Source organism: Saccharopolyspora oryzae (assembly GCF_027853915.1).
In the GTDB taxonomy this organism is placed as follows: Bacteria; Actinomycetota; Actinomycetes; order Mycobacteriales; family Pseudonocardiaceae; genus Saccharopolyspora; species Saccharopolyspora oryzae.
Genome location: NZ_JAQGLA010000008.1, coordinates 1 through 111,343, shown reverse-complemented (window position 1 = coordinate 111,343; position 111,343 = coordinate 1). Strand labels below are relative to the sequence as shown.

Sequence of the window (111,343 nt, the reverse complement as noted above, 5' to 3'; positions counted from 1 at the left end):
CCAGAACCATCGACCGAACGGTCGAAGTCCGGGATGCGCCGTCGCAGGCGCCGCTGAGCGCTCGTCCCCGGAAATGGAGAATGCCGCCGCCCGCGGAGTGCGGGCAGCGGCATTCTTCGAGCAGAACCTCAGTCCAGGTAGTCGCGGAGCACCTGGGAGCGCGACGGGTGGCGCAGCTTCGACATCGTCTTCGACTCGATCTGCCGGATGCGCTCGCGGGTCACGCCGTAGACCTGGCCGATCTCGTCCAGCGTCCGCGGCTGGCCGTCGGTCAGGCCGAAGCGCAGGCGGACCACGCCGGCCTCGCGCTCGGACAGCGTCGCCAGCACCGACTGCAGCTGGTCCTGCAGCAGCGTGAACGACACGGCGTCGACCGCGACGACGGCCTCGGAGTCCTCGATGAAGTCGCCGAGCTGGCTGTCGCCCTCGTCGCCGATGGTCTGGTCCAGGGAAATCGGCTCCCGGGCGTACTGCTGGATCTCCAGCACCTTCTCCGGGGTGATGTCCATTTCCTTGGCGAGCTCTTCGGGCGTGGGCTCGCGGCCCAGGTCCTGCAGCAGCTCGCGCTGGATGCGACCGAGCTTGTTGATCACCTCGACCATGTGCACCGGGATGCGGATGGTGCGGGCCTGGTCGGCCATGGCGCGGGTGATCGCCTGGCGGATCCACCACGTCGCGTAGGTGGAGAACTTGTAGCCCTTGGTGTAGTCGAACTTCTCCACCGCGCGGATCAGACCGAGGTTGCCCTCCTGGATCAGGTCCAGGAACGCCATGCCGCGGCCGGTGTAGCGCTTGGCGAGGCTGACCACGAGTCGGAGGTTCGCCTCCAGCAGGTGGTTCTTGGCGCGCTCGCCGTCCCGCACGATCCAGCGCAGGTCGCGCCGCATCTGGGTGGTGAGCTGCTCGCCGGACTCCTCGATCTGCCGGATGCGCTCGGCGCCGTAGAGGCCGGCCTCGATGCGCTTGGCGAGCTCGACCTCTTCCTCGGCGTTGAGCAGAGCGACCTTGCCGATCTGCTTCAGGTACGCGCGCACCGAGTCGGCGGAAGCGGTCAGCTCGGCGTCCTTGCGCGCCTGGCGCAGCGCCTCGGACTCCTCCTCGTCCCAGACGAAGTCGCCGGACTCCTTGGAGTTCTCGTCCGGAACCGGCTCCTCCGGGATCTCCACCTCGACTTCGGCGAGGTCGGCGACGTCCGGGGAGGTCAGGTCGGTCTCGATCGGTTCGTCGATCTCCATGCCCTCGCCGCTGCCCTTGGCGGAAGCCGACTTGGTCGACTTCTTGGCCGGGGCCTTGGCGCCCTTCTTGGCCGCCGCCGTCTTCGGGGCGGCCTTGCGGGTCGTCGACTTCGCACCCGTCGAGCTCTTGGTGCTCTTCCGCGCGGCGGTGGACTTCGTCTGGTCGTCAGACGAAGCAGCCGCCTCCGAAGCTGGGGTGGCCTGGGACTGGCCCGACTCGGACTGGGCGCCGCCGGTTGCGGCGGAGCTGGAGCGTCGGGTTGCGGTTTCTGCGGCTGCCACGTACGCCCTTTCGCGACGGTCGATCAGGGCTGGCCGGAGGGCGCGAAACCTCGGCCGCCAAAGGTCGGGGAACAACCCACCGGACTCCAGTCCCCGCGCGGAAGGGGAGAACACCAGGTGAAACCGGTGCTTTCTCCTTGCGGAAGGGCCTCGAACCAAGTGGGCCGTGTTCCATTGTAACTGCGATCCGGGGGTGCGGTTCCGCTGCAAGGCGCAGTCCGCGCGTCCCGGCGTGTGCTAGATGGTCCCCGGGTCAGGCGTTGCTGCTGGTAGCAGCGGTGGCGGCGCCGACGATGCCCGCATCGTTGCGCAGCGACGCGGCCACGACCGGGGTGCGCGTCTCCAGCAGCGGAATCCACTTGTGACCCTTCCTGCTGACCCCGCCGCCGGCGATGATCAGGTCCGGCCACAGGAACTGCTCGAGGCCCTGGATGTAGCGGCTGACCCGCGGGGCCCACTCCGGGTAGCTCAGGTCCAGGTTGTCCTTGACCGAGGCGGCCGCTTCGGACTCCGCATCGTGGCCGTCGACCTCGATGTGCCCGAACTCGGTGTTGGGCACCAGCTTCCCGTCGATGAACATGGCGCTGCCGATGCCGGTCCCGAAGGTCAGCACCACGACCAGCCCGCGGTGCCCGGCGCCGGCGCCGGCCCGCATCTCGGCGATCCCGGCGGCGTCGGCGTCGTTGAGCACCAGGACGTCCTCGCGGGCGCGGCCGAGCCGCTCGGCGAACAGCGCCTGCGCGTCGGTGCCGATCCAGCCCTTGTCGACGTTCGCCGCGGTGAGCGCGGTGCCGTCCTTGATGACGCACGGGAGGGTGATGCCGACCGGGCCCGTCCAGGAGAACTTGTCGACGATCTCGGCGACGGCGTCGGCCACCGCGGACGGGGTCGAGGGCTGCGGGGTCGGGATCCGCATCCGCTCCTCGGCCAGCACGCCGCCTTCGATGTCGACCGGACATCCCTTGATGCCGGACCCGCCGATATCCACGCCGAAACCGCGGGCAGTCCCCATGGCTGATCCTTCCTATTCGATTCAGACCGAGGTGTGCAGACCTTAACCGGGTTGTGTTGCGATGTGGGCGTGGGATTGGCAACTGAGGTAGATGCAATGGCGTTGCGCGAGGTCGCGGTGCAGATCGCGATCGACGCGGCCAAATTGGCCCGTACTGTGCGTGATGAAGCAGTCACCGGTGGTGTTGACACGAAGAGTACCGAAACCGATGTCGTGACGGCCGGTGATCGCGCGGTGGAGCGGCTGGTCCGCGAGCGGCTGGCCGAGCTGCGCCCCGGCGAGTCGGTGCTCGGCGAAGAGGAGGGTGGGGAGGAAGCGCTCGAGGGACTGCGCTGGGTCGTCGACCCGATCGACGGCACGGTCAACTACCTGTACGGATTCCCCTGGTACTCGGTGTCGCTGGCCGCGCAGGTCGACGGGCGTTCGGTGGCCGGCGCAGTGGTCGAGCCGGTGTCCGGGCGGGTCTGGAGCGCCGCCCTCGGGCACGGCGCGTTCCTGGACGGCCAGCGCTTGCGTGTCTCGGCCGCCGACCGGCTAGACCTGTCGCTGATCGGCACCGGCTTCGCCTACGACGCCGAGCGCCGCAAGGCGCAGGCGGCGGTCGTGGGCGAGCTGATGGGCCAGGTGCGCGACATCCGCCGCGCCGGCGTGGCGTCGCTGGACCTGTGCGCGGTCGGCGCCGGCTGGCTGGACGGCATGTACGAGGTCGGCTTGAAGCGGTGGGACTGGGCGGCCGGTGCGCTGGTCGCCGAAGAGGCGGGTGCCCGGTTGCGGCTGCCCGAGCGCGGCACCACCGACGGCCTGGGTGACGAAATGCTCATCTGCGCCGCGCCCGGCATCGCCGAGGAGCTCACCGGAGCGCTCCGCGGGGTCGACGCGGGTCAGGTCTGAGCAGCAGTCCGAGTTCGTGAGCGCGCGGACCCCTCCGCGCGCTCACGGCGCTCAGCAGTGGACGTCGCGGGCCTTCTCCAGCAGGTCCTTGCTGATCTGCGGAGGTGAGACCTCCTGGTGCGCGCCGCCTTGCTGGTCGCGCTGCGGGACCCAGTTCTCCAACTCCTGGAGCACCTGCTTGGCCTCGGAGGTGGTCTTGATGTCCTTGAACTTCTTCCCGAGCGCGAAGTCGATGGTGGCGTCCGGCCGCTCGTCGCGGACCAGCTGAGCGCACGGCGCGATCAGGCTCAGCGTGCGAGCCGCGCTCACCCCGGCGCCGCCGAAGCGGATCTGGCCGTGGCACTTCAGGTCGTAGTTGACGTAGACCGGGTCGTTGTCCGCGCCGCCCTTGGCGAAGCCGAGGCTGGCCAGCTCGTCGCCGACCAGGGTGGCCTGCCGGCTCTCCCCGTTGCCGTTGAGCACCCGCACCTGCACGTCCTGCGGCGGGATCGGGTTGGTCGAGTTCAGCGCGTCGCGCTCGAGCATGGTGCCCAGCGGCACCTGCTCGGGCATCGGCTCACCGGCGGGCGCGGCGGTCGGCGGTGTCGGCGGGGCGCAGGTGGTGGCGGCTTCGATGCCCTGCACGGAGTCGAAAACTCGCGTCCACAGGAACCCGGCTGCCACCACGAGGCAGGCGAGCACCAGCAGAGCGGGCAGTGGTCGGCGGCGCCGGTACCCGGCTCGTCGTCCCCCTCTTGCACCAACGGCTGCCACGTCCCGCCCCTCCTTGGATGCTCCTACCAGTGCACTGGATCAAGCCTATGCGCAGAACTCCCGTCGTGCGGCGCCGGAGGCCGTTGCTGTGTCGCGGCGGGCCCGGAATCGCCGCTGAATCGATGTGGTCGAGCTGAATTGCCAGCGCACGGCATCGCAGAACGTCCTGGCGGGCAACCGAGGGCGACAGCCGGATGTCGTGCCGGATCGATCTCCGGGAGGCTGTGGATGCAGTGAACACCACACCTATGGGTGACCTGCTGCATGTGCGCATTCGCCATGAGCTACCCTCTCGGCGCCTCACGGAGTGCCGGATGAGGCAAGTCGCTCATAACGGGGGAACTGAACGCGTTGCAGGGCGAGACCACGATCACTGCGCCACCGGGCACAAATCCTGGTCCTGGAACGTTTACCAGCGGCACACCATTGCAGTCTCCACAAACGCAGGGGTGAATCACGATGGCGACCGACTACGACGCTCCGCGCCGCGAGTCCGAGGACATGGCCGAGGACTCGTTGGAGGAGCTGAAGGCGCGACGCAACGATGCGCAATCGGGCGTCGTCGACGAGGACGAAGGGGCGATCGCGGAGAACTTCGAACTCCCGGGTGCGGACCTGTCCGGCGAGGAGATGACCGTCAAGGTCCTCCCCAAGCAGGCGGACGAGTTCACGTGCGCGAGCTGCTTCCTCGTTCATCACCGCAGTCGACTGGCCGAGACCAAGAACGGCCAGTTCATCTGCCGCGACTGCGCTGCCTGAGCACGCAGACGTCGACGAAACCGGGAAGTGGCTGGGCACACGCAGGGCGTGTGCCCAGTTTTCTTTCCCCGGCCCGAACCGGGTCAGCGCTTGCCCAGCGCCTCGACGAGCTCTTCGGGGCGCCGCGTGCTGACCACCCAGTACGGGGTCGGGTCGTCCGCGTCGTCCAACCAGATCCGCACCGACGTGCGGATCGAGGAGCGGTGCACCATGAACGCGGCCGGATCCAGGTCCGGCCCCAGCGCCTTGCGCTGCTCCTGCGGCGCGATGACCTCGACCTCGTCGATGAAGCGCAGCGGCAGGTGCGCGTCACCCACCCACAGCTCGCCGCCGCGGACCTCCACCTTGGTGCGACCCAGCCACAGCGGGATGGCGATCGCCAGCGGCACCAGCACCACGTACGGCAGCCACGCCCGCACGCCCGGGTAGCCCATGTGCACCTGCGCGGCCATCAGCACGGCGCCGATCAGGGGCAGCGGCCAGGACCACCAGGCCGCGTACAGCCGCTCCCGGTACACCGGGGGCTCCGTCGATTTCGCCTGACCGGGCAAGTCCCCGCTCCTGCTGGCCGCTTCTACGCTTTCCGACACGACTTCAGGGTAGTCTCGCCGCCCGTGTCGAACGTGAAGGTCCTGCTGACCCGACTTGACCCCGACGTGCCGCTGCCGTCCTACGCCAAACCCGGCGACGCCGGCGCGGACCTGGTGACGACCAGCGACCTGGTGCTCGAACCCGGCGAACGCGCGGTGGTGGGCACCGGCATCGCGCTGGCGCTGCCCGAGGGCTACGCCGGTTTCGTGCACCCGCGCTCCGGACTGGCCGCCAAGGCGGGCTTGAGCGTGGTCAACGCGCCGGGCACGGTCGATTCCGGGTACCGCGGTGAGATCAAGGTCTGCCTGATCAATCATGATCGGGACAACTCGCTGTCGCTGCAGCGCGGCGACCGGATCGCCCAGCTCGTCGTGCAGAAGGTCGAGCACGCGGCGTTCCAGGAGGTCGACGAGCTGCCCGCGTCGCAGCGGGGCGCCGGGGGCTACGGGTCCACCGGCGGGCACCAGGTGCTGGCGGTCTCGGGAACCGAGGCCGGTCACGGGACGGAGGGCTGAGGGGATGTTCGGATTGGGCCGCGGTCGGGGCAAGCGCGCCGAGGACGTGGTTGAGGAGTCAGCGGTCGAAGCCGAGGACGTCGTCGAGCGCGGGCCGTTCGACGAGAGCGAGGCGCCCGAGGACGAGGTGGAGCGCCTCGACCTGGGCTCGGTGCGGTTGCCGGTGCCCGAGGGCGGCCAGCTCCAGGTCGAGGTCGACCCGTCGGGTCCGGTGCGCGCTGTGCACCTGGTCACCCCGGTCGGTCGGCTGACCGTGAGCGCGTTCGCCGCGCCGCGCAGCGGCGGCCTCTGGGACGAGGTCAGCGGCGAGCTCGCCGAGCAGCTGCGCAAGGACGGCGCCCGGGTGCACACCGAGGAGGGCGACTGGGGCCTCGAGCTGGTGGCCGATTCGCCGAAGGCCGCGCTGCGGTTCATCGGCGTGGACGGCCCGCGCTGGCTGCTGCGCGGCGTCGCGGCCGGACCGGCCGAGTCCGCGGAGGACTGCGCGAAGCTGCTGTACGCGGTGCTCGACGAGACGATCGTGGTGCGCGGCACCGACCCGATGCCGGTGCGCACCCCGCTGCCCATCGAGCTGCCGGAGGCGATCCAGCGCCACATCCAGCAGGCGCAGCAGGCCGAGGCCAACGGCCAGACCCCGCAGTGACCGGACTCGGACGCCGTCCCGGCGCCGGGGCGACGTCCGAGCCGCTACGTTGGTCGGGTGCCGAACGCTGCTGAATGGTGGGTCTACCTGGGTGCCGCGCTGCTGATCGCCTTCGCACCGGGGCCCGGAATCCTCTACGTCCTGGCCCGGAGCATCCGCGGTGGTTCCCGCGAAGGGGTTCGCTCGGCGCTGGGCAACGGCCTCGGGGCGTCGGTGCACGTGCTGGCGGCTGCCGTCGGTCTCTCGGCGTTGCTGATGGCTTCGGCGGTGGCGTTCACCGTGGTGAAGCTCATCGGTGCGGCGTATCTCGTCTACCTGGGCGCCCGCGCGCTCTGGGAGCTGCGCAAGGGTGCAGGGGAGCAGGCCCAGGACTCGCCGCGGCAGCGCGGCTCGGCGGTGGTGCAGGGCTTCTTCACCGAGCTGTTCAACCCGAAGACCGCCGTGTTCTTCCTCGCCTTCCTGCCGCAGTTCGTGCACCCGGAGCAGGGCTCGGCGACGGTGGCGTTCCTGGTGCTCGGACTGATCTTCGTGGTGTTCGCCATGTCGGCCGACCTGCTGGTGGCCGCGTTCGCGGGTCCGCTGGCGGCCAAGCTGGCGCGGAACCCGCGCTGGTGGCGGCGCCAGCAGGTGGTCAGCGGCAGCACCCTGATCGGCCTGGGCGGGGCGCTCGCGCTGTCCCAAAACTGAAAGTTGTCTTCACTCGTTTTGCGTGGCGGTGCGGGTAGCGGAACCTCAGACGCCGTCTGAGCTGCGGGATCCCCGACTCATGTATGACCAATACACAGCGCTGGGGCTGTCCTCGTCAGACGACGCCTGAGAACCCGCGGCGGTGCAAGCGTCGAGGGTGGGCTAAACGCCTGCGGCGTTTCAAAGAAGAGCAAGCGAGCCTCGATGTTGATCCGATCGAGCGATCAAGTTCGCAATCCCGCCGGGGGCGGGACCCGGCGTCCGATGGCCGCTACGCTGGGGGTGCACGGGCTGCGCGAGTCGAGCCCCGAGGGCGCACAGGAGCGCTAGATGAGCAAGAGCGAGGGCGGCTACTGGCGTCGCCTCGTACGGCGCTTGACCAGTGACGTCGCCGAGCTGGACGCCGACGACCTGTCGGAGCGGTCCCAGGCCGGCGGGGCGCAGCCGGCCAGCGACTGCAAGTGCGGCCAGGAGGCCGTCGTGCTCGGGAGGGTCCGCAGCGTCGGGCTGTGCCCGAAGGCGTCGGCACCGACGCTGGAGGCCGAGCTCTACGACGGCACCGAGGACGTCACCCTGGTGTGGCTGGGTCGCCGCCGGATCGCCGGCATCGAACCGGGTCGCATCATCAAGGCCAGTGGCCGGATCGCGGTCCGGGACGGCCGCAAGGTGCTTTACAACCCCTACTACGAGTTGCAGAACACCGCATGAGCGAACGCGATTCAGCGGCTGCCGGGCTCTCCGCCCAGGACGCGGCCGAGAAGCAGTCGGACACCGGCGAGCAGCAGGCCGCTGGAGCGGAGAACACCCTGCTGGAGCAGATGGGCGGGGTCAGCGGACTGGCCTACTCCGCGGTGCCCATCGTCGTCTTCGTGGTGGTCAGCTCCTTCACGAGCCTGATGCCGGCGATCTGGTCTGCGATCGGGGTGGCGGTGGCCATCGCGATCTTCCGGCTGGTGCGCAAGGAACCGCTGCAACCGGCCATCTCCGGCGTGATCGGGGTGGCGGTGTGCTCGTTCATCGCCTACCGCTCCGGTGACGCCAAGGGCTTCTTCCTGCTGGGCATCTGGACGAGCCTGATCTACGGCGGGCTGTTCCTGGTCTCGGTGCTGGCCCGCTGGCCGCTGGTGGGCGTCGCCTGGTCGGCGCTGAACGGTCTGGGCTTCGCCTGGCGCAAGCAGAAGCGCGCGCTGCGCGGCTACGACCTGGCCACGCTGGCGTGGGTCGCCGTGTTCGCCGCGAAGTACGTCGTGCAGCAGTGGCTCTACGACGCCGACCAGACCGGTTGGCTGGCCTTCGCCCGGATCGCGATGGGCTACCCGCTGACCGGCCTGGCGCTGATCGTCACGGTGTGGGCGATCCGCCGCGCGGCGAAGGTCGCGGAGCAGGAGAAGACCGACGCGGAGGAAACCCCCGCGATCCGCTCCAACCCGTCCCTCAGCTGAGATCTCGAACCAGAGCGGGGTCGTGAGCGCTGGAACCGGCTGCAACCGGCTTCCGCACTCACGACCCCGCTCTCTTGTCTGAGGACGAGTTCCGCAAATTCAATGGAAATCGGACGTCCGATTTCCATTGAACTTGCGGAAGATGTCACCCGATCGGGTGGTTTTCGGGTCAGTCCTGCTTGTCGTGGATGATCGCTCGGATCTGCTGCTCGACGTCGGCGGTGGCCACGAAGAGCAGTTCGTCGCCGATCTCCAGCGGATCGTCGGCCTGCGGCACGATGACCCGGCCGCCGCGCAGGATGCTGACCAGCGCCGCGTCCGCGGGCAGCTTCAGCTCGCGGACCCGCCGCCCGGCCAGCGGCGTGGTCTCCGGCAGCGTGACCTCGACCAGGTTCGCCTGGCCCTGGCGCAGGGTCATCAACCGGACCAGGTCGCCGACGTTGACCGCTTCCTCGACCATCGCGGCCAGCATCCGGGGCGTGGACACCGCGACGTCGACGCCCCAGGCCTCGGTGAACAGCCACTCGTTGAGCGGGTCGTTGACGCGGGCGACGACCCGGCGCACCGCGAACTCGGTCTTCGACAGCAGCGAGACCACCAGGTTCACCTTGTCGTCGCCGGTGGCGGCGATGACCACGTCGCAGGACTCCAGCCCCGCTTCTTCCAGCGAGGCCAGCTCGCAGGCGTCGGCCAGCATCCACTCCGCGTCCGGGATGTTCCTCGGGTGGTAGTTGGCCACGCTGCGCTCGATGAGCAGGACTTCGTGGTCGCCTTCGAGCAGCTCCCGCGCGATGGACTGGCCGACCGCGCCGGCGCCCGCGATCGCGATGCGCATTACTCGCTCTCCTCGGGTGTGCGGCGGGCAGCCGCCGTGACGTCGGTGACGGTGCCCGACAGCGCGGCCACGTAGACCACGTCGTCGGCCTGGATGACGGTCTTGGCCTCCGGGAGCACACCGTTGCCGAACCGCGTGATGAACGCGACCCGCGCGCCGATGGCGGATTCCACCTCGGACACCCGGTGCCCCACCCAGTCCTCGTGCAGCGGCAGCTGCAGGACCGCGACGGTGCCGGACGGCTCCCGCCACGCGGTGGCCACGCCCTCGGGCAGCAGCATCCGCAGGAACCGGTCGGTGGTCCACGGAACGGTGGCCACGGTGGGGATTCCGAGGCGCTGGTAGACCTCGGCGCGCTTGGGGTCGTAGATCCGGGCGACCACGTGCTCCACGCCGAAGGTCTCGCGGGCGACGCGGGCCGAAACGATGTTGGAGTTGTCCCCGTTGGACACGGCTGCGAAGGCCGCTGCCCGCTCGATGCCCGCTTCGACCAGGATGTCCCGGTCGAAGCCGTTGCCGGTGACCTGCTGGCCTCGGAAGTCCTTGCCCAGTCGGTGGAACGACTGGGGGTCCTTGTCGACCACAGCCACGGTGTGATCGAGCCGTTGCAGGGCGGCGGCCAGGGACGCCCCGACCCGGCCGCATCCCATGATCACCACGTGCACGAGCTTCGTCTCCTCGCTGCGGGGATGTGCTGGCGTTGCGACGATCTCGCGATCGTCTGCTGACGGTACCTGGCGCGCCGCGGATCCGGGCTGCGGGAACGGCGGCCGGTTCCGGGCTGGTGCACCGTACCGGGTGAGGTGCGGATGTGGGCAGGGGTGGCCCCGGGATGTGACCTGCTAGCAAAACGGACGGCAGAACCACCCAGTTGGCCGCTGTTTGCGCTTACGCTCTGTGCCGTGTCCAAGCTCGCAACCGCAGCGAAACGGTTGATCGTCGGTCAACCCTTCCGCAGCGACCGCCTCGCGCACACCTTGCTGCCCAAGCGCATCGCGCTGCCGGTGTTCTCCTCCGACGCCATGTCCAGCGTCGCCTACGCCCCCGAAGAGATCCTGCTGGTGCTCTCGGTGGCGGGTGTTTCGGCGTTCGCGATGAGCCCGTGGATCGGGCTGCTGGTGGCGATCGTGATGATCACGGTGGTCGCGTCGTACCGGCAGAACGTGCGCGTCTACACCTCGGGCGGCGGCGACTACGAGGTCGCCAGCGTCAACCACGGGCGCCGCTGGGGCTTGGTGGTGGCCAGCGCGCTGCTGGTCGACTACATCCTCACCGTCGCGGTCTCGATCTCCTCGGCGGCGGCCAACATCGGCTCGGTGATCCCGTTCGTGGCCGAGCACAAGGTGCTGTTCGCGGTCGGCGCGATCGTGCTGCTGACCGCGATGAACCTGCGCGGTGTCCGGGAGTCCGGTTCGCTTTTCGCGATCCCGACCTACGCGTTCATCATCGGGATCATCGGCATGATCCTCTGGGGCCTGTTCCAGACCTACGTGCTCGGCACCGAGCTGCGCGCCGAGAGCGCCGGTTTCGGGGTGATTCCGGACGAGAGCCAGATGGCCGGGGTGGCGTTCGCGTTCGTCGCGCTGCGGGCGTTCTCCTCCGGCAGCGCGGCGTTGACGGGTGTGGAGGCGATCAGCAACGGCGTGCCGGCGTTCCGCAAGCCGAAGTCGCGCAACGCGGCCACCACGCTGGCGCTGATGGGCAGCATCGCCGTGATCATGCTGCTCGGGTTGCTGTGGATGGCCCGGGTCACCGGTGTCGTGTTCGTCGAGGACCCGGCGACGCAGTTGACCGGCGCGCCCGAGGGCTACCAGCAGAAGACGCTGGTCGCGCAGCTGGCCGGGGCCGTCTTCCACGGCTTCCCGCCGGGCGTGTGGTACCTCGTGTTCTTCACCGGGCTCATCCTGGTGCTGGCCGCCAACACCGCGTTCAACGGTTTCCCGGTGCTCGGGTCGATCCTGGCGCAGGACCGGTTCCTGCCGCGGCAGCTGCACACCCGCGGGGACCGGCTGGCCTTCTCCAACGGCATCGTGTTCCTGGCCGTCGGCGCGATCATCCTGGTGTTCGCCTTCCAGGCCGAGGTCACCCGGCTGATCCAGCTCTACATCGTCGGCGTGTTCGTGTCGTTCGTGCTCAGCCAGAGCGGCATGATCCGGCACTGGAACCGGAAGCTGCGCACCGAGGAGGACCCGCAGACCCGGTCCCAGATGCGGCGCGCGCAGGCGATCAACACCTTCGGCCTGGCGATGACGGCCAGCGTGCTGGTGATCGTGCTGATCACCAAGTTCACCCACGGCGCCTGGATCGCGATCGCCGCGATGGCCGCCATCTACGTGCTGATGACCGCCATCCACCGGCACTACGACCGGGTGGCCGAGGAGCTCACGCGGCAGGAGACCGACGGGGTGCTGCCCTCGCGCAACCACGCGCTGGTCCTGGTCTCCAAGCTGCACCTGCCGACGATGCGGGCTATCGGCTACGCCCGCGCCACCCGGCCCGACGTGCTGGAGGGCGTGACGGTCAACGTCGACGACGAGGACACCCGGGCGCTGACCGCCCAGTGGCACGCGGAGAACCTGCCGGTGCCGCTGAAGGTGCTGGAATCGCCGTACCGGGAGATCACCCGGCCGGTGCTGGAGTACGTCAAGCGGATCCGCCGGGACAGCCCCCGCGACGTGGTGACGGTGTTCATCCCGGAGTATGTGGTGGGGCACTGGTGGGAGCAGCTGCTGCACAACCAGAGCGCGCTGCGGCTCAAGAGCCGGCTGCTGTTCCAGCCGGGTGTGATGGTCACCAGCGTGCCGTGGCAGCTGGAGTCCTCCGACCGCATCCGCCAGAAGAAGAAGCAGCAGCTGGCCTCGATGCCCGGCGCCACGCGGCGCGGGCTGGGGGCCAACGGGAAGGGAAGCGGTGACCGGAAAACCGGACTGGACCGGTAGGCGGCTCGAAGTCGAGGTCGGTGCCGTCGCGCACGGCGGCCACTGCGTGGCGCGGTACGAGGGCCGGGTGGTGTTCGTCCGGCACGCGCTGCCCGGCGAGGTCGTGGTCGTGGAGGTCACCGAGGACGCCGGCGGGGGCTTCTGCCGCGCTGACGCCGTCGAGGTGCTGACCCCCGCCGCGGGTCGGGTGAGCCCGCCGTGCGCGCTGGCCGACATGGCGCTCGGCCGCAACCGGTGCGGCGGCTGCGACTGGCAGCACGCTTCGGGCGAGACCCAGCGCGAGCTGAAGGCGGCGGTGGTCGCCGAGCAGCTGCAGCGGATCGCCGGGCTCGACTGGCCGGTTCAGGTGCGCGAGCTGCCCGGCGGGCTGCTGCGCTGGCGCACGCGCGCGCGGCTGGCCGTGGACCGCAGCGGCAACGCCGGCTTCCGGGCGCACCGCAGCCACCGGGTGGTGCCGGTGGAGGACTGCCCGATCACCGCGGAGGGCGCGATGGCGGAGGTCACCGACCGCCGCTGGCGGCCGGGTGCGGAGCTGACCGCTGTCGAGGACTCCCGCGGCGAGGTCCACGTGACCGCGGTGGACCACAAGCCGAAGCGGCGGCACGCGCGTCCGGTGGCGCGCAGCGTCCGGGGCGGCGAGGTGGCGCACGAGTCCGCTGCGGGCCGTTCGTTCGACGTGTCGGTGCAGGGCTTCTGGCAGGTCCACAAGGCCGCGCCGGACGTCTTCAGCGAGACCGTCGCGCAGCTGGCCGCAGTGCCGTCCGGCGGTGTGGCCTGGGACCTCTACGGCGGGGTCGGTCTGTTCGCGGCGGTGCTCGCCGAGCAGGCCGGTCCGACCGGTGAGGTGCTGCTGGTGGAGTCGTCCAAGCGCGCGGTGGAAGACGCGGTGGCGAACCTCCGGGACCTCCCGCAGGTGGCGTTCCGCGCGGGCACGGTGGAGCGCGTGCTGACCGACGAGGACCTGCCGACGCCCGACGTCGTGGTCCTGGACCCGCCCAGGAAGGGCGCCGGTCGTGCGGTCGTGGACGCAGTGGCCTCGCGAGAGCCGTCCAGGATCGTGCACATCGCGTGCGACCCGGCGGCATTGGCCCGCGACGTCTCGCTCTACGCCGAACACGGCTATCGCCTGAGCGATCTGCGGGCCTTCGACGCCTTCCCGATGACCCACCACATCGAGTGCATCGCCCTCCTCGAACCCGTCGACGGGTAACCGGCCCCGGAGTTCCGCGGTTTCCGTTGAAAGCGCAGTTTCAATTGAAACTGCGAACCTGGTGGCCGCCGGGCGGGTGGGTCGATCCGAGGATGGGAACGGCGAGATGACGAATCGCGAACACCTGGCGGAGGTGCTCCCCGCACCTCCCGAGTCGGGGACCGAGGTCTCTGCGGTGCCCGGAAAACCCAGTGCCGCACCGGAATTCGTGTCTGGACGCCGGGCCGCATCGCTGGTGCTCGGCGCCTTGAGCGTGGTGGTGCTGCCTGCGTCGGGGCTGCTGCTCGGTTCGGCGGCCGCGCCCGGGTTCTCGCTGGTCTGGGCAGCGGTGTGGATCGGGATCGCCGCGGTGGGGTGGGTGCTGGACCAGCGGACTCCGCGCCGTTGGGCGGGGTGGGCGTTGCTCGCCGCAGTGCCGCAAGCGGTGGTCGACCTGACCTTCGCAGCACCGCTCGGCCTGCTCGGGCTGGTCGTCCTGGTCGTTGCGCCGCTCGTGGCGCGCGTTGCGCAGCGGCGTTGCAGCGCGCTCGCCTCGGACCTGGCCGAACTCGACGTGGAGACCGTCCTGCCCGCCGGATCCGCACGGCTGCGGATCGGCCGGGACCGGGTGGTGCTGGTGCGCGACGTGCCCGGTGGATCCGGGAACCACGCGCTGCCGCTGGCCGAGCTCGCACTGGCCCAACCCGGCGAGATCGACGCCGACGAGGCCTGGTGGCCGCTGCCCGGTGGCGTCGGCGTTCGCCTGCGCCGCGGCCCGGCGGTGCGATTGGTCGCGGGCAAGCAGCAGTGGGTGCTGCCGGTCGAGGACCCGAGGCTGGTGGCGGCGATCGTGCGTCGCCGCGGCACGGCCGCCTGGTCGCTGCGAACCGGACCCCAGGACCTGCCCGCGTGGCAGGCGCTGCGCAAGTGGGTCTTCGCGCGCACCACGACCTACCGGGGCGGACCGAAGGCGCTGGCGAACCCGGCGTTCCGGGCGCCGGTGGGGTTCCTGGCCGCGATGCTCGGCTCGATGCTGCTGGCCACCGCCTTCGGTCGAGCGCTGACCGACCCGGGGCTGTGGATCGTCGGCATCGCCGCGCTGGCGATCGGCGCCTACTTCGTCGTCGCCTGGCTGCGGGTGCGCAGCCGCTTGGAGTTCGCCGAACTCCAGCAGCTCCCGCCGCACAGCCCGCCCTGGGGCGACCTGCGTCCCGGCATCGCCCCGATCCCCGCCTGGCGCCCCTGGAGCTGAGCGTTCCGACGCGGACGCAGGTGACGATTCGCACAGCGTTGACCTGCACCGTCGTCGGTCCGGCTGGGCGGTGCAGCGCTCCGGGCGCCGCGACGACGTGCGGACTGCCGCCGCAGGCCTTGGAATGGGTGGAGTCGCTGCTCGCGAGTTCGATCTCCAGACCGGCGTGGGGGCTCGGCCGATGGTTCGGACACCGGCAGCAGCGGCCGTTCGGCGGTACCGGTGCGGGGAGCCGCGATCAACCGCGGGCGGCCGGGCGGGGTGCACACCGCGCCGGGCCGTCGGTAGCCCGCTCCGTAGACTGGGCGCACCATGTATCGCGGCGGAGCCAGGCAGCCAGCCGGGCCCGGCATGCGAATGAACCCGACCAGCACTATGAGTGAGGTGGAGTGGTGACGCTGCTGGGGTCCGTGCGCAATCCGGCCGACGTCAGGCGCCTTAAGCACGCTGAGCTGGCGCAACTGGCCGAGGAGATCAGGCAGTTCCTGATCGCGAAGGTTTCGCGGACCGGTGGTCACCTGGGGCCGAACCTGGGGGCGGTCGAACTGACCCTGGCCGTGCACCGGGTGTTCGACTCGCCGCGCGACGCGGTCGTGTTCGACACCGGACATCAGGCCTACGTGCACAAGATCATCACCGGTCGGCAGGACGGCTTCGACCGGCTGCGCAAGCGGGACGGCCTGTCCGGCTACCCGTCGCGCGCCGAGAGCGAGCACGACCACGTGGAGAACAGCCACGCCTCGACCGCGCTGTCCTACGCCGACGGCATGGCGCGCGCCTTCCAGCAGAGCGGGGAACAGCGGCACGCCGTGGCCGTGGTCGGTGACGGCGCGCTGACCGGCGGGATGTGCTGGGAGGCGTTGAACAACATCGCCGCCGACCAGGAGCGCCCGGTGGTGATCGTGGTCAACGACAACGGTCGCTCCTACGCCCCGACCATCGGTGGCCTGGCCGAGCACCTCGCCGCGCTGCGGCTGAACCCGAGCTACGAGAAGGCGCTCGAGAGCGGTCGGCGCACGCTGCGCAACCTGCCCGTGGTGGGTCGTTCGCTCTACACCGGCCTGCACGCGGCCAAGAGCGGCATCAAGGACGCCATCGCCCCGCAGGTGATGTTCTCCGACCTGGGCATCAAGTACCTGGGCCCGGTGGACGGCCACGACATCCGCGCGATGGAGCACGCGCTGCAGATGGCCAAGTCCTTCGGCGGCCCGGTGATCGTGCACGCGGTGACCCGCAAGGGCAACGGCTTCGCCCCGGCCGAGAACGACCAGGCCGAGCAGATGCACCAGGTCAAGGTCATCGACCCGGAGACCGGGCTGCCGACCAAGCCGGCCCCGAAGAGCTGGACCGACGTCTACGCCGACGAGCTGGTGAAGATCGGCGCGGAGCGGCCCGACGTGGTGGCCATCACCGCGGCGATGCTCGGCCCGACCGGGCTGAAGAAGTTCGGCGAGGTCTACCCGGAGCGCTGCTTCGACGTCGGCATCGCCGAGCAGCACGGCATGACCTCGGCGGCCGGCATGGCGATGGGCGGGCTGCACCCGGTGTTCGCGGTGTACTCGACCTTCCTCAACCGCGCGTTCGACCAGCTGCTGATGGACGTCGCGCTGCACAAGCAGCCGGTGACGGTCACCCTCGACCGCTCCGGGGTCACCGGCGAGGACGGGGCCAGCCACAACGGCATGTGGGACCTGTCGATCCTGGGCCTGATCCCCGGCATCCAGGTCGCCGCGCCGCGCGATGCGGTCACGCTGCGCGAGGAGCTGCGCGAGGCGGTCGCCGTCGACGACGGACCGACCGTGGTGCGCTTCTCCAAGGGCGCGGTGATCGAAGAGGTCCCGGCGGTCGAGCGCATCGGCGGTGTCGACGTGCTGCGGCGCGGCAACGGCGACGTGCTGCTCGCGGCGGTCGGCGCGTTCGGCGAGCTCGCGGTGGCGGCGGCCGAGCGGCTGGCGGCGCAGGGCATCGACGTCACCGTGGTCGACCCGCGCTGGGTGGTGCCGGTCCCGGAGCAGGTGGTCGAGCTGGCCGCTCAGCACCGGCTGGTGGTCACCCTGGAGGACTGCGGTCGGCACGGCGGTTTCGGCTGGGCGCTGGCAGCTGCTCTGCGCGACGCCGAGCTGGACGTCCCGCTGCGCGACCTGGCGGTGCCGAACGAGTTCCTGGAGCACGCCTCGCGCGACGAGGTGCTGGCCGAGCTCGGCCTCACCGAGCAGGGCATCGCCGCACGCATCACCGAGTGGCTGGCCAAGTGCGGCGGCGCGCGCACTCCGCTGCGGGTCGCCACCGACGTCGAGCGCCCCGCCGCCAACGGCTGATCGACCGCAGCCGCAAATTCCATTGAAATCGGACCTTCGATTTCAATGGAATTTGCGGCCCGTCGGTGTGTCGGGGTCCGACACGCCGATGTGCGCGGAGGACCGCGGGGGCTGGGATTGATCGTGTTCGGCGTCGTTGTTCCTGGGCGTTGTGGCAGGGTGAGGTCGTGCGAATCCTGGTCGTCGAGGACGAGAAGCCGTTGGCCGACGCGGTCGCTCGCGGGCTGCGGCGGGACGGCATGGCCGTGGACGTCGCCTACGACGGCGAGAGCGGTCAGGAGAAGGCGTCGATCACCCGCTACGACGTGGTGGTGCTCGACCGCGACCTGCCCGGCATGTCCGGCGACGAGCTGTGCCGGGAGCTGATCAACTCCGGTGAGCTGACCCGGGTGCTGATGCTCACCGCGAGCGGCACGGTCGCCGACCGCGTCGCCGGGCTGTCCCTGGGCGCCGACGACTACCTGGCCAAGCCGTTCGCCTTCGCCGAGCTGGTCGCCCGCGTGCGGGCGCTGGGGCGGCGCGCGACACCCGCTCAGCCGCCGCTGCTCACCGCGCTGGAGCTGGAGCTGGATCCGGCGCGGCGCACGGTTCACCGGAGCGATGGCGAGATCGAGCTGACCCGCAAGGAGTTCGGCGTCCTGGAGGTCCTGCTGTCGGCCGGTGGTGCCGTGGTGAGCTCCGAGGAGCTGCTGGAGCGGGTCTGGGACGAGAACGCCGACCCGTTCACCACGACCGTGCGGGTCACCATGATGACCTTGCGCAAGAAGCTGGGGGAGCCGGGCGTCATCGAGACGGTGGTCGGCTCCGGCTACCGGGTGCCGTCGGCGGGACGCGCCGAGCACGCCCGGGACTGATCCGATGAGCGCGTCCGCCCGGTCGTTCTCCCGCCGCGGGCCCGGCCTCCGGCTCCGCCTGACGCTGCTCGCGACCGGACTGGTCGCGGTGGTCAGCGGTCTGCTGCTGTGGTTGGGCTGGGTGCTGGTGGGCAACGTGGTGGCCGCGGTGCCGCAGCTGCCGGACGGCACGCTCGTCCGGGTGCACGGCGTGGACGTGCCGGCGCCGTTGCTGGGGGAGGCGTTGCGCGACTCGGCGCGGCAGCAGGTCCTGCTCATCGGCGGGGGCGCTTTCGTCGCCGTCGTGCTGGCTGCCGCACTGCTGGCGTGGACGGTGTCCGGCCGGGTGCTGCGACCGCTGCAGGAAGTGACGGCCACCGCGCGGCGGCTTTCGGCCGAGTCGCTGGACGAGCGGATCGCGCTGAGCGGTCCGCGCGACGAAGTGGCACGCCTCGCCGACACCTTCGACGAGATGCTCGACCGGTTGCAGGCGGCTTTCGACTCGCAGCGCCGGTTCGTCGCCAACGCCAGCCACGAGCTGCGCACTCCGCTGTCGGTGATCCGCACGGAGCTGGAAGTCACGCTGTCCGATCCCGACGCCGACGAGGCGGAGCTGCGCCGGATGGCCGAGGTGCTCCGCGAAGCCACGGCCCGTGCGGAACGCCTGGTGGAGTCCCTGCTCCTGCTGGCGCGGACGGAAGGTGTCGAGCTGGCGGTGCGCGAACCGGTCGACCTCGCCGAGGTGGCGGGGCGGGCCCGGCGGGCGGTGGAACCGGAGGTCCGCCAGCGCGGGCTGCGGGTGGAGTGCAGCGGTGAACCCGCGTTCGCGGTGGGCGACCCGGCGCTGCTGGAGCGGGTCGCGGGCAACCTGCTGGAGAACGCGGTGCGGCACAACGTCGACGGCGGTTGGGTGCAGGTCGTCATCGGCAGCGATCCGCGGTGGACAACGCTGCGCGTCGCGTCCTCGGGGCCGAACATCCTGCCGGAGCAGGTGGAAGCCCTCTTCGAACCGTTCCGCCGAGCAGGGGTCGAACGAACCGCCCGCAGCGGAGCGGGTTTGGGCCTGTCGATCGTCCAAGCAGCGGCGAAGGCCCACCACGGCCGCGTCCAAGCCGAAGCCCTCCCCACCGGAGGCCTCGCGGTCACCGTCCAACTCCCCGCCGCACCCTGACGAAGGGTCCGCTCCGTGAGCACTTTGTGGGGCTACAGCACCAGAAAAGGCTCACGGCCACGCACAGGAAAGCGGGGCCGGGACGAGTCGTCCCGGCCCCGCATCAGCTCGCTTCGATCAGGCGGAGACCGATGCCACGCCCGGGTCGAGGAAGCGCTTGCCGTTGACCTTCTCCGAGATGCCCGCCCGGTCCAGGTACGGCGTGATGCCGCCCAGCCAGAACGGCCAGCCCGCGCCCAGGAGCATGCACAGGTCGATGTCCTGAGCCTCGGCGACCACGCCCTCGTCGAGCATGAGCTGGATCTCCTCGGCCAGTGCGTTCAGCGCCCGGTCGCGGACCTGCTCGGTCGTCGACGGCTCATCGCCCTGCTCCCACAGCGCCGCGACCTCGGGGTCGACGATCTGCTTGCCGGAGTCGTCGGTGGTCCACACCGCGGCCTTGCGGGCCTCGACGAAGCGCTGCATGTTGGCGCTGATGCCGAACCGGTCCGGGAAGGCCGCGTGCATCGTCTCGTTGACGTGCTGGGCGACCGCCGGGCCGACCAGCTGGAGCAGCACCATCGGGGTCATCGGCAGGCCCAGCGGCTCCAGGGCGTTGTCGGCGACCTCGAACGGCGTGCCCTCGTCGACGGTGGCGATGACCTCGCCCATGAACCGGGTCAGCAGCCGGTTGACCACGAACGCCGGGGCGTCCTTGACCAGCACGCAGGACTTCTTCAGCTGCTTGCCGACCTTGAACGCGGTGGCCAGCGAGGCGTCGTCGGTCTTCTCGCCGCGCACGACCTCCAGCAGCGGCAGGACCGCGACCGGGTTGAAGAAGTGGAAGCCGACGACCCGCTCCGGGTGCTGCAGCTGGGAGGCCATCTCGGTGATCGACAGCGACGAGGTGTTGGTCGCCAGGATCGCCTCGGCGGAGACGTGCTGCTCCAGCTCGGCGAACACCTTCTGCTTGACCGACATCTCCTCGAACACGGCCTCGATGACGAAGTCGGCGTCGGCGAACGCCGCCTTGTCCAGCGAGCCGGTGACCAGGGCCTTGAGCTTGTTCACCGCGTCCGGCGACAGGCGGCCCTTGGCGGCGAGCTTGTCGATCTCGCCGTGGATGTAGGCCACGCCGCGGTCGATGCGCTCCTGGTCGATGTCGGTGATGACGACCGGCACCTCCAGGCGGCGCACGAACAGCAGCGCCAGCTGCCCGGCCATCAGCCCGGCACCGACCACGCCGACCTTCTTGACGTCGCGGGCCAGCGACTTGTCCGGCGCACCGGCCGGGCGCTTGGCGCGCTTCTGGGTCAGGTCGAACGAGTACAGCCCGGAGCGCAGCTCGTCGGACATCAGCGCGTCGGCCAGCGCCTCGGTCTCGGCCGCGTAGCCGGCGTCGAGGTCGTTGCCGCGGGCCAGCTCGATCAGCTCGACGGCCTTGGTCACCGCCGGGGAGGCCCCGTGGGTGCGGGCCTCGACGATGCCCTTGGCGCGGGCGACGGCGTCGTCCCAGCCCTTGCCGCGGTCGATCTCCGGGCGCGACACGGTCTGCTCGCCGTTGACCACGCGGACCGCCCAGCGGATCGACTCCTCGAGGAAGTCGGGGCTGTCCAGCAGCTCGTCGAAGATGCCCAGGCCGTGGGCCTTCTTCGGGTTGAGCATCCGGTTCTGGCTCAGCGCGTTCTCGATGATCACGGTGACCGCGGCGTCCGGACCGATCAGGTTCGGCAGCAGCTGGGTGCCGCCCCAGCCCGGGAACAGGCCCAGGAAGCACTCCGGGAACGCGACCATGCCTGCGGACTTCGACACCGTCCGGTAGTGGCAGGACAGCGCCAGCTCGAGACCGCCGCCGAGGGTCGCGCCGTTGACGAACGCGAAGGTCGGGATCTTCGACTCGGTCAGGCGGCGGAACACGTCGTGACCGGTCTTGGCGATCATGTGCGCGTGCTCGCGCTCGGTGATCCGGCCGATGCCCGACAGGTCGGCGCCCACGGCGAAGATGAACGGCTTGCCGGTGACCGCGATGGCCGCGGGGTCGGCGGCGAAGGCCTCGTCGAGCGCGGCGTTGAGGCTCTCCAGCCCGCCCGGGCCGAAGGTGGACGGCCGGGTGTGGTCGTGGCCGTTGTCGATGGTGATCAGCGCGAGCTTGCCGGCCAGGCCGGGCGCGTCGACGAGGCGGGTGTGCGCCTTGGTGACGACCTCGTCGGGGAACAGCGCGGCGAATTCGGTCACTGCTCGCCTCCTGCGTTGTAGTTCGGGTTCTCCCAGATGACCGTTCCGCCCATGCCGAAGCCGATGCACATGGTGGTGATGCCGTAGCGCACCTCGGGGTGCTCGGCGAAGTGGCGGGACAGCTGCGTCATCAGCCGCACGCCGGAGGAGGCCAGCGGGTGGCCGCAGGCGATCGCGCCGCCCCACGGGTTGACCCGCGGGTCGTCGTCGGAGATGCCGAAGTGCTCCAGGAAGGCCAGCACCTGCACCGCGAAGGCCTCGTTGATCTCGAACAGGCCGATGTCGTCGATGCTCAGCCCGGCGCGCTCCAACGCCTTCTCGGTGGCCGGCACCGGACCGACGCCCATGACCTCGGGCTCGACACCGGCGAAGGCGTAGCCGACCAGCCGCATGCCGACCGGCAGGCCCAGCGACTCGGCGGTCTCGGCGTCGGCCAGCAGGCAGCCGGTGGCGCCGTCGTTGAGGCCCGCGGCGTTGCCCGGGGTGACCCGGCCGTGCGGGCGGAACGGCGTCTTCAGCCCGGCCAGCGCTTCCGCGGTGGTGCCCGGGCGCGGCGGCTCGTCGGCGGTGGCCAGGCCCCAGCCCTGCTCGGCGGAGCGGGTGGACACCGGCACCAGGTCCGGGCTGATCTTCCCGGCCTGCAGCGCATCGTCGTAGCGCTGCTGGCTCAGGGCGGCGTAGGCGTCCGTGCGCTCCTTGGTCAGCGTCGGGAACCGGTCGTGCAGGTTCTCCGCGGTCGAGCCCATGATCAGCGCGGACGGGTCGACGATCTTGTCCGACACGTAGCGCGGGTTGGGGTCGACGCCCTCGCCCATCGGGTGGTTGCCCATGTGCTCGACGCCGCCCGCGATCGCCACGTCGTAGGCGCCGAAGGCGATGCCGCTGGCGATCGTGGTCACCGCGGTCATGGCGCCCGCGCACATCCGGTCGATGGCGAAGCCCGGGACCGACTTGGGCAGCCCGGCCAGCAGCGCGGCGCTGCGGCCGATGGTCAGGCCCTGGTCGCCGATCTGGGTGGTGGCGGCGATGCCGACCTCGTCGATGCGCTCCGGCGGCAGCTCCGGGTGCCGCCGCAGCAGCTCACGGATGACCTTGACGACCATGTCGTCGGCGCGGGTCTCGGCGTAGATGCCCTTGGAACCGGCCTTGCCGAACGGCGTGCGTACGCCGTCGACGAAGACCACGTCCCGAACCGCGGGGCGGCTGCGGCTGTCGGCGGGTGCCGACGCAGGTGCGGCCACGGCGTGCTCCTCACTGGCTTGGTGGATGGTGACCGGCCGGGTCCGCGCGGAGACTTACCGGCCGGTAACCGCACTCTAGCGCTTATTACCCGCCGGTAACCACACGGCCACCCCTGTCGGGTGTCTCACATGTTGATCGCGGGACGGCCAGCGCTGATCATCCACTCCCCGGACGCCGACGGCACCACGGCCGGTGAGCCGCGGTGCCATCAGCGAGCAGAGGTCACTCCGAGGGCGCGGTGGCGTGCAGCGCTTCGCTGATCGCTTCAGCGGTCAGCTCGAGCTGCCACCCGCGGGCGCCCTTCTCGCGCAGCAGCGCCTTCACCGCGGGCAGGCTCCGGTCCTCCGGCGGCGTCCAGCAGGTGCGCCGCACGAGGTCCGGGAGCAGCAGGTTCTCCACCGGCAGCCGGTTCTCCTCGGCGATCTTCGCCAGCGCCGAACGGGCCGCGGTCAGCCGCGCGGCTGCGTCCGGATCGCGGTCGGCCCACCGGTTCGTCGGGGGCGGGCCGTCGTTGTGGGAGGCGGGGGCGGGCAGCTCGTCGTTCTCGAGCCGCCGGGCCGACCGGAGCGCCTGCAACCACATCGAGGCCCGGCGCCGCTGCTGCCGACCGCCGAACACCGGCAGCGCGACCAGATCGGCCTCGGACTTCGGATTGGCCTGCGCGGCCTGCACGATCGAGGAATCGGGCAGCACCCGGCCCGGAGCGAGATCGCGGTCGCGGGCGAACTTGTCGCGGGTCTGCCACAGCGCGCGAACGGCGGCCAGCTGCCGCGGGTTGCGCACCCGGTGGATGCCCGACGTGCGGCGCCACGGTTCGGCGCGCGGGGGAGCGGGCTCGGCGGTGCGAACGGCCTCGAACTCCTCGAACGCCCACTCGAGCTTGCCCTGGTCCACCAGCTCGTCGTGCATCGCATCGCGCAGGTCGACCAGCAGCTCGACGTCGAGCGCGGCGTAGACCAGCCAGTCCTGGGGGAGCGGGCGCCGCGACCAGTCGGCCGCGCTGTGCCCCTTCTCCAGCTGGTAGCCGAGCATGCGCTCCACGAGAGCGCCCAGCGAGACGCGCTCGAAGCCGGCCAGCCGCCCGGCCAGTTCGGTGTCGAACAGCTGCGCCGGGCGCAGGTCCAGCTCGGCCAAGCAGGGCAGGTCCTGCGAGGCGGCGTGCAGCACCCACTCGGTGTCGGCCAGCGCCGGCACCAGCGGATCGAGCTCGCCTCGCAGCGCGATCGGGTCCACCAGCACGGTCCCGGCACCTTGGCGGCGCAGTTGCACCAGGTAGGCGCGTTGCGAGTAGCGGTATCCCGAAGCGCGCTCGGTGTCCACGGCCACCGGTCCGGTGCCCGCGGCGAGCGCTGTCGCGGCGGCGCGCAACGCCGCCTGCGTGTCCACCACCGGCGGTACGCCGTCGGCGGGTTCGGTCAACAACACCGGTTCCGGGCGGTCGGACCCGACGGTCTCGGGGCTTGCAGCTTCCACGGCTACCAGACCTTACGTGCTTTGGTCCGGTCCGTGTGGCCACTCCGACCGAGCTCGTCGGGCCGACCGCTCCGGTGCAGGTGCGTCGGCGTCCGGATCAGCGGATCACGCCGGCCCGCATGGCCAGCGCGACCATCTGCGCCCGGTCGCCGGTGCCCAGCTTGCGCCCTATCCGCGACAGGTGGCTCTTCACCGTGAGCGCGGAGAGGTTCAGGGCCTCACCGATCTCCTTGTTGGAACGACCGTCGGCCACCAACTGGAGAACTTCGACCTCCCGTCCGGACAGCTCGCGAGGGGTGTTGTCCGTCCCGGGTACGCGGGTACCGGCGGCGAGCACCGGCGCCACGCTCGGGTCGGCGTACACCCCGCCGTCGAGCACTCGGCGCACACCGTCGGTGACCACCATCGGCGAGGCCGACTTCAGCAGGTACGCCTGCGCACCTGCTTGGAAGGCGGCCCGCACCGCGTACGGGTCGTCGGACGATGCGAGCACCACGATCCGGGGCCATCCCTGGCTCCGGAGTTCGGTGACCAGCTCGATGCCGGTCCCGTCCGGGAGCCCGAGATCGAGGATTGCGAGGTCGCACGGACCGGTCGCCAGAGCGCGAGCCCTGGCCTCGGCCATCGATGCGGCCTCGTGCACCGTGCCGGCGCCCATCTGCAGCAGCCGGGCGGCGATGGCCTCCCGGAGCAGCGGATGGTCATCCACCACGAGCACCGTGAACAGCTCTTCCCGCGGGTGCGGGACCATGTTGGCCGGCAAAGTGCCGGCAGGCGTGGTTCGAGCGGCCTGACCTAAGCCGACGGCAGCCACGTCACTACCTCCCTGGAGTCGGTCGTGCCCCCCGACCGGCACCGGGACTCTCGACCAATCAGCCGCGCCACTGATCGACCGAAAGTGGTGTCGTCGGGTGGCAGCGTAACCGCCCAAGCGGGTCAGCGGGACGATCAATCGGGTATCTATCCCGATCGAGTTGTCACTTGAGCATGATCAAGTCACGCTTTTGGGTGACTATCTGCAATCGCCGTAACGTCGGAGCGTGGCTAACCGACATAACACGAATGCGTATCGTGAAAAATTTGCGTGATCAACCGTTTCGCGGCCGGTGAGGGAACTTCGCGAATGGAAACGGGCTTCGGCGTGTCGCGCGCTCGGCCTGTTCGCAGCACCTTACGCGCTGGAGTCGGCGGACACAGCCGGTGATCGGACGAAGGCGGATCAGTCGCGCGGCGCAACGCCGTTGGACGGACGGCCGAGCATCGAGACGCCTTCCGGCGGTAGCCCGGCTGCGCTCGCGATCAGTTCGTGGAACGCCGCCGCGTGCGGTCCCAGTTCGGCGTCGGTGGCCGTCCACGACCCGCGCAGCTCCAGATCGTGACTGCGGGACGGTCCGGCGATGTCGCCGAAGCGGGCCGAGGACGTCAGCGTGACCGTGCCGCCCAGGGCCGTCCACGACGCGCCGGAACCTTCGAGCGCATCGGTGAGCCACGACCAGCCGACGGCCGGCAGCAGCGGGTCGGTGGCCAGCTCCGGGTCGAGCTCGGCCCGCAGGAACACCACGAGCCGCAGCACACCGTCCCACGCCTCCTGGCCCTCCGGGTCGTGCAGCAGGACCAGTCGAGCGGTGGCCAGCTCGCCGGCCGGGCCGTTTGCCTCGGCGGCCAGCGCGTGCGCCCACGGCGCGAGCCGCTTGGGCGGACCGACTTCGGACAGCTCGATCTCCGCACGCGGGCGAGCCGACGTCAACGTGGCAACTGCCTGCCGAAAAACCTCGGGCGCCGCCGCCATCTCCGTCACGGCGCAGACTCTAAGCGGCCGGATCCGGGTGATCACGGAGGCGCGCCGATCAAGCCCGGCTGTGGCCATCAGCACCCCGCTCCTCGGAGCCGTCGATCCCGGAGTTCCAGCGGGCGTTGAGGTTCCGCTCCCGGCGCCGCTACGCGGGGCGAGTTCGCACGGGGCCTCGTGCGAAGATTGGCCTGCCAGCCCGGTCCGCCGCCGTGGCACGCCCGTGCGGTACTCCGGGGATCGATCGACGTACGGACGCTGACCCCCGATGACGAATCCCGCGCCGGTCTCGGCCCGCCGAGACCTCTCCGACGCCCCCTTCCTCGTCGCCGCCCGCGGTGGCACCCCCCGGCACACCCCGGTCTGGTTCATGCGCCAGGCGGGTCGTTCGCTTCCCGAGTACCGGCGGGTCCGGGAGGGCGTGCCTATGCTGCAGGCGTGCCTGACCCCGGAGCTGGTCAGCGAGATCACCCTGCAGCCGGTGCGGCGGCACGGGGTGGACGCCGCGATCCTGTTCAGCGACATCGTGCTGCCGCTGTACGCCGCGGGCATCGGGCTGGACATCGTCGCGGGCACCGGGCCGGTGGTGGCCGAGCCGATCCGCAGCGCCGACGACGTCGCCGCGCTGCCGCAGCTCGCGCCGGAGCAGGTCGCGCCGGTCGCCGAGGCGGTCCGCCTGCTGGTCGGCGAGCTGGGGCAGACGCCGCTGATCGGGTTCGCCGGGGCGCCGTTCACGCTGGCCTCCTACCTGGTCGAGGGCGGTCCGAGCCGCAACCACGAGCGCACCAAGGCGCTGATGCACTCCGATCCGCAGACCTGGCACGCGCTGATGGAGAAGCTGTCGGCGGCGACGCTGCAGTTCCTGGAGGTGCAGCTGGCGGCCGGGGTCGCCGCGATCCAGCTGTTCGACTCGTGGGCCGGGGCGCTCTCGCTGCGCGACTACCGCGAGTTCGTGCTGCCGCACAGCGAGCGGATCTTCGCCGGGGTCGCCGAGGTCGCCGACGTGCCGAAGATCCACTTCGGGGTGGGCACCGGTGAGCTGCTCGGCGCGATGCGCACCGCCGGACCCGACGTGGTCGGCGTGGACTGGCGGGTGCCGCTGGACGACGCCGCGGCGCGGCTGCGCGCGGCCGTGCCCGACGCGGACGCGCCGGTGGTGCAGGGCAACCTCGACCCGGCGGTGCTGTTCGCCGGCTGGGACGCGGTGGAGCGCGAGGTGCGCCGGATCCTCGCCGAGGGCGAAGCGGCCGGCGGGCACATCTTCAACCTCGGCCACGGGGTGCTGCCGGCCACCGATCCGGAGGTGCTGACACGGGTCGTCGAGCTCGTCCACACCGCGAGCAAGCAGCAGTGATGGCTCCTCGGGTCGCGGTCGTCGGCGGCGGAATCGCGGGATTGGCCGCCGCCCACCGGTTGCGCCGGGAACTCGGCCCGCAGGCCGAGATCGTCCTGGTGGAGCAGGCTTCCCGCGTCGGCGGCAAGCTGCGCACGGTCGAACTCGCCGGGCGGTCCTACGACGTCGGGGCGGAGGCGTTCCTGGCGCGGCGGCCCGAGGTCCTGCGCCTCGCGGACGAGCTGGGCGTGGCCGACGACGTCGTGCACCCGGGCGGGTTTTCGGCGTCCGTGCGCGCCGGCAGCCGGACGCGGCGCCTGCCGACCGGGACCGTGATGGGCGTTCCCGCCGCGCCCGAGTCGGTGCGGGACGTGCTGTCCGACGCCGGTTTGTCGTTGGTCCGCGCGGAGAAGGACCTGCCGCCGCTGCGGCTCGAAGGTGCGGATGCGTCGGTCGGCGAGCTGCTGCGCGGCCGGGTCGGCGACGAGGTCGTGGACCGGCTGGTGGAGCCGCTGCTCGGCGGTGTCTACGCGGGGGACGCGAACCGCCTCGGGCTGCGGGCCACGATCCCGGCCCTGGCGGCGGCGCTGGACGGGGGAGCGGAGTCGATCATCGCCGCGGCCTCGTCCGCGCTGCCGAAGCCGAAGCCCGACGCGCCGAAGCCGCCGGTGTTCGGCGCTTTCCAGAACGGCTACCGGCGGTTGATCGACCAGCTGCTGATCGCCGCCGATGCGCAGCTCCGGCTCGGGCTGCCGGTGCGCGGCCTGACCAGGACCGAATCCGGTTGGCGGCTGGAGATCGGCGCGGCGCCGAGCCCGGAGTTCCTGGACGTCGACGGCGTCGTGCTGGCGGTCCCCGCTCCTGCGGCGCGCCGTCTGCTCCAGGACGTCGTGCCCAGCGCGGCGGCCAAGCTCGGCGAGGTGGAGCTGGCCTCCATGATCGTCGTGGGTCTCGCATTGCCCGCGGACGTGGAACTGCCGGACGCCTCGGGCGTGCTGATCGCGCGCGGCGAGCGCCACGACGACGGAACCCCGTTCACCGCCAAGGCCTTCACCTTCTCCAGCAACAAGTGGCCGCACCTGCGCGGTGCGAACGGCGAACTGCTGGTGCGGGGTTCGGTCGGCCGGTTCGGCGAGACCGCGGACCTGCAGCTCGACGACGCCGAGGTGCTGCGCCGGGTGCGCACCGACTTCGCCGAGCTGACCGGGATCGCGGCGCAGCCGGTGGAGTCGACCGTGGTGCGCTGGGGCGGTGGAGTGCCGCAGTACGGCGTGGGCCACCTGGACCTGATCGCCGACGTGGAACGGGCGCTGTCCGACGTGCCGGGCCTGGCCCTGGCCGGGGCGGCGCTGCACGGCGTCGGGGTCCCGGCGTGCATCGCGACGGGGGAGTCCGCGGCGATGGACATCACGCGGGCCCTGCTGCCTGGGACCCTCCGAGAAGTGGGACGATGAGGACATGGCGCGGCTGAACTACAACGAGCTCAACGACACCATTCGCTACACCATGTGGTCGGTGTTCCGGATCGAGCAGGGCACCCTGCCCGAGGACCGGGCCAAGGCCGCTCAGATGACCCAGGAGTACCTGGACTCGCTGGCCGAGTCCGGCGTCGTGGTCCGCGGCGTCTACGACGTCTCCGGGCTGCGGGCCGACGCGGACTTCATGATCTGGTGGCACTCCGAGGAGATCGAGCAGGTCCAGGCCGCCTACACCGGGTTCCGCCGCGAGACCCCGCTCGGCCAGTCCTCCGAGCCGGTCTGGAGCAACGTCGCGCTGCACCGCCCGGCCGAGTTCAACAAGAGCCACATCCCGGCGTTCCTGGCCGGCGAGGAACCGCGCAAGTACATCTGCGTGTACCCCTTCGTGCGCTCCTACGAGTGGTACCTGCTGCCCGACGACGAGCGCCGCAAGATGCTGGCCGACCACGGCAAGGAAGCCCGCGACTACCCGGACGTCCGGGCGAACACGGTGGCCTCCTTCGCACTCGGCGACTACGAGTGGATCCTCGCCTTCGAAGCCGACGAGCTGCACCGCATCGTGGACCTGATGCGCCACCTGCGCGGCACGGAGGCCCGCCTCCACGTCCGCGAGGAGATCCCGTTCTACACGGGCCACCGAGTCGACGTCACCGACCTGGTGACCCGCCTCCCCTGAAGTTCTTCCGGCTGAAGCGCCTGGCGGCGCGTCAAAGACGGTTCTGAGTCGGCGTGAGCCGAGTTCCGATGTCCCGCGCGGGGTCGGGGTCGCCTGGAGCACCTGGCGGCACCGACCCCGCGCGGTCGTTCCGCTGGGCGATCTGCTGGGTCGGCGCGCTCGGTACCGGCGGGTTCGCCTGGGTCGGTGCGCCCGGCTTGGGCAGGTTCGCCTGGGTCGGCGTGTCCCCGCCGGGCAGGTTCGCCTGCGCGGTGTCCGGCTTGGACAGGTTCGCGCTGATGGTGCGCTGCAGGTGCCGGTGCACGCTGTTGAACTCCTGGCGCAGCCCCAGGACCTGCCTGCTGAGCGCGTCGCCCTGCGACAGGGTGTCGGTCTCGACGGCTCGGAGCAGCACGCCGAGGTGGCCGTGCAGGCGCTGGTGCACGTCGACGAACCGGACGATCTGCTGCTGCGTCTCCAGCGGCGGCGACGTGCGCGCGACCGCCTTGACCATGGTCTCCTGCCAGCGCTGAGCGGTCTGGCGGTAGTGCCGGTCGGCGGCCACCCGGTAGTGCGGCGCGACCTGGCCGTCCATCGCGGTGCGGATCAGCTCCTGGCTGCTGTCCACGAGCTCGCGGGCGCTGGTGGTGATCGCGTACGCCCACTCCCACTGCTCGGTCTGCGTGCTGGTCCTGCGCTCCTCCCGAGCTTCCTCCAGCTGGCTCTGCGCCAGCTTGACCTGCTCCCAGGCCCGCTCCGACTGCGCGCGAGCGTTCTGGGCCGCCTTCGTGGCCTTCTCCGCTTGGCCCTCGGCGGCGGTCACCAGGCGGCGCATCGCTTCCGCCTGCTTCCCGGCCTCGCGGGCCTCGCGGCGGGCCAGCACCAGCTGCCACCCGGCGACCCCGACGGCCACGATCGCCAGCCCGGCAGCGACCCAGGTGACCACGTGCTCCCAACTCATGCGCCAAACGCTGACACAGCGGACTGATCCGCTGACCCGGCTGAGGACAATCTCACGTTGCGATTCGGCATCTGCTCGTGCATTCGATCATCGCCGCGGCGGATCGGGGCCGGGTAGGCCGATCCGGGCGCGCGGTCGTCGGAGTCCGCTTTCCGCTCACGCCTCCGCTTCTGGCACCAGGCGGACGGCGATGGAGTTGATGCAGTAGCGCTGGTCGGTGGGGGTGGCGTAGCCCTCGCCCTCGAACACGTGGCCCAGGTGGCCGTGGCAGGAGGCGCACAGCACCTCGACGCGGACCATGCCGAGGGAGCGGTCCTCGCGCAGGATCACCGCGTCGCTGTCGGCCGGGTCGTAGAACGACGGCCAGCCGCAGTGCGACTCGAACTTGGTCTGGCTGCGGAACAGCTCCGCTCCGCAGCCGCGGCACTCGTAGATGCCGGTGGTCTTGGTGTCGACGTACTCGCCCTGCCAGGCCGGTTCGGTGGCGGCCTGGCGCAGCACGGCGTACTCGTTCGGGCTGAGCTGCTCCCGCCACTCGGCGTCGGTCTTGGTCACCTTCGGCGTCCCTGCATCCATGCGTCCACGCTAATCCGACTCAAGATCAACTGCACAGCCGCGGGATCAGATCGAGTCGAACACCACCGCCGGCGGTTCAGCCGGTGAAGGTGCCGATGACGAAGGCCAGGGCGTTCCAGACCGCGTAGAGGACGCCGAGGAGGATCAGCGCGACCACGGCGACGGCCACGAGGCGGCGGTGGCCGCCGGTGCGGTTGACGCTCTGGGCGAAGTCGTCCACGCCGCGCAGCATGCCCTCGACGGTGGCGTCGGCGTTCGGCCGGCGCATCCGGTCGCGGTGCGCTGCGAAGGCCTGGACCTCGGGATCCTCCGGGTCGAGCCCGTCGAGGTCGTCGCTGAGATGAGCGGTCTGGTCGTCCGGTTCGCCGCGCTCCACGGCGCCACCGTATCGCCTCGCCGCCGCGCTGCGGACGATCTGCCGATTACCGCGTTGGTGGGTAACCTCCAGCCCGATCCACTTAGGACAGGAGGCGACGATGACCGCGCAGCCACCGGACCTGTTCCGCCCGGAGCTGGACGTCACGCCGCCCGAGCGGCAGCGGCGCTGGACCGTCCTGCTGCGAATCCTGCTACTGATCCCGCACTTCATCGTGCTGTGGTTCGTCTCGATCGCGGCCGGGGTGGTGGCGATCATCGGCTGGTTCGCCGCGCTGTTCCTGGGGCGCCTGCCGGACTGGATCTCCGGGTTCCTGACCCTCTTCGTCGGCTACCAAGCGCGCGTGGCGGCGTCCCAGCTGCTGCTCGTCGACCGGTACCCGCCGTTCCTGGTGGAGCAGGCGGACTACCCGGTCCGGATCGAGGTCCGGCCGGGGGAGCTGAACCGGCTGGCGGTGTTCTTCCGGCTCGTCCTGGTGATCCCGGCGGCGGTGGTCAGCGCCGTCGTCGGCCACGGCTGGGCCGTGCTGGCGTTCTTCATCTGGCTGATCGTGCTGGTCATGGGCCGCACCCCGCGCCCGGTGTTCGACGCCACCGCGGCGGTGCTGCGCTGGGCATTCCGCACGAACGCCTACTTCTACCTGCTCACCGGCGCCTACCCGCGCAAGCTCTTCGGCGAGGCGAAGGCCGAGGAGAACCCGCCGCGCCAGTCGCCCGGCACGCGCCCGCTGGTGATGTCCAAGGGCGGCAGGGTGCTGCTGATCGCCTTCATCGTCCTGGGTGTGCTCGGCCTGCTCGCCGACGGTGCCGCGCAGTCGACCTACCAGCAGCAGTACATGTACGAGCAGGAGTACCAGTGGGCGTTCTAGCGCCTCAGACGACGGCTTCCGTCCAGCGCTCCAGGATCTCCTCGACGGTCTGCTCCGGTGTCTGGTCGGAGGTGTCCAGCCACAGGCCGAGTCGTGGTGTGCGCTCGTGCAGCACCTCGTTGAGCTCGGCGATCTGGAAGGTGCCGTAGGCGGCCTTGCCGCGACCCGCTTCGCGCTCGGCGATCGCCTCGACGTCCGGGGCGAGCACGACCACCAGCAGCGGACGGCTGCGGACCTGTTCGACCAGCTCGGTCAGGTGCTCGCCGAGCACGACGTCCTGCGCGACGACGGTGAAACCCGCGGTGAAGTAGGCGTCCGCGGTCTGCGCGGTCAGCCGGTGCCGCAGCCGCAGCTGGCGCAGCGCCTCGTCGGACGGCGTCGCCGCCATCTCCTCGCGGCCGCCGACCACCATGCGGCGGAACGCGTCGCCGCGCAGGTGCACCGAGCGGGGCAGGCGTTCGGCGATGCCTTGCGCGATCGTCGACTTCCCGGCGGCCTGGATGCCGGTGATCAGCAGGATGGCGCGGTCGAGCATGGGGCTCCTCCGGTCGAAGGAGCTGATCATTTCACCCGCATGCCGGATTCGCCGGGAGCGTTCTCGACACCGGCTACTGATTGCAATGGATTGATGGGTCCCGGGCAGCTCGATGGAGCAAGCCGGTTCGCTCGGGCAGCGGTGTCGGGGTTGCTCCGTTGGCGTGCACCATCGCACGTGCTGTGTTCCCCACGAAGCGGGAGGCCAACATGGTCCGCACCGAAGTCGAGCGCGCTCCGCAAGCCAAGGGCGGCTGCAGCTGCTGCGGCAGCTGCAGCGGTCCGTCCTGTGGCTGCTGCTCCAGCTGCGGCTGAGCGGCGCAGGTCTGCCCGGGGTGTTTGCGGGATCACTCCGGGCAGGCCATGCCGTCCGTCGGGACGGCGCCCTGCAGCAGGAACTTGCTGACGGCGTCGGTGGCGCACTGGGAACGGCCGATCGCACCGTGCCCGGCGCCCTGCCAGCGCACCAGCACACCGGTCGGCAGCTGCTCGGCCAGGTGCTCGCTGCCGGACTCCAGCACCACCGGGTCGTTCGCCGTGCTGATCACCGGGATCGGCGGCAGGTCGGGGCGGCGCGGAGCGGGCAGCGGTTGCTGCGGGACCGGCCACGACCCGCACCACACCAGCCGCTGAGCCGCGGCACCGCCGAACAGCGGGAACCTGCTCACCAAGTCCGTCGCGAGCTCGCCGGCGCGCTGCGGTGGCACCCGCAGCGTCGTGTCGTTGCAGCTGGTGATCAGCTCGCCGTCCAGCCACGGCGGGTTGGCGCCCTGCGCGGTGACCAGCGGCGCGCTGATCTTCGCCAGCCCAGCGCCATCACCGCGGTTCGCCGCGGCCAACGCGTCGGCCAGCTCGGGCCAGCCCTTGCGGTCCGCCAGACCCAGCAGGATCGCTTGCACCACGCGGCCGCTGCCGACGGAGGCCCCCGGAGCCGCCAGCGGGTCCTTGCGGGTGCGCTCGACGAGATCGCTGACGGCCTTGCGCGGCTCTGGGCCCAGCGGGCAGCCACGGCTGGCGCAGTCCGCCGCGAACACGTCGAAGACCTTCTCCGCGCTCTGCGCCTGCAGCTCGGCCTGCCCGATGGCGTCGCGGGTCGGGTCCGGTGCACCGTCCAGCACCAGCCGGCCCACCGAGGTCGGGAACCGCTCGGCGTAGGTGGTCAGCAGCCGGGACGCTTCGCCGCGGCCGATCGCGTGCAGCTTCGGCACGCCCAGGTCCAGGCGGAGCTCTTCGAGGTCGGAGGCGGCCCGCCAGGTGTCGTAGGCCTGCAGCCGCTCGTCCAGGTCGAGCAGGCACTCCTGGCTGGCGCGCAGCACCGAGTCCAGCAGCCGGTCCAGGTCGGTGCGGTCGGTGGCGCGCGCGTCGAACCCGACGATGTCCTCGCGCTGCGGCTGCGGCACGCAGTCGGCCGGATCGGACTCGCCGGTGCCGCGCCGGTCCATGCCGATGATGTCGAAGGTGTTCAGCAGCTGCGGCAGCTGCGCGGCCATCCGCGCGGCGAAGGTGGTGCCGGGCTCGCCACCGATGTCACCGACCACCACCAGCGGCACCCGCTCACCGGAACCGATGCGGATCAGCGCGTTGCGCGCGGTGCCGCGCTCCGGGGCCTCCGGCGAGTCGAGCGTGCTCAGCAGTTGCGAGCACTCGGCCGTCAGGCCGGGAGGCAGCGCGCCGCCCAGCTCATCGCGGGTCTGGGCGGTGCAGTCCGACCAGTTCAGCATGTCGTCGGCGGGGCCGCCGAGCCCCGGGACGGGCGCCGGTTTCGGCGGCTGCGGAGCGGGCGCCACCTGCTGGTCGCCGTCCTGGAAGGCGACCGCCGGGCGGTCCGACGGGCCGGCGGAGCACGCCGCGAGGACCACCAGCAGCAACGGCAGCAGCACGGCCCCGGCACGATGAGTGGTGCGCGGCACGGGTACTCCTCGTCGGCGAAGCGCGGTGGCTGAACCCGGTCAGCATCGCATGATCGAGGTGAGGCGCCGGTGAGGGCCCTGACATTTCGGTGGGCTGCCCGACGGCGCCGGGTTAACGTGCGGCGGTAGGCGAACTCGGACTTGCGAAGGGGCATCGTGCACGTCGCGCAGACCATCTCGGGCGCATCGTCGAGCCGGCGACCGTCGTTCAGCTTGGGACATGCCTCGGCACGAGCGCTCGGCGCGATCCCGCCGCCGATGCTGGTGCTGGTGGGCGTGGTCAGCCTCCAGGTCGGCGCGGCCTTCGCCAAGCAGCTGTTCGGCATGGCGGGCGCGTCCGGTGTGGTGGCGCTGCGGCTGTCGTTCGCCGCGCTGATCCTGCTGGCGGTCTGGCGCCCGTCGCTGCGCATGGACCGCAATACGCTGCTGGTGGTGGCCGGTTACGGCTCCGTGCTGGCGGGCATGAACGTCTGCATCTACCAGGCGTTCGAACGGATCCCGCTGGGTGCGGCGGTGACCATCGAGTTCCTCGGTCCGCTCGCCGTGGCGGTGATCGGCTCGCGCCGCAAGCTGGACGTCGTGTGGGCGGTCCTGGCCGGGCTGGGCGTGTTCCTGCTGTCCCGGGTCGAGGGCGGGCTGGACCCGGTCGGCGTGGCCTTCGCGCTCATGGCGGGTGCCCTGTGGGCCGGCTACATCCTGGTCGGCGCCAAGCTCGGCAGCCGGACCACCGGCGGCTCCGGCCTCGCCCTGGGCATGGCGTTCGGCGCGCTGGTGGCGGCCCCGTTCGGCATCGCCGAGGCGGGAACGTCGCTGCTGCACCCGGCCGTGCTGGTCGCGGGTCTGATGGTCGCCCTGATGTCCTCGGTGATCCCGTACTCGCTCGAACTCGAGGCGCTCCGCCGGATGCCCCCGCGCGTCTTCGGCGTCCTGATGAGCCTCGAACCCGCGGTAGCGGCCCTGGCGGGTCTCCTGGTCCTGGGAGAACTCCTCGGCGCCTGGCAGTGGGTGGCGATCGCCTGCGTCGTCGCAGCCTCGGTCGGCTCGGTCAGCACGACCAAGAACGAACCCAAGGACACCGGCGCCAACTGACCCGCCAACCTCCCGCGTCCCACCACGTGGACCACAGTTTCAATGGAAACTGTGATCCGCCGTGCCTGGGTTCCGCAGTTTCAATTGAAACTGTGGTTCCCCGGCGTGTCGGGACCCGACATGCCGACGGGTGTGGACAGGTCGTCCTGGTTGTGGAGAACTTCCGCAAGTTCAATGGAAATCGGAGGTCTGATTTCCATTGAATTTTGATTCCCCGGTCAGACGGCGGGGAGCTTGGTGGGGTGGAGGGCCCGCATCAGGGTCAGGAGGGTCTTGTTGAGGGGGACCGGGATGTCGTGGGTGGTCGCCGCTCGGACCAGGACGCCGGTGATGTGCTCGTGCTCCGTCGGCAGGCCTGCGAGCCGGTCGTAGAGCATCGAGGTCCCGTTCGTCGGGGGGAACTTCTCGATGTAGTCGGCCAGGACCTTCTCCGCGTCGGCGTGGGTGAGGTCGGCGCCTTCGGCTCGGGCCACGTCGACCGCCTCGGCGAGGACTCCGGCGCACAGCTCCCGGACGTCGGGTTCGGCGAGGACGTCCAGGCGGCGGAGGGTGAGGGCGGTGATGGGGTTCGGTGCCAGGTTGGTGAGCATCTTGCGCCAGGCCGCCGTGCGGAAGTCGTCGGTCGGGCGGATCGTCAGGGCGTCGCCGGCGAGCAGGGCGGCGAAGCGCTCGCCGACCTCACCCGCTTCGACCTGCATCGTCATGGGGGAGCGGCGTACCACGTGGCCGGGGCTCACCCGCTCGGCCGCGACGTAGATCAGCGCGGGCAGGACCGGGCCCCGCAGGCCCATCGCGGCGACCGACGAGCGGTGCTCGACCCCGTTCTGCACCACCACGATCGGCGCGCGGCCGTCGTCCAGGCGCTGCAGCCAGCCGGACGTGCTCGGCACGTCCTGGACCTTGGTGGTCAGCAGGATCCAGTCGACCTCGCCGAGCTCACCCGGATCGGTCACCACCGGTGCCGGGACTTCCCGGGTGCCTTCCGGGGTTTCCACCGTCAACTGGTCGAACGGGGTCCGCACGCACAGCGACACCTCGTGCCCTGCGGCGTGCGCTGCCGCTGCGAGAACTCCACCGATACCGCCAGAACCGATCACCGCGATGTGCACGGCGACGGACATTACCCGTTCGAACGGGTTTCGCGATCCACGTCGCCTACGAGCACCGCGTCGAGGTCGTAGCGCGCCGGCTCGTCCAGCTGATCGTAGCGGCAGGACTCCGGGTCGCGGTCCGGGCGCCACCGGACGAACTGCGTGGTGTGGCGGAACCGCGCCGGATGCCCGCCTTCGGTGTGGTCGTAGGAGACCTCGACGACCCGCTCCGGCCGCAGCGGCACCCACGGCTGCTCGCTGCTGTTCCAGCGGTTCACCGACCCCGGCAGCCGCCGGCCGGTCGCGTTCTCGCCCACCCACGGGTGCTCGCCGTCGGTGATGAGCTCGGCGAGCTCGGTGGCCAGCTCGCGCCGCCGGGCCGCGGAGAACGCGCCCACGACGCCGACGTGGTGCAGCACCCCGTGCTCGTCGTGCAGGCCCAGCTGCAGCGATCCCACCGCGGTGCCGGGCTCGGTCTTGGCGTGCCAGCGCAATCCGGCGACCACGCAGTCGGCGGTGCGCGAGTGCTTGATCTTGAGCATGGTCCGCTTGCCGGGCAGGTAGGCGCCGCCGGTGGGTTTGGCGATGATGCCGTCCAGACCGGCGCCCTCGAACACCCGGAACCACTCCGCGGCGGTGTCCGGGTCGTCGGTGACCGGCGTGGTGCGCAGACCGCTGCTGTTGAGGCCGAGCCCGGCGAGCAGCTCGCGGCGCTCGGTCTGCGGGGCTTCGGTGAGGTCGCGCTCGTCCAGGGCGAGCAGGTCGAAGGCGATGAAGGTGGCCGGGGTCTGCTCGGCGAGCATCCGGACCCGGCTGGCGGCCGGGTGGATGCGCTCGCTCAGCACGTCCCAGTCCAGCCGGTCGCCCACCTCGTCGCGCCGGATCACCACCAGCTCGCCGTCCAGCACCGCCGGACGGCGGACGTGCTCGGCGACGGTGGCCAGCACCTCCGGGAAGTAGCGGTTGAGCGACCGGCCGGTCCGGGACTGCAGCTGCACCGGGGTACCGGCCTGCGGATCGACGAACACCAGGCAGCGGAAGCCGTCCCACTTCGGCTCGAACAGCAGGCCGCCGCGCCGCGGGATGCCGTCGGTCGGACTGGCCAGCATCGGTTTCACCGGCGGCTGCAGGGGGAGCACAGCGGACCTCCTCGGTCAGTGGACGCGTTGGCGGGGAGCCCGGTCCAGTTGCAGGCGGATCGCCGTGGGCAAGGTATCCGTGCCCAGCGCTTCGCGGGCGCGGGAGAGGACTTTCGCGTCGAGCTCCCCCCACACCTGCTTGACGTCGGTGCCCTCCTGCAGCGACAGCGTCAGCCGCAGCGACGGGCGCTGCTCGGTACCGGCCATCCGGACCCGCGCCCGGTTGACGCCGGTGACCTGTTCGGCGTCGGCGCGCACCGCCTCGGTCAGCGCTGCGGCGGTCACCGTCAGCTCGCCGTTGCCGCGTTCCAGCCGCATGTCAGGGCGGGATTCCGGGCGCAGTGCACGGGCCACCCACCACAGGCCCAGGACGAACAGCACGACGCCGAGCGCGATCCCGATGCCGAGGGCGAGCTGCGAGTTCTCGCTCAGCCACTGCACCAGGATCGGGTCCGCCAGCGGGCGCTGCGCCCGGAACAGGCCGAGCCAGCCGGTCCCGACCAGCAGCACCGCGGCACCGAGCAGCACGGCGAGCACCGCGATCAGCACGACCACGCCGCGTTCGAAGCCCATGCCGCGGCCGGTGGGGGTGGTGCTCGGCTTGATCTCGGTCATCGGCGCTCCTTGGGCGCGCTCACCGACACCAGCACCTTCGGCGTGCTGCGCAGCGGCAGGTCCTGCACGGCGGTCTCGGCGGTCTCGGTCACCCGCTCCTGCAGGTCCCCGAACTCCTTGAACTGCGAACTGGCCTTGACCTGCACGCGCTTGGCGCTGGCGGTGACCGCGGCGGTGGCGACGCCGTCCTGGTCGCGCACCTGGTGCCCGACCAGCCGGGCCAGCGAACGCGGATCGGTGGTCACCGTGACCTCCGGGGCCGGGTCGTGCAGCCGGATCTCCCGCCGCCGCGAACCCGTCACGACCAGCAGCAGGACCAGCCCGGCCACGAGCACCAGCGCGGCGGTCACCCGGACCGGCGCGTCGTCCCACGACGTCACGCTGAGCGCGGCGTGGATGCGCTGCCAGGGCACGATCACACCGCCGCGGCCCGGCTGCACCAGCGCTGCCACCGCCTCGATCGCCAGCACCGCGCCAGCAGCCGCGACGGCGGCGCCGAGCAGCGTCGTGATCAGGCGAACCAGAAAGCGCATGTCCTCACTCCACCCGCGGTGGCGCGTCCGCGGCGATCAGCCCGGACACGGTCACGTCGACGGTGCGCACCTGGCAGTCGGCCAGGCGCGTCAGCTCTTCGCCGATCCGGGTGCGCAGCTCCGCGACGGCCTCGCGGACCGGCGCCGGGTAGCGCAGCGCGACGTCCAGCCGGATCCGCAGCGCGTCGTCCGGGCCGGACACCTGGGCGCTCGCCCCGTGCTCGCCGAGCCCGACCCCGGCGATCCGGCGGCGGGTGCGCGCGCAACCCGGGTCCTGGTCGGCGGTGTGCTCGGCGATCTTGCGCAGGACCGAGCGGCTGATGTGCAACCGGCCCCGGTCGGCCGGGTCGGCGCGCTCGGCGGCCTCGGTGCTCATCGGTCGCGTCCGCGGCCGAGGATGTCGCCGATCTCCAGCTCGCCGTCCAGCAACCGGCCGACCACCAGCCCGAGCGCGCCGACCAGCAGCGCGATCAGGAAACCGGTGAACCCGCCGATCGCGGCGGCCAGGCCGAGGATCAGCCCGGCGAGCAGACCGGTCTGTGTCCAATTCATCTGGCAAACCCTCCAAAGGACTGGCTCGGTGCCCGATCCCGACGAAGATCGACACCGGTGCGGGGAAAGGCTCTCATCGGACCCGGGGCGGCTGCTTGCGGCGGGCTCGCCGGTCGCGGATCCGGCGCAGCAGCCCGCGGATCCCGCGCGGCCGGTGCACCACCTCGATCGGCGCGTCGTAGCGATCGCGGCCCGCGCGCAGTTCGGCGAGCCCGGCGGCGAAGGCCTCCGGGTCGCCCCCGACGTCCGGGTGGTTCTCCCGGACGAACGCGCGGATCGCGCGGCGGGTGTCCGGATCCTGCTGCACAGCGACCATCATGCGCCCTCCGGCGGATCGCCGGGGCCGAGCACGTCGGCCACCGTGATGTCCACCGGAACCCCGCCGGCGGCCGCGGTCAGCTCGCCGCGCAGCTCCGCGACCACCTCCGGCAGCGGCCGGTCCAACCGCAGCACCACCGCGATCTCGACCGCGTCGTCGCCCACCCGGACCCCGGCGATCCGCTGCCCGGGCTGGTAGGTGGCGATCTCGCCGTACCGGCCGCCGTGCAGCCGCACCACCGAGGGGTGGGCCAGCACCCGGTCGGCCAGCTCGCTGGCGGAAACCTGCTCCGGCATTCGGTGGACGTCCTCCTGGGGATCGGGTGGTCGGCTACTCGATCATTCGACGCGGGAAGTGGTGGGCTGGGCGGGTTCTTCGCCGTCCTCGCTGGGCAGGTGGATGTCGTTGACCGCGATGTTGACCTCGATGACCTCCAGCCCGGTCATCCGCTCGACCGCGGTGATCACGTTGCGCCGCACCGCGCGCGCGAGGTCCACGATGGACGCCCCGTACTCGACCACGATGTCCAGGTCGACCGCGGCCTGCTTCTCGCCGACCTCGACCTGCACGCCGGAGGTGGAGGAAGTGCCGCTGCCGCCGGGGATCCGCTCCCGGATGGCGCCGAAGGCGCGGGAGACCCCGCCGCCCATCGCGTACACCCCGGAGATCTCGCGGGCCGCTATCCCGGCGATCTTCTGCACCACCGAGGCCGCGATGGTGGTCTTGCCCTGGGAGGTCTCGTCGGCCGGCCGGGCCGGTGCCGCACTGGTGCGGGTCTCTGGGATCCGCCGGCTCTCGTTGCTGCGCTCGTCCGAAGAGGACTGCGCCTTCTGGGTGCCTCCGCTGTCCTGTGCCATGGAAATACCGCTCCTTCCCGGTTGCGCCGAAGCCGCGGCCCGGCGTGATCTGCTCTGAATCGGATGCGCGCACCCGATCTGATCTTGCTCGGCCGGGCGCCGCATCGCCAATCTCATGTCGTCCTCGGCGGTTCGACGTCGGCGATGCGCACCCACACCGCCGGTGCTCCCGCGCCCAGGACGCGCCGCAGCGCGGAGCTCAGCTCCTGCTGGATCTGCTCGGTCAGCGTCGCGGGCAGCAGGTAGCGCACCGCCAAGTCCACCTGGACCTCGTCGGCGTCGCCGACGCACCCGCGCAGGTGCATGCCCGGGTGCCGGGCGAGGATCTCCGCGCACAGCTGCCGGGTCAGCAGCACCACCGCCCGCGGGTGGATCTGCAGCACGCCGCCTTCCTGGGTGAGCTCGACCGGCGCCGCGCCGAGTCCGCCGCGAACTCCGCGGACCGTCACGAGGGCGCGTTCCACCAGACCGTGCGGCGGGTCGACCGGGATCCGCGCGGTGCGCTGCACGGGTGCCCAGACGGACTCCAGCTCGGCCAGTTCGGCCTGGCAGTGCGGGCAGGTCCGGGCGTGCGCGGCGAGCTCGGGCGGGGCGCTGCCGGTCAGCACGTCGAGCAGCTCGGCATCGGTGCGGCCGCAGGGCAGCGGCGCGGAGTGATCAGCCATCGCGCATCTCCCGCAACCTGGCCAGCAGCGTCGTGCGCGCCCGGTGCAGCCGGGAACGCAACGCTGGTACCGGCACTTCGAGCACCTCTGCGATCTCCTCGTAGCTCAAGCCCTCCAGCTCCCGCAACACGAGGGGAACACGTTGCGACGGTTCGAGCGCGTTGATGGCCCGGTGCACGAGCGCAGCCTCCTCGCTGCGGACCGCGTGACCCTCCGGATCGACCGCGTCCCGGCCGGAGAGCACCTCCGCCGTCGGCTCCAGCGGCACCGTGGGCTTGCGGCGGCGGACCTGGGCCAAGGCCGAGTTGGTGACCACCCGGTACAGCCAGGTGGTCGGGGCCGAATCGCCGCGGAACCGGGCCAGACCCCGCCAAGCCGACACCCACGCCTCCTGCACCGCGTCCTCGGCCTCCGCGGAATCGCTGAGGATCCGGTGGGCGATCCGGTACATGGTGGCGGTGTGCCTGCGGACCAGCTCGTCGAAGGCGGTCGCGTCGCCGCGTTGCGCGGCGGCCACGAGCGCCTGGTCGGTGCTGGCCCCAACAGTCACTCGCGCATTCTCGCGTAACGGGTGAACAGCAGCGATTCCGCGTGCAGAACGGACTCCAGCCGCATCCGGTGGGCCGATCCGAGGCCGGTGCCCGCGGCGATCCGGCCGGCGTCGCCGCTGGTCAGCATCGGTGACAGGGTCAGGCACAGCTCGTCGACGAGGTCCTGGTCGATCAGCGAGCCGAACAGCGTCGGTCCGCCTTCGCAGCCGATGCGGCGCAGCCCGCGCTCGTCCAGCGCGGCCAGCGCCGCCCGCAGATCCACGTCCTCGTCCCCGGTGACGACCACGTCGGCTCCCGCGTCGGCGAGCTCGGCCCGGCGCTGGGCGGGGGCGGCCTCGGTGGTGAGCACGATGGGCGGCACCAGGGTGTCGGTCAGCAGCGGCGACTCCGGGGGCAGCGATGCGTGCTTGGTGACCAGTGCGATCGGCGGGATCTCCGACAGGCCGAGCTGCGCGCGCCGCTCGGTGCTGACCTCGGTGCGCTTGATGCCGCGGTAGCGCTCGGTCATCGCGGTGCCGACGCCGACCAGCACCACGTCGGAGAGCTCCCGGATCAGGCGCAGCACCCGCTGGTCCACCGGCGAGGACAAGCCGCGCGAACGGCCCTGCACGGTGGCCGCGCCGTCGAGGCTGGAGACGAAGTTGACCCGCACCCAGGGCCGTTCCAGCTGCTCGGGATAGGCGTAGAACCGTTCCAGATCGTCGTCCACCTGCTGCGCGCCGTCCAACGGCCAGAGTTCGTCCACCACGTGCCAATCCCACCACGATCGCCGGGGTCGTGGGTGAGCAGGAGCACGTGCCCGCACGGCCGGGCGGGCCGATGTCCGGTTATAGAGTCGGCGTATGAGTTTCCCGCGTCTGGTGGACCGCCGTCCTGACCTCACCCCGGACGAGCTGGTCCAGGCGATGACCCCGCCACCCATGTTCGACGCGGTGCGCTTCGACACCTACCTGCCCAACCCCGACGAGCCCAGCCAGTCCGAAGCCGTCCGGGAGTGCGCGGCCTTCGCCGAGCGGATCAACTCCGACGGCGGCGGGTCGTGGCTGCGCGGGGTGTTCGGCCGCAAGAAGCCCGACAGCGGCAAGCGCGGCCTCTACCTCGACGGCGGGTTCGGCGTCGGCAAGACCCACCTGCTGGCCTCGCTGTGGCACGCCACCGAGGGGCGCAAGTCCTTCGGCACGTTCGTCGAGGTGACCAGCCTGGTCGGCGCGCTCGGCTTCGCCGAGACCGTCCGGCGGCTCTCCGAGCACAAGCTGCTGGCCATCGACGAGTTCGAGCTGGACGACCCCGGCGACACGATGCTCGTCACCCAGCTGATCGCGAAGCTCACCGACGCCGGTGTGCACGTCGCGGCCACCTCCAACACGCTGCCGGACAAGCTCGGCGAGGGCCGGTTCGCGGCGGCGGACTTCCTCCGCGAGATCCACGCGATGTCGGCCCGCTTCGGCGTCGTGCGGGTGGACGGCCCGGACTACCGGCACCGCGGGCTGCCGGACGCGCCGCCGCCGATGAGCGACGACGAGCTGCACCGGCTCGCGGAGGCGACCGACGGCTCGACGCTGGACGACTTCGACGAGCTGTGCGACTTCCTCGCCGGCGTGCACGCCTCGAAGTACGGCCGGCTGGTCGACGACGTGACCGCGGTCCACCTCAGCGGGGTGCACGCGGCCCCCGACCAGGACGTGGCCCTGCGCCTGGTCGCCCTCGCCGACCGCCTCTACGACCGTTCGATCCCGGTGCGGGTCTCGGGTGAATCGCTCTCGACGCTGTTCACCGAGGAGATGCTGCACGGCGGTTACCGCAAGAAGTACCTCCGCGCGATCAGCCGCCTGACGGCCCTCTCCCGGGACCTCGCCACGTCCTGACGCCCCGTGAGCACTTTCCGGTGCTATAGCCCCGCAAAGTGCTCACGGGGCGGGCTCAGCGGGCCAGGACTTCGGTGATCGCGTCGAGGCCGGTGTCGAGGTCTTCGCGGCTGATCACCAGGGGCGGGGCGAGGCGGAGGGTGGTGTCCTGGGTTTCCTTGCAGAGGACACCGCGTTCGAGGAGGGCTTCGCTGGCCTGGCGGCCGGTGGGGCCACCAGGGGCGATCTCGACGCCGGCCCAGAGACCGCGGCCCCGGACCTCCAGGGCGCCGCGGCCGACGAGTTCGCCGAGGCGGGCGTGCATGTGGGCGCCGAGTTCGCGGGAGCGCTCCTGGAACTCGCCGGTGCTCAGCAGGCGGATCACCGCGCGGCCGACCGCGCAGGCCAGCGGGTTGCCGCCGAAGGTCGAGCCGTGCTGGCCGGGCTGCAGGACGCCGATGACGTCGTCGCGGCCGACCACCGCGGACACCGGCAGGATGCCGCCGCCCAGCGCCTTGCCCAGCGTGTAGAGGTCGGCGCGGATGCCGTCGTGCGCGCTGGCCAGCAGCTCGCCGGTGCGGGCCAGGCCGGACTGGATCTCGTCGGCGATCAGCAGCGCCCCGTGCTCGTCGCAGAGCCGCCGCAGGCGCGGCAGGTAGTCGGCGGGCGGCACGACCACGCCGGCCTCGCCCTGGATCGGCTCGACCAGGACCGCCGCGGTGCGCTCGTTGATCGCGGCCTCGACCGCGGCGGCGTCGCCGTACTCGGTGATGCGGAAGCCCGGGGTGAACGGGCCGAACTCGTTGCGCGCGTCCGGGTCGGTGGAGAACGACACGATCGTGGTGGTGCGGCCGTGGAAGTTGGAGCCGGCGACGATGATCTCCGCCTGGTTCTCCGGCACGCCCTTGACCTGGTAGGCCCACTTCCGGGCGATCTTGATGGCCGACTCGACGGCCTCCGCGCCGGAGTTCATCGGCAGCACCCGGTCGGTGCCGGTGAGCTCGGCGAGCTCCTGGCAGAACGGGCCGAGCTGGTCGTGGTGGAACGCGCGGCTGGTCAGCGTGACGCGGCCGAGCTGCTCGGTGGCCGCGGCGACCAGCGCGGGGTGGCCGTGGCCGAAGTTCAGGGCCGAGTACCCGGCCAGGAAGTCCAGGTGGCGCCGTCCGTCCACATCGGTCATCCAGGCGCCGGACGCCTCGGCGATCACGACCGGCAGCGGGTGGTAGTTGTGCGCGCTGTACTGGTCGTCGAGGGCGCGGAACGCGGCGGCCTTCGACGAGGAATCGAGGTGCGACGGAACGGCAGTCATGGACACAAGGTTATGTCGCGGGCTGTGGAGATTTCAGCCGCGAGGTGTTGCTTGCGGCGACGCTTCGTTGCGTGGTTCGAGCCGGTGTCGTCCGTTCGTTGTCCCATCGGGGGAACTCCGCGACCGCGCGCCATCATGTGGGGAGCGGGTCGTTCGCAGCTGCGGAAGGTGGAGCGCCGATGCCGGAGATGGGTGAGTACCGCGTGTACCTGGGCGCCTACACGGGCGCGGAGTCGTCGGCCGACGGCATCCGGCTGGCCGTCGCCGACGGGAGCGGCTCGCTGCGGTGCGCGGAGGTCGTCGCCGAGGTCCACGATCCGTCGTTCCTGGCGCTGTCTCCGGACGGGTCCACGTTGTTCGCGGTCAGCGAGCAGCGCGACGGCCGTGTCCTGTCGTTCGAGGTCCGCGAGGACGGCGCGCTCCAGGAGCTCAACTCGCAGCCGACGCTCGGCGCCGACCCGTGCCACCTGAGCGTGCACCCGTCCGGCAAGTACCTGCTGACCGCGAACTACCAGTCCGGGAACCTGGTGGTGCACCCGATCGACACCGGGGGAGTGCTGCGCGAACCGTGCCACGTCGTCCAGCACAGCGGCAGCGGCCCGAACCCGAAGCGCCAGGAAGGGCCGCACGCGCACCAGGTGCTGTCCGATCCGGCCGGTGGGTACGTGCTCGCGGTGGACCTGGGTACCGATTCGGTCTACGTCTACGGGTTCGACGTGGACAGCGGGCACCTGGGGCTCGAGCACGAGGTGTCGCTGCGCGCCGGGGCCGGGCCGCGGCACCTGGCGTTCCACCCGGACGGGGAGCGCGCGTACCTGGTCAACGAGCTGGCCTCGTCGGTCACCGAGTTCGGCTACGACCCGTCGAGCGGTGCGCTGGAACCGGGGCGGACGCTCAGCGCGCTGCCGCCGGACTACGGCAAGCCGAGCCTGGCCGCCGAGGTGGTGGTGACCCCGGACGGCCGGTTCGTGCTCGCCTCCAACCGCGGGCACGACAGCATCGCGGTGTTCCAGGCCGACGCCAGCGACGGCCAGTTCCGGCTGCTCGACATCCGCCCGGCGGGGGTGGCCGGGCCCCGCCACATCGCGCTGTCCCCGGACGGCCGGGTCCTGTTCGCCGCGGGCCAGCACAGCAACGACGTCCAGGCGTTCGCGATCTCGCTGGACGGCGAGCTGTCCCCGGTCGGTGACCCCGTCGCCACTCCGGTGCCAGTTTGCGTCCTTCCGGTGCCAATCGTGGCACAACGTGCTTGACGTCTAATTTCCTCAGGTAAACGACGCTGTTGACGCGACGCTGAAGTCTGCTTGTGTCTAGGCGGGGCACATTTCTTCTTGCGATGGCACCACGATGGTGCCATGATGATGCCATGGATCTCACGACGTACGTCGACAACCTGCGCCACCAGCTCGCGGTCGCCGCCGAAGCGAGCGGGGAGGACGCCCGCGCGCTCGCCGAGCGCCTCACCGCGCCGATGGACTCGGCCGTCCGGCTCACCCTGCTGGACGCGTTGTCGGCGGCCGCCGACGAGATCACCCGGGACCTCGCCCCGGGCTCGGTCGACCTGCGGCTCCGCGGCGGAAGTCCCGATTTCGTGGTGACCCTGCCGCCGTCCGACGAGGACGCCCACGTCGAGGCGAGTTCGGAACCCGCGCCGCCGCAAGCTCCGCAGGACGGCGACGAGGGGGCGATGACGCGGATCAACCTCCGCCTGCCCGAGCACCTCAAGGTCCAGATCGAGGCGGCCGCCAACCGCGACGGCCTGTCGGCCAACGCCTGGCTCGTCCGGGCCGCGACCGCCGCGCTGGAACCGAGCAGCCGTCCCACCCGCCGCGCCCCGCGCGGTGCGCAGCGCTACACCGGCTGGGTCCGCTAACCGCCCACCGCCGGAGCTTCACCTCACCGCACATCCCCGACCAGCGGGGATGCCCATCGAACACATCAGGAGGGCACCGCCATGCCTGAATTCGACACGCCCGAACCGATCTCGGCCGCCATCGAGCTCGCGCTCGGCGACGTCCGGATCATCGCGAGCGACCGGGCCACCACGGTCGTCGAAGTGCGCCCCACCGACAGCTCCGCCAGCTTGGACGTCACCACCGCGGAGCAGGTCCGGGTCACCTGCTCGCGCGGGAACCTGCGGATCAAGGGGCCGAAGGGGTGGGCGCCGTTCAACAAGGTCGGCTCCGTGGACGTGGTCGTCGAGCTGCCCGCCGGTTCGCAGGTCCGCGCCGAATCGGCGGCCGTGGGCTTCCGCAGCGAAGGGGACCTCGGGGAGTGCCGGTTCAAGACCGCCACCGGTGACCTGCAGCTCGACCGGACCGATGCGCTGAGCCTGAGCACCGCGGCGGGCGACGTCGTCGTCGAGCACGTCGCCGGTCGCGCCGAGATCAACACCCACAGCGGCAGCGTGCGGCTCACCGAGGTCGGCGGCTCGGCTTCGATCAAGAACTCCAACGGCGCCACCTGGGTCGGGCGGATCGCCGGGGATCTCCGGGTGGTGGCGGCGAACGGGCACGTCTCCGTCGACGCCGCGGAGGCGTCCCTGGAGGTCAAGAACGCCAACGGGAACATCCGCGTCGGCGAGGTCGTCCGCGGTACCGCGTCGCTGGTGACGGCGATGGGCGACGTGGAGGTCGGCGTCCGCGAGGGCACTTCGGCCTGGCTCGACGCGCGGTCCTCCTTCGGGCGGCTGGACAACTCGCTGACCGCCGCGGACGGTCCCGCCGCACCCGACGAGAAGGTGGAGCTGCGCGTCCGCACCTCGTTCGGCGACATCGCCGTCCGCAGGTCGGGCGCGGCCTGAGTGCTCAGAGCATCCGGGTGTCGTAGCGTCCCGGCGCGTACTGCTGGAGGGCGGTGCGAAGCCGGCGGATCTCCTGGCGGCGGGTCATCCAGCCGCCAGTGGTGCCGACGGGGAAGATGCGGGCTCCGCCGTGGTGCGGGCGCATGCGGTGCCAGAGCGAGGAGCGCTGGGCCGCGCCGTCGGTGAACCACACCGCGACGGAGGCCCGCTTGCCGCTGCCCACCACGCCGACCCGCTGGACCTGGCTCCACGGGATTTCCCGATGCATGCCCAGCCGGGAGATCAGCAGTCCATCGCTGTTGACCTTCAGGCGCAGGCTGGGCAGCAGCGCCCTGGCCACCGACCAGGCGGCGCTGAGGCCCAGCAGCAGCATGCCGAGCTGGAAGATCATGAGCTTGTTGCTCGAACCGAGGCCGTGCCCCGCCAGCCGGTCCGCGGCGATCATGATCAGCACGACGACCAGCGCCGACAGCAGCGCGCGGAAGCGTCCGGCGGTGGTGAACGTCGGGCCGGGGTTGTCCCGGCGCACCTGCGGTTGGTGGGAGGTCGCCCGCGGCTGCGCCGGAACGATCTTGCCCCGCTGCGGCTCGGCCGCGTTCCGCGCCGGAGCGACCGGCGCAGGCGGTGCGGCCGGAACCGGTGCGACCGGGGCTTGCGGCGCAGGCGCGGGACCGGCCTGGGTGTAGGTGCGGGTCGCGGACTTGGGCTGCGCGGTGGGCTGCGGCGGGGGAGTGTCCGGGTGCTGCGCGCTGGCCGTCTGCAGCTGCGTGGCGTGCTGGGCGATCACGTCGGTGATCACCGGCGGGAGCCACTGGTCCCCGTGCGGGCTGGACTCGCCGATCTCGTCCAGCATCTGGCTCGGGGTCGGCCGGGCCGCCGGGTCCTTGGCCAGGCACGCGGCCAGCAGCGGTCGCAGGCCGTCCGGCACGTCGGACAGGTCCGGGTCGGTGTGCGCGACCCGGTACAGCAGGGTCGCGGTGCTCTCCTCGCCGAACGGGCCGCGACCGGTCGCGGCGAACACCAGCACCGCGCCCAGCGAGAAGACGTCGCTGGGCGGGCCGACCTCGTCGCCCAGGGTCTGCTCGGGGGAGAAGAAGCCGGGCGTGCCGAGGAACATCCCGGTCGCCGTCAGCGCGTTGCCGGTCATCGCCCGCGAGATGCCGAAGTCGATGACGCGCGGACCGTCCGGGCCGAGCAGCACGTTGGCCGGCTTCAGGTCGCGGTGCACCAGGTCGGCGCGGTGGATCGCGATCAGCGCCTCGGCCAGCCCGGCGGCCAGGCTGCGCACCGTGGCCTCCGGCAGCGGCCCGTGGTCGGACACCGCCTGGTGCAGGTTCGGGCCGGGCACGTACTCGGTGGCCAACCAGGGCTGCTCGGCGTCCGGGTCGGAGTGCACCACCGCGGCGGTCCAGAACCCGCCGACCGAGCTCGCGGCCACCGCTTCCCGGCGGAACCGCTCCCGGAACTCCGGGTCCTCGGCGAGATCGGGCCGGATGACCTTGACCGCCACGACCCGGCCGCCGCGCGAGCGGCCGAGGTAGACCCCGCCCATCGCCCCACGGCCCAACCGGGCGAGCAGCCGGTAATCGCCGACCCGGTTCGGGTCGCTGGCCAGCAACGGCTGCACGGGCTATCGGCCTCCAGTCCACGTGATCGCGCATTCGTCCCTTTCGAGCTTACGGATCCCGGCCGTCCCGGGGTTCACGAATACCCGAACTGCTGGTTCCGGCGGCTTGCCGAGCGGTGTTCGAACTGCTGTCGTGAGGTGGCTGGTAATCGAATACTTGGCTTCGTTCCAACCCTTTCTCGGGGTCGGTGTTGTGGGTATGATCCGGCGCACTGCGAGCCCGAGGAACGATCAACGCGGATCTGAGGAGGCACGCGTGACGTCCACCGACCAGCTCCGCCCCGCTGTGGCGCTGCACGGCGTGGGCAAGTCGTTCCCGGGAGTGGTGGCGGTATCGGACGTCACGCTGAGCGTTCCGCCAGGTGAGGTGCACGTTTTCGCCGGCGAGAACGGCGCGGGCAAGTCGACTTTGATGAAGCTGATCGCGCAGGTCGAACCGCCGAGCCGCGGGTACGTCGAACTGGACGGTGCGCGCGTGGAGCACCACGGTCCCGGTGCGGCGCGTCGGCTCGGCGTGTCGATGGTGCACCAGGAGTTCGCGCTGGCCCCGGACCTGTCGGTGGCGGAGAACCTGTTCATCGGCCACGAACCCGGCCGCGGCGGGTGGATCTCCCGGTCCGCCGAACGCCGCGCCGCCCGCGAACTGCTCGCCGAGGTCGGGCTCGACATCGACCCGGCACGTCGCGTCGCGCAGCTGTCCACAGCGGAGCAGCAGCGCGTCGAACTGGCGAAAGCCCTTGCGGTGCAGGCGAAAGTGCTCATCCTGGACGAGCCGACCGCGAGCCTGACCGAGGGCGAGGCCGAAGAGCTGTTCGGCATCGTCCGGGAGCTGACCGCCAAGGGCATCGCGGTCCTCTACATCTCGCACCGGCTGGACGAGATCTTCGAGATCGGCGACCGGGTCACCGTGATGCGCGACGGCGCGGTGGTGGCCACCCGACCGGTGGCGGAACTGGACGAAGCGCAGCTGGTGCAGCTCATGGTCGGCCGCGACGTGTCCAACCTCTACCCGCGCACCTACAACGAGCCCGGCGAGGTGCGGCTGCGGGTTTCCGGGCTCACCCGCGACGACGCGGTGCGCGACGTGTCCTTCGAGGTCCGCGCCGGCGAGATCGTCGGCCTGGCCGGGCTGGTCGGCGCTGGGCGGACCGAGTTGGCGCGCGCGGTGTTCGGCGCGGAACTGCCCGATGCGGGCACCATCGAGCTGGACGGCGAGCCCCTGCGCATCCGCGGCCCGGCCGACGCGATCGCCGCCGGGATCGGCTACCTGACCGAGAGCCGCAAGGCCGACGGGCTGGCCCTGCAACTGGGCGTGGACAAGAACATCACGATGGCCAAGCTGCCGATGCGCGCTGGGCTGATCGACCTGGCCGCCGAACACCGCATCGCCGAACGGGAACGCGACAGCCTGCGCATCCGGGTGCCGTGGGTGGGACGACCGGTGCGCCAGCTCTCCGGCGGCAACCAGCAGAAGGTGGTCCTGGCGCGCTGGCTGGAGACCGGCGCCGAGGTGCTGTTCTTCGACGAACCCGGCCGCGGCATGGACGTCGGCGCCAAGTCGGAGATGTTCCAGCAGATCGATTCGCTCGCGTCGCGGGGCGCGGCGGTGGTGCTCATCTCCAGCTATCTCCCGGAGTTGCTGAACATGTGCGACCGGATCCTGGTCATGCGCGGCGGCCGGATCACCGGCGAGGTCGGCCGCGCGGAGTTCTCCGAGGAACGCGTGGTCGCGCTGGCGACCGGAGCCCGCAACGTCGAGAACGGGGGCAACGATGACTGATCGCACCACCGATCCGTCCACATCGGACCGCGGCCTGCTCGGTGCGCTGGGCGACCGCATGTCCGGCGCGGTCTCGCAGGTCGCCGCGGCGGGTGCGCTGATCGTCGTGTTCGTGGTGCTGTCGATCATCGCGCCGTCGTTCCTGACCGCCGACAACCTGTTCAACCTGGGCTCGCAGACCTCGGTGAACGCGGTGATGGCGGTCGGCGTGACGCTGGTGATCATCACCGGCGGCATCGACCTGTCGGTGGGCTCGGTGGCCGCCCTGTCCGGGGTGGTCGGCGTGCTGCTGATGGCCGAGTACGGGTTCAACCCGCTGATCGGCATCCTCGGCGGTCTCGCCGTCGGCGCGGTGGCGGGCCTGGTGAACGGGCTGCTGGTGTCGGTGGTCGGGCTGCCGCCGTTCATCGCCACGCTGGGCATGCTCAGCGTCGGCCGGGGACTGGTGCTGATCGCCACCGGCGCGGTCGCGGTGTTCGGCGCGCCGGAGTCCTTCCGGCTGCTCGGGCAGGGCGTCATCAACGCGATCCCGATCCCGGTGGTGCTCATCGCGGTGGTCGCGGTGCTCGGGCACCTGGTGCTGACCCGCACCAGGCTGGGCCGCTACGCCTACGTGATGGGCTCGAACATGGAGGCCGCGCGGCTGTCCGGCGTGCCGGTGAAGCGCTACACGACCCTGGTCTACGTGCTCTCCGGTGCGCTGGCCGGGCTGGGCGGCATGATCGCGGCGTCGCGGATCAACTCCGGCCAGCCGAACTTCGGCGAGGGCCTCGAACTGGACGTCATCGCCGCGGTCGTGATCGGCGGCGCGAGCCTGTTCGGCGGTCGCGGCACGGTGCTGGGTTCGCTGATCGGAGCCTTCCTGGTGGCGGTCATCCGCAACGGCGCGGTCCAGCTCAACATCGGCACCTTCTACCAGAACGTGCTGATCGGCGTGATCATCTGGCTGGCGGTCTGGTGGGACCGCTACCAGCGGCGCAAGCTCGGCGGCGACGCCGGATGAGCGAAGGTGCACGGGCCTGCGCGCCGGGTCCTCCGCGATTTCAATGGAATTTCGAGGTCGAAATTCCATTGAAATCGCGCGGAACCCGCAGGCGATCCTGGTGACGGAGCAAGGGAGCTCGGGGATGAAGAAGGTTCTGACCGCGGCGTGCGTGCTGGTCTCGGTGGCGGCGGCCGGCTGCAGCGTCGGAGTGCGCGAGCAGACCGGCGGCGGCAACCAGCAGGGCGGGCCGATCAAGCTCGCCGTGGTGCCGAAGGCCATCGGATTCGACTTCTGGGAGAAGGTCCGGGTCGGTGCGGAGTGCGCGGGCTCCAAGCAGCCGGACGTCACCGTGCACTGGGACGGCGTGCACGCCGAGAGCGACGTCAGCGGGCAGCAGAGCCTGCTGCAGGACCTGCTGTCGCAGGGCGACGTGAAGGGCCTGGTCTACGCCGCGACCGACGCCAAGGCGCTGGCCGACGTCACCAAGTCCGCGCAGGGCCAGGGCACCACGGTGGTCAACATGGACTCCGGGACCACCCCGCAGCCGCCGGACGTCCCGGTCTACGCCACCAACAACGTCGCCGCCGCCGAGCAGGCCACCGACGTGCTGGCGCAGGAGCTCGGCGGGCGCGGCAAGGTGGCGTTCATCGAGTTCCAGCCCGGCACCAGCACCAACGAGACCCGCGCGCAGGGCTTCAAGCAGGGCATGGCCAAGCACCCGGGGCTGCAGCTGGTCGCGCAGCAGTCCAGCGACAGCGACTTCAACCGGGCGCTGCAGGTCACCCAGGACATCCTGACCGCCAACCCGGACCTCAACGGCATCTACGCGGCCAACGAGCCCAGCGTGCTCGGCGCGGCCGAAGCGGTTAGGCAGGCGGGCAAGGTCGGCCAGGTGAAGATCATCGGCTGGGACACCTCGGAAGGCGAGATCCAGGCGCTGCGCGACGGCGTGATCACCGGCCTGATCGCCCAGAACCCGTTCAAGATGGGCTACGCGGCGGTGAACGCGGCGGTGACCAAGATCCGCGGCGAGCAGAACCCGTCGCCGGACACCGACACCGGCTCGACACTCATCACCAAGCAGAACGTGGACAGCCCCGACGTCCAGAAGCTGCTCAACCCGACGTGCGAGAACCCGCCGGCCTGAGCCGGTGACCGCGGGCGGTGGTGAGCCGCCCGCGGTCGGGTCAGGCCGGCACCGCTGGGACCGGGTAGTCCGGTAGTTCGATGCCGTTGAACACCCGGGACATCTTGCGCTCCACCAGCGACTTGCGGGGGAGGTGCGGCAGCAGCCGGATCAGCTGGTGCTGCGCCCAGATGCCGAAGCGGCTGTTCGCCGAGAAGTGCTTGGCGTTGTCCGCGCCCATCTTCTGGTTCGCGGCGACGTAGTCGCGCATCTTCTCCTCGTAGGCGGTGAAGGCGGTCGCGTGGTCGCCGTCCGCTGCGGCCAGTTCGCCGGCCAGCACGTAGGCACCGACGAGGGCCAGCGTGGTTCCCTGCCCGGACAGCGGCGACGAGCAGTACGCGGCGTCGCCGAGCAGCGCCACCCGACCGGCCGACCAGCACGGCATGTGCACCTGGCTGCACGAGTCGAGGTGGAAGTCCGGCGTGCTGTCCAGCTGATCCAGCAACCACGGCACTTCCCAGCGCATGTGCTGCATGTGCTTGCGCAGCAACGCCTTCTGGCCCGCCGGGTCGCGGTGGTCGAAATCGGTGCTGCTGCCCGGGATGCTCAGCAGCGCCATCGCCTCCCGGTTGTCCCGGATGCTGCGGATCATCGCATTGCGCCCGGGTTCGGCGTAGCCGTTCATCCAGCGGTCGAGTCCGAGGCGGTTCGGCACCGTGAAGAACGCGAGCAGGAAGCCGAGATCACGCAGGTACCGCGATTCCGGGCCGAACACCAGCGAGCGCACCCCGGAGTGCAGGCCGTCCGCGCCGATCACCACGTCGAACGGCTCCGGCGGGCCGCTGGTGAAGGACGCCACCACGCCGTCGCTGGTCTGCTCGATGCCGATGATCGTCTCGTCGAACCGGTACTCGACGTCGTGCCGGGTCGCTTCGCGGTGACCGCGGGCGGTGGTGAGCCGCCCGCGGTCGGGTCAGGCCTGAGAGCTTGCAGGCGGACCGGGGGCTGTGGGCGGCCTCGTTCGACCTGATGGCGCAGGTCGACCACGTGCCCGAGATCCGGGACCAGCTGCGCCGGGGGATCCAGGCGGCGCGCACCGGCAACGTCGCGATGTTCGAGGGAGTGGACGAGGACACCGTCGACGACGAGCAGGCCAGGACCATAGGCTCGCTCTACTATGCGCTGCAGGCCGGGCTGGCGATCCAGTGGCTGGTCGACCCGGACAGCGCGCCCAGCGCCGACGACATCGTCGCCGGGCTCCGCGCGATCGCGGCCAAGGCCTCCGAAGCGGGCTGACCGGCTGGTGGACCGGTGGGGTGGAGGGGTAGAACCGACCGGTGGTCACCGCGATCCTCAACCCGCTGGTGCAGGAAGTCCTGGACCTGATCGGGATCTTCGCGTTCGCGCTCTCCGGGGCGCTGCTCGCCGTGCGCAAGCGGTTCGACATCGTCGGCATCGTGGTGCTGGCGGAGGTGACCGCGCTCGGCGGCGGCGTGTTCCGGGACCTGGTGATCGGCGCGGTGCCGCCGGTGGCCTTCACCGACCTCTCGTACTTCGGCACGCCGCTGATCGCCGCGGTGGCGGTGTTCTTCTGGCATCCGCGGCTGGCCCGGATCCGCCGGTTCGTGCTGTTCTTCGACGCGATCGGCCTGGGCGTGTTCTGCGTGGCGGGCAGCGTCAAAGCGCTCAACTACGGCATGGAGCCGTGGGCGACGATCGCGCTGGGCGCGGCGACCGCCATCGGTGGCGGAGCCATCCGCGACGTGCTGGCGGGGGAGATCCCGGCGCTGCTGCACCCGGAGAGCGAGATCTACGCGGTGCCGGCACTGCTGGGCAGCGCGATCGTCGCGCTGCTGGCGATCACCGGCACGCTGACCCCGATCACCAGCGCGATCGCCGCGCTGCTGGCGGTCGTGGTGCGCCTGCTGGCCCTGCGCTACGGCTGGCGCGCACCGCTGGCCCGCGGGTCGCTATGAGCCTTTTTCATCCTGTTCGGCCTGCGACTGCGAATAGCACGATCGGCGCCGCGCGGTGAGGGTCGCATGCGCCGGAGGCGCATAGCCCACCCTCGCAGCTTGCGCCGCTGCGGGTTCTCAGCGTTCGCCTGGCGAGGACGGCTCGACTGCCGTGTATTGGCATACATAAAGTCGGGCACCCGGAGTCCAGGCGGGCGCTGAGGTTCCGCTACCCGCACCGCCACGCAGGACGAGGATGGAAAACCCTCTATGACTGCCGCTTGAGAACGGCCAGCGCCTCGTCGGCGTGCGCCGCCATGCGGAACTCGCTGCGGATCACCGCCCGCACCCGGCTCTGCTCGTCGATGACGAAGGTGTGCCGCTTGACCGGGATCGGCCCGAACCGCCGCTTGACGCCGAACTGCCGGGCGACCGCCCCGTCGACATCGGACAGCAGCGGGAACGAGAAGCCGTGCGCGTCGGCGAACTGCCGCTGCTTGCCGACCTGGTCGGCGCTGATCCCCACCGGCTGCGCCCCGACCTCGGCGAACTCGGCGGCCAGATCCCGGAAGTGGCAGGCCTCGGCGGTGCACCCGCTGGTCATCGCCGCCGGGTAGAAGAACAGCACGACCGGTCCACCGGCCAGCAGGTCGGACAGCTTGCGCTGGTTGCCGTCTTGGTCGGGCAGCACGAAGTCGGCCACCGCATCGCCTTCTCGCATCCTGGTTCCTCCACGTGTTCGAGTTCCGGCCGGACCAGGGTATTGGCGCGCGGAACCCGGGTGTTCCGGCCTTCGGGTGGGTAGCCGGGTGTCATGCCTGAGCTGCCGGACGTCGAGGGCTTCCGCCGGGTTGCGCAGCACGTCGAGAAGCGGCAGGTGCGCAGCGTGCAGGTGTGCGATGCGCAGGTCTTGCGCGGAGTGGGCAGCGAGGCGTTCCGGAACGCGTTGCAGCGCCGGTACTTCGCCGCGCCGCAGCGGCACGGCAAGTGGGTGCTGCTGCCGACCGCCGGGGCCGCGGACTCGCCGTGGGTGCTCGCGCACTTCGGCATGACCGGCAGCTTCGAGTGGTGCGGGCACGACGTCGAGCTGCACAAGCACGATCGGGTCGTGTTCGACTTCGCCACCGGGCAGCTGCGCTACCGCGACATGCGGAAGCTGACCGGGCTGCACCTGGCGCGCGGGCAGGACGAAGTGGACGAACTGCTGGCCGAGCTCGGCCCGGACGCGCAGCAGATCGGGGCCGAGGAGTTCGCCGAGCGGCTGACCCGCACCCGGCGCGGGGTCAAAGCGGCGCTGATGGACCAGGCCGTGCTGGCCGGGCTGGGCAACATCTGCGCCGACGAGTTGTTGTGGCGGGCCAGGATTCACCCGAACCGGGCCACCACCGAGTTGAGCGGCGACGACCTCGACGGGCTGCACCGGGAGATGCGCGCGATGCTGCGCGACGCCGTGCGCGCCGGTCGGGTGCCGGACGACGCGTCCTGGCTGACCGGGCACCGCGACGAGCCCGACCCGCGGTGTCCGCGCTGTTCGACGGCGCTGCGCAAGACGCGGGTCGGCGGGCGCGGCACGCTGTGGTGCCCGGCCTGTCAACATGCGTGATGTTCGGAGCGCATGCATTCATGCACGGACAGTGCGGTAACCTGAACTTGTTTCGGGGGTCAGGGTCGGATCGGGGGGTTCGACCGCGCGGAGCCGGGAGCCGTGGGGGCTTAGGGACCGGCTCCGCGTCGCCCTCCTCGTGCCTGTCTGACGTGCTCGTTCTGCATGGCGGTGCGGGTGGCGGAACCTCAGGCGCCGCCTGGCTGCGGGATCCCGATCTCATGTATGAACCAGGCTGCGCTAGCGACGTGGTCTAGCGCACTGTTTACCGGTCGGTAACCGCTGTTTTTGACATGATCGGGCGGACGAACGCCGTGCAGCGGCAGTGCAGCCGGAAGCGGGAAGGATCGTGTGGTGACGAAGATCGAACGCCTGGGAGTCGTCGGCGGCGGGCAGATGGGCGGTGGCATCGCGGAGGTGGGTGCCCGCGCCGGTCTCGACGTGATCGTCTGCGAGGTCAGCGACGAAGCCGCCCGCGCCGGCCGCACGAGGCTGTGGAAGTCGCTGAACCGCGCGGTGCAGAGCGGCAAGCTCACCGAGGCCGAGCGCGACGCCGCGCAGGAGCGCCTGCGCTTCACCACGTCCCTGGCCGACCTCGAGGACCGCAACATGGTCATCGAGGCGATCGCCGAGGACGAGGAGCTCAAGACCAAGCTGTTCGCCGACCTGGACAAGACCGTGTCCGACCCGGACGCGATCCTGGCGTCGAACACCTCGTCCATCCCGATCGCTAAGCTGGCCGGCGCCACCAACCGCCCGCAGCAGGTGCTCGGCGTGCACTTCTTCAACCCGGTCCCGGTGCTCAAGCTCGTCGAGCTGGTGCCGTCGCTGCTGACCTCGGAGGAGACGGTCGAGCGCGCCTCGGCGTTCGCCACCGAGCAGCTGGGCAAGGAGACCATCCGGGCCAAGGACCGCTCCGGGTTCATCGTCAACGCCCTGCTGGTGCCGTACCTGCTGTCGGCGATCCGGATGGTCGAGGGCGGCTACGCCAGCGCGGAGGACGTGGACAAGGGCATGCAGCTGGGCTGCGCCCACCCGATGGGCCCGCTGCGCCTGTCCGACCTGGTCGGCCTGGACACGCTCAAGGCGATCGCGGACTCGATGTTCGAGGAGTACGGCGACCCGAACTTCGCGGCCCCGCCGCTCCTGCGCCGCATGGTCGACGCGGGTCTGAAGGGCAAGAAGACCGGCAAGGGCTTCTACGACTACAGCTGACCCAACTCCTGGAGGGGGGCCGGGGTCGAAGGCCCCCTTCTCATCGGGTGGCCAGGAGGATTCGGAGTTCTTCCACGATCCGGGCCGGGTCATCCTCCATGGGGAAGTGGCCTGCGCCGGGGATGGTCGCCAGGGTCGCGTTCGGGATGTCCTCCGCCAGGCGGTGGGCGTAGGGGAGTGGTTGCCAGCGGTCCTGTTCGCCCCAGATGATCCTGGTCGGGGTGGGCAGGGTTCTGAGGCGGGGAGCCACTTCTAGGGTCGGTGTCGAGTCGTAGTGGCGGACCTGGTGCTCGAAGAAGGACGCCCGGCCGATCCTCGTCCTGTGTGGACTCAAGTAGGCCTCGAGGGTTTCACCGGTCATGCGGTCCGGGTCGGCCACCGTCATCGCCAGCTGGCGGGTCAGCAGCGCTTCGAAGTCCTGCTGCGGCATGGCCGCGTGGTCGTCCAGGTGGTCGTGGATGATCCGCTGCCAGGTCCGCGAGGGCCAGGAGTCGTAGCTGACCGAGTCGATCAGGGCCAGGCGCTCGACGCGGTCCGGGTGCGCGGTGGTGAAGAGCTGCGCGATCGCGCCGCCGATGTCGTGGGCGATCAGGGTGCAGCGATGGATCTCCAGCTGTGCCAGCAGCTTTCCGAGGAGGTCGGCCTGGGCCGCGACCGAGGTGTCGCGGTCGACCGGGCGTTCCGAGGCGCCGTAGCCCAGCAGGTCGTAGAGCAGGACTTCGTGGCCCGCCGCTTCGAACTCCGGGAACACGTTGCGCCAGATGTGGGAGTGCGACGGCGTTCCGTGCAGGAAGACCAGCGTCTCCCCGGTGCGTCCGCGGGTGTGGCGGAGCGCCAGCCGGACGCCGTCGACGACGGTGTTGTCGGTGAGGATCATGCCGCGTCCTCGACGGTGATGACGAGCTTGCCGAAGAAGTCCTTGGCGGTGAAGGCGCGTTGGGCTTCGCGGAGCTCGTGCAGCGGGTAGGTGCCGGCCAGCAGCGGGGTCAGCTCGCCGCGCTCGACGTGGCCGATGAGCTGGGCGAAGTCCTCGTGGGTGCCGAACGACGAGCCGATCAGCTGCAGCTGGCGCAGGTAGACGGTCCGCAGGTCGGTCTCCACCAGCGGCCCCGCGATGCCGCCGGCGACGACGTAGCGCCCGAGCGGCGCGAGCATGCGCAGCAGCTGCGGGAAGGCCGGGCCCGCCACCACGTCGGCGACGACGTCGACCGGCCCGACCTGCGCGTCCAGGTCTGGTGAGTTCCGGTCCACCGCCTCGTGCGCGCCGAGCTTCAACGCGCGCTCGCGCTTCGCGCCGCTGGTCACCGCGACGACCCGGGCTCCGCGCAGCACCGCGAGCTGGATCAGCGCCGAGCCGACGCCGCCGGACGCCCCGGTGACCACCACGGTCTCCCCGCTGCCGACGTTCGCGCGGTTGAGCATGCGCATGGCGGTCGCGTACGCGGTGGGGAAGGTCGCGAGTTCGGCATCGCTGAGCGGGCTTTCGACGGCGTGCGCGTTCTCCGCCGGGACCGCGGTGTGCTCGGCGAACCCGCCGTCGCGCTCGCTGCCCAGGTACTCGGTGTCGACGAGTTCGCGCTCGCCGCCGGTGTAGAGCATCGGGTCGACGACCACCCGCTCGCCGAGGCGCGATCGGGGCACGCCCGCGCCGACCTGGTCGATGCGGCCGACCACGTCGGCGCCCTGGATGCGGGGGAACGCCAGCGGCTCGCGCCGCCAGCCCGCTGTGCCCGACGGGTCGCCCGGTGTGCCATAGGCGCCTTCGCGGGTCCAGATGTCGGTGTTGTTGATGGCGGTCGCGGCGACCCGGATCCGGACCTCGCCGGGTCCGGCCTGCGGGGCGGGCACGTCTTCGCGGTACTCGAGCTGGTCCGGGCCGCCGAAGCCGGTGAGCAGCACTGCGCGCATCAGGAACACTCTCCCATCGAGGTATACCGACCGGTGTGGTTACTACGATAGGCGCCTCGGTGCGGATGCTGTCAACCCACCGGTCGGTATAGTCGGGGCATGGCTGAAGTCGCGGAGTTGCTGGAGAAGCTGACCCCGGCCGGGCGGCGGGTGCTCGACGTCGCCGCCGAGCTGTTCTACCGCCAGGGCATCCACGCGGTCGGCGTCGAAGCCATCGCGGCCGAAGCCGGGGTGACCAAGAAGACGCTCTACGCCTGCTTCGGCTCGAAGGACCAGCTCGTCACCGCGTACCTGGTCGAACGCGACCAGCGCTGGCGGGAATGGCTGCAGAACTGGGTCACCGAGCACGCGACCGGGCCGCGCGAGGAGCTGCTGGCGGTGTTCGACGCGCTCGACGCGTGGATGAGCGGGGGCAACTTCCGGGGCTGCGGCTTCGTCAACGCGCTCGCGGAGATCCCGGACCGCGACCACCCGGGGTGGTCGGTGATCATCGGGCAGAAGCGGTGGATGCGCGACTACTTCGAGGAGCTCGCGGTGGCGGCGGACGTCGCCGAGCCGGCGGAGTTCGCGGACAGCGCCCTGCTCCTCTACGAGGGAGCGACGGTCGTGGCGTCGGCGGACGTGCCCGGTGCGGTCCGGCAAGCGCGCCGCACCGCCGAGGTTCTGCTCGCGGCCTGACGATCAGTCCACTTCGGACGCGATAGTGCCGCGCAGGGCGTCGACCGCGTGGCGGCGGTGGTCGTCGAGGAGGCGGATCAGCTCCTCGGCGCGGCGGTCCTGCGCTGCGGCGACGATGGAATCGTGCTCGTGGCGGACGCGCGCGCGGTTGGCGTCGGAGTTGTAGTAGACCGCGCGGTAGGCGTCGGTGGCGTCCCACAACGTGCGCACGACGCGCAGCAGGCGCGGCATTCCCGACGGTTCCAGCAGCGCGAAGTGGAAGCGGCGGTTGGCCGCGATCATGGCCACCAGGTCGTCGCTGTCGGCCGCTTCCTCCACGTCCCGCTGGGCGTCGGTGATCCGCGCCAGATCGGTGTCGGTGAAGCGCTCGGTGGCCACCGCGGCCGCCTCCGCCTCCAGCAGCTCCCGCATCCGGTAGACCTCCAGCAGGTCGCGCAGCGACAGCTCGGCCACCGAATAGCCCCGGTGCGGCTGGTAGACGACCTGCCCCTCGGCTTCCAGCGTCTTCAGCGCCTCGCGCAGCGGCACCCGGCTCACGCCGAGGCCCTGGGCGATCGAGTCCTGCCGGATCGGCTGGCCAGGGGAAAGCTCCCCGGACACGATGGATCTGCGCAGCTCGCCGAGGACGAACTCCTGCGTGGTGGGTGGTCGCTGCATCCCGCTTCTCCCGGTTGTTCCGCGCCCTTGACCGGCCGTCGAACAACTGTATATTGGATCCAAAATAGCGGTGACGCAAGCCACTGGTTCGCGCATCGGGGAAGGGCGGGTGCATGGAGACGTTGCCGCTGGAAGGCGTGGTCGTCGCGGACTTCAGCCGGGTACTGGCCGGTCCGTACGCGACGATGCTGCTGGCCGACCTGGGTGCCACCGTGATCAAGGTGGAGCGCCCCGGCAGCGGTGACGACACCCGGTCGTGGGGTCCACCGTGGACCGAGCACAGCTCGTCCTACTTCGAATCGGTCAACCGCGGCAAGCGCAGCATCGCGCTGGACCTCGCCGACCCGCAGGACCGGGAGACCGCGCTGGACCTCGTCCGCCGCGCCGACGTGCTGGTGGAGAACTTCAAGACCGGCTCGCTGGCCCGCCACGGCCTGGACCAGGCCAGCGCGCGGGCGATCAACCCGCGGCTGATCTACACCTCGATCTCCGGCTTCGGTAGCGCCGGCGGCGCGGACCTGCCCGGCTACGACTTCGTGGTGCAGGCGCTCGGCGGGCTGATGAGCATCACCGGTGACCCCGACGGCCCGCCGACGAAGGTCGGCGTGGCGCTGGTGGACGTGCTCACCGGCAAGGACGCCGCGCTGGGCATCATGGCCGCGCTGCGCCACCGGGAGCTCACCGGCGAGGGCCAGCACGTCGAGGTGAACCTGCTGTCCAGCCTGCTGGCATCGCTGGTCAACCAGATGAGCGGCATGCTGACCACCGGTGTCGCGCCGCAGCGGATGGGCAACCAGCACCCGAGCATCGCCCCGTACGAGACGTTGCGCTGCGAGGACGCCTTCCTGGCCGTCGCGGTCGGCAACGACGGCCAGTTCCGCAAGCTGTGCGAGGCCCTCGGGCTGATCGCGCTGCCCGACGACCCGCGGTTCGCCACGAACGCCCAGCGCGTCGCGCACCGCGCGGAACTGGTCGGCCACCTGGAGAACGTGCTCGGCGCCCGCACCGCAGCGGACTGGCAGCGCCGCTTGCAGGCTCTGGGCATCGCGTGCGGGCAGGTCAACGACCTGCCACGGGCGGTGCACTACGCCGAATCCCTGGGCCTGCGCCCGATGGTCGACCCCGGCGGCGGGGCGGCGATGCAGGTCCGGATGCCCATCGACTTCTCCGCGCACGGCAGCGCCGAAGTGACGCCGCCGCCGCTGCTCGGCGAGCACGGCAAGGAGGTCCTCGCCTGGCTGGAGGACCCCGAACGACCACTTCCCCCCATCGTCCCTAGGAGGAATTCGCAATGAGTGCCGGTGGAAAGCGCCCCGCGTTCGACCCGCGCGACCCGCTCGGGATCGACGCCGAATTCACCGCGGAACAGCTGGCGATCCGCGACAGCGTCCGCGCGCTGTGCCGCGACCACGTGCAGCCGCACGTCGCGGAGTGGTACGAGCGGGGCGAGTTCCCGCAGGCCCGCGAACTGGCCCGGGAGCTGGGCAAGCTGGGCGTGCTGGGCATGCACCTGGAGGGCTACGGCTGCGCCGGGCTGTCCGCAGTGGACTACGGCATCGCCTGCGAGGAGCTGGAGGCCTGCGACTCCGGGCTGCGCTCGCTGGTGTCGGTGCAGGGTTCGCTGGCGATGTTCGCCATCTGGCGCTGGGGTTCGGAGGAGCACAAGCAGCACTGGCTGCCGCAGATGGCCGCCGGTGAGGCGATCGGCTGCTTCGGCCTGACCGAGCCCGACCACGGTTCCGACCCGTCGTCGATGCTCACCAACGCGCGCCGCGACGGTTCCGACTGGGTGCTCAACGGCCGGAAGATGTGGATCACCAACGGCAGCATCGCCTCGGTGGCCGTGGTGTGGGCCAAGACCGACGAGGGCGTGCGGGGCTTCGTGGTCCCGACCGACACGCCGGGCTTCTCCGCGCCGGAGATCAAGCACAAGCTGTCGCTGCGCGCCTCGGTGACCAGCGAGCTGGTGCTCGACGACGTGCGGCTGCCCGCGGATGCGGTGCTGCCCGAGGTCACCGGTCTGCGCGGTCCGCTGTCCTGCCTCAACGAGGCCCGCTACGGCATCGTGTGGGGTGCGGTCGGCGCCGGTCGCAGCTGCCTGGAGGCGGCGCTGGACTACGCGACCACCCGCGAGCAGTTCGGCCGGCCGATCGGCGGATTCCAGCTCACCCAGGGCAAGCTCGCCGACATGGCGGTGCGGGTGCAGAACGGACGCCTGCTCGCCCTGCACCTCGGCAAGCTCAAGGACGCCGGGAAGCTCATCCCGCAGCAGGTCAGCTTCGGCAAGCTGGACAACGTGCGCGGCGCGATGGAGGTCGCCCGGACCGCCCGCACCATCCTCGGCGCGAACGGGATCTCCCTGGAATACCCGGTGATCCGCCACATGACCAACCTCGAGTCGGTCCTGACCTACGAGGGCACCGGTGAGATGCACGCCCTGACCATCGGCCAGGCCCTGACCGGCCTCAACGCCTTCCGCGGCTGAGCACGGGGCGGGGCGTGAGCGCGCTGCACTGAACACCGCTGCGCACTCACGCCTTCACCGCACCTGGCGCAAATTCCATTGAAATCGGACTGGCATACATAAGGCTGGGCACCCGGAGTCCAGGCGGGCGCTGAGGTTCTGCCACCCGCACCGCCACGCAAAATGAGGATGGAAGAACCTCAATGGAATTTGCGTGCTCGGGTCACCAGACGGTGAAGCCGCCGTCCACGACCATGTTGCTGCCGGTGACGAAGCTGCTGGCCTCGGCGGCCAGGAACACCGCGAGCGGGCCGATCTCGCGGGGCTCGGCGACCCGGCCCATCGGGGTCTGCGCCAGCCACTGCGCGTACCACTCGGGTTGGGTGTCCTGGACGCCCTGGAGCAGTTCCGTACCGGTGTAGCCGGGGGAGATGGAGTTGACCCGCACCCCGCGGCCGCCCCACTCGCCGGCCAGCGATTTGGTCAGCATGATGACCGCGGCCTTCGAGGTGTTGTAGTGCGCCTGCGGCTGCGGGTGGTTGGAGATCAGGCCGGACATCGAGGCGATGTTGATGATCGACCCCGATCCTTGCGCCAGCATCGCCCGGCCGACCTCGCGGCAGCACCAGAACACCGCGTCCAGGTTGAGCCCCATGGTGCGCCGCCACGAATCGTCCGAAATGGACTCCGCGGGCTCGTTGCGCACCATGCCAGCGTTGTGCACCGACACGTCGATCCGGCCGTGCTCGGCCACGATCCGGTCGACGAGCGCGGCCACCGCGGTCGAATCGGTGACGTCGACCTGCTCGAAGCCGCCCCCGACCTCCTCGGCGGCCCGCCGGCCGGTGTCCGGGTTGATCTCGGCGATCACCACGTGGGCACCCGCGGTGCGCAGGGCCTTGGCGATCTCCAGCCCGATGCCCTGCCCACCACCGGTGACCAGAGCGACCTTGTCCTGCAACGAGAACACGTCGTTCCCCATCCGTACCGCCTTCCCGAGCGTTGTCGCCTTCGCCGCGATCCTCCCGCCGCGTCCAGCCGCAGTGAACCAGCGATCGCCCACCCGGACCACCCGCACCGCAGCGCAGAACGCGTTTCAGCGGAGGAGGGGTGGGAGCACGCGATGGGTCCAGTCGGTGGCTCGTTCGTAGGAGTGGGCGAGTTGGAGGAGCGGCCATTCCGCGTGGTTGCGGCCGATCAGCTGGACGCCCATCGGCAGGCCCTCCGCGTTGCAGCCGACCGGGAGGTTGGCCACCGGGTGCCCGGACAGCGTCCACGGCGCCACCACCTCCATCCAGCGGTGGTAGGTGTCCATCGACCGGTCGCCGATCTCCTGCGGCCAGCGCTGCTCGGCGTCGAACGGGAACACCTGCGCGCTGGGCGCGAGCAGGAAGTCGTACTCGTCGAACAGGTCCGACACCGCCGCGTACCACTGTTCGCGGCCGGTGAGCGCGCGGCTGATGTCGGAGGCCTGGAGCCGGTGGTAGTTCTCGACCTCGAAGATCAGCTCCGGTTTGAGCAGCGCGCGCTTGGCCGGGTCGTCGTAGAGCTCGGCGTGGTTGCGCCCGACCGTCCACGACCGCCACAGCAGGAACGTCTCCCACGCCTGCTCGACCGGCAGCCGCTTGACCACCGGCTCGACCGAGCAGCCGATTTCGCCGAAGGCGGCGAAGGATTCGGCGCACAGGTCCAGCACTCCGGGCTCGGTGGGCAGGTGCCCGTCGAAGTCGCCGACCCAGCCGATCCGCGCGCCGTCGAAGTCGCGGTCCAGCGGTCCGGCGAACAGCTCCGGATCCTGCTCGATGCTCAGCGGTGCGCGCTCGTCGGGACCGGCCATCGTGGACAGCAGCATCGCCACGTCCCGCACCGTGCGCCCCATCGGGCCGACGACGGAGGGCGAGCTGAGGAAGCCCTCGGTCGGGATGCGCCCGAAGCTCGGCCGCAGCGACACGATGTTGTTCCAGGCGGCGGGATTGCGCAGCGAGCCCATGAAGTCGCTGCCGTCGGCGACCGGCAGCATCCGCATGGCCAGCGCGGCGGCGGCGCCTCCGCTGCTGCCGCCCGCGCTGCGCGTGGTGTCGTAGGGGTTGAGCGTCGTGCCGAACACCGGGTTGAAGGTGTGCGAGCCGAGGCCGAACTCGGGCACGTTGGTCTTGCCGATCACGATCGCGCCGGCCTCGCGCATCCGCCGCACGTGCAGCTCGTCGTCGACCGCGATCGACTCGGCGAACACCGGCGAACCCTTGGTGGTGGCCAGCCCGGCGGCATCCGAGAGGTCCTTGATCGCGACCGGGAAGCCGTGCATCCAGCCGCGGTGCTCACCGCGGGCGAGCTCTTCGTCGCGCTGCCGGGCTTCGGCCAGCACGTCCGCCTCGTCGCGGCGGGAGACGATCGCGTTCACCGCCGGGTTGAACCGGTCGATGTGGGCGAGGTAGGTCTGCATCACCTCGACGCAGCTGACCTCGCGCCGGGAGATCAGCCAGGACAGCTCCACCGCGTCCAGCAGCACCAGGCCGGGGATCTTCGAAGCGGGCAGTCCGGAACCGGGCGCTACCGACACGCTGTTTCCTCCTGTGTCCGATCAACCCCACGACCTTCGCGTTCGTCGAGGCCGCACGTCAACCGCCTTCTCGACGGCAGGGGCAGAGGCGTGCATCACGTTAGCGTTGCTAAAAGCCATTCGGGTTTCCAGGCTGGAGTGATCGGGGACACCGCTCGACGTCGAGGAGGGCCGGGATGACCGCAGTGGCAGCGCAGCGGACGGTGGGGACCGTGCGAGTGCTGTCGTCGGTCGCCGCGGTGGTCACCGTCGGGGTGTTCCCGGTGTTCCTCGTCGGTGGGCTCGGCGTGCAGCTGCAGCGCGAGTTCGGCTTCGGCGCGGCGATGCTCGGAGTCGGCGCGGCGGGCTTCTTCGGCGTCGCGGCGATCTCGTCGCGGACGATGGGCTGGCTGGTCGAGCGGATCGGCGCCCGGCTGGGCATGCGGATCGGGGCCCTGGGCAGCTCGCTGTGCCTGTTCGGGATCGCCGCCGCGCCCAGCTCGTGGTGGCTGCTGGGGCTGCTGTGGGTGGGCGGCCTGCCGAACTCCCTGGCACAACCCGCCTCGAACCTGCTCATCGCGCAAGGAATTCCGGTCAACCGGCGCGGCATGGGCTTCGGCGTCAAGCAGTCCTCGATCCCGGCGGCCACGCTGCTGGCCGGGGTCGCGGTGCCCGCGGTGGCGCTGACCATCGGCTGGCGCTGGGTCTTCGTGATCGCCGGGGCGATCGGCCTCATCGCCGCGGTCGCGGTGCCCCGGCTGCCGGAGGCCGAGCGGTCGAGGTCCGGACGCGCCGGGCGGAGCGGCAAGGGCGCGAGCCGGAGTGCTCTCGTGCTGCTGGCGATCTCCGGCGGTCTCGGTTCGGCGGCGGCCAACGCGCTCGGCGCGTTCGTCACCACCACGGCGGTCGAGGTCGGTTTCAGCCCGTCGGCGGCCGGACTGGTGCTGTCGCTGGGATCGGCGACCGGGCTGGTGATCCGGCTGTGCGCGGGCGTGGTCGCCGACCGCTGGAACCCGAACCTGGTGCGGGTCATCTCCGGGATGCTGCTGATCGGTTCGATCGGGTTCGCGCTGATGGCGGTGGACTCGCCGGTCGTGTTCCTGCTCGGGGTGTCGATCGGGTTCGGCGCCGGCTGGGCCTGGCCGGGGCTGCTGAACTTCGCGGTCGCCAAGATCGCCCCGGATCGCGTGGCCAGCGCGACCTCGTTCACCCAGACCGGCGTCTACCTCGGTGGCAGCTCGGGACCGCTGCTGTTCGGCGTCTTCGCCGAGCACGCGGGACTGGCCGGGGCCTGGCTGGCGGCGGGCGGGGCGGCGATCATCGCAGGTGTCCTGCTGCTGTTCATCCGCCGTTGATGGACTGGACCGGGATGCCGGTGTCGCCGGACTTGCGGGCCACCCCGCCGTAGAGCAGGTGGTACCGGTTGGTCGCGGAAGTCGGCTGACCGGGGTCGGGGCGCCAGTCGGCCAGGTAGGTCGCGCCGGGCGGCAGGACCTCGAAGTCGCCGAACAGCTTGTCGATCCAGCTCGTCTCCCGCGGGTGCAGCGGATCGGAGGTCTCGGCGTAGAAGTCGGTCAGCGTGCGCGCCGCGTCCGGGGCGCGGGTGCCGGTCAGGTGCGAGACCACCAGGTAGCTGCCCGGTACGAGGGCGTCGCGGTAGGCCTCCACCAGGCCGAGCGGGTCGTCGGAGTCGGGGACGAAGTGCAGCACCGAGGTCATCAGCAGCCCGACCGGCTCGTTCAGGTCGAGCAGGTCCTGGGTCTCCGGGGCGAGCAGGACCGATGCGGGGTCGCGGCAGTCGGCCCGCAGGATGTCCGCGCGCGGCTCGCCGGCCAGCAGCGGTTTGCTGTGCGCGACGGTCAGCGGCTCGTTGTCCACGTACAGGACCCGGAAGTCGCGGGTGCGCCGGCACGCCACCTCGTGCAGGTGCCCGATGGTGGGAGTGCCGGAACCGAGGTCGAGGAACTGGCGCACCCCGCGGGCGAGGAGGAACTCCACGGTGCGGCGCAGGAACGCCCGGTTCTCCTGGTAGACGGCCCCGATGCCCGGCAGCTCCTGCTCGATGCGCTCGGCGAAACTGCGTTCGACGCCGAAGTTGTGGCCCCCGCCCAGGAAGGCGTCGTAGATCCGGGCAGCGGCGGGCCGGGTGATGTCCATCTGCCGCGCCGGCGGAGTGCGCGTGTCGACCATGGTTCCCCCTTCTCCGCTGGAATCGTACAGTAGTCATCGGGTAACACAGAGTGTTCGTGATCTGCTCGCGCGCCGCTCTTGCCGATGGTCGTGCGCGCATATCACGATGAGTGGCTCGCAATTGGTGCATTCCCATGGAGGTGCTCGTGACCGACGTCCGCGCGGTGGTGTCGACAGGCAAGGGCAGGCCTGTCGAGGTGGTGACCATCGACGTCCCGGATCCCGGACCCGGCGAAGCGGTGGTGAAGGTGCAGGCCTGCGGGGTGTGCCACACGGATCTGCACTACCGCGAAGGCGGTATCAGCGACGAGTTCCCGTTCCTGCTCGGCCACGAGGCGGCCGGGATCGTCGAGGCTGTCGGCGAGGGCGTCGAGGACGTGCAGCCCGGCGATTTCGTGGTCCTCAACTGGCGCGCGGTGTGCGGCGTGTGCCGGGCGTGCAAGCGCGGTCGGCCGCAGTACTGCTTCGACACCCACAACGCCAGCCGGCCGATGACGCTCGACGGCACCCCGCTCTCGCCCGCCCTGGGCATCGGCGCCTTCGCGGAGAAGACCCTGGTGCACGCCAAGCAGTGCACCAAAGTGGACCCGACGGCGCGGCCTGCGGTGGCGGGGCTGCTCGGTTGCGGCGTGATGGCCGGGATCGGCGCGGCGGTCAACACCGGTGGCGCCGGGCCGGGCGACTCGGTGGCCGTGATCGGTTGCGGTGGTGTCGGCGACGGTGCGATCGCGGGCGCGAACCTGGCCGGGGCGCGCCGGATCATCGCGGTGGACACCGACCCGAAGAAGCTGGAGTGGGCGCGGCAGTTCGGCGCCACGCACGTGGTCAACGCCGCCGAGACCGACTCCGTCGCGGCGATCCAGGAGCTCACCGGCGGGTTCGGCGCGGACCTGGTGATCGACGCGGTCGGCCGGCCGGAGACCTTCAAGCAGGCCTTCTACGCTCGGGACCTCGCGGGCACGGTGGTGCTGGTGGGCGTGCCGACCCCGGAGATGACGCTCGAACTGCCGCTGCTGGACGTCTTCGGCCGGGGCGGTGCGGTGAAGTCCAGCTGGTACGGCGACTGCCTGCCGGAGCGCGACTTCCCGACGCTGGTGGAGATGTACCAGCAGGGCCGGTTGCCGCTGGAGAAGTTCGTCAGCGAGGAGATCCCGCTGGACGGCGTGGAGGAGGCCTTCGCGAAGATGGCCCGCGGCGAGGTGCTGCGCTCGGTGGTGGTCTTCTGATGGCCGTGCGCATCGACCACGCCACCACCTCGGGCACGTTCTCGCTGGACGGTCAGACCTTCGACGTCGACAACAACGCCTGGGTGGTCGGCGACGACGCCGAGTGCGTGGTCATCGACGCCCCGCACGACGTCGAGGCCATCCGCGCGCTGGTCGGCGACCGCGAGGTGAAGGCCGTGCTGTGCACGCACGCCCACGACGACCACGTGCGCAAGGCGCCGGAGCTGGCCGCGGCGGTCGGCGCCCCGATCTGGCTGCACCCCGACGACATGGTGCTGTGGAACCTCACGCACCCCGACCGCGAACCGGACGGCGAGCTGGCCGACGGCCAGGTGGTCGAGGTCGGCGGGATCGGCCTGCGGGTGCTGCACACGCCCGGCCACGCGCCGGGCGCGGTGTGCCTTTACTCGCCGGAGCTGGGCGTGGTGTTCACCGGGGACACGCTGTTCGCCGGTGGCCCCGGCGCGACCGGCCGGTCCTATTCGGACTTCGGCACCATCACCGAGTCCATCCGGGACAGGTTGCTGCCGTTGCCCGAGGACACCGAAGTGCGTCCCGGGCACGGCGACAGCACGACGATCGGTGCGGTGCGGACGCAGTTCGACGAGTGGGTCAAGCGCGGCTACTGATCGTGCCCGCACGGTCAGCGGGTAGGTTCTCGGTACCACTTTCGGCGGATGAAGCTGCGCGGTGCAGTGCGGATGATCTTGCCGGTGAGCGGTGTCAGGACTGCTCACGGCTGGTATCGCGAGCCTATCCGCGCACCGTGTGAGGCAGGTCCGATGGTCGATCATGCGCTGGGCCGCACTGCTGCGGCGACTTCGCGAACGGGGTTGTGGGCCTGGCTCGTCGAGCACCGCGCGGTGCTCGGCGACATCGCGTTCGTGCTGGTGCTGGCGGTCGCGCACGGCTTCGACCTGTCCATCGGCGAGCACCCGCCGTGGATGGACTGGTGGTGGCCGATGGTGGTGAGCGTGCCGGCCACCGCGATGCTGGTGCTGCGGCGGCGGATGCCGTGGACGGTGCTGCTCGTGGTGCTGGCGGTGACCGTCGCGCTCACCCTGCTCAAGCTCTACATCGGTGGCCTGAACCTGGCGATCCTCGTCGCGATCTACTCGGTCTGCGTGCGCGGCTCGCTGGTGGTGGCGGTGGTGGTCGGGTTGATCGCGATGGTCTACCCGGTCACCGAGATGGTCGTCTACGAGATGACCCCGGTGGAGAGCTTCCTGCGGATCACCGGCGGGGTGGTCAACCTGGTGATGGTCATCGGCTGGGCGCTGGCGATGCAGGTCGGGCGGCGGCGCGCGGCGCAGCTGGAGCAGACCCTGGCGATGCTCGACGACGCGCGCGACCAGCTGGCCAGGGACGCGGCGGCGGTGGAACGGGCCCGCATCGCGCGGGAGTTCCACGACATCGTCTCGCACAACCTGTCGGTGGTGGCACTGCGCGCGGGCGTTGCGCGGGCGCTCATCGACCGCGACCGGGAACACGCGCGGCAGACGTTGCAGGAGCTGGAGCAGAGCTCGCGCGGTGCGCTGGGGGAGATGCGGCACCTGCTCAACGCCCTCCGGGACCGCAACTCCGCGGGGCAGGACCCGATGGACTGGCAGCCGATGCCGGGGCTCGACGGGGTGGACGCGCTGATCGACTCGGTGCGCGGCGGACAGGTCGAGTGGCGGTTCGACCGGCGCGGGCAGGTCCGCGAGCTCGGCTCCGGGGTCGAGGTGACCGCCTACCGGATCGTGCAGGAGGCCATGACCAACGTGCTCAAGCACGCCGGCTCCGGGCGGGCGCGGGTGGTGCTGGACTACGGCCCGAGCGCGTTGCGCATCGAGGTGACCAATCTGGTCGGCGCGGGGGAGGTACCACCGGTGTCCCATCTTTCGGGACATGGGCTGATCGGTCTGCGGGAACGCGTTGCGCTGCTGGGCGGAACCTTGACCGCGCATCCGATTTTGAACGGATTTCACCTTGAAGCCGTGCTACCGTGCGGCGAAAATTCGGACCTGGCCTGACTCGGAAGTCGGGCCGGCCCGGACCGAGGAGGCCCCGCGTGGAAACTGAGGACACGACTGTCCTGGTGGTCGACGACCAGGCGATGATCCGCGCGGGACTCGTGGCGCTGCTGTCCAACGAACCCGGCCTGAGGGTGCTGGCCGAAGCAGCGGACGGGGACGCGGCGTTGGCCGCGGTGCGGCGCCGCCGCCCCGACGTGGTGCTGCTGGACGTGCGGATGCCCGGCAAGGACGGCATCCGGGCCGCCGCCGACATCATCGCCGAGACCGGCGGGGAAACCGCCGTGATCATGCTGACCGTGCACGACCTCGACGAATACGTCTACGCGGCGCTGCGCGCCGGGGCCAGCGGATTCCTGCTCAAGGACGCCACCCCGGAAGACCTGGTCAGAGCGGTGCGCACGGTCGCGGCCGGAGAAGCGCTGCTGGCGCCACGGGTCACCAAGCGGCTGCTGCAGCGGTTCGCCGCGCTCGGCGTCCGCGACGCGCGCAGCGAGCTCAGCGCGCTGACCGAGCGGGAGCTGGACGTGCTGCTCGAGGTGGCCAGGGGCGGGTCCAACGCCGAGATCGCGCGCAACCTCGGACTCGCGGAGCTGACCGTCAAGTCGCACCTGTACCACGTGATGCAGAAGCTGCACCTCAGCTCGCGCACCCAGCTGGTGATCACGGCCTACGAAACCGGTTTGGTCTGCCCCGGCCAGGACAACAGGGACCTCCGCCAGGCCTCGGCCTGAGTACCTGTCTGAAGCTCTCGTTTTGGGTGGCGGTGCGGGTAGCGGAACCTCAGCGCCCGCCTGGTCTCCGGGTGCCCGACTTTATGTATGCCAATACACGGCAGTCGGGCCGTCCTCGCCAGGCGAACGCTGAGAACCCGCGGCGGTGCCAGCGCCGAGGGTGGGTTAAACGCCTCCGGCGTTTCAAGACAAAGATCAAGAACCAGGATCAAAACAGGATCTGACGCACCCGCGCCCCGGCGACGGCGGAGCGGTCTAATGGGGACATGAGTTCTGCGTTGCGAGTCGGTCTTGTCGGGTATGGCGTCGGGGGTGCGGTTTTCCACGCGCCGCTGATCGAGGCGCATCCGTCGTTGCGGTTGTCCGCCGTGGTCACGGCGAATCCCGAGCGGCAGCAGCAGGTGCGTGCCGAGCACCCGGATGCCGCTGTCGTCGACGACATGGACTCCTTGCTGGCCGGGGATCTGGACCTGGTCGTCGTGGCCAGTCCGAACCGGACTCACGTCGAGCTGGCCACCGCGGCGCTGGACGCCGGGCTGCCGGTGGTGGTCGACAAGCCGTTCACCCCGACCGCGGTGGAGGGGCGGAAGCTGATCGAGCACGCCCAGGCCAAGGGGCAGCTGCTGACGGTCTTCCAGAACCGCCGGTGGGACAACGACGTGCGCACCGTGGCCAAGCTGCTCGGCGACGGCGAGCTGGGCCGGGTGCACCGCTTCGAATCGCGGTTCGAGCGCTGGTCGCCGACCCCGAAGCCGACCTGGCGCGACTCCGGCGGCGCGGAGGACGTCGCGGGCCTCCTCTACGACCTGGGCAGCCACCTGATCGACCAGGCCCTGCAGCTGTTCGGGCCGGTCGCGGCGGTGTACGCCGAGCTCGACCGCCGCCGCGAAGGCGTGCAGGCCGACGACGACTCCTACGTGGCGCTGACCCACACCAACGGGGTCCGCTCCCACCTGTGGATGAGCAAGCTGGCGGCGCAGTCGGGCCCGCGCTTCCGAGTGCTCGGCGACCGCGCGGCGTTCACCAAGCACGGGCTCGACCCGCAGGAGGCGGAGCTGCGCGCGGGGCGCCTGCCGGTGGACGGCACCTGGGGCCGCGAGCCGGAGGAGAACTGGGGAGTGCTGGGCGTCGGCGACGACGTCCGCCGCGTCCCCAGCGAACCGGGCGACTACCTGGCGTTCTACGACGGGGTCGTCAGCGCGCTGCGCGACGGCACACCGCCGCCGGTCGACCCGGCCGACGCCGTGGCGGCCCTGGACATCATCTCCGCTGCTCGCCGCTCGGCCGCCGAGATCACCGTCGAGCGGTTGCTCTAGCGCCCGGCGGCACGAGTTGCGATCCGGCTCCGGCCCCCCACGCTGAATGGCGGGGCGCCGAAGGTGAGGAGCCGCGGATGAGCGAGACCAGCATCGAGGCCGGTACCGCCGCGTGGAGCACCACTCCGGCCGTGACCGAGCACCTCGAGCGGCCGGAGCTGGACAGCCTGCAGCTGTGGTGGCGGGCCGCCAACTACCTCTCCGCCGGGCAGATCTACCTGATGGACAACCCGCTGCTGCGGGAGCCGCTGCGGCCCGAGCACGTCAAACCCCGGCTGCTCGGGCACTGGGGCACCACGCCGGGGCTGAACTTCGTCTACGCGCACCTCAACCGGGCGATCCGGCAGCGCGACCTGGACATGATGTACGTGATCGGTCCGGGACACGGCGGGCCCGGGCTGGTCGCGGCGGCGTGGCTGGAAGGCACCTACAGCGCGGTCTACCCCGACGTCGCGCAGGACCACGACGGCCTGCGCCGGCTGGTCACCCAGTTCTCCTTCCCCGGCGGGATCCCCAGCCACGTCGCGCCGGAGACCCCGGGGTCGATCCACGAGGGCGGTGAGCTGGGCTACTCGCTGTCGCACGCCTTCGGCGCGGCCTTCGACAACCCTGATCTGATCGTGGCGTGCGTGGTCGGCGACGGCGAGGCCGAGACCGGTCCGCTGGCCACCAGCTGGCACGCCAACAAGTTCCTGGACCCGGCCACCGACGGCGCGGTGCTGCCGATCCTGCACCTCAACGGCTACAAGATCGCCAGTCCGGCAGTGCTGGCGCGCATTCCCGACGACGAGCTGCTGGGGCTGCTGCGCGGCTACGGCTACGAGCCCTACCTGGTGTCCGGATCGGTGCCGGAGCCGATGCACCACCTGTTCGCCGCGACGCTGGACCGGTGCCTGGACGAGATCCGCTCGATCCACCGCCGAGCCCGCCGCGACGGCTGGGTGCAGCGACCGCGGTGGCCGATGATCGTGCTGCGCACCCCGAAGGGCTGGACCGGACCCTCCACTGTGGATGGAATGCAGGTGGAGGGGACGTGGCGCTCGCACCAGGTCCCGATCCCCGATCCGCGCGGCAACCCGGAACACCTGCGCCAGCTCGAGAACTGGCTGCGCAGCTACGAACCGGCCGCGCTGTTCGACGCCGACGGCGCTCCGGTGCAGCGCGTCAAGGACCACAGCCCGACCGGTCACCGCCGGATGAGCGCCAACCCGCACGCCAACGGCGGACGCCTGCTGCGGGCACTGCGGCTGCCGGACTTCCGGGACTACGCGGTGACCGTCGAAGAACCCGGGGCGACCACCGGCGAGGCGACCAAGGTGCTCGGCCGGTTCCTGCGCGACGTGCTGCGCCGCAACGCCGAGGAGCGCAACTTCCGGGTGTTCGCGCCGGACGAGAACAACTCCAACCGGCTCAACGCGGTCCTCGAAGCCACCTCCCGCGCCTGGTGCGCTGAGACTGAACCGGACGACGAGGCGCTGGCCCCCGACGGCCGGCTGATGGAAGTCCTGTCCGAGCACACCTGCCAGGGCTGGCTGGAGGGCTACCTGCTCACCGGGCGGCACGGGTTCTTCTCCTGCTACGAGGCGTTCGCGCACATCGTGGACTCGATGGTCAACCAGCACGCCAAGTGGCTGAAGGTGAGCAACCGGCTCGCCTGGCGGTCGCCGATCGCCTCGCTGAACTACCTGCTCACCTCGCACGTGTGGCGGCAGGACCACAACGGCTTCTCCCACCAGGACCCCGGGTTCATCGACCACGTGGTGAACAAGAAGGCCGAGGTGGTGCGGGTCTACCTGCCGCCGGACGCCAACACCCTGCTGTCGGTGCTCGACCACTGCTTGCGCAGCCGCGACTACATCAACGTGGTGGTGGCCGGCAAGCAGCCCGCACCGCAGTACCTTGACGTCGAGGCGGCGGTGGTGCACTGCACCAAGGGCATCGGGATCTGGGACTGGGCCAGCAACGACCAGGACGGCGAACCGGACGTGGTGCTGGCCTGCGCCGGGGACGTGCCGACGATGGAGGTGCTGGCCGCCGTCGAACTGCTCCGCGGCCACTTCCCGGACCTGCGGGTGCGGGTGGTCAACGTGGTGGACCTGATGCGGCTGGAGCACGAGCGGGAGCACCCGCACGGCCTGTCCGACGCCAAGTTCGACAGCCTGTTCACCCGGGACCGGCCGGTGATCTTCAACTACCACGGCTACCCGTGGCTGATCCACCGGCTGACCTACCGGCGCCGCAACCACGACAACTTCCACGTGCGCGGCTACAAGGAGGAGGGCACCACGACCACGCCCTTCGACATGTGCGTGCTCAACCAGATCGACCGCTTCAACCTGGCCATCGACGTGATCGACCGGGTGCCGAGGCTGGGGCCGAGCGCGGCGTACGCGCGGGAGGCGTTGCAGGCCAAGCTGATCGAGCACCGGCACTACATCTCGGTGCACGGCGAGGACATGCCGGAGATCCGGGACTGGGAGTGGTCGGCGCGGTGAGGGTGCTGACCGTCAACGCCGGGTCCAGCAGTCTGAAGCTGGTGCTGCTGGACGGCGACGAGGTGGTGGCCCACGAGCACCTGGAGCGCTGGGAGGGCGAGGCGGAACCGATCCGCCGGTTCCTGGACGACCACGGGGCCGACGCCATCGGGCACCGCGTCGTGCACGGCGGTACCCGGATCGTCGAGGCGGCGGTGGTCGACGACGACGTGTTCGACTACCTCTCGTCGCTGACCGAACTCGCGCCGCTGCACCAGCCGCGAGCTCTGGGCGGGCTGCGCGCTGCTCGTGCGATCGCGCCGGACACGCCGTCGGTGGCGTGCGTGGACACCGCCTTCCACGCCGGGCTCCCCGCGGCGGCGGCGACCTACGCGCTGCCCCGCTCGTGGAACCGAATGTGGTCCTTGCGCCGCTACGGGTTCCACGGCCTTTCGCACTCCTACGCCGCGGTGCGCGGCGCTGAACTGGTCGGATTGCCCCCCGGACAGGGCAGAGTGCTGTGCTGCCACCTCGGTGCGGGTGCATCGATGGCTGCGGTGCGCGACGGGCGCTGCGCGGACACCACGATGGGTTTCACGCCGGAAGAAGGCCTGGTCATGAACACCCGAAGCGGCACCATCGATCCCGGGCTGATCGGCTACCTGATCAACACCAAGGGTTTCGTGCCGCAAGAGCTGTTCGACGTGCTGGCGAAGCACTCCGGGCTGGCAGGCCTGTCCGGGACCTCGGGCGATCTGCGCGAGGTGCTGGCGGCGCGCTCCGGCGGGGACGAAGACGCGTCGGTGGCCTTCGACGTCTACCGGCGCAGCTTGGTGCGGCACGCTGGAGCGATGGTCGCGGTGCTCGGCGGCCTGGACCTGCTGGTGTTCACCGGGGGGATCGGCGAGCACCAGCCGCCGGTGCGGGCCGCGGTGTGCGAAGCGCTGTCCTTCGCAGGCGTGGCGCTGGATCCGCAGCGCAACGAGGCCGCTTCGGCCGATGCGGACATCACCGGGATCGGAGCGCCCGTCCGCACCGCAGTCGTCCAGGCCCGCGAAGACCTCGAAATCGCCCGCCAAACACGAGCCGCGGTGGGGAGCTGATCAACCGCTGACGCGGGAGGCCGAGTTCCAGAGGACGCATTCGTCGCAGTAGCCGCCGCCTGCTCGCCACCACTGGCAGCAGGTCGTTCGGCGGGGCCACGGGTTGCGGGTGGGGGTGATGTCGAGCAGGTGTTCGCGACCGGTGGCGGCGAGCAGTTCGCGGGCTGTCGCGATGGCGTCGCCGGGCATTCCCGCGCGCTGCAACCGCCAGAGCACCGTGCCCACCGAACCAACCGGATTCCCCCAGTACTCGTGGCTTTCCGGGCACGGGCCGCCGAGCGCGTGCAGGGCCTCGGTCAACGGCTCGAAGGCCTCGGCGAGGTCCCGCCACCACTCCTGCGGCGTGCGCCCGGCCTCCGCACCCGACGGGCGCAGCGCGGAAAGGCGTCCTTCGGCGGTGACGGCGACGTGCAGGTCGCGCAGCGAGGGAACGGCCGCGCCGAGGTAGTGCTCCGGCACCGTCGCGCAGCAGGCGAGCCAGCCGAACCGGAACGCCACCAGCACGATTCCGGCCCGCTGATGCCGGAATCCGCCGCGTTCCTGCCATTCCGCTGCGCAACGCGACAACCACGGACCCGCGGGATCGCAGAACTCCGCCCAAGGCACCGTCGGCAGGCTCGACGACGGCACGGTCCGCGGCCTGGGCAGCAACCGATCGCACTCCCGCAACCGGCCGCTCAGCACAGCCGGGGAACACGCCGAAGCGCTCATGCCTGCGATGCCTTCCCGTCGATGTGCGGAGTGCAGCCTACCTCGATTTCGCGGTGGTCTTCCAGGACACTATGGACGGACGAGAATTCGCCGGATCGGACTAGTCGGAGAGCGGTGTCGGTGCTGGTCACCGCCCTGATCGTGACATGAACCCGGTGCGTTTGCGCTGGTAATTCGCCACCCCGCGAAATTTCGTACCGCCGTTCGGTTCAACTCGGCGGTTACCTGTTGTCAACAATGTTCGCGTTGACACCTGCGACTGGCGCGGCCTAGCGTCTCTGCGCAACGCATCCCCCGAATGGGCGATGCACGCGAGGGAGGCGTGAGCCGATGCGCAAGAACGAAATCTCCCGACGACAGATGCTCCGCACCGGTGGCGCGGCCGCGTTGGCCTTGCCGGTGGCCGGTTTCCTCGCCGGTTGCAGCTTCACCCAGCCAGGCACGGGACAGCCCGCCGGATCCACATTGGACCAGATCAAGAAGCAGGGCTTCGCCCAGATAGCCATCGCCAACGAACCGCCCTACACGAAGATCGAACCGGACGGCACGGTCACCGGTGCCGAGCCCGATGTGGTCGCCGCCGTGCTCAAGCGGATGGGCATCCCGGAGGTCCAGGGCGTGGTGACGCCGTACGAGTCGATGATCCCCGGGCTCAAGGCGAACCGGTGGGACATCATCGCCGCCGGGCTGTTCATGAAGCAGTCGCGCTGCAGCCAGCTCCGCTACTCCGAACCGCAGCTGGTCTCCACCGAGTCCTTCGCGGTGCCCGCGGGCAACCCGAAGAAGCTGACCAGCGTCGCGGCGGTGAAAGCCGATCCGGCGGTGAAGGTCGCGGTGCTGCCCGGCGGTTTCGAGGACGGCGCGCTCAAGACGCAGAACGTGCCCGCCGGGCAGATCGTCAACATCCCGGACGGCCGCAGCGGAATCGAGGCGGTGCAGGCCGGTCGGGCCGACGCGTTCTTCCTGCCGACCCTGTCGCTGGAGTCGCTGAAGACCGACGGCATCGAGATCACCCCCGCGATCGATGACGTGCAGCAGACGGGTTCGGGAGCCGGCTTCCGGATGGAGGACCAGGACCTGGTGAACGCCTACGACGAACAGCTGCGCGCGCTGAAGGCGAGCCCGGAGTTCGACCAGATCCTCTCGAAGTGGGGATTCTCCGCCGACGCGTCGAGAAAGGTCACTCGCGACCAGCTCTGCTCGGTGGCGGGCTGACGGAGTTCTGAGGCGATGTCGCAGATTCTGCCGTACTTGCCGCTGCTGCTCGAAGGCCTGCTGATCACGTTGGCGCTGACCGCGGCCGGGATGGTGTTCACCGTCCTGGTCGCGTTCGCCGCCGGGTTGTGCCGGATGTCGCGGCGGCGCTGGGTGCGCTTGCCCGCCGGGGTGTTCGTCGAGGTGTTCCGCGGGACGTCGATGCTGGTGCAGCTGTTCTGGCTGTTCTACGCGCTGCCGTTCTTCGGGGTGCAGCTCGTGCCGTTCGCCGCGGCCGTGCTGGCGCTCGGGCTCAACGAGGGTGCCTACGGGGCGGAGATCGTGCGCGGCGCGATCAACGCCCTGCCCCGCGGCCAGCGGGAAGGTGCGGTCGCGCTGAGCCTGACGCCCTACCAGCGGATGCGGTTCGTGATCCTGCCGCAGGCGATTCCGGCGATGATCCCGCCGTTCGGCAACGTCTTCGTCGACCTGCTGAAGAACACCTCGCTGGTGTCGCTGGTGACCGTGGCGGACCTGACCTTCCGGGCCCAGTGGGTGCGCTCGACCACCGGGGCCACGGCGGCGGTGTTCGGCACCATCCTGGTGCTCTACTTCCTGGTCGCGTACCTGCTCTCGCTGGGTTCGGACTGGCTGGAACGCCGGTTCGACGTAGCCCGACCTGAGGCGCGGGATTCCTTGCTGCGCCGGATGTTCCGATCTGGGGAGATGGTTCGCTCATGATCTGGGACTGGGATTTCGCGTTGCGGATCGTCCCGTCCCTTTTGGACGGTCTGCTGGTGACCGTGCAGATCACCTTGCTCGGCATGGCGATCGCGCTCGTGCTGGGCTTGGTCCTGGCCGTGGTGCGGTATTCGAAGGTGCCGGTGCTCGGGCGGATCTTCGGGTTCTTCGTGCTGTTCGTGCGGGGCACGCCGCTGCTGGTGCAGGCGTACTTCGCCTTCTACGTGCTGCCGACGGTGGGGGTGAAGTTCTCGCCGCTGATCACCGGGATCATCGTCATCGGCATCAACTACAGCGCCTACACCGCTGAGGTGTACCGCGCCGGGATCCAGTGCGTGCCGGCGGGGCAGTGGGAAGCGGGCACCGCGCTGAGCCTGTCCGGCTGGCAGCGGTGGCGGTTCGTGGTGCTGCCGCAGGCGATCCGCGACGTCGTTCCGGCGCTGGGCAACTACCTGGTGCAGATGTTCAAGGATTCGGCGATCCTGGCCGCCATCACGGTTTTCGAACTGCTCAACCACGCGACCGCGATCGGTTCCAGCAGCTACCGCTACCTGGAGCCGCTGACCATCGCGGGACTTCTCTTCCTGGCGGTCAGCCTCCCGGCCGCGAAGCTGATCAAACGATTGGAGCTGCGCCTTGCCCATCCGAGATGAGGACGTCCAGCCGATGATCTCGTTCTCCGGAGTGGGGAAGTCCTTCGGCGACAACCAGGTGCTGCGCGAGCTCGACCTCGGCGTCGCGGCGGGGGAGAAGGTCTCCATCATCGGGCCCAGCGGATCCGGGAAGACCACCATCCTGCGGCTGCTCATGACGTTGGAGGAACCGGACACCGGTCTGGTCGCGGTCGACGGCGAGCCGCTGTGGGACCGCCGCGGAGGTGCGGTGGTCGACGCCAAGCGGCAAGCGGCCGTCCGCCGCAAGATCGGGATGGTGTTCCAGCACTTCAACCTGTTCCCGCACATGACCGTGCTGAACAACGTGATGCTGTCGCCGGTCCGGGTGCTCGGCATGAGCCGGGATGAGGCCGAGCAGCGCGCGGTCGAGCTGCTGCAGCTGGTCGGCCTGGAAAAACACCTCGGGCACAAGCCGGGGCAGCTCTCCGGCGGTCAGCAGCAGCGCGTCGCGATCGCCCGCGCGCTGGCGATGCGGCCGAAGGTGATGCTCTTCGACGAGGTCACCTCCGCGCTGGACCCGGAGCTGATCGGCGAGGTTCTGAACGTGATCCGCGACCTCGCGCGCACCACGGCCATGACGATGCTGCTGGTGACCCACGAGATGCGCTTCGCCGAGGAGATCTCGGACCGGGTCCTGATGTTCGACGGCGGCCAGATCGTCGAATCCGGTCCGCCCTCGACGATCTTCCAGAACCCCCAGCACGACCGCACCCAGCGCTTCCTCAAGGCGGTCCTCGAACGCAAGTGACCTGCGTCTGCGGCGACGGATCTGGTGGGCCTGGTTGAACAGGTGGGCTGCGCCGAGCCGACCTAGGCTGGGGCGGTGCCTTCGGCTGTCAACCTGTTGAAGCGCTTGCTGCTCGGTCGGCCGTTGCGCAGCGACCGGGTAGCGGAGACGCTGCTGCCGAAGCGGCTGGCGCTGCCGATCTTCGCCAGCGATGCGCTGTCCTCGGTCACCTACGCCACGCAGGAGATCCTGCTGATCCTGTCCATCGGCGGGATCGCGCTGCTGCACCTGACGCCGTGGGTGGCGCTGGCCGTGGTGGTGCTGCTCGCGGTGGTCGTCGCTTCCTACCGGCAGGTGGTGCACGCCTACCCCAGCGGCGGCGGCTCCTACGAGGTCGTGGTGCGCAACCTCGGCCGCGACCCGAGCCTGGTGGTGGCCGCGGCGCTGATGGTCGACTACGTGATGACGGTGGCGGTGTCGGTCGCCGCCGGGGTCGACAACGTCGTGTCGGCGGTGCCGCAGCTCTACCCGCACCGGGTGTGGCTGGCGGTCGGCGTGCTGGTGCTGCTCATGGCGATGAACCTCCGCGGCGCGCGCGAATCGGGACGGGCCTTCGCGGTGCCCACCTACCTGTTCGTCGTCGCGCTCGGACTGACCATCGTGGTCGGGTTGGTCCAGCTCGCCGCGGGGAACCCGCCGGTCGCGGAGAGCGCGGGCTGGACGATCCGGCCGGAGGAGGTGGACATCACCGGCGTCGCCTTCGTGTTCCTGCTGCTGCGGGCGTTCGCCTCCGGCTGCACCGCGCTGACCGGCGTGGAAGCCATCTCCAACGGGGTGCCCGCGTTCCAGCGGCCGAAGGCGGCCAACGCGGGCCGGACCCTGGTGATCATGGGCATCCTGGCGATCTTCCTGTTCAGCGGGGTGACCGCGCTGTCGATGATCGCCCAGGTGCGGGTCGCCGAAGACCCGTGCGACCTGATCGGCTTCCCCACCGACTGCCACAGCACCGGCCAGCGCACCGTCATCGCGCAGGTGGCGGCAGCGGTGTTCGGCTCGGGCAGCGTGCTGTTCTACGTCGTGCAGGCCGGTGCCGCGCTGATCCTGCTGCTGGCCGCCAACACCGCGTTCAACGGCTTCCCCACGCTGGCGTCGCTGCTGGCCCAGCGCCGCTACCTGCCGCGCCAGCTGCACACCCGCGGTGACCGGCTGGCCCACTCCAACGGCATCGTCCTGCTCGGGCTGGTCGCGATCGCGCTCATCGCCGCGTTCGAAGGCTCGGTGACGGCGCTGATCCAGCTCTACATCATCGGGGTGTTCACCTCGTTCACGCTGAGCCAGATCGGCATGGTCAAGCACTGGAACACCGCGCTGGCCGACGCCGACCGGGCCGAGCGCCACCGCATCCACGGCAACCGGCTGATCAACGCCGTCGGCGCGGTGCTGACCGCTACGGTGCTGGTGGTGGTGCTGGCGACCAAGTTCACCCACGGCGCCTACCTCGTCGTGATCGCGATCCCGGTGCTGTTCGCACTGATGCGCGGCATCCACCGCTACTACGGCGACGTGCGCCGGGAACTAGAGCCGGAACCGGGCGACGTCGCCCTGCCCAGCCGGGTGCACTCGGTCGTGCTGGTGTCGACGCTGCACAAGCCGACGCTGCGCGCGCTGGCGTTCGCCCGCGCCAACCGGCCGGACACGCTGACCGCGCTCACCGTGAACGTCGACGAGGTGGACACCGAGGTGCTGCGCCGGGAATGGGACCGGCAGGGCATCGAGACCCCGCTGAAGGTCGTGGAGTCGCCGTACCGGGAGATCACCCGGCCGGTCATCGACTACATCAAGCGCATCCGCCGCGCCGGGCCCCGCGACCTGGTGTGCGTCTACATCCCGGAGTACGTGGCCGGGCGCTGGTGGGAGAACCTGCTGCACAACCAGAGCTCGCTGCGCCTGACCTGGCGGCTGCGGTTCGAGCCGGGCGTGCTGGTGGTCAGCGTGCCGTGGCAGCTGGACTCCAGCCACCGGCGGCAGGTCGACCGCGCCGATCGCGCGCCCGGTCACGCCCGCCGCGGCATCACCCCGCCGGACTGAGCTCGCTGAGCAGGCGGTAGGAGTCGAGCCGGTCGGCCGGATCGTGGGCGGTGGTGGTGACCAGGACTTCGTCCGCGCCGGTGCGCGCGACCAGTTCCGCCAACCCGGCGGCGACCTCGTCCGGGGTGCCGAACAGGTGACCCCGCAGGGCGCGCTCGAACTGGGCGCGCTGGCGGTCGGACATCTCCCGGGCCAGGACCTGCTCCGGGGACTCCAGCGGCGGGAACTCGCCGTGCGTGCGGGAGTAGGCCGTCGCCCACGCCTCGGGGACGAGCAGCCGCTCCGCCCGCTCGGTGCTGCCGGCGACGGCGATCGACCGGGCGAGGACCACGTACGGCTCGCTGGCCTGCGCCGATGGCCGGAAGTCCGCTCGGTACTGCTCGATCGTGCGGATCATCCGGTCGTCCCCGTGCGCGGCGGCGATCACCAGCGGCAACCCGAACTCCGCTGCGGTGCTCGCGCCGGAACCGGTGGCGAGCAGGAACACCGGCAGATCCAGGCCTTCGGCCGGGACCGCGTGCACGCCGGCGCTCTGCCGGCCGTCCAGGTAGGTCAGCAGTTCCGCGAGCTGCTCGCCGAACCGGTCCGCATCTTCCTTGCCCCGCCCCAGAGCGCGCCGGATGCCGTCGGTGAAGCCGACCGAACGGCCCAGACCGACGTCGATGCGGTCCGGGAACAGCGAGCCGAGCACGCCGAACTGCTCGGCCACCACGAGCGGCTGGTGGTTGGGCAGCATGACACCACCAGTTCCGGCCCGGATCCGGCTGGTCGCGGCGGCGACGGCTGCCGCCAGCACGGTGGGCGCGGCCCCGGCGACACCGGGCACGCTGTGGTGCTCGGCCACCCAGAACCGGTGGTAGCCGAGGTCCTCGACCTGCTGGGCGAAGCGGACGGTGTCCCGCAACGCCTGCTGCGGGCTCAGCCCCCGCCCGACGTGCGAGCGGTCCAGCACGGAAAGACGCAAGCTCACACCGTGGTCAACGCGCACCGGGCGCCGGGATTCCACCGGCGGGGATGACCCGGGCCACAGGGCGCGACTACGGGGCGCTGGGGATCAGGATCCAGAGGAACAGGTAGAACAGGACCTGCGGGCCAGGCAGGACGCAGGAGACCACGAAAGCCAGGCGGACCAGGCCGACGCTCCAACCGAACCGGTGGGCGATCCCGCGGCACACACCGGCGATCATGCGACCGTCGCGAGGACGTTCCAAGCTGCTCATGCCCACAGCCTGCGACCCGCCCGGACATCGCGCACGTCGGGCCGGCGTGGCACGTTGACCTGGTGGAGTTCGAGCAGGTCGCCCGTGAGCTGTGCACCGCCGACCCGGCCGGGTTCATCCCCGCGCGGGACCGGGAAGCCGCTGCGGCAAAGGAGCGCGGCGACGAAGAGCTCGCGGCTGCGCTCAAGAAGCTGCGCAAGCCCACTGCTGCCGCGTGGGCGGTGAACCTGCTGGCGGTCCGCGAGCCTGACGCGCTGTCGGTCCTGCTGGAGCTGGGGGAGCGGTTGCGGTCGGCTCAGCGCGAGCTGCGGGGCGACGACATCCGGGGCTTGGCCGGTGAGCGGGCCCGCGTTCTGCGGGAGCTGACCGACCTCGCGGCTGCCCTCGCGACGGAGGGCGGGCACCCGCTGACCGAACCGACCCGTCAGCAGGTGGAGCAGACTCTCACCGCTGCGCTCTCCGATCCGGTTGCCGGGCGCGAGGTTCAAGCCGGGACGCTGTCGAAACCCCTGGAGTACAGCGGGTTCGGGCTCGATGAGCTCGCTGTTGCTGCGATGCGGCGCAATGCGAAGGCGGAACCCGCGGAGAAAGCACGCAGTGGGAAGGCGCGGGTTGCCGAGCTCCGGGAGGAACTCCGGCGTAGCGAAGCGCAGCTCGGCGAAGCCGCTGACGCGTTGGAGACCGCTGAGCGCGCGGAGCGCGAAGCAGAGGAGCGGTGCGAGGAGCTCCGCGACGAGATCGAGGAGCTGCGGGAGCAGCTCGCGCAGCGCCGGGACGCGCTGGAGCGGGCGGAGGGCGAGCAGCGCGAGCTCCGACGCGGCGCGAAAGCTGCACGGCAGCGCCGGGAGCGCGCGCAGCGCGAGCGGGACGCGGTAGCGGAGCGGCTGCGGAGCGCGGAAGCGCCGTGAGGCGCGGTGCGTCATCCGCGGAGCGGATGGCGGGTATGCGAAAAGTGCGCTTCACCGGGGTGTGACGGCTGCTTATGGTCAAGCGCCGGAATCCGGCGGGCGATCTCCGCGGCTCGGTCGGGTCCGGGCACGTTGGCCCTACTAGGACACCGCCGTCCGGGGGAACCGAATGAAGCCACCGCAGAGCATCCGCCGGATGCGCGTCCTGCTGCTCGTGATGTTGCTGCTCATCGGCATCGTCAACTACATCGACCGGAGCACGCTGGCCATCGCCAACCACAGCGTCCAGGACGAGTTCGGCATCGGCCCCACCGAGATGGGGCTGCTGCTGTCGGTCTTCTCCTGGGCCTACGCCTTCGCCCAGCTGCCCGCGGGCGGGTTGCTCGACCGGTTCGGGCCGCGGAAGGTGCTCGGCGGCGGACTGCTGCTGTGGTCGATCGCGCAGGCCTTCTGCGGGCTCGCAGCGAACTTCAAGCAGATGCTGTTCGGACGCTTGTTCCTGGGGATCGGTGAAGCACCGGCGTTCCCCGGTGGCGCCAAGGTCGTCGCCGACTGGTTCCCGCGCGAATCGCGCGGACTGCCGATCGGGCTGTTCAACACCGCTTCGACGCTGGCCCCGGCCATCGCGCCGCCGCTGCTGACCTGGCTGATGCTCAGCTACGGGTGGCGCACGATGTTCGTGGTCGCGGGCGTCGCCGGGATCGTGCTGGCGCTGATCTGGTTCGTCGTCTACCGGGACCGCAAGCAGTTGCTGGACGACCCCGAACCCGCCCCGGAACCGGTGTCGCTGCGCGAATGGCTCGGCCTGCTGCGGCACCGCAGCACCTGGGGCATGATGATCGGCTTCTCCGGCGTCATCTACTCCATCTACCTCTACCTGACCTGGCTCCCGGCCTACCTGGAAGGCGAGCGCGGGCTGAGCGTGGCCGACACCGGCATGGCGCTCATCGTGCCCTACCTGGCCGGAACGCTGGGCATGCTCTCCGGTGGCGGCGTCGGCGATCTGCTGGTGCGGCGCGGGGTTTCGACCATGATCGCCCGCAAGGTGCCGATCTGCGCCGGATTGCTGCTCGGCGGGCTGTGCACCATCCCGGTGGCGCTCACCCCGAGCACCACGCTCGCGCTGGTGTGCATCTCCGCCTCGCAGTTCTTCATGAACAACGCCAGCGCCGGTGCCTGGTCGCTGGCCACCACCGTCGGCGCCGAGCGGATCACCGCGTCGCTGGGCAGCCTGCAGAACTTCGGCGGCTACTTCGGCGGTGCGTTCGCCCCGCTGATCACCGGGATCATCGTCGACGAGACCGGATCCTTCGTGCTCGCGCTGCTGGCGGCCAGCGGGATCGCCATCGTCGCAGCGCTCAGCTACGCGTTCCTGGTCGGCAAACCCGTCGGCATGCCCGAGGCCGAACCGGTCCGATGACCGGAACTGTCCACATCAGACACCCGTGGTGAGGGGACGCGCATGGTCGAAGCGAACCGGACCGATCCGGCGAAGGCCTTCCCGGACAAGCACATCCCGCGGCCGCAGGTTCGCGACCTGCCGGAACCGCCGGTCAAGCAGTGGCGGCTGATCGGCCCCGGCATCGTCGCCGCCGGCGTGGGGCTGGCCAGCGGTGAGTTCATCCTCTTCCCGTACATCACCTCGCAGGTCGGGCTGACCTTCGTGTGGGCTGCGCTGCTCGGCCTGCTCACCCAGTACTTCCTGAACATGGAGATCGAGCGCTACACCCTGGCCACCGGGGAAACCGCGGTCACCGGGTTCAGCCGGTTGTGGAAGCACTGGGGCCTGGTGTTCGCGGTGATGGCCTACTTCGCGAACCTGTGGCCGGCCTGGGCGACCAGCTCGGCGACCCTGTTCACCTACGCCTTCGGCGGCGACGTCGCAGTGGTGTCGGTGGTGATCCTCGTCGTCGTGGCGCTGATCCTCACCCTGGCCCCCGCCGTCTACACCGCGCTGGAACGGGCGCAGATGGTCAAGGTGGCCGCGATCTTGCTGCTCATCGTGATCGGCTCGGTGTCCGTCATCGGCGCCAGCGCTTGGAGCGCGGTGCCCTCGATCGTCACCGAACCGCGTTTCCCGGCCGAGGAACTGGGCTTCGCCGTGCTGATGGGCGCGCTGGCCTTCGCCGGTGCCGGTGGCGGCCAGAACCTGGTGCAGAGCAACTGGATCCGGGACAAGGGCTTCGGCATGGGCCGCTACGTGCCCAAGATCGTCTCGCCGCTGACCGGGGAGACCGAAGCGCGCGGCCAGGCCGGGTTCATCTTCCCGGCCACCGAGGAGAACCTGGGCCGCTGGCGGGCGTGGTGGCGCTTCGCCAACAAGGAGCAGGCGTGGACCTTCGTGGCCATCACGTTCCTGTCCATCATGTTCATGTCGCTGCTGGCGTACGCGACCGTCTTCGGCTCCGGCGAGGTGTCCAACGACGTGTCGTTCCTGCGCGTCGAGGGCGAGGCGATGATGGCCGCGGCCGGCGGCTGGTTCGGCTACTTCTTCTGGATCGTGGGCGCGTTCTCGCTGTTCGCCGCGGCGCTGGGCATCGTCGACTACACCAGCCGGCTGGCCGCCGACGTGCTGAAGACGACCTACTTCCCGAAGGTCTCGGAGAGCCTGCTCTACGCGGTGCTGGTGTGGGGTCTGGTGCTGATCGGCATCGTGGTGGTCCTCGCCGGGCTCGGCCAGCCGCTGCTGCTGGCGACGATCGCGGCCTGCACCGGCGGGACGATGATGTTCATCTACTCCGGTCTGCTGATCGCGATCAACCGCAAGATGCTGCCCGGCCCGATCCGCATCCGCGGCTACCGGATGGCGGCGCTGATCTGGTCGATCCTGCTGTTCGGCGTGCTCGCGGTGCTGACCGCGCACCAGCAGCTGGACAAGTTGTTCGGCTGACCGAGATCATCTGTCGGGTGCGGCGGACCGGACAGGTGGTGGCATGGACGACGCGGGGTGGTCGCGGTGAAGGCGGCGGAGGCGTACCGCTTCCGCCTGGACTGGTTCATCAGCTTCGTCTCCGTGGTGGAGCACGGCGGGTTCTCGGCCGCGGCGCACGCCCTGTACCGGTCGCAGTCGAGGATCAGCACCCACGTCGCCGAACTGGAACGAGCGCTGGGCGTGCGGTTGTTCGACCGCGCCTGCACCCCGGTCGAGCTCACCGCCGAAGGCCGCGAGCTGCTGCCGCACGCCCGCGGCATGCTGCAGCACCTCCAGGCGGCCAGCGACAACGCGTCGCGCGCCGCGCAGCGGGTGTGCGGGAAGGTGCGCCTGGGCGCGTACCCCAGCGCGGCGGCGCACCTGTTCCCGTTCCTGCTGGAGCAGAGCGCGCTGCGGTACCCCGGTGTCGAGCTGGTGCTGTGGGAGGGCACGACGCTGGAACTGGAGGCGGCACTGCTCTCCGGCGACGTCGATCTCGCCGTCCGCCCGGTGCTGCCCGCGCCGACCAGCGACGCGTTCACCTGCCGAACGCTCTGGCAGGAACCGCTGGTGGCGGTCGTGCCCGACGAGGAGGCCCCGGCAGGCCCGCTGCGGTTGGCGGAGCTGGCCTGCCGGCAACTGATCACGGTGGGGGACAACACCGGCCGCGGCAACGACAACGTCGAGACGGCGATGGCCTTCGAGCAGGCCGGTCTGGTGCCCGACGTCGTGTTCCGCACCAACCAACCGCAGACCCTGATCGCCCTGGCGCGCCGGGGAATCGCGGTCGGCGTGACCAACGCCCTGGCGATGCTGATGGCGAACACCGAAGGCGTCCACGTCGTCCCGATCGCCGACGCCGTTCGGGGACGTGAAGTCGCTTTGTGGTGGCGGACCGACAGAACCCCCACCCGGGCCAAGGAAGCGGTGCACGCGCTCCTCGCCGAGGCACCGCTCCCGGCGTTCGGATCCTGAGGGACTGACCCGCACCGACGTGGGAAGCCTCCGGCCGCGTGGGTCGGAGGCTCCGTGGGCCGGGGGTGCGAATGCTCCACGTGCCAGCGCGGAGCGCCCGGTCCGCAGCTTCAGCGTAACTCTCCCGCCGGCTTTCCCCAGCCTCCGCCACCTGGGGTTTCGATGCGGATCCGGTCTCCTCGGCGCAGCGGCCAGGTGCCCTTCGCCGGGAGTTCCTGCTCAGCGCCGTCGGCGCGGACGAGGACGTTGCGGCCCACCTCGCCAGGCAGGCCGCCCCGGGCGCCCGGAGGCGCGTGGCTGCGGCGCTCGGACTGGATCGTCAGGGTGCAGTCGGCCAGGGCCTCGATCTCGCGCACGAGGCCTTCGCCACCGGGGTGGTGCCCAGCGCCGCCCGAGGACGGGCGCAACTCGTAGCGCCAGACCCGCAGCGGGTAGCCGAGCTCCACCGCCTCGGCCGGGGTGTTCTGCGTGTTGGTCATGCCGGTGTGCACCCCGGACATGCCGGCCCGGTCGGGGGTTCCGCCCTCACCGCCGCCGAGCGTCTCGTAGTAGCTGAACGCCGGTTCGCTACCGCCGATGAGCAGGTTGTTCATCGTTCCCTGGCCCGCTGCCGGCACGCGGTCGGGGATCGCCTGGGCGAACGCGCCGAGCAGGACGTCCACGATGCGCTGGCTGGTCTCGACGTTGCCCGCCGCAGTCGGCGCCGGGAACACGGGGTTGACCACGGTGCCCTCGGGCGCGGTCACGCGCAACGCCCGGTAGCACCCGGCGTTGGGCGGTGCGTCGGGATCGGTGAGCATCCGCAGGACGAACATCGACGCCGACAGCGTCACCGCGAACACCGCGTTGCAGTTCACCGGGATCTGGTCGGCGGTGCCGTCGAAGTCGATCGCCACCTCGTCGCCGGTGACGGTCACCGCCGCCCGGATCGGCACGCCGTCGCCGATCTCCAGCACGTCCTCGTTGCGGTAGCAGCCGTCGGGGATCTCGCGGATCGCCGCCCGCACCCGGCGGTCGGAGTAGTCGCACACCGCCGACATAGCCGCGCGCAGCCGCTCCGAGCCCATCCGCTCGGCGAGTTCGCGCATCCGCACCGCGCCGACGTGGTTGGCGGCGAACTGGGCGCGCAGGTCACCGCGCCGTTCACCGGGAGTGCGGGAATTGGCCGCGATCAGCCGGACCACGTCCTCGCGCTCGCCGTCGGCGTCGGCGATGCGCACCGGTGGGATCCGCACGCCCTCCATCGCGATCTCGGTGGCCGACGCTGGCATCGAACCCGGCGCCGCCCCGCCGACGTCGGCGTGGTGCGCGCGGTTGGCCACGTAACCCAGCAACCGGTCGCCGTCACCGACCGCGGCGACGATCGTCAGGTCCGGCAGGTGGGTCCCGCCCAGGTACGGGTCGTTGACGCACACCTGCGCACCCGGCTCGAGCCGACCGCAGGTGTCCAGCACCGCGCGGACGCTGGCGGGCATCGCGCCCAGGTGCACCGGGATGTGCTCGGCCTGCGCCACCATCTCGCCGTCGGCGTCGAACACCGCGGCCGAGCAGTCCGCGCGCTCCTTGATGTTGGGGGAGTAGGCGGCGCGGCGCAGGGCCACGCCCATCTCGTCGGCGACCCCGGCCAGCGCGTGCCGGAACACCTCGAGTTCCACCGCGGACAGTTCGGTCATGTCAACCGCACCACCAGGTTCTCCGCGTCGTCCACGAACGCCACCTCGCCATCGTCGAGCAGCGTCGTGGTGTCGGGCTGTTCGACCAGCGCCGGGCCGGTGATCTCGTCGCCCGGGTGCAGGCCGGCGCGCGGGACGACGTGGGCGCGCACCGTCCGGTCGCCGATGCCGATCTCGCGGTCCGGCTTGGTCTCCGGGCTGCCCTGGTCCCAGTTCCCCGGTGGGGCGGCGAGCACCGGTTCGCCCCGGGCGACGACGCGCAGCGTCACCACCTCGACCGGCTCGTCCCGCATCTCGTAGCCGTAGGCCTCGCGGTGCGCGGTGTGCAGCAGCTCAGCGGTCCCGGTTTCGCCGGTCACGTCGACCCGCAGCTCGTGCGACTGGCCCGCGTAGCGCATGTCAGCCACTTTGGACAGTTCGATGTTCGTTGCCACCCCTTGCTTTTCGAGCTCGCGGCGCGCTTCGTCGGCCAGTTCGTCCCAGAGCTCCGACAGGTCGTCCCCGGCGCTGGACAACACGGTTCGAGAGGCCTCGAACCGGGGCGGGGCCAGCAGCAGGCCGAGCGCGCTGAGCACGCCTGGCGCCGGGGGCACCACGACCGCCGGGCAGCCGAGCTCGCGTGCGAGCGCGGTCGCGTGCAGCGGGCCTGCGCCGCCGTAAGCGACCAGGGCCAACCCGGACGGGTCGACGCCGCGTTCGGTGCTGACCCGGCGCAGCGCGCGCGCCATCGTCGCCCGGACCACGGCGAGCACGCCCCCAGCGGACTCCGGCAGCCCGGACAACGCGCGGTCCGCTGCGTCGGCGTCCAAGCGCAATCCACCGCCGAGCTCGCGGGCCGGGTCCAGGTGGCCCAGCGCGCAGTGCGCATCGGTCACGGTCGGTTCCTGCCCACCTGCTCCGTAGCAGGCGGGTCCGGGGTCCGCGCCCGCCGAACGCGGCCCGACCCGCAATGCGCCACCGGTGTCCACCCAGGCGATCGAGCCACCTCCGGCCCCCACCGTGTGGATCCCGACAGCGGGGGTGCGGAACGGCAGACCGGCGATCTCCGAAGAGGTCGAGACCTCGGGGTGCCCGTCGCGGATCAGGCAGACGTCGGTCGAGGTGCCGCCCATGTCGAAGGCGATCGCGTCGTCGAACCCGGCCGAACGCGCCACCGCCCCGGCCGCCACCACACCGGCCGCCGGTCCGGACAGCAGGGTGTGCACGGGAGCGGTGGCGGCGAAGGCCACGCCGGCGGTGCCGCCGCTGGAGGTCATCACGGTGATGGTCGGATCCGGCAAGCGGGTTTCCAGGTTGGACAAGTACCGGTGCATCACCGGCTCGATCGCCGCGTTGAGCACGCAGGTGGACGCCCGCTCGAACTCCCGGAATTCCGGCAGCAGCGCGCTGGAACGGGTGATCGGCACACCCAGCTCGCCCAGCGCGGTGCACAACCGCCGCTCGTGGTCGTCGCACGCGTAGGAGAACAGCAGGCTCACCGCGATCGCCTCGGGCTCCAGCCGACGCACTGCGTCCACCGCGCGCTCGATCTCGTCGTCGGTCAGGGCGATGATCGGCTCGCCGTCCGGCCCCATCCGCTCCTCGACCGTGACCACCAGCTCCCGCGGGATGAGCGGCTCGGGCTTGGTCACCGACAGGTCGTAGAGCGCGGGCCGGTTCTGCCGGGCGATCTGCAGCACGTCGGTGAAACCTGCGGTGGTGACGAACGCGGTGCGCGCGATCTTGCGCTCCAGCACGGCATTGGTCGCCGTGGTGCTGCCGTGCGGAAGCAGGCGGAGGGCGCCGTCCGGCAAGCTTTCCGCCACGCCTCGCTGGACCCCTTCGGCGGGATCGGACGGGGTGGTGGGCACCTTCACGGCCTTCGGCCGGTGGCCGGGGGCGTGCAGGACGACGTCGGTGAACGTGCCTCCGACGTCCACCCCGGCACACGCCTCGACCTCGTCCGGCATCGCGTCACCCGCCCGACAACCCCGGACCCCAGCCGTCTCCCGGTCCGGGCGCATACCTGAAGTCCACCGGTTCGCGGACGGCGGCGCAATTTCAGCGCCTGCTCCCGATCTGGTGCTGCGGCGCTGATCAGGGGGTGCGTGCCAGGGCATCCAGCAGCAGTCGCAGGGTGCGGCTGGGATTGTCCTTGCGGTACAGCAGCTTCACCTCGGTGTGGATCGGTGGTGCCAACCGCACGATGCGCGTGCCCCGGACCGGTGCGCTCTCGGCGTGCCACCGGTCGGTGAACGCGCACCCGAGCCCCGCGCCGACCATCTGCTCCCAGGCCAGGCGCTCGTCGGTCTCGCACACCACGCGCGGTCGGAGCCCGAGCGAGGTGAACCAGAGGTCGAGCTGGCTGCGCCGGTGGCCGTTCGCGGGCAGGATCAGCGACAGCTCGGCCAGACCCGCGTGGGGGAGTTCGGCGGGGACCGGCATTCCGCTCGGGCACAGCAGCACGATCTCGCGACTGCCCAGCGCTACGCTGCCCAACCCGTCGTCGACCGGGTCCGACGCGGACAGCTCGACGATCCCGGCCATGGCCTGCCCGTTCCGCACCACGGCGGCGACTTCGGCCGGTCCGTCGCGCCGCTCCAGCGACACCGTTGCGTTCGGGCACTGCTCGGTCAGCACGCGCAGCAGCCGTGGTGCCGTCCCGGCGCCGAGGGTCGGGGTGGCCGCCAGGACGAGCTCCCGCCGTTCGCCCAACGACAGGATGTCGGTGATGTGGCCGGAGATCGCCCGGGCGTGGGCGACGACCGCCAGTCCTTCCTGCGTCGGGTGCAACCGTCGCCCGTTGGAGGCCAGCAGCGGCGTGCCCACCTCCCGTTCCAGCGCGCGCACCGCACGCCCGAGCGCCGGTTGGGAGACGTGCAGCGCACGGGCGGCAGCCGTCATCGTGCCGTGGTCGACGACGGCGATGAGGTAGTGCAGCTGTTGGAGGTTCATGTCCGGAAGGCATGTAAGCAAGCCGAACCGGACTTGGACAAGTGCTTGGTTGTTTCGGTGCCATGGGAACTCCCGATTCCGGCGAGGAGGAGTGGATCGATGAGACGGAGTTCCCGATGGTGGGCGGCCTCGACGGCCGCGCTCGCGTGCGTGCTCGCGTTGCCCGGGGTGAGCCCGGCGCAGGAGCCGCTGGACATCCTGCTGACCAACGACGACGGCTACGACGCGCCCACGCTCTCGGCGTTGAAGCAGGCGCTGAGCGCGGCCGGGCACCGGGTGACCGTGGTGGCCCCGTGCGACGACCAGAGCGGCAGCGGCACCGAGCTCTCCTCGAAGTACGCGCGCGGGGAACCGACGCAGGAGAACACCATCACGGCGAAGCAGGTGGCCCCGGACACCTGGGCGGTGTGCGGCTCGCCCGGGGATTCGGTGTCGTTCGGGGTGCAGAACGTCTTCGCCGGCGACCCACCGGACGTCGTGGTGTCCGGCGTGAACCCGGGGCAGAACACCGGCGCGGTCGCCGCCCACTCCGGCACGGTCGGCGCCACCAACGTCAGCGGTGAGCTGTCCATCCCCGCCATCGCGATCAGCGTCGAGATCGACGTCAGCACCGATCCGCCGCAGCTCGGCCCGGTGCCCGCTGCCGCCGAGTACGCAACCCGCGTGCTCGACCAGCTGCGCAGCACCTCCAACGGCGGACCGCTGCTCCCGGAGCACACCACGCTCAACATCAACTACCCGGTGGCGCCCGAGGTCAAGGGCACGAAGGTGACCGCGACCGGCCGGTCGGCGTTCGTCCGGCCGCGCTACGAGCGCACCGATCTGTGCCCCGACTGCTACGTGATCCAGCCAGTGTTCGACACCTCGCCGGATCCGGTGCGCGACTCCGACAACAACGCGCTGGCAGCGGACTACGTCTCCGTCACCCCGCTCGACGGCGACTGGACCGCCTCCAGCGGTGTTCTGGCGTCGATGCGGCAGCGGCTCGGATCCCTGCGCTGAGAGAGCTCGTCGTGGGTGTGCGAGCGCGCTTGCACACCCACTGGCGGGGAACAAATGCTCTAGCTCCGCGATGACCCGCGAGCGAGCCTGGACTTGGACGGACACCTACAGATGTGAGTTCGAGGGGAAGCGACCAAATGGCGCACGCCTTGTTCGCCGCGCACCTGCCCGCCGGCAACAAGAACCGGGACAAGTCCCGGAGCCGGCACCGGTCACGCAGCCGGGGCAGCCGCATGACGGCCCGCACGCACCGCAGCCTGTGAAAGGGGGAAACGGTCATGGTCAAGGGATTGTTCGTCGCACACGTTCCCGCTGCCACCAACCACCGGCACCGCAGCCACAGCGGCCGGGACCACCACCGCGGTCGGCGGCGGACGTCGCTGAAGCACCACGGCAGGACGGACTTCTTCCCGATGGGTCGCTGATCCACTGACCGGCGGCGGTGCCCATCGGACACCGCCGCCCACCACGTCTCATGAGTCTCATCGTTTCGCTGCTGGCCCGGCTGCGGGCCTTGCTGACCGTTCCCGGAGCGGAGACCGAGGTCCTCGTCGAGCAGGCACCAGCTGTCGGCGTGCGGGAGATCTTCCGGAGGTTCTGGCCCTACGCCCGCCCCTACCGGCGCTGGTGGGCGTTCGTGGTGCTGCTCGTCCTGATCGGACCGCTGCTGGACACCGCGACGATCTGGATGTTCAAGATCCTCGTCGACGACGTCCTGGTGCCCCGCGACTTCGGGCTGTTCTTCGCCCTCGGCGCCGCCTACCTGGGGATCACGGTGCTGGCCGGCATCGTCGGCTTCACCGACGAGTACCTCTCCACCTGGGTCGCCGAGCGCTTCCTGCTCGACCTGCGCACCGACCTGTTCGGACACCTGCACGGGCTGTCCATCGGATTCCTGGACCGCCGCAAGGTCGGGGACACGCTGTCCCGGCTCACCGGCGACGTCAGCGCCATCGAGAACCTGGTGCTGTCCGGGACGGTCCAGGCGCTGTCCTACCTGTTCAAGATCGTGCTGTTCACCGGTGCGCTGTTCGTGCTGAGCTGGCGGCTCGCGGTGGTCTCGCTGATCGCGGTCCCGGCGTTCTGGCTGACCGCGCGGTACTTCTCCCGCCGGATCAAGGCCGCGTCGCGGGAGAAGCGGCGGCGCAGCGGGACGATCGGCGCAGTCGCCGAAGAAAGCCTGAGCAACGCGGCGCTGGTCAAGGCCTACGGCCGCGAGCGCGCCGAAACCGAGAGGTTCCACCGGGAGAACCTGGGCAGCTTCGCCGCCGAGATGGTCGCCACCCGGCTGCACGCGCTGTTCAGCCCGCTGGTGGACCTGCTCGAACTCGGCGGGGTGCTGCTGATCATCGGGCTCGGCACCTGGGAGCTGTCCCGGGGCACGATCACCCTGGGCGGCCTGCTCGTGTTCCTCGGGTACCTCAGCCAGCTCTACAGCCCGGTGCGCGGGTTCGGACGGCTGACCAACACCGTCTACGCGGCCTCCGCCGGTGCCGAGCGGATCATCGAACTGCTCGAGCAGGTCCCCGACGTCCGGGATCCGGTGCACCCGCGCCGTTTGGGCCGAGCGCGAGGCGAGGTGGCCTTCGACGCGGTCAGCTTCCGGTACCCGAACACCGAACGCGACGCCGTGCACCGCGTCGCCTTCTCCGTCCGGCCCGGTCAGTCCTTGGCCCTGGTGGGGGCCAGCGGATCCGGCAAGTCCACGGTCGGCAAGCTGCTGCTGCGCTTCTACGACCCGGATACCGGCGCCGTGACCCTCGACGGGCTGGACCTGCGGTCCGTCGAGCAGCAGGAGGTGCGGCACAACATCTCGGTCGTGCTCCAGGACGCCCTGGTGGTGGACGCCAGCGTTCGGGACAACATCGCTTGGGGGCGACCCGGAGCCACGGACCGCGAGGTGGTGCGCGCCGCCCGCGCGGCGGACGCGCACGAGTTCATCACCGCGCTGCCCGACGGCTACCGGACAACGGTCGGAGCGCGCGGCAGCCTGCTTTCGGGCGGGCAGCGGCAGCGAATCGCCATCGCCCGCGCGATGCTGCGCAACGCACCGGTCCTGCTGCTCGACGAACCCACCGTCGGCCTCGATGCGGCGTCCAGCGCGCGGGTGCTGGAACCGCTGCGGCGCCTGATGGCCGACCGCACGTCCATCGTCATCGCGCACAACCTGATGACGGTGCGCGACGCCGACCAGATCCTGCTGCTCGACGACGGCCGGATCGCCGAATCCGGCACGCACGCCCAGCTGATGCGCCGCAACGGCCGCTACGCGTCGCTGTACCGGATGCAGCAGGAAGAGCCCGTGGTGCGGGAGCTGGCATGACCGAAGCAGAGCCACTCCGCCGCGGGCAGGAGCTCGCGCCCGGTTACGCGGTGATCGAGCACATCCGGCGAGGCGAGTGGTACGACACCTACGACGCCTGGAGCGCCCAGCGCTACAGCCGGTGCTTCGTCAAGGCGGTGCGACCGGACCTCGTCGACGACCGCGAGATCAGTGAAAGTCTCGCGTTCGAGGGAAAATTGCTGTTGTCCTGCACCCACCCGTACATCGTTCGCGCCTACGAGATCGCGGAGGCGTCCGACGGAACTCCGGTGCTGATCATGGAGACGCTGGGCGGGGCGACCCTGGACAGCCTGCTCGACGACGGCAAGCGCAAGCTCACCGTCCAGGAACTCGGCCACCTGGGCCTGCAGCTGTGCTCGGCGATCCGCTACCTGCACGACCGCGGGTACCTGCACCTGGACCTCAAACCCGGCAACATCATCGCCGAGTTCGGCCGAGCGCGAGTGCTCGACCTGGGTCTGGCCCGCCCACCGGGGCAGCACCGCGGCGGAGCCGGAACACCGCGCTGCATGGCGCCGGAACAGGCCCGAGGCGGCCTGGTGGGGCCGCCGGCCGATGCCTGGGGCATCGGCCTCGTCCTGTACGAATCGGCCACCGGAATCCAGCCCTTCGACGTGCCGGGAACCGATGAGTTCTCCCAGCTGACGACGACGGCACCACCCGTGCGATCAGCGCGGCGCTTGCCCAAACCGCTGGCCGCCGGGATCGACGGCTGCCTCCGCCCGCGACCTGAGCAGCGCCCGACGCTGCAACGCCTCCACGAGCTCCTCGTCGAGGCGACCGGCGACGAGAACCCGTGAGCCGGCTCGCTGCCCCCTCGGGGCCCGCACCCGGATCCAGGAGGACCGGCTCGAGCACCGGGCGGAGCGTCCGGGGACCGGCCCACGGGGATCACTGCCGACGTGCTGCGACCAGCTGGCCGCGGCGTTCCAGCTTCTGCCAGGGCAGCCGGGCCCCGGCCAGGGCCGTGATCACCGACTGCACCACGATCAGGTACATCAGTTGGCGGTAGACGATCTGCTGCAGCGGAAGGGCGAGCAGCGGCCCCAACCGCTCCTTGTCCAGCCGGAACGCGATCACCCCGGGGACCAGCTGCAGCAGGAGGAAGGCGAACCACGTCAGGGCGATCCTGCCCGCGTCCTCGGTGAACAGGGCGAAGAACGTGGTCACGTCGATGACCGGGGCGATCACCTGCAGCAACACCTGGAAGATGACCAGGTATGGCAGACCCCGGCGGCCCAGCTGTCCCGCCGCGCCGCGTTCGATGACAGCTCGTCGGTGCTTCCAAACGGCCTGCAACGTCCCGTAGCACCACCGGTAGCGCTGCTTCCACAGCTGGCGGTAGGTGGCCGGTGCTTCGGTCCAGGAGATCGCCCGCTCCTCGTAGACCACGCGCCACCCGGCACGTTCCAGGGCCATCGTCAGGTCGGTGTCCTCAGCGAGGGTGTCGTCGCTGACACCGCCGGCTTCCTGGATCGCCGAGCGGCGGAACGCGCCGAGCGCGCCGGGCACCGTCGGCGTGCAGCGCAGCACGTCGTAGACGCGGCGATCGAGGTTGAACCCGGTCACGTACTCGATGTGCTGCCAGCGGCCGAGCAGCTTGCCGCGGTTGCCGACCTTGACGTTGCCGGACACCGCGCCGATGGCCGGATTGGTGAAGTGCCCGACGAGGTGGCCGACGGCGTCGGGCTCGAGCACGGTGTCGCCGTCCACCATGACCACCAGTTCGGAGTTCGCCGCCGCCAGCCCGGTGTTGACCGCGGCGGCCTTGCCCGCGTTCTCCTGCCGGATCAGCCGGATGCGCGGGAACCGCCGTTGCAACCGCTCGACCACTTCGGCGGTCCGGTCCGTCGAGCCGTCATCGACGACGATCACCTCCACCGGGTGCTCGGAGGCGAGGATCGAGCGCACGGTGCTGGAGATACCGGCTTCCTCGTTGTAGGCCGGCACGATGACGCCGACGCGTTGGCTGATCGGCCACGGTGGTTCCCAGCGGCGGGAACGGCGCAGGTGGATCGGCACGATGACCAGTACGAAGACCGCGCGCAGCGCGGCCAACGCGGTCGCCAGCCAGAGCAGCACGCGCAGCGTGTCGGCCAACCAGCTGGACAGCTTGATGATGGCGACCAACATCGTGCCCGCGATCCGTTCCACGATCTGGGCTTCGTTCATCGTGGTGGGCAGTTGGAAGGTCCCGCCGACGGAGTCGACTCGCCAACCGGTCCGCTGCAGCCCGTCCAGCAGGTGGTCCAAAGCCTGCACGGTGCCCGGACCTGCGGTGTCGCGCATCATCAGCACCGCACCGCGGTCGTCGCGAGGTGTCGAGTTCGCCAGCACCGCCGCCGGGTCCGGTTGCCTCCAGTCCTGCGAATCCAGGTCGGCGACCACGACCTGGCGTCCGTGGTTGCCGATCCGCAGGAACGACTTCCACGCTTCGTAGTCCAGCGACCCGGTCGTCGTGTACGGCGGTTGGACCAGGTTCGAGGTGATCCCGGCAGTGCCCGCCAGCACCAGGTCGGTGGCCTGCAGTTCGAGCTGGATTCGCAGGTCGCCGGCCTGCCGGAGGTCGGTGCGGGTGAGGGTTCGGTTGCCGATCTCATGCCCTTCGGCGAGGATCCGCTGGACCAGCGCGGAGTTCTCGGCGGCCTGCGCACCGGTGAGGAAGAACGTGGCGTGCACCCGGTGCTCGGCCAGCACGGCCAGCACCTCCGGTGTCCATTGTGGATCTGGTCCGTCCACGAAGGTCAGCGCCAAGTGCCGGGCGGGCGGGTGTTGCACGACCGGTTCGCGCGGGTCGATGACGGAGCCACCGGCGAACGCGGATTCGGGCACGAACTGCCTGGTCCCGCTCGGCGTGCTTGCCACCCCGGCTCTGTTGAGCAGGACGTCCAAGCCGAGCAGGCCGCATAGCACGAGCAGGACCAGGCCGAGCAGCAGCCAGTGCGCGCGAGGGGTTCGGGGAGTGGGGGAGCGACGCGGCAAAAGCGCTTCCTGTCTCAGGAGTTCGTCTGGGCGGTGGTCGGAAGTGGCGGCGCGGGGGTTCTGGAGTTGAGCATCGCCGAGGCGAGGAAGAGGCCGAGGCAGACCAGGACCAGGCTGGCTGCCAGGAAGAACCGCCGGAACACCCGGCGTCGGCGGCCGCTGCGGTCGACGAAGACGGGGTCCGCGACGTGGCGGATCCGGCGGACCTCGCGGTCCGGCGAGATGTCGAGCGTGGTCTGCCCGGGACGTCCGCTTCGCCGTGCTCGTCCGGTGTGGACGACGATCGAGTCCGGGGAGTTGCGGCGGTGCCTGGCGCGGACTTCGGTCGAGCCGCCGCGGGTTCGCGGGTGGCCTCGGTAGGACATCATTGCTCCGGTCGGTCGGATGTCTTGATCACCTGAATGGATAAGTCGGGACGCCGTACGATAACGTTACGGTTACTTCGAACCGAGGCGCGCGGTTGTCGGGGCGTGTGCGCGTCGCCCGAACGCATGGAGCGAACACACGCAGTGAGAACTTTCTTGCGACGCGCCACCCGACTCCTGTCGTTGCTGCTCGCCGTGGTGGTGCTGCTCATCGCCGCGGCGGTGGTGCAGCTGGAACTTTCCCTGCAGCGCGTGCCCGCGTTCACCGACTACATTGGACGCCCCGCCCCGTCCCGGGCGAACGGGACGAACTGGCTGCTGGTCGGTTCGGACAGCCGGTCCGGTCTTTCCGCCGAGCAGCAGCGCGAGTTGGTCACCGGAGGCGCTGAGGACGCTGCCGGATCTCGCACCGACACGGTGATGCTGCTGCACATCCCAGCCGGTTCGGGCGCGCCGACGCTGGTCAGCTTCCCGCGCGACTCGCTGGTGCCGATCAAGGGCCATGGTCCGGACAAGCTCAACGCGGCGTATTCCTACGGTGGCCCGACGTTGTTGTCCCGCACCGTGGAAGAGGTGACCGGGCTGCGCATCGACCACTACCTGGAGATCGGGCTGGGCGGTTTCGCCGGAGTGGTGGACGCGGTCGGCGGCGTGCGGATGTGCCTGCCGCAACCGATCAACGACCCGAAGATCGACCTGGAGCTGGCGAGCGGTTGCCAACAGCTGACCGGGGCGCAAGCGCTCGGTTTCGTGCGCACCCGGGCGTTCGCGCGCGGCGATCTGGAGCGCGCGGAGCACCAGCGGGCCTTCCTGTCGGCCTTGGTGAACAAGGCGACCAGCCGCGAGGTCCTGCTGAACCCGGTGAGTTCGGTGCCCATGATCTGGGGGCTGGCCTCCAGCGTCAGCGTCTCCGACTACGACCGGCTCGACGACCTCGCACGGCTCGGGCATCGGGTGAGCGGTGCGGGCGGAGAGCTGGTCACGGTGACGGTGCCGACCGGCGGCGGGATGGACATGCCGGGGCTCGGGGAGGTCCTCTTCTGGGACAAGGGGAGGTCGGAGGCGCTGTTCGCGGCGCTCAAGCAGGACCGGCCGATCCCACCGGAGGCGGTGACCGCCGTCCGGTGAGGGGGGCTGGATCGGGTCACGGGGTCTTGGTGAGGAGCTCCATGTTGTGCCCGTCGGGGTCGTCGAAGTAGACGCCCCGGCCGCCCCAGCGGTGGTTGATCTCGCCGGGCTTCTGGTGTGCCGGGTCGGCCCAGTAGGCGATCCCCGCGTCGCGGATCCGGCCGAACGCTTCGTCGAACTCGGCTTCGTCGACCAGGAACGCGTAGTGCTGCGGCTGCACGTCCGACTGGGTCATGTAGTCCAGCGTGATCGAGTTGTCGAGCTCGACCGGCACGAACGGCCCGAACTCGGCACCGACCTCGACGCCGAGGATGTCGGCCAGGAACCGTGCGGATTCGTGCTTGTCCCGAGCCCCGACGATGGTGTGGTTCAGTTCGATACCCATGATCACTCCCCGGCCGGTTGCGAGGTGTTCTGCGCGAAAGCCGGTGGCGCACCGATCGGGCTCAACTGGATGCCGGCCAGCAGCCACCGGTCGCCGCGGCGAACCGCGATGTGGGTGGAACGGAATTCGCCGTCGACCGTATTCCCGCGGTACGCCCCGCGTTGGGTGTGCACGCCGACGGAAATCGCGCAGTCACCGTGATCGCGCACCTCGGCGTCGTGCCAGTCGAGCGACTCGGTGACCAGGTCCCCGGTGCGGTAGCGCGCCAGCCACTGCTCGCGGTCCAGCACGAATCCCAGCGGCCCGACCAGAACGAAGTCTTCGGTGGTCAGCGCGGCGAGCGCCTCGACGTCACCGCGTGCCTCAGCCGAGGCCCACTGCTGTTCGAGCTGGCGGACGCCTTCCTCAGTGGACATCTTCTCGCTCCTGCCGGTCGTCGTTCTCCTGGTGGGCGAATGAGTCGATGTGCGTGCGAACCCAGTCGGCGAAGGTGGTCGGCTGCCGCCCGAGCAGACCGGGCATCGCAGGCAGCACCTGTGCGCCGTCGTCGCTTCCGACCGCGCGGTTGAGGACCGCGTCGACGACTTCCGGCGACATCCCGGAGCGGCGCAGGCCGGCCCGCGTTTCCCCGAGGGACGGTTCGGCCAGTTGGAGGTGCCGGCCGAGTTCCTCGCCGATGATGGAGAGTTCCTGGGCGGGCGTCAGCACTTGCGGCCCCGAGAGCTGGTGAACGGCGTTGCGGTGCTCGTCGGTGGTCAGCGCGGACACGGCGATGGTGGCGATGTCGGCGGGGGCGATCGCAGCCGTCGGCCGGTGCGCGAACGGGATGCGCACTTGGTCGCCGCGCCGGATCATCGGCGCCCAGTGCAAGGCGTTGGACATGAACCGGCCCGGCCGCAGGATCGTGTGGTCGATCCCGGTCGAGACCACGGCCGCCTCCGCCTCCGCGTGCCACCGGTCGATGACGTCGTCGCCCCGGCCCGCGCCGTAGACCGACAGCTTCACGAGGTGCGCGACCCCGGCGCGCTGCGCGGCTGCGGCGAGGCTGATGTCGTGCGTCGGGCGCGGTGCGGTGCCGACCTGCTGCGAGGTCATGAGGAACGCGCGGTCGACGCCGCGGAACGCTTCGTCGAGGCTGGCGGGATCCTCTGCGTCCCCGTAGACCACCTCGACACCGTCTGGTGTGCGGGCCTCGTGCGGCCGTCGCGTCATCGCGCGCACCGGGTGCCCGGCAGCTGCCAGCGCGCTGGCCACCTCCGAGCCGACGTTCCCGGTCGCGCCGGTCACCAAGATCATCGTTCTCCTCCTCGATGTGGTGCGCGGGCATTGATGAGCACAGCGCTGACCAGTGCGCCGACGACGAGGGTCGACGCAGCCCAGAACGCTGCTGGGGCGTAACCGCCGGAGGGCCCTGCTGCGGCGACGGCGACGGTGTTGAGCACTGCCACGCCGATCGATCCGCCGATCTGCTGCGCGGCGTTGACTACGGCTGCGGTGACCCCGGCCTCGCGGGGATCGACCCGGCTGGTGGCCGAGCTGATCGCAGTCGGGAAAACGCAGCCCATGCCGATGCCGAGCAGGATTTCCGCTGGCAGCACGTCGGTGGCGTAGGAGCCGCCCGGGGCCAACCCGGTCAGCAGGCCCAGCCCCGCAGCGGCGACCAGCAGACCTGAGGCGATCAACGCGCGGGGAGCTACGCGGGCTTGCAACCGCGCGGCGAGCAGTTGCGAGCTGGCGAACACCGCAGCCGACAGCGGTAGGAACGCGAGCCCAGCCTGCACCGGGGTGCAGCCGAGCACTTCCTGGAGGTAGTAGGTCAGGAACAGGAAGGTGGCCAGCATCCCGGCGACACCGCACGCGACTGCGAGGCACGCGCCGATCCTGTTGCGATCGCGGAGGATCCGGGGCGGGAGCAGCGGTTCAGGAGTCCGGGACTCCCGCACGGCGAATGCCGCGAGGAGCGCGATCCCGGTGCTGATGGGCACGATCCGCGATGAGTTCTGCGCTGCCCCGTAGACGATCGCGGACAAGCCGCCGGCCGACAGCAACGCGCCGATGAGGTCCAGTCGGGACCGCCGAACAGCGCCCGGCCGGCTGGCGGCGTACCGGGTCCCGAACGCTGCGAGCACGGCGACGGGGACGTTGACGTACAGGCATGCCCGCCAGGTGAGGGCTTCGGTCAGCACTCCACCGAGCACCAGGCCGAGCACTCCGCCGCTGCCCGCGATGGCTCCGAAGATCGCGAAAGCCCTGGCGCGTTCGCGTGGTTCCGAGAAGGTCGTGGCGAGCAGTGCCAGCGCGGTGGGTGCGAGCAGGGCGGCGAACGCACCTTGCAGGCCGCGCGCCGCCACCAGCGTGCCGAAGTTCGTCGCGGAACCGCCGAGCGCGGATGCCGCGGTGAACCCGACCAGCCCCGTGCGGAAGGCGCGAGCGCGACCGAGCTGGTCGGAGAGGCGGCCACCGAGCAGGAGTAAGCTGCCGAAGGCCAGCGTGTACGCGGTGACCACCCACTGCCGCTGCGCGTCGGAGAAGCCGAGGTCGGTCTGCGCGGACGGCAGCGCGATGTTCGTGACGGTGGCGTCGAGCGCGAGCATCAGCTGCGCGACCGAGATGAATGCCAGTGCGGTCCACCGGCGGCGATCCGACCCCGGCAGCTCTGCGGGGGTGCTTGGAGTTGCTCTTCCGTTGGTCATGGGAATCCCCAGTTCCTCAGCGGCGAGTGCAGCCAACGGTAGGTCTCGAATGATTAGATGTCAAACGATTAGTCTTCGATTGGTCTGTGCTAGCTTGGCGGCATGCCTGGACCCGCACATCAGCCGCTGGGGCTGAACCTCGCGCAGACCTCGAAGGCGGTCGGTCGAGCCTTCGACGACGCCCTCGCGGAAGCGGGCGGCTCGGTCCCGGTGTGGCTGGTTCTGCTGTCGCTCAAGACCCGAAAGGTGAGCAACCAGCGAGAACTGGCCGCTGCGGTGGGGATCCAGGGCGCGACCCTGACCCACCACCTCAACGCGATGGAGTCCGAGGGGCTGCTCACCAGGCAGCGAGACCCGGCGAACCGACGAGTTCACCAGGTCGAGCTGACCGAAGGGGGAGAAGCGGCGTTCCACCGCCTCCGGAAGGTGGCGATGTCCTTCGACGAACGACTCCGCGCCGGCATCCCCGAAGGGGATTTGGCTGCTTTCGAACGGACTCTCGCCCAGCTGCGCGCCAACGTCGCTGCGGAGGCTTGAGCCGCTATGCGAGCGGGCGTTCGGCGACCAGCTCCAGAAGGATCTCGGCTACTTGGGCGTCGGTGATCAGGGTGGTGACCACTCCGGAGCGCAGGACCGCGTCGATCGCTCGGGCTTTCGGTTCCGTGTAGCCCAGGGCGATGACTTCTGGGATCTGGGCGAGCTGTTCGTGCGGGATCGCGAGCACGTGGTGGGCCAGGCCCGTTGACATCGCGTTGCCGTCCGCGTCGAAGAGGCGGGCGGCGATCTCCGCCATCGCACCGCGCTCCTCGATCGCGTCCCGTTCCGGTTGGCTCAGGGCGTCGTAGACGGTGGATTCGTCGGGGCGCCACGCTCCGATGCTGACCACGGCCTTGGTCAGGTGGCGGAACTGGTCGAAGGTCTCGGCGATGCCCGGCTGGTTGCGGAGTATCTCCGTGGTGCGGCGGTCCGGGAGCACCAGCGGACCGTAGATCGGGTACGCGGACCCGCCGGAGATGTCGGCCAGCCTGCCGACCGTCTCCACCGACCGGTCCCGCATGTCCATGCCCGCCTGCACGCCGCACAACTGCACGATCGGGCACTTCGGCAGCGTGCGGACGGCATCCGCCATGGCGTTGACCGACCGGGCCCAGGACAGGCCGATCACGTCTTCGATGGTGGCGGTCTCGGCGAGCAGATCCGCTGCCAGCGCACCGATCCTCCGGCGCAGCTCGGGGCGTTCGGCCTTGGATTGCGCTCGATTGAGCACCAGGACGCGGCGCAGCCGGTAGCTGGTCCGCACCGCCTCCGACAGCTCGAGGTCGATCGGCACCGGCAGGTCGAACTCGACCCGGACCAGGCCGGTTTCCCGTGCTGCGGTGAGGATCCGGGCCACCTTGAACCGGCTGATCCCGAATTCCTGGGCGATCTCCAGCTTGGATCGGCCCTGGACGAAGAACCGGTGCGCGATGGACGCCGCCGTGACCGTGTCGGTCAGCCTCGCACGGATCTTGCTGATGCTCATATGAGCATTCTAAGGAGAAAATGTTGACGGGATGTGCGGAATCACCCTTCAATTCTCGGCGAGTTGCCGGAACGAACGGCCCGCAGTGCTCATATGAGCGGGTCAGCGGAAGGGGTGTCATGCGCGCCGCGATCATCGACCAGCCCGGTTCGATCAGGGTGGGTGAGGTGCCGGACCCGAAACCCGGCGACGGACAACTCGTGATCAAGGTCGGCGCGTGCGGCATCTGCGGCACCGACCTGCACATCGCCGACGGGCACTTCCCGCCCACGCCCTACCCGATCGTGCCCGGGCACGAGTTCGCCGGTGAAGTCGTCGAGCTCGGCGCGGACGTGCCGGGCGGGTGGAAGATCGGTGACCGGGTGGCCGTCGACCCATCGCTGTTCTGCGGCTACTGCACGCCGTGCCGCTCGGGCCACGGCAATCTCTGCGCGAACTGGAACGCCACCGGCGACACCGTCGACGGCGCCTTCGCCGAGTACGTGGCCATCCCCGCCAGCACTGCCTACCGGATGCCCGACTCCATGACCTGGCAGCAGGGCGCGCTGGTCGAGCCGGTGTCCTGCGCGGTGCACGGTGTGCGCCAGATCGGTGTTGAAGCGGGGGAGCGGTTCCTCGTGGTCGGTGCGGGCACGATGGGGCTGCTGATGCAGCAGCTGCTACAGCGCGGTGGTGCCCAGGTGTCGGTGGTCGATCGCAATGCGGCACGTCTGGAGCGCGCCACGAAGCTCGGCGCGGTCTCGGTGAGCACCGACGTCGCCGAACTCGACCAGCGCTTCGACGCCGCCGTGGACTGCACCGGCGCCGCGCCCGCGATCGAGGCCGCTTTCGACTCGTTGCGCCGCGGTGGCCGGCTGCTGGTGTTCGGCGTCGCCCCGGCCGAGGCGCGGATCTCCCTGTCGCCGTTCCGCATCTACAACGACGAGATCAAGATCGTCGGCTCGATGGCGGTGCTGCACAGCTACGGCGCCGCGCTGGACCTGGTCGCGTCCGGTGCCATCGACACCGACGAGCTGCTCACCGACACGTTGCCGCTGGAGGAGTTCCCCGCCGCGCTGGACCTGATGCGCAGCGGCGCCGGGCTGAAGGTGCAGGTCCTGCCGGGAGGCGTTGATGAGAAGTAGAGCCAAGCTGGCCGTGCTCGCGGTCGTCGCCCTGCTGCTCAGCGGATGCGCGGGAGCCGGGGCGCTCGGTGCGGGTGGGCGAACGCTGGTCGTGGCGATCGTGTCCAACCCGCAGATGGAGGACGCCATCGCGCTCTCCGACCAGTTCGAACGCGACAACCCGGGCATCAAGCTGAAGTTCGTGCAGCTGCCGGAGAACCAGGCGCGAGCGAAGATCACCGCCTCGACGGCCACCGAGGGCGGCGAGTTCGACGTGGTGATGATCAGCAACTACGAGACCCCGCAGTGGGCGGCGAACGGCTGGCTGGAGAACCTGCAGCCCTACATCGACGCCAGCCCGGGCTACGACGCGGACGACTTCATCCCCAGCATCCGCGATTCGCTCTCCCACGACGGATCGATGTACGCGGTGCCCTTCTACGGCGAGTCGTCGTTCCTGGCCTACCGCAAGGACCTGTTCGCCAAGGCCGGGCTGACCATGCCGGAACGGCCCACCTGGGAGCAGATCGCCGACTTCGCCGCTCGCCTGGACGACAAGCAAGCAGGCGTGGCCGGGATCTGCCTGCGCGGCAAGCCGGGCTGGGGCGAGAGCCTGGCCCCGTTCAGCACCGTGGCGAACACCTTCGGCGCCCGCTGGTTCGACGAGAACTGGAACGCGCAGCTGACCTCGCCAGAGTTCCGGGCCGCCGCCCAGTTCTACGTCGACCTGGTGCGCCAGCACGGCGAGGTCGGTGCGTCCAGCGCCGGGTTCACCGAGTGCGGCACTCGATACGGCCAGGGCGAAGCGGCGATGTGGTACGACGCGACGGTCATGGCCGGTACCAACGAGGATCCGGACAGCAGTGAGGTCGTCGGCAAGTCCGGTTACGTGCCCGCTCCGGTGTCGCGCACCGAGACCAGCGGCTGGCTCTACACCTGGTCGCTGGCCATGCCGAAGGTCGCCCAGGACAAGGACGCCGCTTGGCGGTTCATGCGCTGGATGACCGACAAGGACTTCGTGCGCACCGTGGGCACCGAGTTCGGTTGGAACCGGGTGCCACCGGGCTGCCGCCGGTCGACCTACGAGATCCCGGAGTACCAGGAGGCCGCGCACGCCTACGCCGCACCCACGCTGGCCGGGATCGACAGCGCGAACCAGCGGAACACCATGCTGAACCCGGTGCCCTACCCGGGCATCCAGTTCGTCGGGATCCCGGAGTTCCAGGACCTCGGGACCCGGGTCAGCCAGCAGCTCTCGGCGGCCATCGCCGGGCAGATCTCGGTGGACGAAGCACTGCAGCAGTCCCAGGAATACGCCGAATCCGTCGGTGCGGCATACCGGGAGACCAGATGACGCAGACGGCCACCACGACAACCGCAGTCGACCGTTCGACGACTCGCAGACGTCCCGGGAAGTGGTCGCGCGAGGCCTGGCTGCGCCGCGCGCCGCTGATGCCCGCGCTGCTGTTCACCGTCCTGGTCACCCAGATCCCGTTCCTGCTCACGGTGTTCTACTCGTTCCAGTCCTGGAACCTGGTGCGCCCGGGCTCTCGCCACTTCGTCGGTCTGCGCAACTACATCGACGTGTTCGCCGACAGCCAGTTCCGCGGAGCGATGTTCAACACCGTGCTGCTGACGGTGGTGTGCGTGCTGGTGGCGATGTTGCTGGGCCTCGGCTTGGCGCTGCTGCTGGACCGGCAGTTCCTGGGACGCAGCGTGGTGCGGACGCTGCTGATCACGCCGTTCCTCATCCTGCCCGCGGCCGGCGCTCTGCTGTGGAAGACGACGATGTTCGACCCCACCTACGGGTTGCTGAACTTCGTGTTCGGCACCGAGGTCGACTGGTTGTCGGAGTTCCCGCTGGCATCGGTGATGGCGCAGATCATCTGGCAGTGGACGCCGTTCATGATGCTGCTGATCCTGGCCGGCTTGCAGGGCCAGTCCAAGGAGGTGCTGGAGGCCGCGGCGGTCGACGGGGCGGGCCGGTGGCGGACCTTCGCCTCGATCACGCTGCCGCAGTTGGGCCGATACCTGCAGCTCGCCGCGCTTCTCGGGGCGATCTACATCGTGAACAGCTTCGACGCGATCTACCTGATGACGCAGGGCGGTCCCGGTACCGCGAGCACCAACCTGCCGTTCTACATCTACCAGCGGGCCTTCGAGGGTTTCGACATCGGCCAGTCCTCGGCGATGGGCGTGATCGTGGTCGTGCTGACCTTGATCGTGGCGACCTTCGCGCTGCGCCTGATGTTCCGGACCTTCGGCGTGAGCGAGGTGCGATGATGCGGACTGGCAACCCACTCGGCCGCTGGGCGTTGACCGCGCTGACCTGGCTGATCGCGATCCTGTTCGTGTTCCCCGTGCTGTGGATGGTGCTGACCTCGTTCAAGCAGGAGAACGACGCCTACACCAACCCGCCGAAGGTGGTGTTCACCCCGACGCTGGAGCAGTTCGCCGGTGTACTGGAGCGCGGATTCCTGCCGTACTTGGCGAACTCGGCGTTCGTGACGGTGGTGTCCACGCTGCTCGTGCTGCTGCTGGCGGTGCCGGCGGCGTACGTGCTGTCCATCTCCGCCGTGCCGGGGACCCGGGACGCGCTGGGGTTCTTCCTGTCCACGAAGATGCTGCCGATCGTCGCGGCGATCATCCCGTTGTACGTGATCTCCCAGAACCTCAAGATGCTGGACAACGTCTGGGCTCTGGTGGTCCTGTACACGGCGATGAACCTTCCGCTGGCGATCTGGATGATGCGCTCGTTCTTCCTGGAAGTGCCCAAGGAGATGGTGGAGGCGGGGCGGATCGACGGGGCCAAGCTGCCGACGCTGCTGTTCCGGGTGGTGCTTCCGGTGGTGGCGCCCGGCATCGCTGCTACCGCGCTGATCTGCGTGATCTTCTCCTGGACCGAGTTCTTCTACGCGGTCAACCTGACTGCTGCTCAGGCCGGGACCGTTCCGGTCTTCCTAGTCGGGTTCATCACCAGCGAGGGCCTCTACTGGGCGCAGCTCAGCGCTGCGGCCTTCTTGGCTTCTCTGCCTGTGATGATCATTGGTTGGGCCGCTCAGAACCACTTGGTTCGTGGTCTGTCCATGGGGGCGGTCAAGTAGCCCGTTTGGGGCTTTGCTCGTTGAGTGCCGTTGCAGTGCCCGCCCGGGGTTTGGTCCGGGCGGGCACTGCCTTTGTCGGCCGGGCTTCGGAGCTTGTCCTTGCGGATGTCGCTCCGTTTCCTTCGAGGCGGCTTTTCGTTTTCCACTCTTGAGTTTTCAAGGTGCTCGGGGCTTTGTGGAGGTTCCGTTGTTGGTGGGGTCATCCCCGTGATTTCGTGGATTGTGGGGGCTGGGGGGGGGG

General features: G+C 70.6%; 110 protein-coding genes and 1 pseudogene. 60 read left to right on the top strand and 51 right to left on the bottom strand.

Annotated elements, in window-relative coordinates:
• Positions 1-128: 128 nt before the first annotated feature.
• The gene (locus OU415_RS08135) at positions 129-1,517 is read right to left on the bottom strand and encodes an RNA polymerase sigma factor (protein ID WP_408641820.1); all 1,389 of its coding nucleotides are present in this window, start codon (positions 1,515-1,517) and stop codon (positions 129-131) included.
• 253 nt (positions 1,518-1,770) lie between these two features.
• Entirely contained in the window at positions 1,771-2,529 is a 759-nt protein-coding gene (ppgK, locus tag OU415_RS08130; protein WP_270947976.1) for a polyphosphate--glucose phosphotransferase, read from the bottom strand.
• A 96-nt stretch (positions 2,530-2,625) separates the two neighbouring features.
• Here ppgK and OU415_RS08125 point away from each other — a divergent pair, with 96 nt between their 5' ends.
• Complete coding sequence (locus tag OU415_RS08125) at positions 2,626-3,420, top strand: inositol monophosphatase family protein (RefSeq protein ID WP_270947975.1); 795 nt, start codon at positions 2,626-2,628, stop codon at positions 3,418-3,420.
• A 51-nt stretch (positions 3,421-3,471) separates the two neighbouring features.
• Here OU415_RS08125 and cei read toward each other — a convergent pair whose 3' ends face one another.
• Complete coding sequence (cei, locus tag OU415_RS08120; protein ID WP_270947974.1) at positions 3,472-4,173, bottom strand: envelope integrity protein Cei; 702 nt, start codon at positions 4,171-4,173, stop codon at positions 3,472-3,474.
• Between the two features lie 459 nt (positions 4,174-4,632).
• Between cei and OU415_RS08115 the strand changes: the two genes are divergently transcribed.
• Positions 4,633-4,932 carry a DUF4193 domain-containing protein gene (locus tag OU415_RS08115; protein WP_270947973.1) on the top strand — a complete coding sequence of 100 codons (300 nt, stop codon included), beginning with the start codon at positions 4,633-4,635 and terminating at the stop codon, positions 4,930-4,932.
• An 83-nt stretch (positions 4,933-5,015) separates the two neighbouring features.
• On the opposite strand, the gene OU415_RS08110 is transcribed toward OU415_RS08115, so the two are convergent.
• Positions 5,016-5,522 (bottom strand): DUF3093 domain-containing protein, encoded by a 507-nt coding sequence (locus tag OU415_RS08110; RefSeq protein WP_270947972.1) that lies wholly within the window; start codon positions 5,520-5,522, stop codon positions 5,016-5,018.
• A 24-nt stretch (positions 5,523-5,546) separates the two neighbouring features.
• Here OU415_RS08110 and dut point away from each other — a divergent pair, with 24 nt between their 5' ends.
• The 5 genes from dut (at position 5,547) to OU415_RS08085 (ending at position 8,810) form a co-directional block, all read left to right on the top strand.
• Positions 5,547-6,038, top strand: coding sequence for a dUTP diphosphatase (dut, locus tag OU415_RS08105; protein WP_270947971.1), 492 nt, complete (start codon positions 5,547-5,549; stop codon positions 6,036-6,038).
• A gap of 4 nt (positions 6,039-6,042) precedes the next feature.
• On the top strand, positions 6,043-6,681 hold the full coding sequence (locus OU415_RS08100; protein ID WP_270947970.1) for a DUF3710 domain-containing protein: 639 nt from the start codon (positions 6,043-6,045) through the stop codon (positions 6,679-6,681).
• Positions 6,682-6,738: 57 nt separating this feature from the next.
• Positions 6,739-7,368 (top strand): LysE family translocator, encoded by a 630-nt coding sequence (locus OU415_RS08095; protein WP_270947969.1) that lies wholly within the window; start codon positions 6,739-6,741, stop codon positions 7,366-7,368.
• Positions 7,369-7,698: 330 nt separating this feature from the next.
• Positions 7,699-8,076 (top strand): OB-fold nucleic acid binding domain-containing protein, encoded by a 378-nt coding sequence (locus OU415_RS08090; RefSeq protein WP_270947968.1) that lies wholly within the window; start codon positions 7,699-7,701, stop codon positions 8,074-8,076.
• Positions 8,073-8,810, top strand: coding sequence for a DUF3159 domain-containing protein (locus tag OU415_RS08085; protein ID WP_270947967.1), 738 nt, complete (start codon positions 8,073-8,075; stop codon positions 8,808-8,810). Before OU415_RS08090 ends, OU415_RS08085 begins: the two co-directional genes overlap by 4 nt.
• A gap of 169 nt (positions 8,811-8,979) precedes the next feature.
• On the opposite strand, the gene OU415_RS08080 is transcribed toward OU415_RS08085, so the two are convergent.
• A complete protein-coding gene (locus OU415_RS08080; protein ID WP_270947966.1) occupies positions 8,980-9,645 on the bottom strand; it encodes a potassium channel family protein in 666 nt (221 codons plus the stop codon).
• The gene (locus tag OU415_RS08075) at positions 9,645-10,310 is read right to left on the bottom strand and encodes a potassium channel family protein (RefSeq protein ID WP_270947965.1); all 666 of its coding nucleotides are present in this window, start codon (positions 10,308-10,310) and stop codon (positions 9,645-9,647) included. Before OU415_RS08075 ends, OU415_RS08080 begins: the two co-directional genes overlap by 1 nt.
• A 237-nt stretch (positions 10,311-10,547) precedes the next feature.
• Here OU415_RS08075 and OU415_RS08070 point away from each other — a divergent pair, with 237 nt between their 5' ends.
• The 6 genes from OU415_RS08070 (at position 10,548) to OU415_RS08045 (ending at position 19,347) form a co-directional block, all read left to right on the top strand.
• Complete coding sequence (locus OU415_RS08070) at positions 10,548-12,584, top strand: APC family permease (protein WP_270947964.1); 2,037 nt, start codon at positions 10,548-10,550, stop codon at positions 12,582-12,584.
• On the top strand, positions 12,556-13,794 hold the full coding sequence (locus OU415_RS08065; protein ID WP_270947963.1) for a class I SAM-dependent RNA methyltransferase: 1,239 nt from the start codon (positions 12,556-12,558) through the stop codon (positions 13,792-13,794). The genes OU415_RS08070 and OU415_RS08065 overlap by 29 nt, the downstream gene beginning before the upstream one ends.
• Positions 13,795-13,900: 106 nt before the next feature.
• Entirely contained in the window at positions 13,901-15,025 is a 1,125-nt protein-coding gene (locus tag OU415_RS08060; protein ID WP_270947962.1) for a hypothetical protein, read from the top strand.
• A gap of 392 nt (positions 15,026-15,417) precedes the next feature.
• A complete protein-coding gene (gene dxs, locus OU415_RS08055; RefSeq protein WP_270947961.1) occupies positions 15,418-17,343 on the top strand; it encodes a 1-deoxy-D-xylulose-5-phosphate synthase in 1,926 nt (641 codons plus the stop codon).
• A 167-nt stretch (positions 17,344-17,510) separates the two neighbouring features.
• Positions 17,511-18,197: a response regulator transcription factor gene (locus OU415_RS08050; protein WP_270947960.1), complete on the top strand. Its 687-nt coding sequence runs from the start codon at positions 17,511-17,513 to the stop codon at positions 18,195-18,197.
• 4 nt (positions 18,198-18,201) lie between these two features.
• Complete coding sequence (locus tag OU415_RS08045) at positions 18,202-19,347, top strand: sensor histidine kinase (RefSeq protein ID WP_270947959.1); 1,146 nt, start codon at positions 18,202-18,204, stop codon at positions 19,345-19,347.
• Between the two features lie 117 nt (positions 19,348-19,464).
• Here the strand turns inward: OU415_RS08045 and OU415_RS08040 are convergent, their stop codons facing one another.
• The 5 genes from OU415_RS08040 to OU415_RS08020 all read right to left on the bottom strand — a co-directional run bounded on the left by OU415_RS08040 (position 19,465) and on the right by OU415_RS08020 (position 26,074).
• Positions 19,465-21,561 carry a 3-hydroxyacyl-CoA dehydrogenase NAD-binding domain-containing protein gene (locus OU415_RS08040; RefSeq protein ID WP_270947958.1) on the bottom strand — a complete coding sequence of 699 codons (2,097 nt, stop codon included), beginning with the start codon at positions 21,559-21,561 and terminating at the stop codon, positions 19,465-19,467.
• Positions 21,558-22,802: a thiolase family protein gene (locus OU415_RS08035; protein ID WP_270947957.1), complete on the bottom strand. Its 1,245-nt coding sequence runs from the start codon at positions 22,800-22,802 to the stop codon at positions 21,558-21,560. Before OU415_RS08035 ends, OU415_RS08040 begins: the two co-directional genes overlap by 4 nt.
• A 223-nt stretch (positions 22,803-23,025) precedes the next feature.
• Positions 23,026-24,276: a ribonuclease D gene (locus tag OU415_RS08030; protein WP_270947956.1), complete on the bottom strand. Its 1,251-nt coding sequence runs from the start codon at positions 24,274-24,276 to the stop codon at positions 23,026-23,028.
• 97 nt (positions 24,277-24,373) lie between these two features.
• On the bottom strand, positions 24,374-25,027 hold the full coding sequence (locus OU415_RS08025) for a response regulator (protein WP_175548076.1): 654 nt from the start codon (positions 25,025-25,027) through the stop codon (positions 24,374-24,376).
• A 468-nt stretch (positions 25,028-25,495) separates the two neighbouring features.
• Complete coding sequence (locus OU415_RS08020) at positions 25,496-26,074, bottom strand: DUF3000 domain-containing protein (protein WP_408641819.1); 579 nt, start codon at positions 26,072-26,074, stop codon at positions 25,496-25,498.
• 259 nt (positions 26,075-26,333) lie between these two features.
• Between OU415_RS08020 and hemE the strand changes: the two genes are divergently transcribed.
• Genes hemE through hemQ form a run of 3 tightly spaced genes read left to right on the top strand, consistent with a single transcriptional unit; the run spans position 26,334 to position 29,552 of the window.
• A complete protein-coding gene (gene hemE / locus OU415_RS08015; RefSeq protein WP_270947955.1) occupies positions 26,334-27,419 on the top strand; it encodes a uroporphyrinogen decarboxylase in 1,086 nt (361 codons plus the stop codon).
• Positions 27,419-28,852, top strand: coding sequence for a protoporphyrinogen oxidase (hemG, locus tag OU415_RS08010; protein WP_270947954.1), 1,434 nt, complete (start codon positions 27,419-27,421; stop codon positions 28,850-28,852). Before hemE ends, hemG begins: the two co-directional genes overlap by 1 nt.
• A gap of 4 nt (positions 28,853-28,856) precedes the next feature.
• On the top strand, positions 28,857-29,552 hold the full coding sequence (gene hemQ, locus OU415_RS08005; protein WP_270947953.1) for a hydrogen peroxide-dependent heme synthase: 696 nt from the start codon (positions 28,857-28,859) through the stop codon (positions 29,550-29,552).
• A gap of 31 nt (positions 29,553-29,583) precedes the next feature.
• Here hemQ and OU415_RS08000 read toward each other — a convergent pair whose 3' ends face one another.
• The 3 genes from OU415_RS08000 to OU415_RS07990 form a co-directional block, all read right to left on the bottom strand.
• Entirely contained in the window at positions 29,584-30,492 is a 909-nt protein-coding gene (locus OU415_RS08000; RefSeq protein ID WP_270947952.1) for a hypothetical protein, read from the bottom strand.
• Between the two features lie 156 nt (positions 30,493-30,648).
• On the bottom strand, positions 30,649-31,068 hold the full coding sequence (msrB, locus tag OU415_RS07995; protein WP_270947951.1) for a peptide-methionine (R)-S-oxide reductase MsrB: 420 nt from the start codon (positions 31,066-31,068) through the stop codon (positions 30,649-30,651).
• Between the two features lie 76 nt (positions 31,069-31,144).
• Complete coding sequence (locus tag OU415_RS07990; protein ID WP_270947950.1) at positions 31,145-31,444, bottom strand: hypothetical protein; 300 nt, start codon at positions 31,442-31,444, stop codon at positions 31,145-31,147.
• Between the two features lie 100 nt (positions 31,445-31,544).
• Here OU415_RS07990 and OU415_RS07985 point away from each other — a divergent pair, with 100 nt between their 5' ends.
• Complete coding sequence (locus tag OU415_RS07985) at positions 31,545-32,312, top strand: DUF4389 domain-containing protein (protein WP_270947949.1); 768 nt, start codon at positions 31,545-31,547, stop codon at positions 32,310-32,312.
• Between the two features lie 4 nt (positions 32,313-32,316).
• Here OU415_RS07985 and OU415_RS07980 read toward each other — a convergent pair whose 3' ends face one another.
• Both OU415_RS07980 and OU415_RS07975 read right to left on the bottom strand, forming a co-directional pair.
• Positions 32,317-32,847 (bottom strand): AAA family ATPase, encoded by a 531-nt coding sequence (locus tag OU415_RS07980; RefSeq protein WP_270947948.1) that lies wholly within the window; start codon positions 32,845-32,847, stop codon positions 32,317-32,319.
• A gap of 346 nt (positions 32,848-33,193) precedes the next feature.
• A complete protein-coding gene (locus tag OU415_RS07975; protein WP_270947947.1) occupies positions 33,194-34,756 on the bottom strand; it encodes an alpha/beta hydrolase in 1,563 nt (520 codons plus the stop codon).
• Between the two features lie 156 nt (positions 34,757-34,912).
• Between OU415_RS07975 and OU415_RS07970 the strand changes: the two genes are divergently transcribed.
• Positions 34,913-35,845 (top strand): EamA family transporter, encoded by a 933-nt coding sequence (locus OU415_RS07970; RefSeq protein WP_408641818.1) that lies wholly within the window; start codon positions 34,913-34,915, stop codon positions 35,843-35,845.
• A 218-nt stretch (positions 35,846-36,063) separates the two neighbouring features.
• Here OU415_RS07970 and OU415_RS07965 read toward each other — a convergent pair whose 3' ends face one another.
• The 12 genes from OU415_RS07965 to OU415_RS07910 all read right to left on the bottom strand — a co-directional run bounded on the left by OU415_RS07965 (position 36,064) and on the right by OU415_RS07910 (position 42,915).
• Complete coding sequence (locus OU415_RS07965; RefSeq protein WP_270947946.1) at positions 36,064-36,966, bottom strand: 2-dehydropantoate 2-reductase; 903 nt, start codon at positions 36,964-36,966, stop codon at positions 36,064-36,066.
• On the bottom strand, positions 36,966-38,075 hold the full coding sequence (locus tag OU415_RS07960) for an ATP-dependent DNA ligase (RefSeq protein ID WP_270947945.1): 1,110 nt from the start codon (positions 38,073-38,075) through the stop codon (positions 36,966-36,968). Before OU415_RS07960 ends, OU415_RS07965 begins: the two co-directional genes overlap by 1 nt.
• Positions 38,076-38,090: 15 nt before the next feature.
• Positions 38,091-38,690 (bottom strand): alkaline shock response membrane anchor protein AmaP, encoded by a 600-nt coding sequence (gene amaP / locus OU415_RS07955; protein WP_270947944.1) that lies wholly within the window; start codon positions 38,688-38,690, stop codon positions 38,091-38,093.
• Positions 38,687-39,223, bottom strand: coding sequence for a DUF6286 domain-containing protein (locus OU415_RS07950; RefSeq protein WP_270947943.1), 537 nt, complete (start codon positions 39,221-39,223; stop codon positions 38,687-38,689). The genes amaP and OU415_RS07950 overlap by 4 nt, the downstream gene beginning before the upstream one ends.
• A gap of 4 nt (positions 39,224-39,227) precedes the next feature.
• Positions 39,228-39,599, bottom strand: a complete 372-nt coding sequence (locus OU415_RS07945) for an Asp23/Gls24 family envelope stress response protein (protein ID WP_270947942.1) — start codon at positions 39,597-39,599, stop codon at positions 39,228-39,230.
• Complete coding sequence (locus tag OU415_RS07940) at positions 39,596-39,775, bottom strand: hypothetical protein (RefSeq protein WP_270947941.1); 180 nt, start codon at positions 39,773-39,775, stop codon at positions 39,596-39,598. The genes OU415_RS07945 and OU415_RS07940 overlap by 4 nt, the downstream gene beginning before the upstream one ends.
• Before the next feature lie 73 nt (positions 39,776-39,848).
• On the bottom strand, positions 39,849-40,094 hold the full coding sequence (locus OU415_RS07935) for a hypothetical protein (protein ID WP_270947940.1): 246 nt from the start codon (positions 40,092-40,094) through the stop codon (positions 39,849-39,851).
• A complete protein-coding gene (locus tag OU415_RS07930; protein WP_270947939.1) occupies positions 40,091-40,390 on the bottom strand; it encodes a hypothetical protein in 300 nt (99 codons plus the stop codon). Before OU415_RS07930 ends, OU415_RS07935 begins: the two co-directional genes overlap by 4 nt.
• Positions 40,391-40,432: 42 nt before the next feature.
• Entirely contained in the window at positions 40,433-40,951 is a 519-nt protein-coding gene (locus tag OU415_RS07925; protein WP_270947938.1) for an Asp23/Gls24 family envelope stress response protein, read from the bottom strand.
• 113 nt (positions 40,952-41,064) lie between these two features.
• The gene (locus tag OU415_RS07920; protein ID WP_270947937.1) at positions 41,065-41,616 is read right to left on the bottom strand and encodes an anti-sigma factor; all 552 of its coding nucleotides are present in this window, start codon (positions 41,614-41,616) and stop codon (positions 41,065-41,067) included.
• Entirely contained in the window at positions 41,609-42,166 is a 558-nt protein-coding gene (locus OU415_RS07915) for an RNA polymerase sigma factor (RefSeq protein WP_270947936.1), read from the bottom strand. Before OU415_RS07915 ends, OU415_RS07920 begins: the two co-directional genes overlap by 8 nt.
• On the bottom strand, positions 42,163-42,915 hold the full coding sequence (locus tag OU415_RS07910) for a pyrimidine reductase family protein (protein WP_270947935.1): 753 nt from the start codon (positions 42,913-42,915) through the stop codon (positions 42,163-42,165). The genes OU415_RS07915 and OU415_RS07910 overlap by 4 nt, the downstream gene beginning before the upstream one ends.
• Positions 42,916-43,009: 94 nt before the next feature.
• Between OU415_RS07910 and zapE the strand changes: the two genes are divergently transcribed.
• Entirely contained in the window at positions 43,010-44,032 is a 1,023-nt protein-coding gene (gene zapE, locus OU415_RS07905; RefSeq protein ID WP_270947934.1) for a cell division protein ZapE, read from the top strand.
• Between the two features lie 55 nt (positions 44,033-44,087).
• On the opposite strand, the gene rocD is transcribed toward zapE, so the two are convergent.
• Positions 44,088-45,320 carry an ornithine--oxo-acid transaminase gene (rocD, locus tag OU415_RS07900; protein ID WP_270947933.1) on the bottom strand — a complete coding sequence of 411 codons (1,233 nt, stop codon included), beginning with the start codon at positions 45,318-45,320 and terminating at the stop codon, positions 44,088-44,090.
• Positions 45,321-45,499: 179 nt separating this feature from the next.
• On the opposite strand from rocD, the gene OU415_RS07895 reads away from it, so the two are divergent.
• The 3 genes from OU415_RS07895 (at position 45,500) to OU415_RS07885 (ending at position 48,123) form a co-directional block, all read left to right on the top strand.
• On the top strand, positions 45,500-46,573 hold the full coding sequence (locus OU415_RS07895; RefSeq protein WP_270947932.1) for a lactonase family protein: 1,074 nt from the start codon (positions 45,500-45,502) through the stop codon (positions 46,571-46,573).
• A gap of 113 nt (positions 46,574-46,686) precedes the next feature.
• Positions 46,687-47,193, top strand: a complete 507-nt coding sequence (locus tag OU415_RS07890; RefSeq protein ID WP_270947931.1) for a hypothetical protein — start codon at positions 46,687-46,689, stop codon at positions 47,191-47,193.
• Positions 47,194-47,274: 81 nt separating this feature from the next.
• On the top strand, positions 47,275-48,123 hold the full coding sequence (locus OU415_RS07885) for a DUF4097 family beta strand repeat-containing protein (protein WP_270947930.1): 849 nt from the start codon (positions 47,275-47,277) through the stop codon (positions 48,121-48,123).
• A 4-nt stretch (positions 48,124-48,127) separates the two neighbouring features.
• Here OU415_RS07885 and OU415_RS07880 read toward each other — a convergent pair whose 3' ends face one another.
• On the bottom strand, positions 48,128-49,750 hold the full coding sequence (locus OU415_RS07880) for a serine/threonine-protein kinase (protein ID WP_270947929.1): 1,623 nt from the start codon (positions 49,748-49,750) through the stop codon (positions 48,128-48,130).
• Between the two features lie 256 nt (positions 49,751-50,006).
• Between OU415_RS07880 and OU415_RS07875 the strand changes: the two genes are divergently transcribed.
• The 3 genes from OU415_RS07875 (at position 50,007) to OU415_RS07865 (ending at position 53,662) form a co-directional block, all read left to right on the top strand.
• Entirely contained in the window at positions 50,007-51,530 is a 1,524-nt protein-coding gene (locus tag OU415_RS07875; RefSeq protein WP_270947928.1) for a sugar ABC transporter ATP-binding protein, read from the top strand.
• Positions 51,523-52,533 (top strand): ABC transporter permease, encoded by a 1,011-nt coding sequence (locus OU415_RS07870; protein ID WP_270947927.1) that lies wholly within the window; start codon positions 51,523-51,525, stop codon positions 52,531-52,533. Before OU415_RS07875 ends, OU415_RS07870 begins: the two co-directional genes overlap by 8 nt.
• Before the next feature lie 124 nt (positions 52,534-52,657).
• The gene (locus tag OU415_RS07865) at positions 52,658-53,662 is read left to right on the top strand and encodes a substrate-binding domain-containing protein (protein WP_270947926.1); all 1,005 of its coding nucleotides are present in this window, start codon (positions 52,658-52,660) and stop codon (positions 53,660-53,662) included.
• Positions 53,663-53,702: 40 nt separating this feature from the next.
• Here the strand turns inward: OU415_RS07865 and OU415_RS07860 are convergent.
• Positions 53,703-54,563: pseudogene (locus OU415_RS07860) on the bottom strand (FAD-dependent monooxygenase); the annotation flags it as partial.
• Between the two features lie 65 nt (positions 54,564-54,628).
• On the opposite strand from OU415_RS07860, the gene OU415_RS07855 reads away from it, so the two are divergent.
• Positions 54,629-54,937, top strand: a complete 309-nt coding sequence (locus tag OU415_RS07855) for a TetR family transcriptional regulator C-terminal domain-containing protein (protein WP_270947925.1) — start codon at positions 54,629-54,631, stop codon at positions 54,935-54,937.
• A 41-nt stretch (positions 54,938-54,978) separates the two neighbouring features.
• Positions 54,979-55,617 carry a trimeric intracellular cation channel family protein gene (locus OU415_RS07850; RefSeq protein ID WP_270947924.1) on the top strand — a complete coding sequence of 213 codons (639 nt, stop codon included), beginning with the start codon at positions 54,979-54,981 and terminating at the stop codon, positions 55,615-55,617.
• Positions 55,618-55,864: 247 nt separating this feature from the next.
• Here OU415_RS07850 and OU415_RS07845 read toward each other — a convergent pair whose 3' ends face one another.
• On the bottom strand, positions 55,865-56,317 hold the full coding sequence (locus OU415_RS07845) for a peroxiredoxin (protein ID WP_270947923.1): 453 nt from the start codon (positions 56,315-56,317) through the stop codon (positions 55,865-55,867).
• Between the two features lie 93 nt (positions 56,318-56,410).
• Here OU415_RS07845 and OU415_RS07840 point away from each other — a divergent pair, with 93 nt between their 5' ends.
• Together OU415_RS07840 and OU415_RS07835 are read left to right on the top strand one after the other, a co-directional pair.
• Positions 56,411-57,199 carry an Fpg/Nei family DNA glycosylase gene (locus OU415_RS07840; RefSeq protein ID WP_270947922.1) on the top strand — a complete coding sequence of 263 codons (789 nt, stop codon included), beginning with the start codon at positions 56,411-56,413 and terminating at the stop codon, positions 57,197-57,199.
• 354 nt (positions 57,200-57,553) lie between these two features.
• Positions 57,554-58,414, top strand: a complete 861-nt coding sequence (locus OU415_RS07835; RefSeq protein WP_270947921.1) for a 3-hydroxybutyryl-CoA dehydrogenase — start codon at positions 57,554-57,556, stop codon at positions 58,412-58,414.
• 40 nt (positions 58,415-58,454) lie between these two features.
• Here the strand turns inward: OU415_RS07835 and OU415_RS07830 are convergent, their stop codons facing one another.
• Positions 58,455-59,291, bottom strand: a complete 837-nt coding sequence (locus OU415_RS07830) for an alpha/beta fold hydrolase (RefSeq protein ID WP_270947920.1) — start codon at positions 59,289-59,291, stop codon at positions 58,455-58,457.
• A complete protein-coding gene (locus OU415_RS07825) occupies positions 59,288-60,322 on the bottom strand; it encodes an alcohol dehydrogenase family protein (RefSeq protein ID WP_270947919.1) in 1,035 nt (344 codons plus the stop codon). Before OU415_RS07825 ends, OU415_RS07830 begins: the two co-directional genes overlap by 4 nt.
• Before the next feature lie 99 nt (positions 60,323-60,421).
• Between OU415_RS07825 and OU415_RS07820 the strand changes: the two genes are divergently transcribed.
• A complete protein-coding gene (locus OU415_RS07820; RefSeq protein WP_270947918.1) occupies positions 60,422-61,000 on the top strand; it encodes a TetR/AcrR family transcriptional regulator in 579 nt (192 codons plus the stop codon).
• Between the two features lie 3 nt (positions 61,001-61,003).
• On the opposite strand, the gene OU415_RS07815 is transcribed toward OU415_RS07820, so the two are convergent.
• Positions 61,004-61,657, bottom strand: coding sequence for a GntR family transcriptional regulator (locus OU415_RS07815; RefSeq protein ID WP_270947917.1), 654 nt, complete (start codon positions 61,655-61,657; stop codon positions 61,004-61,006).
• 113 nt (positions 61,658-61,770) lie between these two features.
• Here OU415_RS07815 and OU415_RS07810 point away from each other — a divergent pair, with 113 nt between their 5' ends.
• Together OU415_RS07810 and OU415_RS07805 are read left to right on the top strand one after the other, a co-directional pair.
• Complete coding sequence (locus OU415_RS07810) at positions 61,771-62,952, top strand: CaiB/BaiF CoA transferase family protein (RefSeq protein WP_270947916.1); 1,182 nt, start codon at positions 61,771-61,773, stop codon at positions 62,950-62,952.
• Positions 62,949-64,142 carry an acyl-CoA dehydrogenase family protein gene (locus tag OU415_RS07805; RefSeq protein ID WP_270947915.1) on the top strand — a complete coding sequence of 398 codons (1,194 nt, stop codon included), beginning with the start codon at positions 62,949-62,951 and terminating at the stop codon, positions 64,140-64,142. Before OU415_RS07810 ends, OU415_RS07805 begins: the two co-directional genes overlap by 4 nt.
• Positions 64,143-64,344: 202 nt before the next feature.
• Here OU415_RS07805 and OU415_RS07800 read toward each other — a convergent pair whose 3' ends face one another.
• Both OU415_RS07800 and OU415_RS07795 read right to left on the bottom strand, forming a co-directional pair.
• A complete protein-coding gene (locus OU415_RS07800; protein WP_270947914.1) occupies positions 64,345-65,103 on the bottom strand; it encodes an SDR family NAD(P)-dependent oxidoreductase in 759 nt (252 codons plus the stop codon).
• 114 nt (positions 65,104-65,217) lie between these two features.
• A complete protein-coding gene (locus OU415_RS07795) occupies positions 65,218-66,681 on the bottom strand; it encodes an amidase (protein ID WP_270947913.1) in 1,464 nt (487 codons plus the stop codon).
• Between the two features lie 176 nt (positions 66,682-66,857).
• On the opposite strand from OU415_RS07795, the gene OU415_RS07790 reads away from it, so the two are divergent.
• Complete coding sequence (locus OU415_RS07790; protein WP_270947912.1) at positions 66,858-68,015, top strand: MFS transporter; 1,158 nt, start codon at positions 66,858-66,860, stop codon at positions 68,013-68,015.
• On the opposite strand, the gene OU415_RS07785 is transcribed toward OU415_RS07790, so the two are convergent.
• A complete protein-coding gene (locus OU415_RS07785; protein ID WP_270947911.1) occupies positions 68,002-68,850 on the bottom strand; it encodes an SAM-dependent methyltransferase in 849 nt (282 codons plus the stop codon). The two genes, OU415_RS07790 and OU415_RS07785, sit on opposite strands and share 14 nt — an antisense overlap.
• A gap of 134 nt (positions 68,851-68,984) precedes the next feature.
• On the opposite strand from OU415_RS07785, the gene OU415_RS07780 reads away from it, so the two are divergent.
• The 7 genes from OU415_RS07780 to OU415_RS07750 all read left to right on the top strand — a co-directional run bounded on the left by OU415_RS07780 (position 68,985) and on the right by OU415_RS07750 (position 77,718).
• Positions 68,985-70,076, top strand: a complete 1,092-nt coding sequence (locus OU415_RS07780; RefSeq protein ID WP_270947910.1) for an S-(hydroxymethyl)mycothiol dehydrogenase — start codon at positions 68,985-68,987, stop codon at positions 70,074-70,076.
• Positions 70,076-70,705, top strand: a complete 630-nt coding sequence (locus tag OU415_RS07775; protein ID WP_270947909.1) for an MBL fold metallo-hydrolase — start codon at positions 70,076-70,078, stop codon at positions 70,703-70,705. The genes OU415_RS07780 and OU415_RS07775 overlap by 1 nt, the downstream gene beginning before the upstream one ends.
• Before the next feature lie 153 nt (positions 70,706-70,858).
• Positions 70,859-72,091, top strand: a complete 1,233-nt coding sequence (locus OU415_RS07770; RefSeq protein ID WP_270947908.1) for a sensor histidine kinase — start codon at positions 70,859-70,861, stop codon at positions 72,089-72,091.
• 38 nt (positions 72,092-72,129) lie between these two features.
• Positions 72,130-72,825 (top strand): response regulator, encoded by a 696-nt coding sequence (locus tag OU415_RS07765; RefSeq protein ID WP_270947907.1) that lies wholly within the window; start codon positions 72,130-72,132, stop codon positions 72,823-72,825.
• A gap of 266 nt (positions 72,826-73,091) precedes the next feature.
• A complete protein-coding gene (locus tag OU415_RS07760) occupies positions 73,092-74,141 on the top strand; it encodes a Gfo/Idh/MocA family protein (protein WP_270947906.1) in 1,050 nt (349 codons plus the stop codon).
• A 77-nt stretch (positions 74,142-74,218) separates the two neighbouring features.
• Positions 74,219-76,636 (top strand): phosphoketolase family protein, encoded by a 2,418-nt coding sequence (locus tag OU415_RS07755; RefSeq protein WP_270947905.1) that lies wholly within the window; start codon positions 74,219-74,221, stop codon positions 76,634-76,636.
• Positions 76,633-77,718 (top strand): acetate/propionate family kinase, encoded by a 1,086-nt coding sequence (locus tag OU415_RS07750; RefSeq protein WP_270947904.1) that lies wholly within the window; start codon positions 76,633-76,635, stop codon positions 77,716-77,718. Before OU415_RS07755 ends, OU415_RS07750 begins: the two co-directional genes overlap by 4 nt.
• Here OU415_RS07750 and OU415_RS07745 read toward each other — a convergent pair whose 3' ends face one another.
• A complete protein-coding gene (locus OU415_RS07745; protein WP_270947903.1) occupies positions 77,719-78,429 on the bottom strand; it encodes a hypothetical protein in 711 nt (236 codons plus the stop codon).
• A 330-nt stretch (positions 78,430-78,759) separates the two neighbouring features.
• Here OU415_RS07745 and ehuB point away from each other — a divergent pair, with 330 nt between their 5' ends.
• The 5 genes from ehuB (at position 78,760) to OU415_RS07720 (ending at position 83,853) form a co-directional block, all read left to right on the top strand.
• Positions 78,760-79,644, top strand: coding sequence for an ectoine/hydroxyectoine ABC transporter substrate-binding protein EhuB (ehuB, locus tag OU415_RS07740; protein ID WP_270947902.1), 885 nt, complete (start codon positions 78,760-78,762; stop codon positions 79,642-79,644).
• A gap of 15 nt (positions 79,645-79,659) precedes the next feature.
• A complete protein-coding gene (gene ehuC / locus OU415_RS07735; RefSeq protein WP_270947901.1) occupies positions 79,660-80,364 on the top strand; it encodes an ectoine/hydroxyectoine ABC transporter permease subunit EhuC in 705 nt (234 codons plus the stop codon).
• The gene (ehuD, locus tag OU415_RS07730) at positions 80,361-81,017 is read left to right on the top strand and encodes an ectoine/hydroxyectoine ABC transporter permease subunit EhuD (RefSeq protein WP_270947900.1); all 657 of its coding nucleotides are present in this window, start codon (positions 80,361-80,363) and stop codon (positions 81,015-81,017) included. Before ehuC ends, ehuD begins: the two co-directional genes overlap by 4 nt.
• A gap of 13 nt (positions 81,018-81,030) precedes the next feature.
• Complete coding sequence (gene ehuA, locus OU415_RS07725) at positions 81,031-81,786, top strand: ectoine/hydroxyectoine ABC transporter ATP-binding protein EhuA (RefSeq protein WP_270948032.1); 756 nt, start codon at positions 81,031-81,033, stop codon at positions 81,784-81,786.
• 75 nt (positions 81,787-81,861) lie between these two features.
• On the top strand, positions 81,862-83,853 hold the full coding sequence (locus OU415_RS07720) for an APC family permease (protein WP_270947899.1): 1,992 nt from the start codon (positions 81,862-81,864) through the stop codon (positions 83,851-83,853).
• Here OU415_RS07720 and OU415_RS07715 read toward each other — a convergent pair.
• Positions 83,837-84,817, bottom strand: coding sequence for an LLM class flavin-dependent oxidoreductase (locus OU415_RS07715; RefSeq protein WP_270947898.1), 981 nt, complete (start codon positions 84,815-84,817; stop codon positions 83,837-83,839). The genes OU415_RS07720 and OU415_RS07715 overlap by 17 nt on opposite strands.
• Positions 84,818-84,890: 73 nt before the next feature.
• Positions 84,891-85,073: a PspC domain-containing protein gene (locus tag OU415_RS07710; protein WP_270947897.1), complete on the bottom strand. Its 183-nt coding sequence runs from the start codon at positions 85,071-85,073 to the stop codon at positions 84,891-84,893.
• A gap of 62 nt (positions 85,074-85,135) precedes the next feature.
• Between OU415_RS07710 and OU415_RS07705 the strand changes: the two genes are divergently transcribed.
• The 4 genes from OU415_RS07705 (at position 85,136) to OU415_RS07690 (ending at position 89,867) form a co-directional block, all read left to right on the top strand.
• Positions 85,136-85,981: a hypothetical protein gene (locus OU415_RS07705; protein WP_270947896.1), complete on the top strand. Its 846-nt coding sequence runs from the start codon at positions 85,136-85,138 to the stop codon at positions 85,979-85,981.
• 169 nt (positions 85,982-86,150) lie between these two features.
• A complete protein-coding gene (locus OU415_RS07700) occupies positions 86,151-87,401 on the top strand; it encodes an MFS transporter (protein WP_270947895.1) in 1,251 nt (416 codons plus the stop codon).
• Between the two features lie 42 nt (positions 87,402-87,443).
• Positions 87,444-88,871: an Nramp family divalent metal transporter gene (locus tag OU415_RS07695; protein WP_270947894.1), complete on the top strand. Its 1,428-nt coding sequence runs from the start codon at positions 87,444-87,446 to the stop codon at positions 88,869-88,871.
• Positions 88,872-88,937: 66 nt separating this feature from the next.
• The gene (locus OU415_RS07690; RefSeq protein ID WP_270947893.1) at positions 88,938-89,867 is read left to right on the top strand and encodes a LysR family transcriptional regulator; all 930 of its coding nucleotides are present in this window, start codon (positions 88,938-88,940) and stop codon (positions 89,865-89,867) included.
• A gap of 110 nt (positions 89,868-89,977) precedes the next feature.
• Here OU415_RS07690 and OU415_RS07685 read toward each other — a convergent pair whose 3' ends face one another.
• From OU415_RS07685 to OU415_RS07675, 3 genes are all read right to left on the bottom strand, one after another.
• Positions 89,978-91,540 carry a hydantoinase B/oxoprolinase family protein gene (locus tag OU415_RS07685; protein WP_270947892.1) on the bottom strand — a complete coding sequence of 521 codons (1,563 nt, stop codon included), beginning with the start codon at positions 91,538-91,540 and terminating at the stop codon, positions 89,978-89,980.
• Positions 91,537-93,489, bottom strand: a complete 1,953-nt coding sequence (locus OU415_RS07680; protein WP_270947891.1) for a hydantoinase/oxoprolinase family protein — start codon at positions 93,487-93,489, stop codon at positions 91,537-91,539. Before OU415_RS07680 ends, OU415_RS07685 begins: the two co-directional genes overlap by 4 nt.
• Before the next feature lie 127 nt (positions 93,490-93,616).
• Complete coding sequence (locus OU415_RS07675) at positions 93,617-94,474, bottom strand: LysR family transcriptional regulator (protein ID WP_270947890.1); 858 nt, start codon at positions 94,472-94,474, stop codon at positions 93,617-93,619.
• A gap of 99 nt (positions 94,475-94,573) precedes the next feature.
• Here OU415_RS07675 and surE point away from each other — a divergent pair, with 99 nt between their 5' ends.
• The 5 genes from surE to OU415_RS07650 all read left to right on the top strand — a co-directional run bounded on the left by surE (position 94,574) and on the right by OU415_RS07650 (position 98,620).
• On the top strand, positions 94,574-95,476 hold the full coding sequence (surE, locus tag OU415_RS07670) for a 5'/3'-nucleotidase SurE (protein ID WP_270947889.1): 903 nt from the start codon (positions 94,574-94,576) through the stop codon (positions 95,474-95,476).
• Positions 95,477-95,613: 137 nt separating this feature from the next.
• Entirely contained in the window at positions 95,614-95,739 is a 126-nt protein-coding gene (locus tag OU415_RS07665; protein ID WP_270947888.1) for a hypothetical protein, read from the top strand.
• A 15-nt stretch (positions 95,740-95,754) separates the two neighbouring features.
• Positions 95,755-95,901 (top strand): hypothetical protein, encoded by a 147-nt coding sequence (locus OU415_RS07660; RefSeq protein WP_270947887.1) that lies wholly within the window; start codon positions 95,755-95,757, stop codon positions 95,899-95,901.
• Between the two features lie 50 nt (positions 95,902-95,951).
• Complete coding sequence (locus tag OU415_RS07655; protein ID WP_270947886.1) at positions 95,952-97,799, top strand: ABC transporter ATP-binding protein; 1,848 nt, start codon at positions 95,952-95,954, stop codon at positions 97,797-97,799.
• Complete coding sequence (locus OU415_RS07650; RefSeq protein WP_270947885.1) at positions 97,796-98,620, top strand: serine/threonine-protein kinase; 825 nt, start codon at positions 97,796-97,798, stop codon at positions 98,618-98,620. Before OU415_RS07655 ends, OU415_RS07650 begins: the two co-directional genes overlap by 4 nt.
• 91 nt (positions 98,621-98,711) lie before the next feature.
• Here the strand turns inward: OU415_RS07650 and OU415_RS07645 are convergent, their stop codons facing one another.
• Together OU415_RS07645 and OU415_RS07640 are read right to left on the bottom strand one after the other, a co-directional pair.
• Positions 98,712-100,802, bottom strand: coding sequence for a glycosyltransferase (locus OU415_RS07645; RefSeq protein ID WP_270947884.1), 2,091 nt, complete (start codon positions 100,800-100,802; stop codon positions 98,712-98,714).
• Between the two features lie 14 nt (positions 100,803-100,816).
• A complete protein-coding gene (locus tag OU415_RS07640; protein WP_270947883.1) occupies positions 100,817-101,167 on the bottom strand; it encodes a hypothetical protein in 351 nt (116 codons plus the stop codon).
• Between the two features lie 144 nt (positions 101,168-101,311).
• Here OU415_RS07640 and OU415_RS07635 point away from each other — a divergent pair, with 144 nt between their 5' ends.
• Positions 101,312-102,295 (top strand): LCP family protein, encoded by a 984-nt coding sequence (locus OU415_RS07635; RefSeq protein ID WP_270947882.1) that lies wholly within the window; start codon positions 101,312-101,314, stop codon positions 102,293-102,295.
• A gap of 16 nt (positions 102,296-102,311) precedes the next feature.
• Here the strand turns inward: OU415_RS07635 and OU415_RS07630 are convergent, their stop codons facing one another.
• Genes OU415_RS07630 through OU415_RS07615 form a run of 4 tightly spaced genes read right to left on the bottom strand, consistent with a single transcriptional unit; the run spans position 102,312 to position 105,373 of the window.
• Positions 102,312-102,680 (bottom strand): VOC family protein, encoded by a 369-nt coding sequence (locus OU415_RS07630; protein WP_270947881.1) that lies wholly within the window; start codon positions 102,678-102,680, stop codon positions 102,312-102,314.
• Between the two features lie 2 nt (positions 102,681-102,682).
• A complete protein-coding gene (locus OU415_RS07625) occupies positions 102,683-103,096 on the bottom strand; it encodes a nuclear transport factor 2 family protein (RefSeq protein ID WP_270947880.1) in 414 nt (137 codons plus the stop codon).
• A complete protein-coding gene (locus tag OU415_RS07620) occupies positions 103,086-103,976 on the bottom strand; it encodes an NAD(P)H-binding protein (RefSeq protein ID WP_270947879.1) in 891 nt (296 codons plus the stop codon). The genes OU415_RS07625 and OU415_RS07620 overlap by 11 nt, the downstream gene beginning before the upstream one ends.
• Positions 103,973-105,373 (bottom strand): MFS transporter, encoded by a 1,401-nt coding sequence (locus tag OU415_RS07615; RefSeq protein ID WP_270947878.1) that lies wholly within the window; start codon positions 105,371-105,373, stop codon positions 103,973-103,975. Before OU415_RS07615 ends, OU415_RS07620 begins: the two co-directional genes overlap by 4 nt.
• 102 nt (positions 105,374-105,475) lie before the next feature.
• Here OU415_RS07615 and OU415_RS07610 point away from each other — a divergent pair, with 102 nt between their 5' ends.
• Positions 105,476-105,910, top strand: a complete 435-nt coding sequence (locus OU415_RS07610; RefSeq protein ID WP_270947877.1) for a MarR family winged helix-turn-helix transcriptional regulator — start codon at positions 105,476-105,478, stop codon at positions 105,908-105,910.
• A 4-nt stretch (positions 105,911-105,914) separates the two neighbouring features.
• On the opposite strand, the gene OU415_RS07605 is transcribed toward OU415_RS07610, so the two are convergent.
• Positions 105,915-106,895 carry a sugar-binding transcriptional regulator gene (locus OU415_RS07605; protein ID WP_270947876.1) on the bottom strand — a complete coding sequence of 327 codons (981 nt, stop codon included), beginning with the start codon at positions 106,893-106,895 and terminating at the stop codon, positions 105,915-105,917.
• Positions 106,896-107,014: 119 nt separating this feature from the next.
• Between OU415_RS07605 and OU415_RS07600 the strand changes: the two genes are divergently transcribed.
• The 4 genes from OU415_RS07600 to OU415_RS07585 are packed head-to-tail and all read left to right on the top strand — an operon-like array spanning position 107,015 to position 111,102.
• Positions 107,015-108,019 carry a zinc-dependent alcohol dehydrogenase family protein gene (locus OU415_RS07600; RefSeq protein ID WP_270947875.1) on the top strand — a complete coding sequence of 335 codons (1,005 nt, stop codon included), beginning with the start codon at positions 107,015-107,017 and terminating at the stop codon, positions 108,017-108,019.
• Complete coding sequence (locus OU415_RS07595; RefSeq protein ID WP_270947874.1) at positions 108,009-109,352, top strand: ABC transporter substrate-binding protein; 1,344 nt, start codon at positions 108,009-108,011, stop codon at positions 109,350-109,352. Before OU415_RS07600 ends, OU415_RS07595 begins: the two co-directional genes overlap by 11 nt.
• The gene (locus OU415_RS07590; protein WP_408641817.1) at positions 109,349-110,281 is read left to right on the top strand and encodes a carbohydrate ABC transporter permease; all 933 of its coding nucleotides are present in this window, start codon (positions 109,349-109,351) and stop codon (positions 110,279-110,281) included. The genes OU415_RS07595 and OU415_RS07590 overlap by 4 nt, the downstream gene beginning before the upstream one ends.
• Entirely contained in the window at positions 110,278-111,102 is an 825-nt protein-coding gene (locus tag OU415_RS07585; protein ID WP_270947873.1) for a carbohydrate ABC transporter permease, read from the top strand. Before OU415_RS07590 ends, OU415_RS07585 begins: the two co-directional genes overlap by 4 nt.
• The last annotated feature ends 241 nt before the right edge of the window (positions 111,103-111,343 follow it).

What these genes read in the sequence shown, in the direction of transcription:
- rocD (WP_270947933.1), bottom strand. Translation starts at nt 45,320, where the DNA reads ATGACTGCCGTTCCGTCGCACCTCGATTCCTCGTCGAAGGCCGCCGCG.
- OU415_RS08000 (WP_270947952.1), bottom strand. Translation starts at nt 30,492, where the DNA reads ATGAGTTGGGAGCACGTGGTCACCTGGGTCGCTGCCGGGCTGGCGATC.
- OU415_RS08115 (WP_270947973.1), top strand. Translation starts at nt 4,633, where the DNA reads ATGGCGACCGACTACGACGCTCCGCGCCGCGAGTCCGAGGACATGGCC.
- OU415_RS07640 (WP_270947883.1), bottom strand. Translation starts at nt 101,167, where the DNA reads ATGTCCTACCGAGGCCACCCGCGAACCCGCGGCGGCTCGACCGAAGTC.
- OU415_RS07630 (WP_270947881.1), bottom strand. Translation starts at nt 102,680, where the DNA reads ATGGGTATCGAACTGAACCACACCATCGTCGGGGCTCGGGACAAGCAC.
- OU415_RS07660 (WP_270947887.1), top strand. Translation starts at nt 95,755, where the DNA reads ATGGTCAAGGGATTGTTCGTCGCACACGTTCCCGCTGCCACCAACCAC.
- OU415_RS07840 (WP_270947922.1), top strand. Translation starts at nt 56,411, where the DNA reads ATGCCTGAGCTGCCGGACGTCGAGGGCTTCCGCCGGGTTGCGCAGCAC.
- OU415_RS08100 (WP_270947970.1), top strand. Translation starts at nt 6,043, where the DNA reads ATGTTCGGATTGGGCCGCGGTCGGGGCAAGCGCGCCGAGGACGTGGTT.
- hemG (WP_270947954.1), top strand. Translation starts at nt 27,419, where the DNA reads ATGGCTCCTCGGGTCGCGGTCGTCGGCGGCGGAATCGCGGGATTGGCC.
- OU415_RS07625 (WP_270947880.1), bottom strand. Translation starts at nt 103,096, where the DNA reads ATGTCCACTGAGGAAGGCGTCCGCCAGCTCGAACAGCAGTGGGCCTCG.
- OU415_RS08085 (WP_270947967.1), top strand. Translation starts at nt 8,073, where the DNA reads ATGAGCGAACGCGATTCAGCGGCTGCCGGGCTCTCCGCCCAGGACGCG.
- OU415_RS07665 (WP_270947888.1), top strand. Translation starts at nt 95,614, where the DNA reads ATGGCGCACGCCTTGTTCGCCGCGCACCTGCCCGCCGGCAACAAGAAC.
- OU415_RS07620 (WP_270947879.1), bottom strand. Translation starts at nt 103,976, where the DNA reads ATGATCTTGGTGACCGGCGCGACCGGGAACGTCGGCTCGGAGGTGGCC.
- OU415_RS07675 (WP_270947890.1), bottom strand. Translation starts at nt 94,474, where the DNA reads ATGAACCTCCAACAGCTGCACTACCTCATCGCCGTCGTCGACCACGGC.
- OU415_RS07755 (WP_270947905.1), top strand. Translation starts at nt 74,219, where the DNA reads ATGAGCGAGACCAGCATCGAGGCCGGTACCGCCGCGTGGAGCACCACT.
- OU415_RS07935 (WP_270947940.1), bottom strand. Translation starts at nt 40,094, where the DNA reads ATGATGGTCGCTGTGCAGCAGGATCCGGACACCCGCCGCGCGATCCGC.
- OU415_RS07815 (WP_270947917.1), bottom strand. Translation starts at nt 61,657, where the DNA reads ATGCAGCGACCACCCACCACGCAGGAGTTCGTCCTCGGCGAGCTGCGC.
- OU415_RS07695 (WP_270947894.1), top strand. Translation starts at nt 87,444, where the DNA reads ATGGTCGAAGCGAACCGGACCGATCCGGCGAAGGCCTTCCCGGACAAG.
- OU415_RS07585 (WP_270947873.1), top strand. Translation starts at nt 110,278, where the DNA reads ATGATGCGGACTGGCAACCCACTCGGCCGCTGGGCGTTGACCGCGCTG.
- OU415_RS07920 (WP_270947937.1), bottom strand. Translation starts at nt 41,616, where the DNA reads ATGGCTGATCACTCCGCGCCGCTGCCCTGCGGCCGCACCGATGCCGAG.
- OU415_RS07785 (WP_270947911.1), bottom strand. Translation starts at nt 68,850, where the DNA reads ATGGTCGACACGCGCACTCCGCCGGCGCGGCAGATGGACATCACCCGG.
- ppgK (WP_270947976.1), bottom strand. Translation starts at nt 2,529, where the DNA reads ATGGGGACTGCCCGCGGTTTCGGCGTGGATATCGGCGGGTCCGGCATC.
- ehuA (WP_270948032.1), top strand. Translation starts at nt 81,031, where the DNA reads ATGATCTCGTTCTCCGGAGTGGGGAAGTCCTTCGGCGACAACCAGGTG.
- OU415_RS07590 (WP_408641817.1), top strand. Translation starts at nt 109,349, where the DNA reads ATGACGCAGACGGCCACCACGACAACCGCAGTCGACCGTTCGACGACT.
- OU415_RS07605 (WP_270947876.1), bottom strand. Translation starts at nt 106,895, where the DNA reads ATGAGCATCAGCAAGATCCGTGCGAGGCTGACCGACACGGTCACGGCG.
- OU415_RS07980 (WP_270947948.1), bottom strand. Translation starts at nt 32,847, where the DNA reads ATGCTCGACCGCGCCATCCTGCTGATCACCGGCATCCAGGCCGCCGGG.
- hemE (WP_270947955.1), top strand. Translation starts at nt 26,334, where the DNA reads ATGACGAATCCCGCGCCGGTCTCGGCCCGCCGAGACCTCTCCGACGCC.
- OU415_RS07825 (WP_270947919.1), bottom strand. Translation starts at nt 60,322, where the DNA reads ATGCGCGCAGTGCTGCTCACCGGCTTCGGCGGCCCGGACCAGCTCGAG.
- OU415_RS07865 (WP_270947926.1), top strand. Translation starts at nt 52,658, where the DNA reads ATGAAGAAGGTTCTGACCGCGGCGTGCGTGCTGGTCTCGGTGGCGGCG.
- OU415_RS07965 (WP_270947946.1), bottom strand. Translation starts at nt 36,966, where the DNA reads ATGTCCGTCGCCGTGCACATCGCGGTGATCGGTTCTGGCGGTATCGGT.
- OU415_RS07775 (WP_270947909.1), top strand. Translation starts at nt 70,076, where the DNA reads ATGGCCGTGCGCATCGACCACGCCACCACCTCGGGCACGTTCTCGCTG.
- OU415_RS07810 (WP_270947916.1), top strand. Translation starts at nt 61,771, where the DNA reads ATGGAGACGTTGCCGCTGGAAGGCGTGGTCGTCGCGGACTTCAGCCGG.
- OU415_RS08090 (WP_270947968.1), top strand. Translation starts at nt 7,699, where the DNA reads ATGAGCAAGAGCGAGGGCGGCTACTGGCGTCGCCTCGTACGGCGCTTG.
- OU415_RS07600 (WP_270947875.1), top strand. Translation starts at nt 107,015, where the DNA reads ATGCGCGCCGCGATCATCGACCAGCCCGGTTCGATCAGGGTGGGTGAG.
- OU415_RS07655 (WP_270947886.1), top strand. Translation starts at nt 95,952, where the DNA reads ATGAGTCTCATCGTTTCGCTGCTGGCCCGGCTGCGGGCCTTGCTGACC.
- OU415_RS07780 (WP_270947910.1), top strand. Translation starts at nt 68,985, where the DNA reads ATGGAGGTGCTCGTGACCGACGTCCGCGCGGTGGTGTCGACAGGCAAG.
- OU415_RS07680 (WP_270947891.1), bottom strand. Translation starts at nt 93,489, where the DNA reads ATGCCGGACGAGGTCGAGGCGTGTGCCGGGGTGGACGTCGGAGGCACG.
- OU415_RS07650 (WP_270947885.1), top strand. Translation starts at nt 97,796, where the DNA reads ATGACCGAAGCAGAGCCACTCCGCCGCGGGCAGGAGCTCGCGCCCGGT.
- ehuC (WP_270947901.1), top strand. Translation starts at nt 79,660, where the DNA reads ATGTCGCAGATTCTGCCGTACTTGCCGCTGCTGCTCGAAGGCCTGCTG.
- OU415_RS07895 (WP_270947932.1), top strand. Translation starts at nt 45,500, where the DNA reads ATGCCGGAGATGGGTGAGTACCGCGTGTACCTGGGCGCCTACACGGGC.
- OU415_RS07930 (WP_270947939.1), bottom strand. Translation starts at nt 40,390, where the DNA reads ATGCCGGAGCAGGTTTCCGCCAGCGAGCTGGCCGACCGGGTGCTGGCC.
- ehuB (WP_270947902.1), top strand. Translation starts at nt 78,760, where the DNA reads ATGCGCAAGAACGAAATCTCCCGACGACAGATGCTCCGCACCGGTGGC.
- surE (WP_270947889.1), top strand. Translation starts at nt 94,574, where the DNA reads ATGAGACGGAGTTCCCGATGGTGGGCGGCCTCGACGGCCGCGCTCGCG.
- OU415_RS07805 (WP_270947915.1), top strand. Translation starts at nt 62,949, where the DNA reads ATGAGTGCCGGTGGAAAGCGCCCCGCGTTCGACCCGCGCGACCCGCTC.
- OU415_RS08080 (WP_270947966.1), bottom strand. Translation starts at nt 9,645, where the DNA reads ATGCGCATCGCGATCGCGGGCGCCGGCGCGGTCGGCCAGTCCATCGCG.
- OU415_RS07610 (WP_270947877.1), top strand. Translation starts at nt 105,476, where the DNA reads ATGCCTGGACCCGCACATCAGCCGCTGGGGCTGAACCTCGCGCAGACC.
- OU415_RS07760 (WP_270947906.1), top strand. Translation starts at nt 73,092, where the DNA reads ATGAGTTCTGCGTTGCGAGTCGGTCTTGTCGGGTATGGCGTCGGGGGT.
- OU415_RS07745 (WP_270947903.1), bottom strand. Translation starts at nt 78,429, where the DNA reads ATGAGCGCTTCGGCGTGTTCCCCGGCTGTGCTGAGCGGCCGGTTGCGG.
- OU415_RS07595 (WP_270947874.1), top strand. Translation starts at nt 108,009, where the DNA reads ATGAGAAGTAGAGCCAAGCTGGCCGTGCTCGCGGTCGTCGCCCTGCTG.
- OU415_RS07800 (WP_270947914.1), bottom strand. Translation starts at nt 65,103, where the DNA reads ATGGGGAACGACGTGTTCTCGTTGCAGGACAAGGTCGCTCTGGTCACC.
- OU415_RS07870 (WP_270947927.1), top strand. Translation starts at nt 51,523, where the DNA reads ATGACTGATCGCACCACCGATCCGTCCACATCGGACCGCGGCCTGCTC.
- OU415_RS07940 (WP_270947941.1), bottom strand. Translation starts at nt 39,775, where the DNA reads ATGAATTGGACACAGACCGGTCTGCTCGCCGGGCTGATCCTCGGCCTG.
- OU415_RS07950 (WP_270947943.1), bottom strand. Translation starts at nt 39,223, where the DNA reads ATGCGCTTTCTGGTTCGCCTGATCACGACGCTGCTCGGCGCCGCCGTC.
- OU415_RS07925 (WP_270947938.1), bottom strand. Translation starts at nt 40,951, where the DNA reads ATGGCACAGGACAGCGGAGGCACCCAGAAGGCGCAGTCCTCTTCGGAC.
- OU415_RS07615 (WP_270947878.1), bottom strand. Translation starts at nt 105,373, where the DNA reads ATGACCAACGGAAGAGCAACTCCAAGCACCCCCGCAGAGCTGCCGGGG.
- OU415_RS07770 (WP_270947908.1), top strand. Translation starts at nt 70,859, where the DNA reads ATGGTCGATCATGCGCTGGGCCGCACTGCTGCGGCGACTTCGCGAACG.
- zapE (WP_270947934.1), top strand. Translation starts at nt 43,010, where the DNA reads ATGAGTTTCCCGCGTCTGGTGGACCGCCGTCCTGACCTCACCCCGGAC.
- OU415_RS08060 (WP_270947962.1), top strand. Translation starts at nt 13,901, where the DNA reads ATGACGAATCGCGAACACCTGGCGGAGGTGCTCCCCGCACCTCCCGAG.
- ehuD (WP_270947900.1), top strand. Translation starts at nt 80,361, where the DNA reads ATGATCTGGGACTGGGATTTCGCGTTGCGGATCGTCCCGTCCCTTTTG.
- msrB (WP_270947951.1), bottom strand. Translation starts at nt 31,068, where the DNA reads ATGGATGCAGGGACGCCGAAGGTGACCAAGACCGACGCCGAGTGGCGG.
- OU415_RS07945 (WP_270947942.1), bottom strand. Translation starts at nt 39,599, where the DNA reads ATGAGCACCGAGGCCGCCGAGCGCGCCGACCCGGCCGACCGGGGCCGG.
- OU415_RS08125 (WP_270947975.1), top strand. Translation starts at nt 2,626, where the DNA reads ATGGCGTTGCGCGAGGTCGCGGTGCAGATCGCGATCGACGCGGCCAAA.
- OU415_RS07845 (WP_270947923.1), bottom strand. Translation starts at nt 56,317, where the DNA reads ATGCGAGAAGGCGATGCGGTGGCCGACTTCGTGCTGCCCGACCAAGAC.
- OU415_RS07830 (WP_270947920.1), bottom strand. Translation starts at nt 59,291, where the DNA reads ATGATCCTCACCGACAACACCGTCGTCGACGGCGTCCGGCTGGCGCTC.
- OU415_RS08045 (WP_270947959.1), top strand. Translation starts at nt 18,202, where the DNA reads ATGAGCGCGTCCGCCCGGTCGTTCTCCCGCCGCGGGCCCGGCCTCCGG.
- OU415_RS07885 (WP_270947930.1), top strand. Translation starts at nt 47,275, where the DNA reads ATGCCTGAATTCGACACGCCCGAACCGATCTCGGCCGCCATCGAGCTC.
- OU415_RS07700 (WP_270947895.1), top strand. Translation starts at nt 86,151, where the DNA reads ATGAAGCCACCGCAGAGCATCCGCCGGATGCGCGTCCTGCTGCTCGTG.
- OU415_RS07890 (WP_270947931.1), top strand. Translation starts at nt 46,687, where the DNA reads ATGGATCTCACGACGTACGTCGACAACCTGCGCCACCAGCTCGCGGTC.
- OU415_RS07790 (WP_270947912.1), top strand. Translation starts at nt 66,858, where the DNA reads ATGACCGCAGTGGCAGCGCAGCGGACGGTGGGGACCGTGCGAGTGCTG.
- OU415_RS07820 (WP_270947918.1), top strand. Translation starts at nt 60,422, where the DNA reads ATGGCTGAAGTCGCGGAGTTGCTGGAGAAGCTGACCCCGGCCGGGCGG.
- hemQ (WP_270947953.1), top strand. Translation starts at nt 28,857, where the DNA reads ATGGCGCGGCTGAACTACAACGAGCTCAACGACACCATTCGCTACACC.
- OU415_RS07685 (WP_270947892.1), bottom strand. Translation starts at nt 91,540, where the DNA reads ATGACCGAACTGTCCGCGGTGGAACTCGAGGTGTTCCGGCACGCGCTG.
- amaP (WP_270947944.1), bottom strand. Translation starts at nt 38,690, where the DNA reads ATGACCGAGATCAAGCCGAGCACCACCCCCACCGGCCGCGGCATGGGC.
- OU415_RS07710 (WP_270947897.1), bottom strand. Translation starts at nt 85,073, where the DNA reads ATGAGCAGCTTGGAACGTCCTCGCGACGGTCGCATGATCGCCGGTGTG.
- OU415_RS07985 (WP_270947949.1), top strand. Translation starts at nt 31,545, where the DNA reads ATGACCGCGCAGCCACCGGACCTGTTCCGCCCGGAGCTGGACGTCACG.
- OU415_RS08025 (WP_175548076.1), bottom strand. Translation starts at nt 25,027, where the DNA reads ATGGTCCCGCACCCGCGGGAAGAGCTGTTCACGGTGCTCGTGGTGGAT.